General features: G+C 74.2%; 67 protein-coding genes and 1 tRNA gene (1 of these 68 running past the window's edge). 47 read left to right on the top strand and 21 right to left on the bottom strand.

What is annotated here, in order from left to right; all coding sequences use genetic code 11:
* Both ACFV57_RS15345 and ACFV57_RS15340 read left to right on the top strand, forming a co-directional pair.
* On the top strand, positions 1-287 hold the final stretch of the coding sequence (locus ACFV57_RS15345) for a hypothetical protein (protein ID WP_385231012.1). The gene continues 382 nt to the left of window position 1, outside the view; only the last 287 of its 669 coding nucleotides appear in the window; its start codon lies off the left edge, out of view; the stop codon is at positions 285-287.
* Positions 284-754: a hypothetical protein gene (locus ACFV57_RS15340; protein WP_385231009.1), complete on the top strand. Its 471-nt coding sequence runs from the start codon at positions 284-286 to the stop codon at positions 752-754. Before ACFV57_RS15345 ends, ACFV57_RS15340 begins: the two co-directional genes overlap by 4 nt.
* Before the next feature lie 36 nt (positions 755-790).
* Here ACFV57_RS15340 and ACFV57_RS15335 read toward each other — a convergent pair whose 3' ends face one another.
* Positions 791-1,816 (bottom strand): DUF1266 domain-containing protein, encoded by a 1,026-nt coding sequence (locus ACFV57_RS15335; RefSeq protein ID WP_385231215.1) that lies wholly within the window; start codon positions 1,814-1,816, stop codon positions 791-793.
* Positions 1,817-1,940: 124 nt separating this feature from the next.
* Between ACFV57_RS15335 and ACFV57_RS15330 the strand changes: the two genes are divergently transcribed.
* Entirely contained in the window at positions 1,941-2,885 is a 945-nt protein-coding gene (locus tag ACFV57_RS15330) for a class I SAM-dependent methyltransferase (RefSeq protein ID WP_385231007.1), read from the top strand.
* A 295-nt stretch (positions 2,886-3,180) separates the two neighbouring features.
* Here the strand turns inward: ACFV57_RS15330 and ACFV57_RS15325 are convergent, their stop codons facing one another.
* From ACFV57_RS15325 to ACFV57_RS15310, 4 genes are all read right to left on the bottom strand, one after another.
* Positions 3,181-3,498, bottom strand: a complete 318-nt coding sequence (locus ACFV57_RS15325) for an SH3 domain-containing protein (RefSeq protein ID WP_385231005.1) — start codon at positions 3,496-3,498, stop codon at positions 3,181-3,183.
* 249 nt (positions 3,499-3,747) lie between these two features.
* On the bottom strand, positions 3,748-4,578 hold the full coding sequence (locus tag ACFV57_RS15320) for an aldo/keto reductase (protein WP_385231002.1): 831 nt from the start codon (positions 4,576-4,578) through the stop codon (positions 3,748-3,750).
* Between the two features lie 78 nt (positions 4,579-4,656).
* Complete coding sequence (locus ACFV57_RS15315; RefSeq protein ID WP_385230999.1) at positions 4,657-5,688, bottom strand: hypothetical protein; 1,032 nt, start codon at positions 5,686-5,688, stop codon at positions 4,657-4,659.
* Between the two features lie 125 nt (positions 5,689-5,813).
* The gene (locus ACFV57_RS15310; protein ID WP_385230996.1) at positions 5,814-7,640 is read right to left on the bottom strand and encodes an AMP-dependent synthetase/ligase; all 1,827 of its coding nucleotides are present in this window, start codon (positions 7,638-7,640) and stop codon (positions 5,814-5,816) included.
* A 382-nt stretch (positions 7,641-8,022) separates the two neighbouring features.
* Here ACFV57_RS15310 and ACFV57_RS15305 point away from each other — a divergent pair, with 382 nt between their 5' ends.
* Positions 8,023-8,904, top strand: a complete 882-nt coding sequence (locus ACFV57_RS15305; protein WP_385230993.1) for a class I SAM-dependent methyltransferase — start codon at positions 8,023-8,025, stop codon at positions 8,902-8,904.
* A 34-nt stretch (positions 8,905-8,938) separates the two neighbouring features.
* Positions 8,939-9,763 (top strand): DUF3050 domain-containing protein, encoded by an 825-nt coding sequence (locus ACFV57_RS15300; protein ID WP_385230990.1) that lies wholly within the window; start codon positions 8,939-8,941, stop codon positions 9,761-9,763.
* A gap of 86 nt (positions 9,764-9,849) precedes the next feature.
* On the opposite strand, the gene ACFV57_RS15295 is transcribed toward ACFV57_RS15300, so the two are convergent.
* Positions 9,850-10,737 (bottom strand): LysR family transcriptional regulator, encoded by an 888-nt coding sequence (locus ACFV57_RS15295; protein WP_385230987.1) that lies wholly within the window; start codon positions 10,735-10,737, stop codon positions 9,850-9,852.
* Positions 10,738-10,877: 140 nt separating this feature from the next.
* Here ACFV57_RS15295 and ACFV57_RS15290 point away from each other — a divergent pair, with 140 nt between their 5' ends.
* From ACFV57_RS15290 to ACFV57_RS15275, 4 genes are all read left to right on the top strand, one after another.
* Positions 10,878-11,975: a bile acid:sodium symporter family protein gene (locus ACFV57_RS15290; protein ID WP_385230984.1), complete on the top strand. Its 1,098-nt coding sequence runs from the start codon at positions 10,878-10,880 to the stop codon at positions 11,973-11,975.
* Positions 11,976-12,104: 129 nt separating this feature from the next.
* Positions 12,105-12,416 (top strand): hypothetical protein, encoded by a 312-nt coding sequence (locus ACFV57_RS15285; protein ID WP_385230981.1) that lies wholly within the window; start codon positions 12,105-12,107, stop codon positions 12,414-12,416.
* Complete coding sequence (locus ACFV57_RS15280) at positions 12,416-13,372, top strand: WXG100 family type VII secretion target (RefSeq protein WP_385230978.1); 957 nt, start codon at positions 12,416-12,418, stop codon at positions 13,370-13,372. Before ACFV57_RS15285 ends, ACFV57_RS15280 begins: the two co-directional genes overlap by 1 nt.
* A complete protein-coding gene (locus ACFV57_RS15275; protein WP_385230975.1) occupies positions 13,369-14,049 on the top strand; it encodes a hypothetical protein in 681 nt (226 codons plus the stop codon). Before ACFV57_RS15280 ends, ACFV57_RS15275 begins: the two co-directional genes overlap by 4 nt.
* A 99-nt stretch (positions 14,050-14,148) precedes the next feature.
* On the opposite strand, the gene ACFV57_RS15270 is transcribed toward ACFV57_RS15275, so the two are convergent.
* On the bottom strand, positions 14,149-16,149 hold the full coding sequence (locus ACFV57_RS15270) for an exo-alpha-sialidase (RefSeq protein WP_385230972.1): 2,001 nt from the start codon (positions 16,147-16,149) through the stop codon (positions 14,149-14,151).
* Between the two features lie 258 nt (positions 16,150-16,407).
* Positions 16,408-17,349, bottom strand: coding sequence for a zinc-binding alcohol dehydrogenase family protein (locus tag ACFV57_RS15265; RefSeq protein WP_385230969.1), 942 nt, complete (start codon positions 17,347-17,349; stop codon positions 16,408-16,410).
* Positions 17,350-17,486: 137 nt separating this feature from the next.
* Here ACFV57_RS15265 and ACFV57_RS15260 point away from each other — a divergent pair, with 137 nt between their 5' ends.
* A complete protein-coding gene (locus ACFV57_RS15260; protein ID WP_385230966.1) occupies positions 17,487-17,975 on the top strand; it encodes a MarR family winged helix-turn-helix transcriptional regulator in 489 nt (162 codons plus the stop codon).
* 91 nt (positions 17,976-18,066) lie between these two features.
* On the opposite strand, the gene fdhD is transcribed toward ACFV57_RS15260, so the two are convergent.
* The 3 genes from fdhD to ACFV57_RS15245 all read right to left on the bottom strand — a co-directional run bounded on the left by fdhD (position 18,067) and on the right by ACFV57_RS15245 (position 21,815).
* Positions 18,067-18,921, bottom strand: a complete 855-nt coding sequence (gene fdhD, locus ACFV57_RS15255; protein ID WP_385230963.1) for a formate dehydrogenase accessory sulfurtransferase FdhD — start codon at positions 18,919-18,921, stop codon at positions 18,067-18,069.
* Positions 18,922-19,177: 256 nt separating this feature from the next.
* Positions 19,178-20,425, bottom strand: coding sequence for a monooxygenase (locus ACFV57_RS15250; protein WP_385230961.1), 1,248 nt, complete (start codon positions 20,423-20,425; stop codon positions 19,178-19,180).
* Between the two features lie 61 nt (positions 20,426-20,486).
* Positions 20,487-21,815: an MFS transporter gene (locus tag ACFV57_RS15245; RefSeq protein ID WP_385230958.1), complete on the bottom strand. Its 1,329-nt coding sequence runs from the start codon at positions 21,813-21,815 to the stop codon at positions 20,487-20,489.
* A gap of 108 nt (positions 21,816-21,923) precedes the next feature.
* Here ACFV57_RS15245 and ACFV57_RS15240 point away from each other — a divergent pair, with 108 nt between their 5' ends.
* Together ACFV57_RS15240 and ACFV57_RS15235 are read left to right on the top strand one after the other, a co-directional pair.
* A complete protein-coding gene (locus ACFV57_RS15240; protein WP_385230955.1) occupies positions 21,924-22,376 on the top strand; it encodes a winged helix-turn-helix transcriptional regulator in 453 nt (150 codons plus the stop codon).
* Between the two features lie 119 nt (positions 22,377-22,495).
* Complete coding sequence (locus ACFV57_RS15235; protein ID WP_385230952.1) at positions 22,496-23,173, top strand: GntR family transcriptional regulator; 678 nt, start codon at positions 22,496-22,498, stop codon at positions 23,171-23,173.
* Between the two features lie 76 nt (positions 23,174-23,249).
* Here the strand turns inward: ACFV57_RS15235 and ACFV57_RS15230 are convergent, their stop codons facing one another.
* The gene (locus ACFV57_RS15230; protein WP_385230949.1) at positions 23,250-24,260 is read right to left on the bottom strand and encodes a hypothetical protein; all 1,011 of its coding nucleotides are present in this window, start codon (positions 24,258-24,260) and stop codon (positions 23,250-23,252) included.
* 382 nt (positions 24,261-24,642) lie between these two features.
* Here ACFV57_RS15230 and ACFV57_RS15225 point away from each other — a divergent pair, with 382 nt between their 5' ends.
* A complete protein-coding gene (locus ACFV57_RS15225) occupies positions 24,643-25,551 on the top strand; it encodes a siderophore-interacting protein (RefSeq protein WP_385231212.1) in 909 nt (302 codons plus the stop codon).
* Here the strand turns inward: ACFV57_RS15225 and ACFV57_RS15220 are convergent.
* Positions 25,457-28,972 carry an ATP-binding protein gene (locus ACFV57_RS15220; RefSeq protein ID WP_385230946.1) on the bottom strand — a complete coding sequence of 1,172 codons (3,516 nt, stop codon included), beginning with the start codon at positions 28,970-28,972 and terminating at the stop codon, positions 25,457-25,459. The two genes, ACFV57_RS15225 and ACFV57_RS15220, sit on opposite strands and share 95 nt — an antisense overlap.
* Before the next feature lie 205 nt (positions 28,973-29,177).
* Here ACFV57_RS15220 and ACFV57_RS15215 point away from each other — a divergent pair, with 205 nt between their 5' ends.
* The 17 genes from ACFV57_RS15215 (at position 29,178) to ACFV57_RS15135 (ending at position 50,807) form a co-directional block, all read left to right on the top strand.
* Complete coding sequence (locus tag ACFV57_RS15215; protein WP_385230943.1) at positions 29,178-30,359, top strand: ROK family protein; 1,182 nt, start codon at positions 29,178-29,180, stop codon at positions 30,357-30,359.
* 312 nt (positions 30,360-30,671) lie between these two features.
* Complete coding sequence (locus ACFV57_RS15210) at positions 30,672-32,315, top strand: sugar ABC transporter ATP-binding protein (RefSeq protein WP_385231209.1); 1,644 nt, start codon at positions 30,672-30,674, stop codon at positions 32,313-32,315.
* 38 nt (positions 32,316-32,353) lie between these two features.
* Positions 32,354-33,430, top strand: a complete 1,077-nt coding sequence (locus ACFV57_RS15205) for an ABC transporter permease (RefSeq protein ID WP_385231206.1) — start codon at positions 32,354-32,356, stop codon at positions 33,428-33,430.
* On the top strand, positions 33,427-34,521 hold the full coding sequence (locus ACFV57_RS15200; protein ID WP_385230940.1) for a substrate-binding domain-containing protein: 1,095 nt from the start codon (positions 33,427-33,429) through the stop codon (positions 34,519-34,521). Before ACFV57_RS15205 ends, ACFV57_RS15200 begins: the two co-directional genes overlap by 4 nt.
* Positions 34,522-34,704: 183 nt before the next feature.
* Complete coding sequence (locus ACFV57_RS15195; protein WP_385231203.1) at positions 34,705-35,835, top strand: Gfo/Idh/MocA family protein; 1,131 nt, start codon at positions 34,705-34,707, stop codon at positions 35,833-35,835.
* A gap of 234 nt (positions 35,836-36,069) precedes the next feature.
* A complete protein-coding gene (locus ACFV57_RS15190) occupies positions 36,070-37,083 on the top strand; it encodes a sugar phosphate isomerase/epimerase family protein (RefSeq protein ID WP_385230938.1) in 1,014 nt (337 codons plus the stop codon).
* A 100-nt stretch (positions 37,084-37,183) separates the two neighbouring features.
* Complete coding sequence (locus tag ACFV57_RS15185; RefSeq protein WP_385230935.1) at positions 37,184-39,670, top strand: PQQ-dependent sugar dehydrogenase; 2,487 nt, start codon at positions 37,184-37,186, stop codon at positions 39,668-39,670.
* 155 nt (positions 39,671-39,825) lie between these two features.
* Positions 39,826-41,124, top strand: coding sequence for a ThuA domain-containing protein (locus ACFV57_RS15180; RefSeq protein ID WP_385231200.1), 1,299 nt, complete (start codon positions 39,826-39,828; stop codon positions 41,122-41,124).
* Entirely contained in the window at positions 41,121-42,344 is a 1,224-nt protein-coding gene (locus tag ACFV57_RS15175; RefSeq protein WP_385230932.1) for an inositol-3-phosphate synthase, read from the top strand. The genes ACFV57_RS15180 and ACFV57_RS15175 overlap by 4 nt, the downstream gene beginning before the upstream one ends.
* Positions 42,344-43,648: an SCO3242 family prenyltransferase gene (locus ACFV57_RS15170; RefSeq protein WP_385231197.1), complete on the top strand. Its 1,305-nt coding sequence runs from the start codon at positions 42,344-42,346 to the stop codon at positions 43,646-43,648. The genes ACFV57_RS15175 and ACFV57_RS15170 overlap by 1 nt, the downstream gene beginning before the upstream one ends.
* Complete coding sequence (locus ACFV57_RS15165) at positions 43,645-44,886, top strand: sugar phosphate isomerase/epimerase family protein (protein WP_385230929.1); 1,242 nt, start codon at positions 43,645-43,647, stop codon at positions 44,884-44,886. Before ACFV57_RS15170 ends, ACFV57_RS15165 begins: the two co-directional genes overlap by 4 nt.
* 14 nt (positions 44,887-44,900) lie before the next feature.
* Positions 44,901-45,809, top strand: coding sequence for an EboA domain-containing protein (locus tag ACFV57_RS15160; RefSeq protein ID WP_385231194.1), 909 nt, complete (start codon positions 44,901-44,903; stop codon positions 45,807-45,809).
* Positions 45,809-46,657 (top strand): TatD family hydrolase, encoded by an 849-nt coding sequence (locus ACFV57_RS15155; protein WP_385231191.1) that lies wholly within the window; start codon positions 45,809-45,811, stop codon positions 46,655-46,657. The genes ACFV57_RS15160 and ACFV57_RS15155 overlap by 1 nt, the downstream gene beginning before the upstream one ends.
* A 235-nt stretch (positions 46,658-46,892) precedes the next feature.
* Positions 46,893-48,287, top strand: a complete 1,395-nt coding sequence (locus ACFV57_RS15150) for an alkaline phosphatase family protein (protein ID WP_385230926.1) — start codon at positions 46,893-46,895, stop codon at positions 48,285-48,287.
* 82 nt (positions 48,288-48,369) lie between these two features.
* On the top strand, positions 48,370-49,473 hold the full coding sequence (locus tag ACFV57_RS15145) for a sugar phosphate isomerase/epimerase family protein (protein WP_385230923.1): 1,104 nt from the start codon (positions 48,370-48,372) through the stop codon (positions 49,471-49,473).
* Between the two features lie 85 nt (positions 49,474-49,558).
* Positions 49,559-49,990 (top strand): chorismate mutase, encoded by a 432-nt coding sequence (locus ACFV57_RS15140; protein WP_385230920.1) that lies wholly within the window; start codon positions 49,559-49,561, stop codon positions 49,988-49,990.
* Positions 49,991-50,156: 166 nt separating this feature from the next.
* Positions 50,157-50,807 (top strand): hypothetical protein, encoded by a 651-nt coding sequence (locus ACFV57_RS15135; RefSeq protein WP_385230917.1) that lies wholly within the window; start codon positions 50,157-50,159, stop codon positions 50,805-50,807.
* A gap of 193 nt (positions 50,808-51,000) precedes the next feature.
* Here the strand turns inward: ACFV57_RS15135 and ACFV57_RS15130 are convergent, their stop codons facing one another.
* The 6 genes from ACFV57_RS15130 to ACFV57_RS15105 all read right to left on the bottom strand — a co-directional run bounded on the left by ACFV57_RS15130 (position 51,001) and on the right by ACFV57_RS15105 (position 59,308).
* Positions 51,001-51,603, bottom strand: a complete 603-nt coding sequence (locus tag ACFV57_RS15130; protein WP_385230914.1) for a methyltransferase domain-containing protein — start codon at positions 51,601-51,603, stop codon at positions 51,001-51,003.
* 43 nt (positions 51,604-51,646) lie between these two features.
* The gene (locus tag ACFV57_RS15125) at positions 51,647-52,681 is read right to left on the bottom strand and encodes an NAD(P)/FAD-dependent oxidoreductase (RefSeq protein ID WP_385230911.1); all 1,035 of its coding nucleotides are present in this window, start codon (positions 52,679-52,681) and stop codon (positions 51,647-51,649) included.
* Positions 52,682-52,822: 141 nt separating this feature from the next.
* The gene (locus ACFV57_RS15120; protein ID WP_385230908.1) at positions 52,823-54,187 is read right to left on the bottom strand and encodes an OFA family MFS transporter; all 1,365 of its coding nucleotides are present in this window, start codon (positions 54,185-54,187) and stop codon (positions 52,823-52,825) included.
* 33 nt (positions 54,188-54,220) lie between these two features.
* Entirely contained in the window at positions 54,221-56,353 is a 2,133-nt protein-coding gene (locus ACFV57_RS15115; protein WP_385230905.1) for an acetate--CoA ligase family protein, read from the bottom strand.
* Positions 56,353-57,609 (bottom strand): formyl-CoA transferase, encoded by a 1,257-nt coding sequence (gene frc / locus ACFV57_RS15110; protein WP_385230902.1) that lies wholly within the window; start codon positions 57,607-57,609, stop codon positions 56,353-56,355. Before frc ends, ACFV57_RS15115 begins: the two co-directional genes overlap by 1 nt.
* Before the next feature lie 10 nt (positions 57,610-57,619).
* On the bottom strand, positions 57,620-59,308 hold the full coding sequence (locus ACFV57_RS15105) for a thiamine pyrophosphate-binding protein (protein WP_385230899.1): 1,689 nt from the start codon (positions 59,306-59,308) through the stop codon (positions 57,620-57,622).
* Positions 59,309-59,676: 368 nt separating this feature from the next.
* On the opposite strand from ACFV57_RS15105, the gene ACFV57_RS15100 reads away from it, so the two are divergent.
* From ACFV57_RS15100 to ACFV57_RS15025, 16 genes are all read left to right on the top strand, one after another.
* Positions 59,677-59,761 (top strand) — tRNA-Leu (locus tag ACFV57_RS15100).
* A 533-nt stretch (positions 59,762-60,294) separates the two neighbouring features.
* On the top strand, positions 60,295-63,231 hold the full coding sequence (locus tag ACFV57_RS15095) for an AAA family ATPase (RefSeq protein WP_385230896.1): 2,937 nt from the start codon (positions 60,295-60,297) through the stop codon (positions 63,229-63,231).
* Between the two features lie 365 nt (positions 63,232-63,596).
* Positions 63,597-64,652: a 3-deoxy-7-phosphoheptulonate synthase gene (gene aroF, locus ACFV57_RS15090; RefSeq protein WP_385230893.1), complete on the top strand. Its 1,056-nt coding sequence runs from the start codon at positions 63,597-63,599 to the stop codon at positions 64,650-64,652.
* A 252-nt stretch (positions 64,653-64,904) separates the two neighbouring features.
* On the top strand, positions 64,905-65,402 hold the full coding sequence (locus ACFV57_RS15085; protein WP_385230890.1) for a winged helix-turn-helix domain-containing protein: 498 nt from the start codon (positions 64,905-64,907) through the stop codon (positions 65,400-65,402).
* 394 nt (positions 65,403-65,796) lie between these two features.
* On the top strand, positions 65,797-66,792 hold the full coding sequence (locus ACFV57_RS15080) for a ParB N-terminal domain-containing protein (RefSeq protein ID WP_385230887.1): 996 nt from the start codon (positions 65,797-65,799) through the stop codon (positions 66,790-66,792).
* Between the two features lie 464 nt (positions 66,793-67,256).
* Entirely contained in the window at positions 67,257-69,323 is a 2,067-nt protein-coding gene (locus ACFV57_RS15075) for an ABC transporter ATP-binding protein (RefSeq protein ID WP_385230884.1), read from the top strand.
* A 114-nt stretch (positions 69,324-69,437) separates the two neighbouring features.
* Positions 69,438-78,809, top strand: a complete 9,372-nt coding sequence (locus ACFV57_RS15070) for an amino acid adenylation domain-containing protein (RefSeq protein ID WP_385230881.1) — start codon at positions 69,438-69,440, stop codon at positions 78,807-78,809.
* Positions 78,806-83,491 (top strand): amino acid adenylation domain-containing protein, encoded by a 4,686-nt coding sequence (locus ACFV57_RS15065; protein WP_385230878.1) that lies wholly within the window; start codon positions 78,806-78,808, stop codon positions 83,489-83,491. Before ACFV57_RS15070 ends, ACFV57_RS15065 begins: the two co-directional genes overlap by 4 nt.
* Before the next feature lie 107 nt (positions 83,492-83,598).
* On the top strand, positions 83,599-98,643 hold the full coding sequence (locus tag ACFV57_RS15060) for an amino acid adenylation domain-containing protein (protein WP_385230875.1): 15,045 nt from the start codon (positions 83,599-83,601) through the stop codon (positions 98,641-98,643).
* A gap of 36 nt (positions 98,644-98,679) precedes the next feature.
* Entirely contained in the window at positions 98,680-105,300 is a 6,621-nt protein-coding gene (locus ACFV57_RS15055; RefSeq protein WP_385230872.1) for an amino acid adenylation domain-containing protein, read from the top strand.
* Positions 105,297-105,518 (top strand): MbtH family protein, encoded by a 222-nt coding sequence (locus tag ACFV57_RS15050; RefSeq protein ID WP_385230869.1) that lies wholly within the window; start codon positions 105,297-105,299, stop codon positions 105,516-105,518. Before ACFV57_RS15055 ends, ACFV57_RS15050 begins: the two co-directional genes overlap by 4 nt.
* A gap of 67 nt (positions 105,519-105,585) precedes the next feature.
* Positions 105,586-106,872, top strand: a complete 1,287-nt coding sequence (locus tag ACFV57_RS15045; RefSeq protein ID WP_385230866.1) for a cation:proton antiporter — start codon at positions 105,586-105,588, stop codon at positions 106,870-106,872.
* Between the two features lie 65 nt (positions 106,873-106,937).
* Positions 106,938-108,455: a tryptophan 7-halogenase gene (locus tag ACFV57_RS15040; RefSeq protein ID WP_385230863.1), complete on the top strand. Its 1,518-nt coding sequence runs from the start codon at positions 106,938-106,940 to the stop codon at positions 108,453-108,455.
* A 25-nt stretch (positions 108,456-108,480) separates the two neighbouring features.
* Positions 108,481-109,671: a cytochrome P450 gene (locus tag ACFV57_RS15035; RefSeq protein WP_385230860.1), complete on the top strand. Its 1,191-nt coding sequence runs from the start codon at positions 108,481-108,483 to the stop codon at positions 109,669-109,671.
* 8 nt (positions 109,672-109,679) lie between these two features.
* Positions 109,680-110,894: a cytochrome P450 gene (locus ACFV57_RS15030; protein ID WP_385230857.1), complete on the top strand. Its 1,215-nt coding sequence runs from the start codon at positions 109,680-109,682 to the stop codon at positions 110,892-110,894.
* 58 nt (positions 110,895-110,952) lie between these two features.
* Complete coding sequence (locus ACFV57_RS15025; RefSeq protein ID WP_385230854.1) at positions 110,953-111,174, top strand: ferredoxin; 222 nt, start codon at positions 110,953-110,955, stop codon at positions 111,172-111,174.
* A 120-nt stretch (positions 111,175-111,294) separates the two neighbouring features.
* Here ACFV57_RS15025 and ACFV57_RS15020 read toward each other — a convergent pair whose 3' ends face one another.
* Positions 111,295-112,509, bottom strand: a complete 1,215-nt coding sequence (locus tag ACFV57_RS15020; RefSeq protein ID WP_385230851.1) for an alpha-hydroxy acid oxidase — start codon at positions 112,507-112,509, stop codon at positions 111,295-111,297.
* Positions 112,499-113,596, bottom strand: a complete 1,098-nt coding sequence (gene hppD, locus ACFV57_RS15015; RefSeq protein WP_385230848.1) for a 4-hydroxyphenylpyruvate dioxygenase — start codon at positions 113,594-113,596, stop codon at positions 112,499-112,501. The genes ACFV57_RS15020 and hppD overlap by 11 nt, the downstream gene beginning before the upstream one ends.
* A 375-nt stretch (positions 113,597-113,971) precedes the next feature.
* Here hppD and ACFV57_RS15010 point away from each other — a divergent pair.
* Positions 113,972-115,343: PLP-dependent aminotransferase family protein (locus ACFV57_RS15010; RefSeq protein ID WP_385230845.1), on the top strand; the 1,372-nt coding region annotated here is incomplete at its 3' end.

The following is a 115,343-nucleotide window of genomic DNA, read 5'->3' as shown; positions in this document are numbered from 1 at the left end:
AGTCCTTCCGCGCCGCCGCCGAGACCCTGCCGGGCGTGCAGGCGGGCAGCTGCCGGGTCACGCTGCTCGCGCCGCAGGGCCCCATGAAGGTGGCGCTGGAGCTGGCGGCCGGGTACGACTGGCCGCTGCCCGCCCTGGCGGACCGGGTACGGGAGCGGGTGCGCGCGGCGGCGCGGGACGGCGTCGGCCTGACCGTCGGGGAGGTGGATGTCACCGTCGTCGACCTCGTCGAGGGGGACGGCGGCGGCGACGCGGGCCCGGGTGCCGGGGAAGGGAGCACGCCATGAGTCACGTGACGGGCGGCGACGCGCGGCCGCACGCCGCGGTGCTGCGGGCCGCGGCCGAGGCCGCGAGGGCCACGCCCGGCGTCGCCTTCCTCCGGCCCGGACTGGGCGAACTGCTGCGGGGCACGGTGGCATGGCGACCGCTGCGTACGGGTGGGGCGGGGGAGTCTCCTGGGGCGGCAGAAGCGGCGGACGAGACCGTCCGGCCGGAGCAGGGCCGACCGGGGCCGAGGGGCGCGGAGCCGGGCGGCCGGCAGGGCCGCGTCGCGGGCGTACGGGCCGAACGCGGTCCCGAGCCCGGGGCTTGGTGCATCCGCGTCCACCTGGCGGTCCGGCGCGGCCACCGTGCCCTGGACGTGGCGCGCGCGGTCCGGCCACGCGTCGCGGCGGCGGTCCAGGAGGCGCTGGGGGCGGCGGGCGAAGCCGCGCCGGCGGTCGCCGTGACGGTGACCGTCACGGACATCACCTGACGGGCCCGCCGGGGGCAGGACCCGTCAGCCGCCCTCTCAGGCGAACGGCAGGTTCGCCCAGGGCGACGCCGGGTCCTGGCCGAGTACCCGGTGGGTGTGCACGGCCTCCTGGTACGCCGTGCCGAACCAGCCGTTGTCGAAGGCCAGTACCCGGCCCAGGGCGTACCCCGCCGAGAACTCCTGCCAGGAGCCGTAGGCCGCGCGCGCCAGTTCACCCGTGCGCAGCACCGCCTGCTCGGCCTCCGGCGGCGCGCAGTACCGGGCGCCCAGGCCCCAGCGGACGAGACCGACGGCGTGCGCGTAGTCCAGCGCGACCAGCGACTTCACCCGTCCGCCCGCGGGCAGCAGCCCGTCCGTACGGAAACGCTCCTCGTACTTCTCCACCAGCTCGGGCACCGCACCGGCCCCGTCTTCGCCCACGCCGTCGCGGGCGCGCAGCGCCTCCTCCGTCCCGGCCGGTACGAACCCGGCGTCCAGCAACTGGTCGAGACGCTGCCGCCAGGACGCCGGATCGTTGACCGACCACTGCTCGTGCAGCAGCTGGGCGTCGGCCGCGTAGTCGAGGAAGGCGGTGCCGAGTTCGTTCCACGGCACGCTGTGGTGCACGGCGATCGGCGCGCCGCAGGCGAGGCCCTGGGCGAGCGGACCGTGCAGCGGCCCGCCGAGGTGGGTGGTGAGCAGCCCGCCGGGCCGGACGCCGTACTGTGCGCGGATACGCGTCCAGGCGCCGCGGTGCGCGGCGGTGGCCGGCAGGTACGCGGCGCACGGCGTCCCCGGGTTGACCGCCAGCTTCCACTTGTCGTTCGGCCAGTCCTGCGCCAGTTCCTCGACCGAGACCCGGTCGAAGAGCTGCTGGGGATGCCACGGCGGCAGCATCCCGCGGGTCGTCACGGGGATGCACGTACCGCCGCCGGCCGGGTCCTCGTAGACCGGCAGCGGGTCCTGGCCCTGCTGGGGCACCACCAAATACAGATCCTCACCGGCCACCGCCGCGATCTGGCCTTCCCAGTCGCCACGCGCACCGGCCTCGCACAGCCGCCGTTCCGTCTCGGTCGGCGGTATCCATCCTGGAGTTCCCACGGAGCGCAACCTTACGGTGACCGGCCCGGCGGCCCGGGAGGCGGGGTGCTTTGCCGAACCGGCAATGATGTTTGCTTTACGGCGTCTCCTGTCGGACCCTCGGCCCATGACCGACCACAACCACGGCGCCACCGCACAGACACCCGGCCACGGTCACGACCACGGCGGCCATCATCACGACCACGACAGCACGCATATGGACTGGGACGCGCTCGCCGACCACCTGGAAGGCGAGGCGGAGTTGCAGACGCCGATCCTCGAACAGGCCACGGCCTGGCTGCGGGACCTGCTGACCACACCCGCCGGCCCCGGCCCCGACGAGGTACGCCGGGTGCTCGACGTCGGCAGCGGCCCCGGCGTCACCAGCTGTCTGCTCGCCCAGGCCTTCCCGCAGGCCGAGATCGTGGCGGTCGACCCGACCGAAGCGCTCCTGGAGCGCGCCCGGGACCGCGCCGCCCGCCTCGGCCTCGGCGACCGGTTCCGCACCCGCGTCGCCGAACTGCCGGACGGTATCGACGGGATCGGCGACGCCGACCTCATCTGGTCCAGCAAGGCCCTGCACCACGTCGGCGACCAGGCCGCGGCGGTGGCCGCCCTGGCCGGCCAGCTGCGGCCCGGCGGGCTGCTCGCCATCTCCGAAGGCGGCCTCGCGCCCCGGGTGCTGCCCCGCGACTTCGGCATCGGCCGCCCCGGCTTGCAGACCCGCCTCGACGCGGTGCACGACGACTGGTTCGTACAGATGCGCGCGGCACTGCCCGGCGCCCGGGACCTCGTCGAGGACTGGCCCGCCGTCCTGACCGCCGCCGGTCTGCGCTCCCCGCGCAGCCGCAGCTTCCTGCTGGACCTGCCGGCCCCGCTGAACCCCTCCCAGCGCGCCCACGTCAGCAGGCAGCTGTCCCGCTACGCCGAGGGGTTCGGCGACACCCTGGACGCGGAGGACCGCGCCACCCTCGACCGCCTCCTGGACCCCGACGACCCCTCGGGCCTCACCCGCCGCCCGGACCTCTTCTGGCTCTCCGCCCAGACCTTCCACACGGCACGGGCGGCCTGATCCGGCCGGCCCGGCGCGTGCCGGTCCGCCCGGCGGGGCCGCCCTGGGCGGGGGGGGCCGGCCGCCGGCACCGGCCGGCCGCCGTCCCCCGTGGATTCACGTCCGTGACCGCACCGCCACGCGCCCCCGTCGGCGTGCTCGCGTGCGGTGGATGTGGTCGTGGCCCCGTACGGCGGCCGGCCGGTGCGGGCGGGGTGGTGGCCCTCCCGGGCCGGGAAGAGCCCCCACCACCCCGCCGTGTGATCAGCCCGCCGGCCCGTGGCGCGGGCGTGCTGCCGGGCCGGCGGGCTGGGTCTCAGCAGGTCAGGTAGGCGACGTGGATCCACACCCCGGTACGGCCGCCCCAGAGGTCACCCATGACCCAGGAGCCCTCGCGGCCCTTCGCGTTCATCTTCTGGCCCTTGTTCACCTGGCCCAGGACCGGGTAGTTGGTGCCCGGACCGCCGCGGAAGTTGACGCCGTTGTCGTTGACGGTGCAGACGACGTCCTGGACCGCGGGGGCGGTCCGCTGGACGGTGGCCGGGCCGGTGGCGGCGGCCACCGTACTGCCGGCGAGGGTGAACAGGGCCGCGGTGGCCGCGAGGGCGGCCGCGGCGCGGGAAATGCGGATCATCTGGATCTCCTCCGTTGGTGGTGCTCGGTGCGCCGGGGCCGCTGACTGCTCGGACCCGGCACCCATGACCTTCGTCCCGCGCCGCACCGGGGCCAAGGGGTTTCCCGTCCCCCGCGCGGCGGAGGAAACCGGGAAACCGCGGCTGAGCTGGCAGGACAGGAGGAGGGGAGACGGGCGACGCCGCCGCCCCGGGCGGGGCGGCGGCGTCGCGGGAGGCGGGGCACCGGACCGGTGTCCGGTGGCGGTGCCTCAGCCGTTCATCGTGTCCGGGTCCGGGCCCAGGCGGGTGCCCGAGTCCAGGGCCGCGAGCGCGGACATGTCGGCGTCGTCCAGCTCGAAGCCGAAGACGTCGATGTTCTCCTTGATCCGGGACGGGGTCACGGACTTCGGGATGGCGACGTTGCCGAGCTGGAGGTGCCAGCGGAGCACGATCTGCGCGGGGGTGCGCTCGTGCTTGCCGGCCAGCTCGGTGATCGTCGGGTCCTGCAGCAGGTCCTTGCCCTGGCCCAGCGGCGACCACGCCTCGGTGGCGATGCCGTGCCGGGCGTGGAAGGCGCGGGCCTCGGACTGCTGGAGCCGCGGGTGCAGCTCGATCTGGTTGACCGTGGGGACCACCGAGGTCTCGCCGATCAGCCGCTCCAGGTGGTCGGGCTGGAAGTTGGAGACGCCGATGGCCTTGGCGCGGCCCTCTTCGTAGATCTTCTCGAACGCCCGGTACGTGTCCACGAACGTGCCCTTGGCGGGCATCGGCCAGTGGATCAGGTACAGATCCACGTACTCCAGGCCCAGCTTGTTCAGGGACGTGTCGAAGGCGCGCAGGGTCGAGTCGTACCCCTGCTTGTCGTTCCACAGCTTCGTCGTGACGAAGAGCTCGTCACGGGCGATGCCGGAGGCGGCGAGCGCCTTCCCCGTGCCCTCCTCGTTGCCGTAGATCGCGGCGGTGTCGATGCTGCGGTATCCGGCTTCCAGGGCGCTTCCGACGGCCGTGAAGGCCTCGTCGTCCGGGATCTGCCAGACGCCGTAGCCGAGCTGCGGCATGGTGACGCCGTTGTTGAGGGTGATGTGGGGGACCTTGCTCACGAGCGATTCGATCCTTAGGTCGACGTGCATGTTCTCCGACGTCAACGATCATCCGGCACGGAGCATTCCCGCGCACCTTCAGCGAATGTGAAGAGTCCGGGGGCGGGCGGCGGGGGACGGCTCGTGCGGGGCCGGGGACTCCCGGTCCGTCTCCGCCGCGAGGGTGAGCGCCCCCAGACACAGCACGACCAGGCCGGCGACCAGTTCGAGGGCACCCGCCAGGCCGGGCAGCCCACGGGACGGGACGTACGCGGCGCCCGACAGGGCGTCCGCCGCGGCCCACGCGAGCCACAGGGTCGCGCCCCACGCGAACACCGTCGCCGAGCCCAGCCAGGCCAGTGCGAGCGGCACCCGCGTACGCAGCCCGCGCCAGGGTCCCCCGTCGGGAAAGAGCAGGGCACCCAGCCCCGCCGCCCCGGCCAGCGCCAGCAGGCCCTGCACGATGTCGGACGCGACCGTGATGGCGCTCCGCGCGGGCAGGGCCGCCGCTCCGGCGCCCGGCGGCACACCGAGGCCCCACAGCACGTCCACGGTGCCGATGGCGGCGAGGAGCAGGGCCGAAGGAACACCGAGCAGCCGTCGTACCGCTCGCACGCCCGGCGCGGGAGCCGGTACGGACCTCAGCCGCCGCCGCAGCAGTGCGCCCCAGCGCCGGTGCGCGTACACCGTGAAGGCGCTCAGCAGGGTGATGCCCTCGACGATGAACGCGCCGTAGACGAGGAAGAAGACCCAGGGCCGCAGCAGCTCGCCGGACGCCATCGGGTTCGCCGCGCCGGTCACGGCGGCGACGGCGGACCCCGCCGGTACGGCGAGGACCAGGGGCGTGAGCAGCCCGGACGCCGTCCACAGCGGCAGGGCGAGCAGCCAGGCCGGGACGCGCGGGCCGGCCTGGCGGGTGAGCGCGTACGCGACGGCGGCGGCCACGGCGTCCATGAGGAACGTGACGGCGTTGGCCGCGATCCACGCGCCCCGCCCGATTCCCCCCAGGCTCACGACGCCGATGTCGAAACCCAGGACCCACAGCAGCTTGAGGAGGAGATACGGGGCGCAGGCCGCGACGGCGATCCGGCCCAGCAGGACCTGGCGGCCCGTGCGCTTGTCGGTGTTCATGCCACGAGCCTTCCGGCGGCCCGCGCACGGCACCTCGGGCCCGGGGATGAACCGCCTCCGCCGTCCGGGGGAGCCGGGCCCTTCACGCCGGGCCCTTCACGCCGGGCCCCTCGGCCACGGTCCCCTCACGCCCGGTAGAGCGCCTCCACCTCCGTCGCGTACGCCGCCTCGATGGCCTTGCGCTTCAGCTTCAGCGACGGCGTCAGCAGACCGTGCTCCTCGCTGAACTGGTGCGCCAGTATCCGGAACGTACGGATCGACTCGGCCTGCGACACCAGCGTGTTCGCGGCGACGACGGCCCGCCGGATCTCGGTCTCCAGGTCGGGGTCGTGCACCAGGTCCGTCGGCGGCAGGTGCGGCTTGCCGCGCATGGCGAGCCAGTGGGTGACGGCCTCCGGGTCCAGGGTCACCAGCGCCGCCACGTACGGGCGGTCGTTGCCGACGGCGATGCACTGGGCGACCAGGGGATGCGCCCGTACCCGCTCCTCCAGGACGACCGGCGAGAGCGTCTTGCCGCCGGAGGTGACCAGGACCTCCTTCTTCCGGCCGGTGATCGTCAGATAGCCGTCCTCGTCGAGGGCGCCGAGGTCGCCGGTGGCCAGCCAGCCGTCGTGCAGGACCGCGTCGGTGGCCCTGGCGTTGTTCAGATAGCCCTGGAAGACCTGGCCGCCGTGCAGCCAGATCTCACCGTCCTCGGCGATGTGCACGGTCGTGCCGGGCACGGGGGAGCCGACCGTGCCGAAGCGGGTGCGCTCGGGCGGGTTGGCGGTGGCGGCGGCGGTGGACTCCGTCAGGCCGTACCCCTCGTAGATGGTCACCCCGGCGCCGGCGAAGAACAGCCCGAGCCGGCGCTCCATCGCGGAGCCGCCCGACATGGCGTGCCGCACCCGGCCGCCCATCGCCTCGCGCACCTTGCTGTAGACCAGCTTGTCGAAGAGCTGGTGCTGCATCCGCAGCGGCGCGCCGGGCCCCGACGCGGTGCCGAACGCCTTGTGCTCCAGCGCCTCGGCGTAGCGGACCGCCACCTCGACGGCCTTCTCGAACGGGCCGAGCCGGCCCTCCGCCTCGGCCTTGCGCCGGGCCGCCGCGAAGACCTTCTCGAAGATGTACGGCACGGCGAGGACGAAGCTGGGCCGGAACGACTGGAGGTCCGGGATCAGGGCGGCGGCCGACAGGTCGGGCTGGTGGCCGAGCTTGACCCGCCCGCGTACGGCGGCGACCTGCACCATCCGCCCGAAGACATGGGCGAGCGGCAGGAACAGCAGGGTGGACGCCTCGTCGCCGGGCCGGGAGTGGAAGACCGTCTCGTAGCGCCGGACGACGTTGTCGGCCTCGGCCATGAAGTTGGCGTGGCTGATCACGCAGCCCTTGGGGCGGCCGGTGGTGCCGGAGGTGTAGATGACCGTCGCGGTCGCGTCCGGGGTGACCGCCATGCGGTGGCGGTGCACCACGTCGTCCTCCAGATGCGCGCCCGCCGCCGTCAGCTCGGCCACCGGATCGGCGTCCAGCTGCCACAGGCGGCGCAGCTGCGGCAGCCGGTCGATGACCGAGCCGATGGTCATCGCGTGGTCCTCGTGCTCGACCATGCAGGCCGTCACCCCCGCGTCGTGCAGCATCCAGTAGACCTGCTCGGCGGACGAGGTGGGATACAGCGGTACGGACTGGGCGCCCACGGACCACAGGGCGAAGTCGAACAGCGTCCACTCGTAGCGGGTACGGGACATGATGCCGACCCGGTCGCCGAAGCGGACGCCCTGCGCGAGCAGCCCCTTGGCCAGGGCCAGGACCTCGTCGCGGAACTGCGCCGAGGTCACCTCCCGCCACTGCCCGGCGTCGTCCTTGCGCGCCAGCGCCACCCGGCCGGGCGCGGAGTCGGCATGGTCGAAGACGGCGTCCGCCAACCCGCCGACGCGGGGCGCCGTCGCCAGCGGCGGGACGGAGAACTCGCGCAATGACCCAGCTCCTCCTGGTGCTTCTCACCGGGCCGCGACCGTACCCCAACCGTGCGGCCCGCGGGAGGGGCGCCCGGTCCGGCGGACCGGTGGCATAGACGCTGGTCATGCGCCGAAACCGGGCGACTTCGGAGAAGCCCGGACATCGGCGTGGGCGGTGGGCCCCGAACGATCACGACGTCGGGACCGGATCTGCACCAAATCTCTGCGAACGGACCCGGCCACGGCGCCGGCCGCGCACCGGGCCGGAAATCGCGGTGAACGGGTGGGCCCCCGGCTCCGTATCCCTGGCATCGAAGCGGCCGTCACCCGGCGCGTCACCCGGCGCGGTCGCGCAACGCCCTACGGGGAGAGCAGCACAGTTCGAGGGGGAGAAGGAGCCATGACGCTATCGGTGAATTCGGGTTTCACGCGGCCGGTCCCGTACGGGGCGGACGCCGCCGACCACGCCCGCTGGGCCGAGTGCAACCGGGCCCTTTGGGACACCTGGACCGAGGCCCATGTGCGCAGCGACCACTACGACGTGAAGGGGTTCCTGGCCGGGCACGAGAGCCTGCAGTCCTTCGAGCCGCGGGAGCTGGGGCCGGTGGCGGGCCGTTCGCTGCTCCACCTCCAGTGCCACTTCGGCCTCGACACGCTCAGCTGGGCGCGGCGCGGGGCCCAGGTGACCGGTGTCGACTTCTCGCCGTCCGCCATCGCCCAGGCCCACTCCATCGCGGCCGCCGCGGACCTGCCCGCCGAATTCGTCTGCGCGCAGCTCTACGACCTGCCGCCCGGCTTCGACCACCGCTTCGACATCGTGTACGTCTCGTTCGGCTCTCTCGTCTGGCTGCCGGACATCGACCGGTGGGCGCGCTCCGCGGCGCGCTACCTCGCGCCCGGCGGGGTGCTGTACGTCGCCGAGTACCACCCGATGGTGCACGTCCTGGACTTCGACGAGGACGCGGACGGGCCCCGGCTGCGCTACCCGTACTTCCACCGCGACGAACCCGTCACCCACGACCTGGAAGGCGCCTACGCCGAACCCGGCGCGGACACCGCGGTCGCCGGGTACACCTGGGCGCACTCGCTCGGCGAGATCGTGACCAGCGTGATCCGGGCGGGACTGCGGCCGGAGTTCCTGCACGAGTTCCCGTCCGCCTGGTTCCCGATGCTGCCCTATCTGGAGCGGCGTGCGGACGGCAGGTACTGGCTCCCCGCCCGCATCGAGGGCGAGTGCCCGCTGCTGTTCACCCTGCGGGCCACCGCGCCGTCCGCCGCCTGACCGCCGCCGCTCCGATGCGCCGATGGAGGCGACGATGACCAGTACCCGCCGCCGCGCGACCGGCGGCCCCGCCCAGCACACGACCGGCGTCCCGGCCCACCCCGGCCTGCGCGCCCTGCGCAGCCGCATCGCCCCGGCCCGCGACCACGTCCTCGGCCACCGCGTCCACGGCGAACTGACCAGCCCCTGTCGGGTCGCGGCCTTCCAGGAGCACCACGTCTTCGCCGTGTGGGTCTTCATGTCGCTGCTCAAGAGCCTGCAGCGGGACCTCACGTGCACCGCCCTGCCGTGGGTGCCGCAGGGCCCGCCGGTCGGCCGCCGGCTGATCAACGAGATCACCCTCGCCGAGGAGAGCGACGCCCTCGAAGACGGGTACACGAGCCGTTTCGAGCTCTATGTGGACGGTATGCGCCGGACCGGGGCCGACACCGAGCCCGTCGAGTCCTTCGTGGCCCTGCTGCTGGACGGCAGCACGGTCGCCAAGGCGCTGAAGGACGCGAACGTGCCTCCGGCGGCGGCCGACTTCACCGTCGCGACCTGGGACGTCGTCGCCCACGCGCCCCTGCACTGCCGCGCCGCCACGTTCGCCTTCGGGCGCGCCGACCTGATTCCGGGCATGGCGGGGCGGGTCGCCGGCATCGGGGGACCCCAGGAGCGGCTGGCGACGTTCAAGGACTTCCTCGTCCGGCATACCGAGGCGGACGGTGACGAGCAGACCGCGATGGCCATGCGGATGCTCGTCGAGGTCTGCGGCGACGACCGGGCGAAGTGGGCCCAGGGCGCGGAGACCGTGATCGAGGCGCTGCGGGCCCGCCAGGCCCTGTGGGACGCGGTGTCCGGCTCGCTGGCACGGTGGTGACGGGCGGACCGGGGGCGGGACGTCCGGCGGTGACCGTCGGGATACGGCGGTGACGGGCGGCGCGCGGCGGCCCTCCGGGAACGGCGCTACGGCAGCTGCAACCGGTCGCCGCCCGCCAGTATCGCGTCGGCCAGGGCGTCCGCCGGGCCCCTGGCCGCGCGGTCCCGCTCGTCCCCGTACAGCAGCACGAAGTCCACCCCGCCGAGGTCCGGCAGCCCGGCCCGGGACGGCACCCGGACCAGGCCGGGCGGAATCATGCCGAGGCTGTGCGCCATCACGCCCAGACCGGCCCGGGTGGCCGCGATCAGACCGTTCAGGCTGCCGCTCGTACAGGCGATGCGCCAGGCGCGGCCCTGCCGCTCCAGCGCCTCCAGCGCGCGGGCCCGGGTCACCGCGGGCGGCGGGAACACCACCAGCGGGACCGGCCGCCGCGCGTCCAGCCGCAGCCGCTCCGTGGCGACCCACACCAGCCGGTCCCGCCAGACGAGCCGGCCGGTGGGCGCCTCGGCCCGGCCGCGCGCCGGGCCGGGGCGCCGCTTGGCCAGGACCAGGTCGAGGCGGCCCGCCGCCAGCAGTTCGTGCAGCGTCCCGGACAGCTCGACGGTCAGCTCCAGGTCCACCTCGGGGTGGTCGCGCCGGAACTCCTCCAGCACCTCCGGCATCCGGGTCAGGACGAAGTCCTCCGAGGCCCCGAACCGCAGCCGCCCGCGCAGCCGGGTGCCCGTGAAGAAGCCCGCGGCCCGTTCGTTGGCCTCCAGGATCGTGCGCGCGAAGCCGAGCATCGCCTCGCCGTCCTCGGTGAGGTCCACGGCGTGGGTGTCCCGGGCGAACAGCCGGCGCCCGGCCGCCTCCTCCAGCTTGCGCACATGCTGGCTGACGGTGGACTGCCGCAGGCCCAGGCGGTGCGCGGCCTGCGTGAAGCTCAGCGTCTGGGCCACCGCGAGGAACGTACGCAACTGCACCGGATCGAACATCTTTCCAGTCTAGACGCCCATCACGAACCGTGATAGCAGTCACCACGGTAAGAGGGGTTCCCGATGGCAGGGGCGCCAGGCAGGCTGGAGAGGGCACCGTCCACCCGCTCCGACAGCCCAGCGCCGACCGAAGAGAGAACATGCGCCGCCCTCAGCTCAAGATCCCCTCCTGGCTCCCCGTGGACGGGTTCATCCTGGCCCTCGTCGCCACCGTCGGCCTCGCGGCGCTCCTCCCCGCCCGCGGCACGGCCGCCACCGTCGCCGACGACGCGTCGACCGGCGCCGTCGCGCTGCTCTTCTTCCTCTACGGCGCCCGGCTCTCCACCCGCGAGGCGCTCGCCGGGATGCGCAGCTGGCGGCTGCACCTGACGGTGCTGGCCTGTACGTTCGTGATCTTCCCGCTGCTGGGCCTGGCCGCCCGCGGCCTGGTCCCCTACGTCCTGACGCAGCCGCTCTACACCGGCCTGCTCTTCCTGTGCCTGGTGCCCTCCACCGTCCAGTCCTCGATAGCCTTCACCTCCATAGCACGCGGCAACGTGGCGGCGGCGATCTGCGCGGGCTCCTTCTCCAGCCTCGTCGGCATCGTCGTGACCCCGCTGCTGGCGGCGCTCCTGCTGGGCGGCGACGGGGGCGGGTTCTCGGCCCACTCCCTGGTCTCGATCGTCCTCCAGCTGCTCGTGCCGTTCCTCGCCGGACAGCTGCTACGCCGCTGGATCGGCGGCTTCATCACCCGCCACAAGAAGATCCTCGGCTTCGTCGACCGCGGCTCGATCCTCTTCGTCGTCTACAGCGCCTTCAGCACGGGCGTGGTCGAGGGCATCTGGCACCAGGTCTCCCCGTGGCGCCTGGTGAGCCTGCTGGGCGTGGAGGCCGTCCTGCTGGCCCTGATGCTGACGATCACGTCCTACGGCTCCAGGAAGGCCGGCTTTCCCCGCGGCGACCGTCTGGCCATCACCTTCGCCGGCTCGAAGAAGAGCCTGGCCGCCGGACTCCCCATGGCCAGCGTCCTGTTCGGCGCCCAGGCCGGGCTGGCGGTGCTGCCGCTGATGCTGTTCCACCAGATGCAGCTGATGGTCTGCGCGGTCCTCGCGAAGCGGTACGCGGCACAGGCACCCGACGAGCCGGAATCCGGGGCCGGGGCCGGAGGCGAGTCCGGGGCGCTGCCCGAGTCCGGCGGGCGCAAGACGAGCGTGCGGCCGCGGCGCGGCGAAAGCGTCGGCGCGGGCACCTCCCGCTAGCCGCCGGGGCCGCGCCACCCCCACATCGCCCGAAACGGTGCCAACTCCCCCCGGCGATCCGGGTGTGCGTTGACGTACGCCCGGGGTTCGTGTGTCATGAGTTGGTAAAAGAATGGCAACGGGGGTCTCATGAGTCAGGGCACGAACGTCGAGAGCGACGCGCTGCGCACCTACGCGCGCGCCGCCGAGAGCGCGGCCGACCGGATCGCGAAGATCCGCAGTCGTACGGCGGCGCTGGATCTGTCGGACGGCACCTTCGGGCAGTTGCCGGAGGCCAACAGCCTGCGCGCCGACTACATCGAGCAGAAGACCCAGTCGGGTACGGACCTGGAGGACAGCGCGGAGATGCTGCGCACCATCGCCGAGGCGGTGCGCGGGTCCGCGGACAACTACGACGCCAACGAGGACGAGACGGCGCGCGGCTTCGGGGGCGGTGCCTGATGGGCGTCGGCCAGGCGGCCGGCAGCGCCCTGGACCGCGTCAACTACGTCCTGGACTGGAGCAATCCCCTCGCGTCCACCCTCGACGAGGTCATCAAGGGCGTCCTCAAACAGTGCGGCGCCGACGAGTGGTTCGACTGGGTCACCGGCGACAGCGAGCTGCTGGAGAAGACGGCCCAGGAGTGGCGGAGCGCGGCCCGTGACCTGCGGGGCGTCGTGGAGGACCTGGTCGCCGAGCGCAAGTCCGTCGAGCGGGTGTGGGAGAGCGAGGCCGCCCAGGGCTTCGGTAAGACCATGACCGACTTCGAGCAGGCGCTGCTCGGCGAGGCCGACGACATGGACACCGTCGCCGAGCTGCTGGAGATGGCGGGCGCCGCCTGCGTCATCGCCGAGCAGGCCATGACGGACCTGCTCGTCGAGATCGTCGAGGCCCTGATGGTCACCGCCGCGACCACGGCCATCCTGGCGGTGCTGACGGCGGGCGCGGCGGCGGCGATCGGCCCGATGGCGGGCGCGGCGAACGTGGCGTACCGGGCGGCCAAGGCGACCCGGATCGCGGCGAAGCTGGCCGACAAGCTCGCCGACATCGCCCGCCAGACCCAGGCTCTGGCCAAACTCTCCCGGCTGCGCCGGTATCTGCGCGGTCTCGACCGCGCGAAGATCAAGGAGTGGAAGGGCGCGAAGTGGAAGATCGCCGGGAGTCTGCGGCGCGGTGAGATGCCCGCGGCGAGCGACATCGCCCAGTACGTGGCGTGGAAGCAGGGCAAGAACCTCGCCAAGGGGATGCTCGGCGTCGATCCGGGCGGCGCGGTGACGGGGTCCGTCACCGAGAACGGCCCGGGGCTCGCGGAGGAGGCGTACGAGTACGGAAAGCGCCCGCCGTCGCAGAGCTTCGACGAGCGCATGGGGCAGAATCCCGACCAGGCCAAGAAGTCCGTGCGAGAGGCGTTCGGGTGAAGATCGGCGAAGTGCTCACGTCCTGGTCCGGCGTCAAGGCATGGCTGTCGCCGCCCGACCGGCACGCGCTCGCGCGCGAGGCCAGGGGGCGGGCGGCGGCGCTGCTGCCGCCGGCCGAGACGCTGGTGGACGGGCACACCGTCGAGCCGGGCGAGCGGGTCCCGGAACCCCCGGCGGCGCACCGGGCGGACGCCTTCGGCCGTCGGCCGTCGGCCGGTGACCGCCTGCTCGCCGGGGCGTGGCGCGCCGAGCAGCTGCTGGACCGGCTCAATCCGGTGAACGCGGCGGTGGACGCCCGGGACCGGCGGGGCGAGGACCGCGGCGCGCAGTGGCACGGTGGCTGGCAGAGCGCGGCCGGGCGGCTCGCGGCGGCCCTGCGCCCGCGTACCGAGGAGAAGTACCTGTCGGTGCTGCTGCTCACCGGGGGCGGGATGCACGTGGTGCGGGTGCAGCTCTCCTCGGACGGCAAGAAGGTCGCCGGCGCGGTCGAGCACGCCTACGCCGCCGCCCGCCAGGACATCACCTGGCTGCGGGACCGCAAGGACGTGCGGCACGGCACGCACGAGATCGGCTTCGCCGACGGCTCGTGGGTGACGGTGTTCTTCCCGCTCGGCGGCTGGGGCACGCTCGTGGAGGCGTTCCCGAACCGGCTGCGGCACACCGACCCGATCGCCTGAGCGTCCGCTCCGGGCGTCCGGTGCGGCGCGGAGCGGGCCGGTGCGCCACGACCGGTCCGCTCCGCGGGCGCCGCCGGACGCCCGGGGTGTGACGGCCTGTCAGTCCTCCTCGTCCACACGGTCCAGCGGCAGGTCCAGGACGACGGGACCGGGGACGCGCGCGTTGTCCCGGCGTACGCGCGCCAGCTCGTCGTCGTCCAACGCCCGCCCGTAGACCCGCACTTCGTCCAGGTCGCCGGAGAGCTGGACGCGGCTGTCCACCTTCTGTCCCGCGTGGACACCGAAGACCGAGTTGCGGCTCACGGAGCCCGGCACGTCCGGGACCGTGCGGGTCTCGGTGCCGTCGACGGTGAGAGCCAGCCGGCCGCCGGTGCGCCGCAGGGCCAGGTGGTGCCATTGGCCGTCGTTGTACGCCGCGGTGGCGGCGACCTCGGCGGTGGCGGGCGGCCGGGCGCCGTCGAGCGCGGTGAGCAGGGCGGCGACCCGGTTGCGGGCGGGATCGCCGCGCAGCGCCACCTGCGGGCTGCGGGTGCCCACTCCGCCCATCCACAGGAAGGGCTGTTCGCCGGAGGCGGCGCGGTAGCGGAACCAGAGGCTGCACGTGAAATCGCCGTCGCCGAGGGGGAGCGAGCGGCGGAAGGGCAGCCGTACGGCGTCGTCCCGGCCGTCGAAGGAGAGTCCGTCGCCGAAGCGCCCCGGGACCGGCCGGGCACCGCCCAGGACGAGCGCGGGCCGGGCGTGCCGTGCGCGGTCGGGCGTCGTCGGGTCGGGGGCGCGGCGCGGGCCGAGCCAGTCGTCGGTGAAGCGCGCGAAGCGGATCTCGTCGCGGGCGTCGGCCGCGCCGCCCTCGTACAGCAGTCCGGTCACGCCGGGGGAGACGGGCACCAGGTCCGAGTAGCCGGACCAGTCGGTGGTGACCCGGGCACCGCGCTCCACTCCTTCCCAGGTGCGGCCCTCGTCGTACGAGGAGCGGACGGTCATCGTGCGGCGGCGGTCGGGGTCGGCGGGCGCGGCGAAGAGCGTACGGCCCGGCCCGCGGGCGTCCCGTGGGGGCAGCCGCAGCACGGAGCCCTGCACCATCGGCGCGTACAGGCCGGGCAGGGCGCCGAAGGGCCGGGCGAAGGACGCGCCGCCGTCGTGGCTGACGGCGGCCGTGCGGTGGCCGAGGTCCGTGCCGTCCTGCTCGCGCCCGTTGACGTACACCGAGCCGTCGGAGCGTTCCAGCAGGCTCATCTCGGACGGCTTCTGACGGAAGGTGCCGTCGGCGGCGGTCGGGTAGCTGTCCACGGCGCCGACCCGCCAGGTGTCGCCGCCGTCGTCGCTGAGCATCAGCGCCGCGTGGTTGGCCGTTATCCGGCCGCCGCCGTAGCTCTCGGCGTTGACGGTGAAGACGAGCCGTCCGGCGTGCCGTCCCCGGGCGAGCTGGATGCCGTGCACGGGCCCGGTCGCGTACCAGGAGTTCCAGCCGGCGGGCCGCAGTTCGGCGGTCAGGTCGCGTGGCGTGGACCAGGTGGCGCCGTCGTCGTCGCTGTACTGGAGGTGCGGGGTGCGGTCGCAGGGCACGTCGCAGTTCCCGGCGTCGGGGCGGCCCTTGTTGTAGGTCTCGGCGAGGAGGATGCGGCCGGTCTCGCGGTCGACGACGGGGGCGGGGTTGCCGTGCGTGTCGCCGCCGCCCTCGTTGACGACCTGGAGGGGGCCCCAGGTGCGGCCGCCGTCGGTGGAGCGTTTCAGTACGAGGTCTATGTCGCCGGCGTCGCCGCAGTTGTTCACCCGGCCTTCGGCGAAGGCGAGCAGGGTGCCGTCGGCGGACCGTACGACGGCCGGGATGCGGAAGCACGCGTAACCGTGTTCCTGCGACGCCTTGAACAGCACCTGCTGCTCGAAGCCGGTGGCGGGGGGAGAGGCGGCGGGGCGGGCCTGGGCGGTGGCCACCGGGACCAGGACGGCCGCCGCCGTGGCGAGCGCGGCCAGCGGGCGGACCCGCCGCCGGGAGCCCTGGTCGGGGCGGCCCCGGCCGGGGCCGGGGTCTCTTTCGGGGCCGCCGGTTCCGGTGGCGGGTCTGCTCCGGTGGTTGTCGTGTGCGCGGGGTGGTGACGTCATGATCCGACCTGCCCTTCGAGGCATCGGCGAGGCGTCGGAGGAGGAAGTGAGCGGGATGAGCCTGGGGGAAGCGGCACACGTCATGACATCCCACGTCCTACGTAGGATGTCCCATGTCCCGCCTCCGGTGCGCAGGAAGCTACTGGGCCCCCGGCACTGTCACAAGCCACGCGCGGCGCTTCTTCGCGCCCGGCCGGATTTCCCCCGTGCGGAGCACGCCGGGCACATCCGTACGGGCCGCCAGGCGGGGAAGGCGGTTCAGGCGAGCAGGACGACCTTGCCGAGGTTGCCGCGCGCCTCGATGATCTCGTGGGCGCGCGCGGCCTCGGCCAGCGGAATCCGCGCGTGCACGGCGGCCCGCAGGCGGCCGGCGAAGAAGTGCTCCCACAGCTCGGCGCCGTGCCGCTCGTACAGCTCCGGGCGGGTGGCGGCGAACCGCGCCATCGTGAGCCCGGTGACCGTCTTGGCGCCCGCGAGCAGGTCGTGGGCGGGGACCGTGCCGCCGCCCGAGTTGAAGAACACCAGCCGCCCGCCCGGCGCGAGGGCCGCCACCGCACGCGGCAGCAGGTCCCCGCCGACGCCGTCGAGGACGATGTCGGCGGGCTCGCCCCAGCACCCGTCCTCGTACGTCACGACCTCGTCCGCGCCGAGCCCGTACAGGAAGTCCGCCTTGCCGGCGGAGCCGACGGCCGCCACCACGCGCGGCACGCCCCGCAGTTTGGCCAGCTGTACCGCCAGGTGCCCGGTGGCGCTGGCCGCGCCCGTGATCAGGACCGACTCCGGGCCCACGGGGGCCGCGGTGGCCAGCGCGGCGAGCGCGACCTGCCCGCCGCGGACCAGTGCGACGGCGTCCACGCTGGTCGCGCCGTCCGGTATCCGGGAGGCCAGCGCGGCGGGCACGGTGGCCGCCTCGGCGTACGAGCCGGTGAAGGAGAGCCCGGTGACGCGGTCGCCGATCGCGAAGCCGGTGACGTCCGGCCCCAGGCCGGTGACCGCTCCGGCGACCTCGCCGCCGAGCACGGCGGGCAGCGGGGTGCCGCCGCCCTTGCCGTCGCCGCGCGTGCGGCGCACGGACGGCAGGCTCACGCCGATGGCCTCCGTACGGACCAGCAACTCGCCGGGGCCGGGCTCGGGGGCCTCGGCCTCCTCGACCCGCAGGACTTCCGGGCCGCCGTACGCGTGGAAGCGGACTCGCCGCATGGGCACCTCCGAGGGGGAGCGGGCGTGGCCGCACGCCACGCGCAGGGGCGGTTTCCGGACATCCGGAAACCGTTGGGTGGCCCAACGGTAGCAGTCTTCGTTGGTCGCCCCAATGGTTTTCCGGATAGGCTCCTCCCATGGCAGAGACTCCCTACGCGCCCGCCCGCATCCGCGCCCTCCCCAGCTGGCTCCTCGGCCGGGCGGCCGCCCGCGGCCACCGCCTGGTCGCGGAGGCGCTGGCCGAGGAGGGCATGCGGATGATGCACCACGCCGTGCTGTCGGCCGTCGGTGAACTGGGGCCCGTCTCCCAGGCGGAACTGGGCCGCAGCGTGGGCATCGACCCCAAGGACATGGTCGCGGTCGTCAACGACCTGCAGGCCGACGGGCTGGTGACCCGCACTCCCGACCCCAGGGACCGGCGCAAGAACGCCATCGAGATCTCCGCTTCCGGGGAGCGCCGGCTGCGCCGTACGGAGCGGCTGGGCGACCGGGCGAACGCGGAGCTGACCGCGGGCCTCACCCCCGCGGAACGCGAACAGCTGATGGCGCTGCTCGCGCGCGTCGTGGAACCGGGGGCAGGGTCGGGGCCCGGGGCGAGGCCTGGAGCCGGGGCGGCAACGGACTGACGGCCCGGCCGCCGTGCCGCGCCGCCGTCGGGCTCAGCCGCCCCTTCCGTGACCCGTCGCCGCCGGGCTCAGCCGCCCCCGTGACCCGCCGTCAGATCCGGCCCGCCTCCGCGCCCAGCGCGAGCCGCTCCTCGCCCGCGTACACGTTCATCGACGTACCCCGCAGGAATCCCACCAGCGTCAGCCCGCTCTCGACGGCCAGGTCGACGGCGAGGGAGGACGGCGCGGAGACGGCGGCGAGGGTGGGGATGCCCGCCATGACCGCCTTCTGGACGAGTTCGAACGACGCCCGGCCGGAGACCATCAGGACGGTGTCGCGCAGCGGCAGCCGCCCGTCCTGGAGGGCGCGGCCGACGACCTTGTCGACGGCGTTGTGGCGGCCCACGTCCTCGCGTACGTCGAGCAGCGCGCCGTCGGTGTCGAAGAGCGCGGCGGCGTGCAGCCCGCCGGTCCGGTCGAACACGCGCTGCGCGGCCCGCAGCCGGCCGGGGAGGGCGGACAGGGCCGCGGGAGTGAGGCGGGCCGCGGCGTCGGCGGGCGGGTCCAGGGGCCAGCGGGCAGACGTGCGGACCGCGTCCAGGCTGGCCTTGCCACACAGGCCGCAGGACGACGTCGTGTAGACGTTGCGCTCCAGGGTGATGTCCGGGACGGGGACGCCGGGCGCGAGCTGGACGTCCACCACGTTGTACGTGTTCGAGCCGTCCTCGGTGGCGCCCGCGCAGTACACGATGTTCGCCAGCTCCCCGGCGGCACCGAGCACGCCCTCGCTGACGAGGAAGCCCGCGGCCAGCGCGAAGTCGTCGCCAGGGGTGCGCATCGTGATGGCGAGCGGCCGGCCGCCGAGGCGGATCTCCAGCGGCTCCTCGCCGACGAGGGTGTCCGGGCGTGTGCTCACGGCTCCGTCGCGGATGCGGATGACGCGGCGTCGCTCGGTGACCCGTCCCATGTCTGATCAGTCCCGTCCGTCCATGGTGTGCCGGCCCGTGGTGGCGGGCCGGCCTCGGCGGTTCCATTGTCCGGTACGCGTTCGGGCGCTTGTACGGTGCCCGGATTCCGCCGTACGGGCATTCGGTGTGCGGCGCGGACGGCAACGGCGCCGGGGGACGGCCCGGACGCCGGCGGCGGCCCTCGGTACGGCTCTCACCCCGGCCGTACGCCGTGGAGCCGTGTCGGTTCCGTGGCGGAACCGGACCCGCGGGCCGCTACCGCTCCGCCACGCGGGCGGGACCGAGCTCGTCCGCCAGCGCGCGCCCGCCGAACGCGCTTGCGCTGGCGCCCGCCCACAGCGCGTCCAGCTGTGCCTGGCCCACCGTCCGCCAGTCCGGGCTGCGCAGGACCAGGCAATCGCCCAGACGGCGGCCGAGTTCCATCATCGTGGTGCCCGCCGGGCCGCGCGCGGCGTCGTACGCGGCGGCCGCTTCCGGCCAGGTGTCGGCACCGGCACAGGCCGCCTCCAGCGCGGTGGCGTCCTGGAGGGCCTTCACCGCGCCGCCACCGGTGTGCGGACGGGCCACGGTGGCCGCGTCACCGGTGAGCAGCAGACGGCTCGTGGCGTAGTGCGGCGCCGTGAAGTCGTACAGGGGCTGGATGAACAGCTCCTCGGGCCGCGTCAGCCGGAGCAGTTCGCCCCAGAAAGGCGGCAGGAGTTCGCCGGTGATCTGCGCGAAGCGGGCGTGCAGCGCCTCGCCCAGGGTGCCGGGCGGCAGGCTGGTGGGGGTGTCCAGCCGGAGGTCCGCCTCCGGGGGCGGCGCGGCGTACAGCACCCAGTTGGCGCGGTGGCCGCCGGTGCCGTCCGGGATGCGGTAGATCACGGCATGGCCGCCGGGGAACACGGCGAAGACACAGTCCTCGACCGGCCACGCCGTACCCGGGTCCGGGGCGAGCGCGTCCAGCCGCGCGGCGGGGAAGGCGCCGCGCCAGGCGAGGTACCCCGCGTACTCGGGCCGGGTGGCGGGGAAGGCGGCGGCGCGGACCACGGAGCGGTAGCCGTCCGCGCCGATGACCAGGTCGGCGGGGTGGACGGTGCCGTCTTCGAGGTGCACCGACGCGCCGTCGGCCGAGGCCTCGACCGTACGGACCGGGCTGTCCCCGCGGAACACCGCGCTCGCGGGCATCCGGGCGCGCAGCTCGCGCCAGAGCGGCCCCCAGCTGTACGTACGGAACGGGAAGGGCAGTTGGCCCACCGGCCGGCCGAGCCGTGCGGTGCCGTCGCGCGTGTACCAGCGGCGGCGGGACAGCTGAATCCAGGGCATGTCGGCGTCCATGTAGCCGGCCGACGCCAGTTCGGCGTAGCGGTCGTTGTGCACGGCCAGTCCGGCGCCGCGGTCCGCCAGCGCGCCCGCGGCCCGTTCGTACACCGTGATCTCAGCCGCGCCGCCCCGGTGTGCGGCGAGTGCGGCGGCGCATCCGGCGACGCTCCCGCCCACGACGGCGACCGTTCCTCCACGCATCGGCGACCCGCTTCTCTCTGCGGCTCCGCAGGGGGCCGCGGTGCTCGGGAATGGTGCAGGCTCACGTAGTCTCGCAGGAGTTGCCGCAGTCCGGGGCGGCGTGGCGGGGGTCGTGTCGGGTGAGCGCCCACAGTACGAGCCCGAGGCAGCTGAACGCGGCCCCCAGTGCGCATACGGCGCCCCAGCCGGCCACGGTGTAGAGGGAGGTCGCGGCGAGGGCACCGGTGGCGCTGCCGATCGAGTAGAAGACCATGTACCCGCCGATCAGCCGGCTGCCCGCGTCCGGGCGCAGCGCGTAGATCAGGGTCTGGTTGGTGACGTGGACCGCCTGTACGGCGAGGTCGAGCAGGACCACCCCGACGGCCAGGGCCCAGAGCGAGCTGCGGGTGAAGGCCAGGGGCAGCCACGAGGCGGCGAGCAGCGCCAGGGCGATGCCGGTGGTCCGCCGGGAGAGTCCGCGGTCGTTCAGGCGGCCCGCCGCGGTGGCGGCCAGCGCGCCGGCGACGCCGACCAGCCCCAGAGCCCCGATCGCGGTGTGGGACCAGTGGTACGGGGCCTCGCTGAGCGGCAGGGCGACGCTGCTCCACAGGGTGCTGAAGGCGGCGAAGACCAGCAGGCCGAACAGGGCCCGGAGCCGCAGCAGCGGTTCCCGTGCGAACAGGGTGACGGTGGAGCGCAGGAGCTGTCCGTAGCGCAGGGTTGTGGGCGCAGTGCCGCGGTGGCGCGGCAGCACCCGGTACAGGATCAGGGCGAGCAGCGCGGTGACCGACGCCGAGGCGAGGTAGACGGAGCGCCAGCCCGCGAGGTCGGCCAGGAGGCCGGATACGGTGCGGGCGAGCAGGATTCCGATGACCACGCCGCTGGTCACCGTGCCGACGACCCGTCCGCGTCCGGCGGGAGGAGCCAGCGAGGCCGCGAAGGCCACCAGCGTCTGTGTGACGACCGCCAGCAGCCCCGTGGCGGCCATGCCCGCGAGCAGCGTCGCGGCCGTACGGGCGGTGGCCACCACGGCCAGTGCCGCCACCAGCAGCAGCAACTGGGCCACGACGAGCCGTCGGCGGCCGGTCACGTCGCCCAGCGGCACCAGGAAGAAGAGCCCCAGCCCGTATCCGACGTGCGTGAGGGTGACCACGCTGCCGACCGGCGCCGGGCCCATGGCGACATCGTGACCCATGGTCACCAGGAGCGGCTGGGAGAAGTAGACGTTGGCCACCGAGGCCCCGCAGGCGATGGCGAACAGCAGGACGAGGCCGCGGGACGGGACGGACGCGGAACCGTTTCCGCTCGGGGTTTCGGTCCGGGAATCGCTCCGGGCTTCGGTTCGGGACCGGCTCCGGGCTTCGGTCCGGGATTCGCTCCGTCGTGTCACGGTCTCGCCGTCGCCGGGCATCGGCACCCCTCCGCATGTCTGGTTGCAACTTGCTACCAGTGGCGAAGGTAGCCGCCCTTGGTAGCATGTTGCAACCGTTCATGAGGGCGAGGAGGCCGGTGGGACGCCATGGTGACCAGGACACGATTCGACGACAGCGAATGTCCCGTCGCCCGGTCGGTGGACGCGATCGGCGACTGGTGGTCCCTGCTGATCGTGCGGGACGCCTTCGACGGAAGCCGGCGCTTCGGGGAGTTCCAGCGGAGCCTCGGCGTCGCGAAGAACATCCTCACCGCGCGTCTGCGCACCCTCGTCGCCGGCGGCGTCCTCGAAACCGTCCCGGCCTCGGACGGCAGCGCCTACCGCGAGTACGTGCCGACTCCGAAGGGAGAGGCGCTCTTCCCCGTCATCGTGGCGCTGCGGCAGTGGGGCGAGCAGAACTTCTTCGCCCCCGACGAGCCGCACTCGCAGCTGGTCGACCGCCGGCAGGGGCAGCGCCTGCGCGCACTGGAAGTGCGGTCCGCGGACGGGCGACGGCTGAACCCGGCCGACACCACGGTTCACAAGGTCTCCGAGCAGTGATCCGGGCCCGTGGCGGCGGGTTCGATCAGTAGACTGTAGACGATAGGCAATCGGTCGTCCGCGGGGCCGCGCGCACGCGCGCGAACGGGAGGCGTCCGCGTCCACGGAGGGGTAACTCGATGCTGTCCACAGGGCTGCCGCAGGGCGCCGTGCCGAAGCTGGAACGCCCCGGACCGCTGCGCGAGCGCGTCTACGAAGCGCTCCTCGAACTGATCACCACGCGCACGCTGCGCCCCGGCCAGCACCTGGTCGAGAGCGAGCTCGCGGGCCACCTCGGGGTCTCCCGGCAGCCGGTCCGCGAGGCGCTCCAGCGCCTCAACACGGAGGGCTGGGTCGATCTGCGCCCGGCGCAGGGCGCGTTCGTGCACGAACCCACCGAGGAGGAGGCCGACCAGCTGTTCACCGTGCGCACCCTTCTGGAGGCGGAGGCCGCCCGGCTCGCCGCCGCCAACGCCGGACCGGCCGGTGTCGCGGAGCTGGAAGCGCTGTGCGACAAGGGCGAACAGGCGGTACGGGACGACGCGGTGGAGACCGCGGTCGCCACGAACGCGGAGTTCCACGCCAAGGTGATGGCCCTGGCCGGCAACGCCGTACTGGCGGATCTGGCGGCGCAGGTCGGGCGACGGGTGCGCTGGTACTACACACCCGTCGCCCGGCAGCGCGGCAAGCAGTCCTGGACCGAGCACCGCGAGCTGATCGCCGCGATCGCGGACCGGGACGAGGCGCGGGCGACCGCGGTCATGCGGGCCCACACCGAGCACACCCGGCGCACGTACCACGAGCGCGACCGGGACTGAGGCCACGCGGGCCGCTCCGGCCGGGGCCGGCACGACCGGCACCGGCCGCGGCGCGGCGCGCGGGTCCTTCGTCCGGTCAGTCGGCCGCGATCGCGTTGATGGGGTCCACCGCCACGTCGTTCTCCCGCATGGGGTCCGCGTCGGTTGCCGGGCTCGGTGCGACAGCCGGTGTCTGGCCCTGCGCGGTGCCGGTGGCCGGGCGCTGCGGGGTGCCGGCCACCGGGCGCTCCGCGGTTCCGGTGGTCTGCTTGCGCGGGTTGTGGGCGGTCTGCTGCTTCTGCGGGGCGGCGCCGGGCGACTGCTTCTGGGGGGCGGCACCCGTCGTCTGCTTCTGCGGTGTGTCCGACGTCTGCTTCTGCGGGGCAGTACCGGTGGTCTGCTTCTGGGGGGCGGGGGACTGCTGCTGTGCGGCGCCGGTCCCCGGGGACGCGCTGCCGGTCTGCTGCGTGGCGAGCCGGGCCGTCCCCTCCCCGTCGAACACCCGCTGGCCCGCGGTGAGCGGCGAACGCCCGTGGAAGGCGCCGCGGAAGGCGCCGACGCCGCGCTCGGTGAGGGTGAGGGCGAGCTGGGCCCGTACCTGGCCTCCGGCCGTCTTGACCCGGTTCGGGTCCACCCGGAAGGCCAGGAAGTCGGTCCGGCGCGCCTTGGAGCCGCCCACGTTGCCGGTGACGCGCGAGGTGGCGAGTTCGCCCCGCAGCGCGTCGATCTTCAGGTGGCGCCGGTCCTTGCGTACGAAGTCGAAGCCGCCGGCGAAGGCGAGGTGCCCGGAGGTGAAGCGGGTGCCGACCGCGCCGCCGGAGACCGGCGCGGACACACACCGGCGCGCGGCCGGTCCGGTGAGCTTGGCCGGGGCGACCGCGGTGAGGCGGATGCCGGCCTTGGTGAGGGCGCGGGTGGCGCCGGGGGTGAGGCAGAAGTCGGCGGTGCCGCCGCTCACCCGCACCGTGGGCTCCCGGGGGGCCTGGGGCGCGGTGGCGTGTGCGGGGGAGACGGCGAGGGCGGCTCCGGCGCCCAGTGCGGCGGCGAGGGCCAGGGCGCTCGCGGAGGCGATGGGCAGCAGTCGGTGGCGGTCCGTGGGCTGGGGCATGGTGTGGTGATCCGTTCTCGTGCGGGACGGTCCGCGGCCGGCGGCACCGGACGCGGGCGGCGCGGGCTCTTTCTGTCAGCAGACGTATTGACGGCGGAGCGCCTGCTGTGACGGCCGTGCGGGCGAATCACCCGGATAGCTGGGGCCGCGGCGGGCCCGGCGTACGTCGGCGGCCGGGCCGGTCCGTTCCTGTACGGCGCGTGCAGGCGGGCTGTAGGCGGCGTGTAGGAAGCGGCTGCGACGGTCGTGCCACTGTCCCGCACAGCGCGTACGGGACCTCGCGCGCTGTGCCGCCCACACGCGCCCCGGCCCGTACGGCCGCGGCCCCGCCCACGGAGACGTGATGCAGCAGCAGACGACACAGACACAGCAGGCAGCACGGATGCGGCAGACATCGCAGCCGATGTCCCTGCCCGTCCGGTACATCCAGGTCACCGCGGTCCGGCGGCTCTCACCGCACATGGTCCGCGTCACCTTCGGCGGTGCCGGCCTCGCCGGTTTCCGTCTCGACGGGCCGGACCAGCAGGTGAAGCTGTACTTCCCCAAGCGCGGACGGAGCGCCCCGCGGCTCCCGGAGCCGTCCGCCGACGGTGACCTGACGCGGTGGTACCAGGCGTTCCAGGCGATCCCCGAGGACGAGCGGCCGTGGATGCGCAGCTACACCGTCCGCGCACACCACCCGGAGGACGACACGATCGACATCGACTTCGTGCTGCACGGCACGGACCCGGCGAGCGGTACGACAAGCAGTACGACGAGCGGCCCGGCGACCCGCTGGGCGCGCACCGCCGCGCCGGGCGACACGCTCGGCATGTTCGGCCCCTCGGCGTACTTCGCCCGCCCCGTCCCCCTCGGCACGGCCGACTGGACGCTCCTCGCCGGGGACGAGACCGCGCTGCCGGCCATCGGCACCCTGGCCGAGTGGCTGCCCGAAGGGGCCCGCGCGGTGGCGTACGTCGAGGTCGCGGACGCGGCGGAGGAGCAGGCCTTCGACACCCGCGCGGACCTGACCGTGCACTGGCTGCACCGCGCACCGGGCCCGGCCGCGCCCGGCGAACTGCTGGTCGAGGCGGTGCGCGGGGCCCGCTTCCCCGCCGGGTCGGTCTTCGCCTGGCTCGCCGGGGAAGCGGGCACCGTACGCGCGCTGCGCCGGCATCTGGTCCACGACCGGGGCCTGGACAAGCGGGCCGTCGACTTCACCGGCTACTGGCGCCGGGCCCTGTCCCAGGACGACGCGCCGACGGAGGAGGACCTGGCGGAGGCGCGGGAGCGGCTGGCCGACGCGGAGTAAGGCGGGTGCCCTCGTCCGGACCGCCGGGCCGGACGAGGGCGGCGGCCTCCTCCACGGAGAGGCCGCCGCCCTCGGCGTAGGCGCTCTCGTACGCCTCGGTCTCCAGCGCCGCCCGCAGCGCCTCCTCGGCCCGCAGCCGGACCCCGGCCTCCACCGCGGGCGGCAGCGGCTGGAAACCGAGGCCCTCGGAGGCGGGCGCGTGCCGGTCGTACGCGCCGAGCAGGCGCGCACCGTCCCCGGCCGCCCCCAGGTGCGCCATCGTCCAGGCCGCGACCAGGAACTGATGGGTGACCAGGTAGGGGGCGACCAGGTGCGCGAGGCCGTCGAGCTGCCCGACGGCCCGGCGGATGTGCTCGCGGGCGCCCGCGAAATCACCGTCGAGACAGTCCAGCCAGCCACGGAGGCCGGTCACCATGCCAGGGAAGAGGGCCGGTGTGCCAGTGGTGAACGCCTGCTCGGCCTCGTGCAGCTGCTCCCGGGCGGGGCCGGTGCGCCCGGTCCGGCCGTAGTGCCGGGCCAGCAGCAGCCGCGCCGTGCTCAGCGTCTCGCCGGAGGACGTACGGGACTCGGCCACGGCCTCCAGCAGCAGCCGCTCGGCCTCGCGCACCCGGAGCGAGAGGGGCGGCCCGGCCTCCGCGGCCCCGTCCCCGCCGGCCCCGCCGACTGCACCGTCCCCGGCATCCCCGCCGTACGTGCCTTCCAGCCGTACGGCGGCCAGCCGCGCCTTGAACTCCGGTACCTGCGCGTGCGCGCCGATCCGCGCGGAACAGCTCATGGCACGCTCGAAATCGGCGTCCGCCTGCGCGTACAGCCCGCGCCGCTCGTACGTCCCGCCGCGCGCGGACAGGGACTCGGCGATGCCCCACAGGTCCCCGGCGGCCTCGAAGAGCGTCAGGGCCTCCTCGGCGTCGCGCGCGGAGCGCTCCAGTTCGGCGGGCCGGTTGTCGAGCAGCTTGGTGCGCAGCAGCAGCGCCAGCCCCAGGTCCCAGCCGTCGCCCAGCTCCCGGCAGTGCCGCACCACGGCGTCCACGGTCTCGTCGAGCCCCGTGAAACCGCCGGTCATCAGCCGGGCGAAGAACCACATGACGCCCGGCTGCCGCCCCGTCTGCGGCAGCCCCGGACGGTAGGCGGCCACGACCGGCTCCAGGCGCACCGGCCCGGACGGCCCGGCCTGCTCGGTGCTGCTCGCCAGCAGCAGCAGCCGCACCCCGCGCCGGGCTTCCCACAGCCGTTCCCCGCTCCACGGCGGGGCGAGCGCCGTGCACCGCTCCGCCAGCGGCCCGGCAGGCCGTACGGGGTCCGCGAAGGGGTCGGGGCCGATGCCCGAGACCGCGGCGGACCAGTGCCGGGCGTCCGCCTGGTGGTTGCGCAGCTGCCAGAACCAGCTCATGGACAGCGCCAGGCACAGCGCTTCCTGCTCCTCCGCGCGCGCCACCGCTGTGCGCAGCGCGGCCCGCACGTTGTCGTGCTCGGTCTCGAAGCGCTCCAGCCAGTGCGCCTGCCCGGGCCCGCGCAGCTCCGGTTCGCCGGTGCGGGCCAGTTCCCGGTACGCCGTCAGGTGCCGCCGTTCGACGGCCGCCCGCTCACCGGACTCCGTCAGCCGCTCCCCGGCGTACTCGGCGACCGTTTCGAGCAGCCGGTAGCGCATCCCGCGCGGGCTCTCCGGTGCCGCGGTGACCAGTGACTTGTCGACGAGGGAGGTGAGGGCGTCCAGGACGTCGGCGGGCGCGCTCGGGCCGTCGGCCGGTGCCGGGGCGGCGCACACGCTCTCCGCCTGTGCCACCTCGCAGCCCCCGGAGAAGACGGACAGCCGGCGCAGCACCGCGCGCTCGTCCGCCGTGAGCAGGTCCCAGGACCAGTCCACCACCGCGCGCAGCGTCTGCTGCCGGGGCAGCGCGGTCCGGCTGCCGCCGTTCAGGAGCCGGAACCGGTCGTCCAGCCGTTCCGCGATCTGCCGTGGGGTCAGTGCCCGCAGCCGTGCCGCCGCCAGTTCGACGGCGAGCGGCAGTCCGTCGAGCCTGCGGCAGATCTCCGCGCACGCGGCCGGATCGTCCTCCGTACGGAACCCGGGGCGCGCGGCGGCGCCCCGCTCGGCCAGCAACCGGAGCGCGGCCCGCGGCGGCAGCGGCTCGACGGGGTGCAGGAACTCGCCCGGGACGGCGAGCGGTTCGCGGCTGGTGGCCAGCACCGTCACGCCCGGACAGCCGGCCAGCACGGTGTGCGCCAGCTCGGCCGCCGCGCCGATCACGTGCTCGCAGTTGTCGAGCACCAGCAGCATCCGCCGCCGGCCGCAGTGCTCGACCAGTTGGGCGAGGGGAGTCGCGGGGCCTCCGGGGGCGTGCAGGTCGTCGGCGCCGGGCCTGCGTACCTGGGTCGTCCGGCCGCCTAGTGCGGTCAGTACGGCCTCGGGCACGCTCGCCTCGTCCCGTACGGAGGCCAGTTCGGCGACGCGGACGCCGTCGGGCCAGTGCCCGGCCCGTGCGTCGGCGGTGTCCGCGGCCTCCAGGGCCAGGCGGGTCTTGCCGACGCCGCCCGTGCCCAGCAGCGTAACGAGTCGCTGTGCGGTCAACTCGGCGCGCAGGTCGCCGAGTTCGCCGGAGCGGCCCACGAAGGAGGTGAGGCGGGCGCGGAGGGTTCCGTGCGGTGGGGGAGAGGAGGGGGCCGGGGCGGCGGACGGTTCCGGGGCCCCGGCCAGCAGGCGGGCGTGCAGGGCGCGCAGTTCGGCGCCCGGGTCCGCGCCCAGCCGCTCCGCGAGCCCGGCCCGTACCTCCTCGTACGCCTGCAACGCCTCCGCCTGCCGCCCCGACGCCGACAGCGCCCGGATGCGCAGCGCCTGCAGCGGCTCGTCCAGCGGCTCCGCCGCGGCCAGTGCGGCCAGTTCGGCGAGCGTGCCGGACGCCCGGCCCACCGCCACCTCGGCCGCCAGCCGGGCGCGGCGCGCCTCGCCGAGCCGCCGCTCGGCCCGAACGGCGAGCGGCTCGCCGTCCCGGCCCGGCAGATCCGCCAGCGCGGGGCCGTGCCACAGTGCCAGCGCCTCGTCCAGCAGGTCCGCCGCGGCCGCGTGATCGCCCGCGCGCAGTGCGGCGGTCCCCTCCGCCGTCAGCCGCTCGAAGCGGAAGAGGTCGACGGCGTCCGGCCCGGCGGCCAGCCCGTATCCGCCGGGGGAGGAGGTGACCGCCGGCCCGCCGAGGGCCCGGCGCAGCCTGCCCACCAGGGCCTGGAGCGCCGCCGGGGCGTCCGCGGGCGGCTCCTCGTCCTCGCCCCACACCTGGGCGATCAGCTGCGCCGCCGGTACCGGACGCCCGCCGCCCGCCGCGAGCGCCACCAGCAGGGCGCGCAGCCGCGCCCCCTTCAGGGGCACCTCGGTGCCGTCGGGGCGGCGCGCCTGTGCGGCGCCGAGAACGCGGTAGCGGTAGGTCACCGGTCCATTCTCCCCGGGTCTCCCTGGGGCGGTGACCGGTGAGTGCCACCGGCTTTGTCCTCGGACAGGAGAAAGTCCCCCCCGATACCGTCCATACTTCTTCCCCGCCCGGACAAGCGCTGCTACGTTCCCCTCGAAAGCTCCGGCAGCGCTCGGTGCCGGACCGCGTACGGCCGAGAACGGCTGGAGGGGTGGCGTGAGGCGCATGACGGCGAGGCCGGCCAACGCGCACCAGGCGCGGCTCCTGCGCCTGCTGCGCGACCACGGCCCCAACTCCCGTGCCCAGCTCGGCGACCAGGTCGACCTGTCCCGCTCGAAACTGGCGGTGGAGGTGGACCGGCTGCTGGAGACCGGGCTGGTCGTCGCCGACGGCCTCGCCGCCTCCCGCGGCGGCCGCCGCTCGCACAACGTCCGGCTCGCGCCCTCGCTGCGTTTCCTGGGCATCGACATCGGCGCCACCTCGGTCGATGTCGCCGTCACCAACGCCGAGTTGGAGGTGCTGGGCCAGCTGACGCAGCCGGTCGACGTCCGCGAGGGGCCGGTCGCCGTCTTCGAGCAGGCCCTCGCGCTGGCGGGCAAGCTGAAGGCGAGCGGGGTGGCCGAGCGGTTCGACGGCGCGGGCATCGGCGTGCCGGGGCCGGTCCGCTTCCCCGAAGGCGTACCGGTGGCGCCGCCGATCATGCCGGGCTGGGACGGGTTTCCCGTACGGGAGGCACTCGGCCAGGAACTGGGCTGCCCCGTCATGGTCGACAACGACGTCAACCTGATGGCGGTGGGGGAGCAGCACGCGGGTGTCGCCCGCACCGTGCGGGACTTCCTCTTCGTCAAGATCGGTACGGGCATCGGCTGCGGCATCGTCGTCGGCGGCGAGGTCTACCGCGGTACGACGGGCAGCGCCGGCGACATCGGCCACATCCAGGTCGAACCGGACGGCCGCCCCTGCGCCTGCGGCAACCGCGGCTGCCTGGAGGCGTACTTCGGCGGCGCCGCCCTCGCGCGCGACGCACAGGCCGCCGCGCGCGAGGGGGCCTCGCCGGAGCTGGCGGCGCGGCTGACGGCGCACGGCTCGCTCGGCGCACCCGACGTGGCCGCCGCTGCCGCCTCCGGCGACCCCGTCGCGCTGGACCTGATCCGGTCCGGCGGCACCCGCACCGGCCAGGTCATCGCCGGACTCGTCAGCTTCTTCAATCCGGGGCTGGTGGTGATCGGGGGCGGTGTCACCGGCCTCGGCCACACCCTGCTCGCCGCGATCCGCACCCAGGTCTACCGCCAGTCGCTGCCGCTGGCGACGAACAACCTGCCCATCGTGCTCGGGGAGCTGGGGCAGGTGGCCGGCGTCACCGGCGCCGCCCGCCTCATCAGCGACCACCTCTTCTCGCCCGCCTGACGCGCCGTCCGCCACCCGGCTCACGCGCGCGTCGGCCGATGGTACGGGCGGCCCCGAGCACGCCGTACGCCGTACGTCCGTAGCGCCGTACCCGCGTCCCTGCACAGCCCGCACCGCATCGCGCCACACAGCACTCCACCGCACTGCGCCCCACCGGGCCGCATCGCACCGCGCCACCCACCGTCCGGCCGTTCACCGACGTCGTCGAGGAGGCTGCACGCCATGGCACCAGAGCACCATCCCGGACCACCGGCCCCGGCCGCCCCGGGACCCTCGTCCGGCCCGCCGGGCCCCGGTGACCCCCTGCTGGCCATGCACGGCATCACCAAGTCCTTCCCCGGCGTGCGGGCCCTGGACGGCGTCGACCTCGACGTGGCGGCCGGGGAGACGCACTGCCTCCTCGGCCAGAACGGCGCCGGGAAATCCACCCTGATCAAGGTGCTGGCCGGCGTCCACCGGCCCGACGCGGGAGAGATCCGCTGGCAGGGACGGCCGGTCGTCCTGAAGTCCCCGGCCGCCGCCATGCGGCTCGGCATCGCCACCATCTACCAGGAACTCGACCTGGTGGAACACCTGTCGGTGGCCGAGAACGTCTTCCTCGGCCACGAGCGGGCCACCGGCGGCTTCGTCCGCTCCCGCGCGGCGCGGGCCGCGACCGCCGGGCTCCTCGGCCGCCTCGGCCACCCCGAGATCGACCCGGGCGCGCCCGTCGGCTCGCTCTCCGCCGCCGGGCAGCAGATCGCCTCCATGGCGCGCGCCCTGTCCCACGACGTCCGGCTGATCGTCATGGACGAGCCGTCCGCCGCCCTCGACCCGGACGAGGTCGGCAACCTCTTCCGCACCGTCGCCGACCTGACCGGCGCGGGTGTCGCGGTCGTGTACATCTCGCACCGGCTGGAGGAGATCCGCGAGGTCGGCGACCGCGTCACCGTCCTCAAGGACGGCCGGACCGCGGCGCGCGGGCTGGACGCGCGGACGACGCCCACGCGGGACATCGTCACCCTGATGACCGGGCGCACCGTCGGACACACCTTTCCCGCACGGCGCGCCACCGCCACCGCCCCGGACCGCGCCGCCGCCCCGGACCGCGCCGCCGGCCGGGACCGAGACACTGCCGCCGTCCCGGCCCGCGGCGCCACCGCCCCGTACGCGGCCCCTGCCCGCACCCCCGTCCTCGGCGTCCGACGTCTCGCCCGGCGCGGCGAGTTCGCGCCGCTGGACTTCGATCTGTACCCGGGCGAGATCCTCGGGCTCGCCGGACTCGTCGGGTCCGGCCGTTCGGAGATCCTGGAGACGGTCTTCGGCGCCCGCCGTCCCACCGGTGGCCGGGTCCTCGTCGACCGGCGTCCGCTGCGTCCCGGCAGCGTGCCCGCCGCGGTACGCGCGGGGCTCGGCCTCGCCCCCGAGGAGCGCAAGTCGCAGGCCCTGCTGCTCCTGGAGACCGTCAGCCGCAACGTCTCGGTCTCCTCGCTGCCGCGCTTCTCCCGCGCCGGCTGGCTGGACCGCGCGGCGGAACGTTCCGCCACCCGTGCCGCCACCCAGGACCTGTCACTGCTGCCCGACGACCCGGACCGGCCGGTACGGACCTTGTCGGGCGGCAACCAGCAGAAGGCCGTGCTGGCCCGCTGGCTGCTGCGCGGCTGCCGGGTGCTGCTGCTGGACGAACCGACCCGCGGTGTGGACGTCGGTGCCCGCGCCGAGCTGTACGCGCTGGTCCGGCGGCTCGCCGACGACGGGATGGCGGTGCTGCTGGTGTCCAGCGAGATCCCCGAAGTGCTGGGCCTGGCCGACCGGGTGCTCGTCCTGCGCGAGGGCCGGGTCGTCCACGAGGACAGCGCGGCGGCGCTGGACGAGCACCGGGTGCTCGACCTCGTCATGGCGGGGAGCGCCCTCGGAGATGCCCGGAGTGCCGGGCGGGCCGAAAGCGCCGACACACCGCGAGGAGACCGACCGTGAGCACCTCCGAAGAGAACGTGGGCACCTCCGATGAGAACGTGAGCACCTCCGAAGACCAGGCGCCCCGCCGCCCCGGACCGCCGGGCACCGCCCGTACCCCGGCGCCGGACCAGCCCGCGGTACCGCCGTCGCCCGGCCCGTGGCCGTCCGGCGGGCCCGGTCCGGGTTCGCGTGGGGTGCTGCGCCGACGGGCCGACGTACGCAGCCTCTCGCTGCTCGGCGTGCTCGCCGCGCTGGTGGCCGTCGGCGCCCTCACCCGCCCCGAGCAGTTCCTGAGCGTGCAGAACCTGCAACTGGTGCTCACCCAGGCGTCGGTGATCGGCGTGGTGACCGTCGGCGTCACCTTCGTGATCATCGGGGGCGGGATCGACCTGTCCGTCGGCGCGATGGTCGCGCTCGCCACCGTCTGGGCGACGACGGTGGCCACGCAGGAGTACGGACTCGGCGGCATCCTGCTCTGCACCCTGCTCGTCGGCCTCGGCTGCGGGCTGGTCAACGGGCTGCTGGTCGCCTTCGGCGGCATGGTGCCGTTCATCGCCACGCTCGCCATGCTCGCCGCGGCCCGCGGCCTCGCCCTCCAGATCAGCGCGGGCGGCACCCAGATCGTGTCGGTCGCGTCCGTACTGGACCTGGGCCGCCGCGACGCCTATGTCCTCGGCGTCCCGCCGATCGTGCTGGTCTTCGCCGCCGTCACCGTCACCGGCCGGCTGCTGCTGAACCGTACGACCTTCGGGCGGCGCACCGTGGCCGTCGGCGGCAACCCGGAGGCGGCGCGGCTGGCGGGCATCGACGTACGGCGGCAGCGGCTGCTCCTCTATCTGCTGTCCGGACTGTGCTGCGGCATCGCGGCCTTCCTGCTGATCGTGCTGACCGGGTCCGGCCAGAACACCAACGGCAACCTCTACGAACTCGACGCCATCGCCGCCGCGATCATCGGCGGCACCCTGCTCAGCGGCGGCCGGGGCACCGTCACCGGCTCGGTGCTCGGCGTCCTCGTCTTCACCACGATCACCAACCTGTTCGCCCTGAACAACCTGGAGACCGCCGTCCAGCAGATCGCCAAGGGCGCGATCATCGTCGTCGCCGTACTGGTACAGAAGGGACACAAGCCATGACCGACAGAACGCCGGACCCGTACGGCACGACGGCGGACCCCACGTCCCACCGGGGCGGCAGCCGCCGGGGCCTGCTCTTCGGCGCGGCGGCCGTCTCGGCCGGCGCCCTCCTCACCGCCTGTACGAGCAACCGGCGCGGCGACGCGGCCGACGGCGGCGCGCAGCGGCAGGCGGGCGGCGTGGACGACAGGCCCGGCAAGAAGGTCACCATCGGCTTCGCCGGACCGCAGGCCGACCACGGCTGGCTCAACGCCATCAACCAGAACGCCAGGAGCCGCGCCAGGCGCTACAAGGACGTCACCCTCGACATCACCGAGGGCTCCAACGACACCGCCCAGCAGATCGGGCAGATCGAGACCCTCATCAACAAGAAGGTCGACGTGCTGGTGATCCTCCCGGCCGACGGCAAGGCCCTCACCCAGGCCGGGCTGAAGGCCATGCGGGCCGGCATCCCCGTCGTCAACCTCGACCGCGTCTTCGCCTCCCCGCAGGCGTACCGCTGCTGGATCGGCGGCGACAACTACGGAATGGGCCTGAACGCCGGGCGCTACATCGGCGAGCAGCTCAAGGACCGGCCCCGCGCGACGGTCGTCGAACTGGCCGGCACCGACACCCTCGAACTGACCCGGGACCGCACCAGGGGCTTCGACGACGCCCTGCGGAACTACCCCAACATCCGCAAGGTCGGGCGGCAGGCCGCCGAGTTCACCGTGGAGTCGGGACAGGCGAAGATGGCCGGGCTGCTCCAGGCGCACCCCTCCTTCGACGCGCTGTGGAACCACGACGACGACCAGGGCGTGGGCGCCGAACGCGCCATCGAGCAGGCCGGGCGCGACGGCTTCCTGATGGTCGGCGGCGCCGGCTCCCGCCGCGTCATGGAGACCATCAAGGCCGGCCGCTCGGTGCTGAAGGCCACGGTCCTCTACCCGCCGACCATGTCGGCCTCCGCCATCGACCTGGCCCGCGCCCTCGCCCAGGGCCGGGGCATCTCCGGCACCGCCGAACACGAGATCCCCGCCTCCGTGACCCTCTACTCCGCCGTCGTCACCAAGGACAACGTCGACGACCACCTCCCCACCGGCTTCAGCTGACCTCCCCCTCGCGCAGTTCCCCGGAAGACCGCCGACCACGGCCGACCGACGAGGTGACGCATGGATGACCACGCGCAGCAACCGACAGCACCACACGCCGAAGACGACGGGGCCCGCGACACCGCACCACGGGGCACGCGGCCGGCCCGACCGCACCGGCAGCGGACCGTACTGGGCGTCGGCATGGTCGGTTACGCCTTCATGGGCGCCGCCCACTCCCAGGGCTGGCGCACCGCGGGCCGCGTCTTCGACCTGCCGCTGCGCCCCGCGATGAACGCGGTCTGCGGCCGGGACCGGGACGCCGTCGCCGCCGCGGCGGCCCGGCACGGCTGGGCCGTCGCCGAGACCGACTGGCGGCGGCTGCTGGAGCGCGACGACGTACAGCTCGTCGACATCTGCACGCCGGGCGAGAGCCACGCCGAGATCGCCGTCGCGGCGCTCGCCGCGGGCAAACACGTCCTGTGCGAGAAACCCCTGGCCAACTCCGTGGCGGAGGCGGAGGCCATGGCAGCCGCCGCCGACACCGCCCGTGCCCGGGGAAATCTCGCCATGGTCGGCTTCAACTACCGCCGCACCCCGGCCGTCGCGCTCGCCCGCCGTATGGTGCGGGACGGCCGGATCGGCACCCTGCGGCACGTACGCGCCACCTATCTTCAGGACTGGCTGGTCGACCCCGAGGCACCCCTGAGCTGGCGGCTGCGCCGGGAACAGGCGGGCTCGGGCGCGCTCGGCGACCTCGGCGCGCACCTCGTCGACCTGGCCCAGCACCTGGCGGGGGAGCCGCTGGCGGGCGTCTCCGCGGTCACCGGCACTTTCGTACGGGAACGGCCGCTGCCCACGGGCGGCCGGGGCACCGTCACCGTCGACGACGCCGCCCTGTTCACCGGCCGTCTCGCCTCCGGCGCGCTCGCCTCCTTCGAGGCCAGCCGGGTCGCCGCGGGCCGCAAGAACGCGCTGCGCATCGAGCTGAACGGGGAGCGCGGCTCGCTCGCCTTCGACCTGGAACGGCTCAACGAACTCTCCTTCCACGACCACACCGAACCGGCCGTCGCGGCCGGGTTCCGCCGCATCCTGGTCACCGAACCCGGCCACCCGTACCTGGAGGCGTGGTGGCCGCCCGGCCACGGCCTCGGCTACGAGCACACCTTCGTCCACCAGGCCCGCGACCTCGTGCACGCCATCGCCGACGGCACCGAACCCGCACCGTCCTTCGCGGACGGGCTCCAGGTGCAGCGGGTGCTGGCGGCCGTGCAGGACAGCGCCGCCAGGAACTGCGCGTACACGCCCGTGCCCGTACCCGCGTCATGGGTCTGAACGTTTCACCGGACGGGGCGTATCGGTTGGAATGGTTGTGCCGGTCGGACCGGTCGGACCGGTCGGACCGGTTGCGCCGGCCGCCGGACCGGCCGGACTGGCCGAACCGGCCGGACTGGCCGGAGTGCCCCACCTGACTCCCCGCTCCCTCTTGTCAGTTGCGGCTCCGCCCCCGATGGTTTCCCTCTCCCCCTCCGCCGCACCGCCCGCCCCGCCAGCCCCGAGGAGGCCCGTATGGCCAGACCGTTCACGCTCTTCACCGGACAGTGGGCGGACCTGCCCCTGGAAGAGGTGTGCCGGCTCGCCCGCGACTTCGGATACGACGGTCTGGAACTCGCCTGCTGGGGAGACCACTTCGAAGTCGACCGGGCGGTCGGAGAGCCCGGCTATCTCGCCACCCGGGGCGAACTGCTCGACAAGTACGGCCTGAAGTGCTGGGCGGTCTCCAACCACCTGGTGGGGCAGGCCGTCTGCGACGCGATCATCGACGAGCGGCACCGCGCCATCCTGCCCGCCCGCGTCTGGGGCGACGGCGAGCCCGAGGGCGTACGGCGGCGGGCCGCGGCGGAGATGGCGGACACCGCGCGCGCCGCCGCGGCCTTCGGCGTACGGACCGTGGTCGGCTTCACCGGTTCCGCCATCTGGCATCTGGTGGCGATGTTCCCGCCCGTACCACCCGGGATGATCGAAGCGGGGTACGCGGACTTCGCGGAACGCTGGGGGCCGGTCCTGGACGTCTTCGACGCGGAGGGCGTGCGCTTCGCCCACGAGGTGCACCCCGGCGAGATCGCCTACGACTACTGGACCGCCCGCCGCGCCCTGGAAGCGGTCGGCAACCGCCCCGCCTTCGGCCTCAACTTCGACCCCAGCCACTTCGTCTGGCAGGACGTCGATCCGGCCGGTTTCCTGTACGACTTCCGGGACCGGATCTACCACGTGGACTGCAAGGAGGCGCGGCGCCGGCTGGACGGCCGCAACGGCCGCCTCGGCTCCCACCTGCCCTGGGGCGACCCGCGCCGCGGCTGGGACTTCGTCTCGGCCGGTCGCGGCGAGGTGCCCTGGGAGGACGTCTTCCGGATGCTGCGCTCGATCGGCTACGAGGGCCCGGTGTCGGTGGAGTGGGAGGACCCGGGCATGGACCGCCTCCAGGGCGCGCCCGAGGCGCTGGCCCACCTCAAGTCGTACGATCACGAGCCGCCCGCCGCCGCGTTCGACGCGGCCTTCGGTGCGGACCCGACCGGCGTGTGAGGGCGGTCCCGTTCGGCGTATGAGGCGGACCCGTCCGGCGCATGAGGGCGGGCAGGGCTGGTTTTGCAAGATCCCACACCCCTCCGCAAGGGAGGCAACCGTGCACCGAAGATCATGCCGAGGCGGCCCGCGCCCGGCACTCGCCCTGTTCGCGAGCGCGCTGCTGGCCGCCACGTCCCTGGCCCTGTCCGGTGGACCGGCCGCCGAGGCCGCTCCGGCCGGGCGCACGGCGGCGACGGCCGCCGCTCCGACGGCCGCGGCCGAGGACTTCCAGCAGGTCACCCTCGCCAAGGGCGAACCGGAGACGGGCGAGCCGATGACGCTCGCCGTCCTCCCCGACCGCTCCGTGCTGCACACCTCACGCGACGGAACGGTTCGCCTGACCGACGCGGGCGGCACCACGAAAGTCGCGGGCAGGCTGCCCGTCTACAGCCACGACGAGGAAGGCCTGCAAGGCGTCGGCATCGACCCCGGCTTCACCGCCAACCGCTTCGTCTACCTCTACTACGCGCCGCCGCTCGGCACCCCGCCGGGCGACGCCCCCGACGAGGGCACCGCCGCGGACTTCGCGAAGTTCGACGGCGTCAACCGCCTCTCCCGCTTCGTGCTGAAGACCGACGGCACCCTGGACACCGGCAGCGAGAAGAAGATCCTGGACGTGCCCGCCTCCCGCGGCATCTGCTGCCACGTGGGCGGCGACATCGACTTCGACGCGCAGGGCAACCTCTACCTGTCCACCGGCGACGACTCCAACCCCTTCGCCTCCGACGGGTTCACGCCCCTCGACGAGCGCGAGATCCGCAACCCCGCCTACGACGCCCAGCGCAGCGCGGGCAACACCGACGACCTGCGCGGCAAGATCCTGCGCATCAAGGTCGGCGCGGACGGCACGTACACCGTTCCCGACGGCAACCTCTTCCCGCCGGGCACGGTAAGGACCCGGCCCGAGATCTACGCGATGGGCTTCCGCAACCCCTTCCGGATGAGCGTCGACAAGCCGACCGGCACCGTCTACGTCGGCGACTACGGCCCCGACGCGGGCGCCGCCGATCCGCAGCGGGGCCCCGCCGGACAGGTCGAGTTCGCCCGCGTCACCGGGCCCGGCAACTACGGATGGCCGTACTGCACCGGCAACAACGACGCCTACGCCGACTACGACTTCGCCACCGAAACCCCGGGCGCCGCCTTCGACTGCGCCGCACCGAAGAACACCTCGCCGCGCAACACCGGCCTGACCGCCCTGCCGGCCGCCCGGCCCGCGTGGATACCGTACGACGGCGGGTCGGTGCCCGAATTCGGCACCGGCTCCGAGTCCCCGATGGCCGGGCCCGTCTACCGCTACGACGCCGCCTCCGCCTCCCAGGTGAAGTTCCCGCAGGCGTACGAAGGGAACTTCTTCGCCGGGGAGTTCGGGCGCCGCTGGATCAAACGCATCGAACAGGCCGGCGACGGCACGGTCCGGTCCATCAACGCCTTCCCCTGGAAGGGCACCCAGGTCATGGACATGGCCTTCGGCCCGGACGGCGCGCTGTACGTCCTGGACTACGGAACCGGCTACTTCAACGGCGACGAGAACTCCGCCCTCTACCGCATCGAGAACGCCACCGGCGGCCACTCACCGGTCGCCGAGGCCAGGGCCGACCGCACCTCCGGGCAAGCGCCGCTGAAAGTGCGGTTCGGCGCCTCGGCCACCGACGCGGACGGCGACACGCTCACGTACACCTGGAACTTCGGCGACGGCACGGCCGCGCACCAGCAGAACCCCACCCACACCTACCGCGGGAACGGCACCTACACCGCGACCGTGACCGCCCGGGACCCCGGCGGCCGGACCGGCACGGCGAGCGTGTACCTGACCGTCGGCAACACCGCGCCCAAGGTCACCCTGCGACTCCCCGGTGACGGACAGCTGTTCACCTTCGGCGACACGGTGCCGTTCGAGGTCGAGGTGAGCGACCCCGAGGACCGGGCCGTCGACTGCGCCCGGGTCAAGGTCACCCACATCCTCGGCCACGACAGCCACGGCCACCCCGTCACCACCGCGAACGGCTGCTCCGGCACCATCCGGACCAGGGCGGACGGCGAACACGACCCCAACGCCAACATCTTCGGGGTCTTCGACGCCGAGTACACCGACCGGGGCGCCAACGGCCAGCCGCCGCTGACCGCCCACGACCAGGCCGTCACCCAGCCCCGGCACCGGCAGGCCGAGCACTTCGGCACCTCACAGGGCGTACGCGTCGTCAGCCACGCACCGGCGCACGGCGGCCGCACGGTCGGCGACATCCACCACGGCGACTGGATCGCGTTCCAGCCCTACATCGTCAAGAACGCGAAGCAGTTCACCGCCCGCGTCTCCTCCGCCGGAGCCGGCGGCACGCTGGAAATCCGTACCGGCCGGGCGGACGGACGGCTGCTCGGCAGCGTCAAGGTACCGGTGACCGGCGGCTGGGAGACCTTCGTCGACGTCGGCACCGCCCTGAACGGCAGCCCGCCCGGCGGCACCACCACGCTGTACCTCGTCTTCAAGGGGAGCGGCACGGGCGCCCTCTTCGACGTGGACGACTTCACCTTCACCACCGGCTGACCCAGGTGGCCACCGGGGCGGGCGGACGGCGCCCGGGACGACCGGACGCGATGCCGCCGGCCGCCCGCCCCGTGGCCGGAGGAAGGAGAACCGACATGTACGCCTGTGCCCGGCCGGCCACCACCGCCATGGTCGCCGCCACCCTGCTGGCGACCATGACCCTGCCCGGCAGCACCCCCCGAGCCCCCGTCGAACGCACGGACAGCCGGGTCCTGGTCTTCTCCAAGACCGCCGGATTCCGGCACGACTCCATCCCCCACGGCATCGCCGCCGTCCAGGACCTCGGCCGGCAGCACGGCTTCACCGTGGACACCACCGAGGACGCCGCCGCCTTCACCGACACCCGCCTCGCGCGCTACGCCGCGGTCGTCTTCCTCTCCACCACCGGCGACGTGCTGCGCCCCGCCCAGCAGCAGGCCTTCGAACGCTACATCGCGCGCGGCGGCGGATACGCAGGCGTACACGCCGCCGCCGACACCGAATACGACTGGCCCTTCTACGGCGGCCTGGCCGGCGCGTACTTCCACTCCCACCCCGCCGTGCAGCCCGCCACCGTACGCGTCGAAGACCGCGCCCACCCGGCCACCGCCCGCCTTCCGGCCGCCTGGGGCCGCACCGACGAGTGGTACAACTACCGCAGCAGCCCGCGCACCCGCGCCCACGTCCTGGCCGCCCTGGACGAGTCCACGTACAGCGGCGGCACGATGCGCGACGACCACCCCATCGCCTGGTGCCAGGAATACCGCGGCGGCCGGGCCTTCTACACCGGAGGCGGACACACCGCGGAATCCTTCTCCGACCCCGCCTTCCGCACGCACCTGCTGGGCGGCCTCCGCTGGGCCACCGGCGCCGCACAGGCCGACTGCCGCCCGGAGAACGGCTACCGGGCACTCTTCGACGGCACCTCGACCCGCGGCTGGAAACAGGCCGGCCCCGGCTCCTTCACCCTGGAGGACGGCACCCTCACCTCCGACGGCGGCATGGGGATGCTCTGGTACGCGGCCCGGGAGTTCGCCTCGTACTCCCTCAAACTGGACTGGAAGATGTCCGGCGCCGACGGCGACGACAACTCCGGCGTCTTCCTCGGCTTCCCGCCCTCCGACGACCCCTGGTCGGCGGTGAACAACGGCTACGAGATCCAGATCGACGCCACCGACGCGCCGGACCGCACCACCGGGTCCGTCTACGCCTTCCGGGCCGCGGACCTCAAGGCGCGCGACGCCGCGCTGAACCCGCCGGGCGAGTGGAACACCTACGAACTGCGGGTCGAGGGCGAACGCCTGCGCGTCCACCTCAACGGCCGCGCGATCAACGACTTCACGAACACGGACCCGGCGCGCAGCCTGCGCCAGGGCCACATCGGCATCCAGAACCACGGTGACCAGGACCGGGTCTCCTTCCGCAACATCCGGGTGAAGGAGCTCGCGGCGGCGGCGAAGGGCGGCAGGGGATGACGGGCGCGGAACGGATGGCGGGGCGCGTGGGGCGTACGGAGGGACGGGAGTACGCGAGAGGGGACGACGGGGGCGGGGGCGGTCGTACGGGGGTGTGGCTGGTCGGGGCGCGCGGATCGGTCGCGACGACCGTGATCGCCGGCTGCGCCGCCGTCGCCGCCGGACTGCACCCGCCGACCGGCATGGTCACCGAGACCGCGCCGTTCGAAGGGGTCCCGCTGCCGCCGCTGTCCTCCCTCGTCTTCGGCGGCCACGACACCGCGTCGTACCCGCTGCCCAAGCGGGCCGAGGAACTGGCCGCGGGCGGCGTGCTCCCGTACGGCCTGCCGCACGCCGTACGCGCCGAACTCGCCGCGGCCGACGAAGCGGTACGGCCCGGCGGCCCGCTCCCCGGCGACGGCCGCGACGACCGGGAACTGGTCACCGCGTTCACTGCCGACCTGCGCGCTTTTGTGCGGACCCATGCCCTGGAGCGGGCGGTCGTCGTCAACGTGGCCTCCACGGAGCCGTCGGCGGGTGGTGAGAGGAGTGGTGGAAGGGCCGAGGGGTGGGGCGGTGCTGTGGACGATCGTCTTCCGGCCAGTTCCCTTTACGCGCACGCGGCGCTGCGCGCGGGCTGCCCGTACGTCAACTTCACGCCGTCCACCGGCCTCCACCACCCGCTGCTCCAGCAGATGGCCGTGTGCAGCGGACTGCCGTACGCGGGCCGGGACGGCAAGACCGGGCAGACCCTCCTGCGCTCCGTGCTCGCCCCGATGTTCGCCCAGCGGGCCCTTGCGGTCCGTGCCTGGTCGGGCACCAACCTGCTCGGCGGCGGCGACGGCGCCACCCTGACCGACCCGGCGGCCGCCGCCGCCAAGAACGCGGGCAAGGCGCGCGTCCTGGCGGACAGCCTCGGCGCGGCACCGCCCGGTGAGGTGCACATCGACAACGTCCCGGCCCTCGGCGACTGGAAGACCGCCTGGGACCATGTCGCCTTCGAAGGCTTCCTCGGCAGCCGCATGATCCTCCAGACCGTCTGGCAGGGCTGCGACTCGGCACTCGCCGCGCCGCTGGTCCTCGACCTCGTCCGCCTGGTGGCCGCCGCGCACGCGGCCGGCCTCTCCGGGCCCCTCACCCCCCTCGGCTTCTACTTCAAGGACCCGGACGGCGGGTCCGCCGCACTGGCCGATCAGTATGCGGCGCTGGTGGCGTTCGCCGACGGTCTTCGGGGGTGTTGATGATGTTTGTGTTGGGTGCGGGTGGTGGGGGCGTTGTTGAGCGCGATTCCTCTGGTTCTGCCGCTGCCGCTGCCGCTGCCGCTGCCGCTGCCGCTGCTTCTGCTTCTGCTTCTGGGCGTGTTTCCGCCTGGGCTGAACTCCTGCGCTTTTCGGCCCTGTTCAGTGTCCCGGGGGATCTGCTGGCGGGAGCCGCGGCGGCCGGATACCGGCCCGGCCGCCGCAGCCTCCTCGCCATCGGCTCGTCCCTCTGCCTGTACGAGGCGGGCATGGCGCTGAACGACTGGGCCGACCGCGCCACCGACGCCGTCGAACGTCCCGGGCGGCCCATTCCGTCCGGCCGCATCAACCCGGTCGCCGCCCTCGGCGCCGCCGCCGGGCTCACGGCGGCGGGCCTCGCCCTGGCGGGAGCGGCCGGCCGCCCGACCCTCGTCACCGCGACCGCGCTCACCGCCACCGTGTGGGCCTACGACCTCCGCCTCAAGAACACCCCGGCGGGCCCCTTCGCCATGGCCTGCGCCCGCGCGCTGGATGTGGTGCAGGGGGCGGTGTCGGCGGTTCCGCTGGGGGAGCGGGCTCGGACGTGGGGGAGCGGGCGGGAGCGGTTGGGGTACGGGTGGGGGCCGGCGGCCGGACGGGCGGCCGGACGGGCGCTGCCGTCGGCCGCGCTGCTGGGCGCCCACACCCTCGCCGTCACCACCGTCTCGCGCCACGAAGCCCAGGGCAGCTCGTCGGCCCTGCCGTTGGCCGCATTGGGGGCGGTGGCGGTGGTAGGCGGAGCGGCGGCCGGACGCCGTGCACCCCGAACGGAAGCACTCGTGGCGACAGCGACCGCGGGGACGCCAGGTGCGGAGGCTCCAAAGGCGGGGACACCAAGGGCGGGGACGCTAAGGGCGGGCGCGTGGCCGGAGGGAACACGGTCTGCGGGCTTTTGGTCTGCGGGCGTGCGGCCTGCAAGCGTGCGGTCTGCAAGCGTGCGGTCTGCGGGCGTGCGACCTGCGTGGACATGGCCTGCGGGGATATGGCCTGCGGGTTCACGGCCTGAGGACGCGCGCCGTCGGCTGTGCACCCTGGCCGGAGCCGCCACCGCGGCCCTCTATGTTGGGGCAGCCGCGCGGCCGCTCTTCCACGCGGCCCTCAACCCCTCCCCGTACCTGCTCCAACGCGCCGTCGGCAGCGGAATCCGCGCCATGATCCCGCTTCAGGCGGCGCTCAGCACCCGTGCCGGCGCACCCGGAACGGGCGCCGCCCTGCTGGCCCTCGCGCCCGCCGCCCGGCGGCTGTCCCGGAAGGTCAGCCCGACATGACGACCACGAACCCCAGGCCGACCACGAACCCCAGACCGACCACGAACCCCAGACCGACCACGAACTCCAGGCCGACCACGAACCCCAGACCGACCACGAACTCCAGGCCGACCACGAACCCCAGGCCGGCAACGAACCCGCTGCGCCTGGCCTACGGCACCAACGGCCTGACCGACCTCCGGCTGACCGACGCGCTCGCCCTCCTCGCCGACCTCGGCTACGACGGCGTCGCCCTCACCCTCGACCACATGCACCTGGACCCGCTGGCCCCGGACCTCCCCTCACGCACCGCTCGACTGGCACGCCGGCTCGACGCTCTGGGCCTGGCCGCTGCCGTCGAAACCGGCGCCAGGTACGTCCTCGACCCCCGCCGCAAGCACCACCCCTCGCTCCTCGATCCCGACCCGGACGCCCGCGCGGCCCGCGTCGGCCTGCTCCGCACCGCGGTCCGCGTCGGCGCGGACCTGGGCGCCACGGCCGTGCACTGTTTCAGTGGCGTCCGGCCCACCGGCACGCCGGAGTCCACCGCCTGGCAACGCCTCGCGGGCGCGCTCGCCCCCGTACTCGACGCGGCCGCCACCGCCCGCGTCCCCCTCACCGTCGAACCCGAACCGGGCCACCTCCTCTCCGACCTCACCGGCTTCCACCGCCTGCGCGCGGCACTCGCCGGCGCCCACGCCCGAACCACCCCGAACCGACCGGCCGTCCCGGACACCGCCGGTGCCCCCGACGCGTTCGGTGCCCCCGACGAGTCCGGTATCCCGGGGGAGCCTGATACTCCCGACGCGCTCGGTGCCCCGCCCGCCGATGTCCTCGGTCTGACCCTGGACATCGGCCACTGCCAGTGCTCGGAATCCGACCCGCCCGCGGCATGTGTCCGTGCGGCCGCGCCCTGGCTGCGACACGTCCAGATCGAGGACATGCGGCGCGGCGTGCACGAGCACCTCCCGTTCGGAGCGGGCGAGATCGACTTCCCGCCGGTCCTGGCAGCCCTCCGGGACACCGGCTACCAGGGCCTGGTCAGCGTCGAGTTGCCCCGCCACTCCCACGCGGGCCCGTACCTCGCCCGTACCTCCCTCTCCTTCCTGCGCGCCGCAGAATCGGTACACCTGTCCCACGAGCCGTCACGCCCCACCCACCCGTCACGCCCCACCGAAGCGGTACGACATTCCGAACCGGCATGCCCCGCCGCCCCGTTGGGCCCACCCACCCCGAGCGCCGGAGGACCGCGATGCTGACGCCGGAAGCCTGGATGGCCAAGCTGCACAAGGCCCTGCGCGACCGGCTCGGCGGCGCCGCGCGCGCCTGGCTCGACGAGGCGCTGGACGAAGCGCACGCCGAAGCCGCCCTCACCGCCCACCACACCTCCAGCTCTTCGCAGCCCCTGGAGCCCCTGGAGCCCCCGGCCCCTGCGACACCCACAGACCCCGCGACACCCACAACATCCCCGGCCCCAGCCCCCGCCACGAACCGCGGTGACCTCTCCTACACCGCGTACGCCCTGCCCGTGTGGGAGATGCGCTTCGCCTCGGCGGGACGGCACTGCACCCGCCGCGAGCCGCCGCACGCGCGGGACCCGGAGGCGGCCGAGGCCGCCCGTATCCTGCTGCTGCACACGGCCCGCGCCGACGCCCGCACCGTCACCCGGCTCTACGAGCACGGCACCGCCGCCGAACGCCGCGCCGTGCTCATGGCGCTGCCCCACCTCGACCTCGGTCCGAGCGCCCGGCCGCTCGTCGAGGACGCGCTGCGCACCGACGACACCCGGCTGGTCGCCGCAGCCGTGGGCCCGTACGCCGCCCGCTACCTCGATCCGCACGCCTGGCGGCACGCCGTGCTGAAGTGCCTGTTCACCGGTGTCCCGGTGGCTGCCGTGGCCGATCTGGCCGAACGCGCCCGCGGGGACACGGAGCTGGGCCACATGCTCGCCGCGTACGCCCGTGAGCGCACCGCCGCGTACCGCCCCGTACCCGCCGATCTCCGGCGCGTCCTGGACCTCACCGCCCAGCCCGCGTCCGCCGCCCCTGCCGCACCCTCCTCCCCGCCCGCTCCGGCACCCACGTCCGCATCCGCACCTGAACCCGCACCCACACCTGAACCCGCTTTCCCCTTCCCGTCCCCGCCCCGTATCGCGCCCCCGGCACGCGAGGAGCCCCGATGATGCGCATCTTCGACCCGCACATCCACATGACCTCCCGCACCACGGACGACTACGAAGCCATGTACGCCGCGGGTGTCCGCGCCGTCGTCGAGCCCTCCTTCTGGATGGGGCAGCCCCGCACCTCACCCGCCAGCTTCTTCGACTACTTCGACTCCCTTCTGGGCTGGGAACCCTTCCGCGCCGCCCAGTACGGCATCGCCCACCACTGCACGCTCGCCCTCAACCCCAAGGAGGCGAACGACCCCCGCTGTACCCCCGTCCTCGAAGCCCTGCCCCGCTACCTCGTAAAAGACCCGGTCGTCGCCGTCGGCGAGATCGGCTACGACTCGATGACCCCCGCCGAGGACACCGCCCTCGCCGCCCAGCTCCAGCTCGCCGCGGACCACGGCCTGCCGGCCCTCGTCCACACCCCCCACCGCGACAAGGCGGCGGGCCTCAGCCGCACCCTCGACGTCCTGCGCGAATCCGCACTGCCCCCCGATCACGTCGTCCTGGACCATCTCAATGAGACAACGGTAGGGCAGGCCACTGACAGTGGCTGCTGGCTGGGCTTTTCCATCTATCCGGACACCAAGATGGACCCGGGCCGCATGGTGCGCATCCTGCGTCTGCACGGCACCGACCGGGTGCTGGTCAACTCCGCCGCCGACTGGGGCCGCAGCGACCCGCTGAAGACGCGGCGTGTCGGTGAGGCGATGCTGGCCGCCGGTTTCACCGAGGACGACGTGGACCGGGTCCTGTGGCGCAACCCCGTCGAGTTCTACGGCCGCAGCGGGCGCCTGGACCTCAGCACCCCGGCGCCGGGCGCCCTGCACGAGGGCAACTCCATCCTCCGCGGCGGGGAATGAGGCAGACGACGGGACATGCGCCTGAGGCTGCACCCCGACGGCCGGCTGCACGCCATCGGCGACTGCGGGACTGCGGGACTGCGGGACTGCGGCGAACGCGACGCCCTCGGCGCCCCGGCGAGGCATCAGTTCGCCTCACCCCCGAACCCGCCCCCGCCGCCAAATCCGCCCTCTCCGCGGCCCCCGAACCCGCTAGCCGACCCCGGACCCACGGAACTCGACCCCAAGGGACCCCATGAGCGCAGCCCCGAACCGCCTGCTCGTCCTCGACGTCGTCGGTCTCACCCCCCGCCTCCTCGCGCACATGCCGCACCTCAAGGCGCTCGCGGACTCCGGTGCGTCCACGCCGCTGGACACCGTGCTGCCCGCCGTCACCTGCACGGTCCAGTCCACCTTTCTCACCGGCACGACTCCCGCCCGGCACGGCATCGTCGGCAACGGCTGGTACTTCCGGGACGTCGGCGAGGTCCACCTCTGGCGCCAGCACAACGCCCTCGTCACGGGCGACAAGATCTGGGACGCCGCCCGCCGCGAACACCCCGGCTACACGGTCGCCAACGTCTGCTGGTGGTACGCCATGGGCGCCGGCACCGACTGGACCGTCACCCCGCGCCCCGTCTACTACGCCGACGGCCGCAAGGAACCCGACTGCTACACCCGGCCGCCGTCCCTCCACGACGAACTCACCGGCCGCTTCGGCACCTTCCCCCTCTTCACCTACTGGGGCCCCACCGCATCGCTCCCCTCCTCGCAGTGGATCACCGACGCGACCCGCCACCTGCTGCGCACCCGCCGCCCCGACCTCACCCTCTGCTACCTGCCGCACCTCGACTACGACCTCCAGCGCTACGGCCCCGACGACCCGCGCGCCGCGGCAGCCGCCGCCGCGCTCGACACCGTCATCGGCCCCCTCCTGGCCGACGCCCGCGACGAGGACGTCACCGTCGTCGCCCTGTCCGAATACGGCATCCGCCCCGTCCGCCGGCCCGTGGACGTCAACCGCGCCCTGCGCCGCGCCGGCCTGCTGGAAGTGCACACACAGGACGGCATGGAATACCTGGACCCCACCGCTTCCCGGGCCTTCGCCGTCGCCGACCACCAGATCGCCCACGTCTACGTACGCGACCCGGAAGACCTCGCCGCCACCCGCGCGGCCCTGGCCGGACTGCCCGGCCTGGACCGGCTGCTCGACGACGAGGGCAAGAAAGCACACGCCCTCGACCACCCCCGCTCCGGCGAACTCGTCGCCCTCGCCGAGCCCGACGCCTGGTTCACGTACTACTACTGGCTCGACGACGCCCGCGCCCCCGACTTCGCGCGCCTCGTCGACATCCACCGCAAACCCGGCTACGACCCGGCCGAACTCTTCATGGACCCCCGCGACCCGTACGTACGCCTGCGCGCGGCGACCGCACTGGCCCGCAAGAAGGCCGGGATGCGCTACCGCATGGCGGTCGTCCCGCTCGACCCAGCGCCCGTACGCGGCAGCCACGGCCTGTTGCCCGCCGCCGGAGCCGACCCCGCCGACGGCCCCGTCCTCATCTGCTCCGCCCCCGACGCACCCCTGCACACCCCCTTCTCCGCCACCGACGTGAAGTCCCTGCTCCTTCATCTTGCCCGCACCCACTGACAACGCGGCTCGCACGAGCACGAGCACGACCACCACCCCACCCCACCACCACTTCACCCCCACTCCAAGGAGCCCGCCCGCCATGACCCCTCGCCCGCACCACCACGACCCCCGGCAAGCCGCCTTGAGACGGACCCTGCACCGCCGCGGCTTCCTCGGTGTGGCCGCCGGCGCCTCCGCCGCAGCCCTCCTCGGCACCGCGACCGGCCCCGCACACGCCGCCCGGACCGGCACGGAGCCCGCCACCCCGCCGACCCCCGCCCGGCACCCCCACCACCGCCCCGTACTCCCGCCCGGCCGCCTCGGCATCCAGCTCTACACACTCCGCGACCAGACCGCGTCCCTCGGCTTCGCCCGGGTCTTCGAGGAACTCGCCCGCCACGGCTACGACGAGGTCGAGCTCGCCGGCTACACCCAGGGCTCCGCCGGCGCGATCACCCTGCCCCGGCTCCGGCGGCTCCTCAGGGACAACGGCCTGCGCGGCATCGGCAGCCACGTCGGGTACGCCTCCGCCGACCCCACCGCGTACACGTTCGCCACCAGCCTGGCCCGGGTCCTCGACGACGCCGGGGCCCTCGGGCTGCCGTACATCGGCACGCCCTCCGTCCCCGACCGTTACGGCAACACCGTGGACGCCTGGAAACGGGCCGCCGCCGAATTCAACGCGTACGGCGCTGCCGCCCGTGCCCGCGGAATGCGTTTCTACCACCACAACCACGCCGAGGAATTCGCCTTCGCCACCGACGACCCACGCGTCCGCCTTTACGACGTGCTGCTCGCGGAGACCGACCCCGATCTCGTTTTCTTCGAGATGGACATCTTCTGGGCCTATGTCGCCCAGTACCGGTTCTCCCGGCGCCCGGACGGCACTCCCGCGCCCTTCGAACCGCTCGACTACGTCCTGAAGGCGCCCGCCCGCTACCCCCTCTTCCACGTGAAGGACGGCGAACACGACACCGCCACCCAGGACGGCTACCGCATGGTGGACGTCGGCGACGGCGACATCGACTACCGCAGCTTCCTCGCCGCGGTGGAGCGCCGCAGGGGCCGTCGCTCCGCCCACTGGATCGTCGAGCGCGACGACGCCGTGGACCCGGCCGCCAACCCGGCCGGCTCCCTGTCGACCGCCCGCCGCTCCGCCCGCCATCTGCGGAGCCTGCGCGCGCCGTGCGGTTCACACGGTTAAGCCGTATGCCCGCGGCCGGGTAGTGTGCACAGGATCAGCACTGCCCGACCGGGGTGGCCGGTACGACCAGATTGGCGAGACGTACATGAGCGAGGGGACCGCACCACAGGCGGGCGACGCGACCTCCGTCGCCGACGAGGAGGCGCGCGAGCGCCTGATCTACCTGCGCGGCAGCATCGACAATCTGGACGCCGCACTGGTCCACCTGCTCGCCGAGCGCTTCAAGTGCACCCAGCAGGTCGGTGAACTCAAGGCCCGCCACAACCTCCCGCCCGCCGACCCGGCCCGTGAGGCCACCCAGATCGCCCGGCTGCGGAAACTGGCCGAGGACGCCAAACTGGATCCGGCCTTCGCCGAGAAATTCCTGAATTTCATCATCGGAGAGGTGGTCCGCCACCACAAGGCCATCGCGAACCAGGGATACGCGGAGCCGGAAGAGACTCCCGCGAAGCCGGAAGATTCCGCCGGGGCGCCGGTGGAGACTCCCGAGGTGTCGGTCCCCGTCGTCGAGCACTGACCCGACGGCCGGCGAACAGGAATTCCCCCGGCGTTCCGTACAACCCTTGCCGGTGATCGGCGGTCATCGTCCCCGTCACGGCATGTCACGACGCCATGCCCGTAGCGGCGTGGTAGCCGTACTGCCGTCGTATCCGTACCGGAGCCGTTTCCGTACTGGGGGAACCATGCACCGCACCACCGTCACCGCCGCCGCCCTCGCGGCGCTCTGCCTCGGGCTCACCGGCTGCCAGTCCTCGGGGAGTGCCGACGGCAGCGGAGCTTCGGCCACGAAAGCCGGGGCGGGGCCGAGCGTTGCCGCGGAGACCACGCCGGGCCCCGCCCCGGCCCGCAGGGCCACGCTGCCCGACCTGGTGGGCAAGGGGCTGCAGAGCGCGCAGGACGCGGCGCAGGCGGCCGGGTTCCGGGTGCTGCGCAGCCACGACGCGCTCGGGCGCGGGCGTATGCAGGCGCTGGACCGGAACTGGAAGGTCTGTACGCAGACGCCCGGCCCCGGCGTGGCCGACACCCGTAAGACGGTGGACTTCGGCGCGGTGAAGCTGGCGGAGACCTGCCCCAGGTCCGACGCCGGGGCCGGACCGGACGTGTCCGCCGCGGCCGGAGCGCCCATGCCCGACTTCCGGGACAAGTCGGTGAAGGTGGCCCGGCGCGCTCTCGATGCGGGGACGAGCATCACGGTCAAGGACGCTTCGGCGAAGAAGCGGATGGTCCTCGTCGAATCCCACTGGAAGGTCTGCCGTCAGAGCCCGGCGGCGGGCACGAAGCTGGACGGGCAGCCCGTGACGCTGGAGGCGGTGAAGTTCGAGGAGGCGTGCTGAACGCCCCACCGCCGAACGCCCCGCGCCGCCGCCCCACCGCCGAACGCCCCGCGCCGCCACCCGACCGCCCAACGCCCCGCGCCGCCGCCCTACTTCCGACCCTCCCGCCGCTGAAGACCTCCTGCGTCACGGCCTCCGAGGGCTGTTACGGCCCCGAGGCGGGCTGTTACGGCCCCGGAGCCCCGGAGCCCGGTCAGCGCAGGCGCCGCGCCCGCAGGACCGTGTCGTGAGTGTGGTGCGTGCCGGCGGGGGCGGGCGCGGTGCGCGGGCGGGTTTCGTCGGTCAGGACCGTCCAGGTGTGGTCGAGGAGCGCGGCGACCTCGTCGGGCCGGTAGAAGTCCGCGGGGTCGAAGTCGAGCTCCGGGCGCGGGGGCAGGTCGGCGAGGTCGTGGCCGACGAAAAGCAGGGTGCCACCGGGTGCGACGGCGTCCAGCAGGTGGCGCAGCGCGGTGTGGTCCGGTTGGCGCGGAAGCGGGAAGTACTGGGCGGACACCAGGTCGAACGCCCCGCCCGGGGGCGGTGTGACGGTCAGGTCGGCCCGGGCCCAGGCGACGCGCCCGGCGGCGTCGGCGGCCGCGTCGGCGGCGCGCCGCAGGGCGACTTCGGAGATGTCGACCGCGGTGACCTGCCAGCCCTGCCGGGCGAGCCACCGGGCGTCGGCGCCTTCGCCGCACCCGACGTCGAGTGCCTGCCCCGGCGGGAAGCCGGTCATCTCGGTGACGAGTACACCGTTGGGTGCGCCGCTGAAGAGCTGGTCGCTGCTGCCGTACCGCTCGTCCCAGAACTGGGCGTCCATGAGTTTCTCCTGTCGGTGGTGCGGGGGCTGGTGTGGTGACCGGTCACAGGCCGTGGCGCCGGTCGCCGGCGACCAGTTCGCAGACGCGGGCTTCCGATGCGGCCGAGAAGGGGCCGCTGTGGGCGCGCACCGCGCGGCGGGTGTCCTCGGCGACGAGGTCGGCGTTGATCGCCGCTCCGGCGGCCGAACCGGCGGCGGCTGACGCGAGAACGTTCGCGGTGGGGTCGGCGACGTTGCCCGCCACCCACACGCCGGGGACCGAGGTGCGGCCCGCGGGGCCGGCGTCGATGTACGCGCCCAGGCCCATCGGGTGCGGGGTGGGCTCCAGCCCGAGGGAGGCCAGGGTCTCCGCGCGCGGTACGGCGCGCGGCGCCACGGTCAGCGCTTGCAGCGGGACCAGTTCGCCGTTGTCCAGGCGGACACCGGTGAGCTGGTCCTCGGCGGTTTCCAGGCCGGTCACCCGGCCGTCCACGACCGCGATCCCGCGTGCGGCCAATTGCTCGGCCTCCTCCGGGGTGGGGCGGGGACCGGTGTGCAGCAGGAGGGTGAGCCGGTTGGTCCACTGGCGGAACAGCAGCGCCTGGTGCACGCCCAGCGGGCCGGTGGACAGGACGCCGACCGGCAGGTCGCGGACCTCCCAGCCGTGGCAGTACGGACAGTGCAGCACGTCGCGCCCCCACCGCGGCGCCAGGCCGGGCACGTCGGGCAGTTCGTCGGTCATTCCGGCGGTCACCAGCAGCCGCCGGGCCCGTACGATACGGCCGGAGTCGACTGTGACCGCGAACCCGTCGCCGTCCCGTGCCGCCGTCCGCGCCCGGCCGGGGTGCACCTCGACCCCGTAGCCGGCCACTTCCCGCCGTCCCGCCTCCAGCAGCTGACCGGGCGGCAGGCCGTCCCGGGTCAGGAAGCCGTGCTGGTGCGCCGCCGGAGCGTTGCGGGGTTCACCGCTGTCGATCACCAGGACCGACCGCCGGGCGCGTCCCAGCATGAGCGCTCCGCTCAGGCCCGCCGGGCCGCCACCGACGATCACCACGTCGTACGTGCCACCGCTGTCGGGGCGGGGCAGTTGTTCGGTCATCTCGACCACCTCCGCCCCCAAGCTGCCCCGCCCTGTGGCAAAGGGGCAAAGTTCTTTGCGGAAACCGCAAAAAGCGTGGGCGCGCGCTTCCCCATCGAGGCCCTGCACCAGCCGGCCCACGGCCCTTCACCAGGAGCGTCCTCACCCCTGCCCGGCCACCACCCCCTTCCCCGCCGGCCGCCGCAGCAGCAGTGACAGGCCCGCCGCCAGCAGGCCCACGCACCCCGCCACCGCGTACGCGCCCTCGTACCCCCAGGCCGCCACCACCGACGCGCCGATGCCGCCGCCCAGAAGGCCGGAGACCAGTTTCGAGCTGTAGACGAGGCCGTAGTTCGACGCGTTGTTGTTCTCGCCGAAGTAGTCCGGGACGAGGGCCGCGAAGAGCGGGAAGAACGCGCCGCCGCCGAAGCCGGATATGAAGGCGAAGACGAGGAACAGGGGCTCGTCGGCGCTTTCCCCCGCCCACAGCACGCCGAACTGGGCGAGCCCCAGGACCAGGCACACGTACGTCAGCGTCACCCGCCGCCCCAGCCGGTCCGAGAGCCAGCCGACCACGCCCCGGCCCGTCCCGTTGACCACCGACATGATGCCCATCGAGGACGCCGCCACCAGCGGCCCGAACCCGGCGTTCTTGGCGAACGGCACCTGGAAGGAGATACCGAAGATCGAGACGCCTGCGGTGCACAGCAGGCACACCCACATCAGCGGCAGCATGCCCGTACGGAGGGCCTCGCGCGGGGTGAACTGCGCCGCGGCGGGCGGGTTTCTGCGCAGCGCGGCGGAGGTCCGGCTGCCGCGCGGCACGGCCAGGGGATCGACGTGCGCGGGCCACCAGTTCTTCGGCGGGTCCTTGAAGAACAGGCCCGTCACGGCGGTCAGCAGCAGGACGTACAGACCGACCGCGTCCAGGACGACCTGGAAGTCGCCGGGGTCGAAGCCGTAGGAGAACAGGAAGATGAAGGGCACCGCGCCGTACGCGAAGCCGCCGTTGACGAAGCCGGTCTTGCCGCCGCGCCGTTCCGGATACCACTTGCCGACCATGTTGATGCAGGTCGCGTAGACCAGTCCGGCGCCGGTGCCGCCCAGCACACCGAAACCGCCGATCGCCCACCAGATGTCCCGGGCGTGGCTCAGGGCAAGGAAACCGGTCAGGGACAGTACGGACCCGCAGAGCATCGCCGCCCGGCTGCTGAGCAGCCCCTTCTCCCGCAGCCTGCCCGCGGGGAAGGCCACCGCCGCCTGGAAGAAGACCCAGACGCTCAGCACCCAGAAGGTGTCGGTGTGTGTCCAGTGGTGCGCCGCGGAGAGGGTGGACTCCGCGGCCCCGAAGGCGTACTCGAAGATGCTGATGCCGAGCATCGCGATCCACGGCAGCAGCACCATGGTCCACCGCGGGTGGCCGAGCAGCTGCCGGTCCGTCTCGCCCAGGCGGTAGACCCGGCCCTGCGCGTCACGGACACAGGTGAACGCGGCGCGACCGCCGCGTTCGGCGTTCTGAGTTGTCACCGCACATCGCCTCCCATCACCAAGCGGCCCGCGTCACAGCCGGCCCGCGGCCCGTGCCCAGCGGTACTTCGCCCCCAGCACCGCCACCGGCTTCTCGGTCGTGTACGGGTACGCCACCACGCCCCGCCCGAAGAGGTACGCGCCCGCCTCCGCCACCTCGGTGTCCCCGGCCAGTGACGCCACCACCGGCTTCTCGACGCCCGCCGCCCGGAACTCCGCGACCACCCGCGCCGTCAGCTCCGCGAACACCATCGGCGGGGTGATGACGGTGTGCCAGTAGCCGAGGACCAGGGCGTGGACGCGGGGGTCCTCCATGGCGAGCCGGATGGTGGCCTCGTACGTGGCGGGCGGCTCGCCGCCCGTGATGTCCACGGGGTTGCCGGACGCCCCGAAGGGCGGGATGAACCGCCGGAAGGCCGCGTCCAGGTCGTCCGGAACGTCCATCAGGTGCAGCCCGTGGTCGACGGCCGCGTCGGAGAGCAGCACGCCGGAGCCGCCCGCACCCGTGATGATCAGGACGTTCTCGCCCTTCGGCGTGGGCAGGACCGGCAGCGCACGCGCGTACTCCAGCATCTCGTCGAGCCCCGGCGCCCGGATGACGCCCGCCTGCCGCAGGATGTCGTCGTAGACCGCGTCGTCACCGGCCAGCGCGCCCGTGTGCGACCCGGCGGCGCGGGCGCCCGCGCCGGTCCGCCCCGCCTTCAGCACCACGACGGGCTTCTCGCGCACGGTCTCCCGCGCCGCCGCCACGAACGCCCGGCCGTCCTTCAGGTCCTCCAGGTGCATCGCGATGCTGCGGGTGTGCGGGTCCTGCGCGAAGTACGTGAGGAGGTCGTCCTCGTCCACATCCGCCTTGTTGCCGAGCCCGACGATCGCCGAGACGCCCGTCCGGGTGGCGCGCGCGAAGCCCAGGACGGCCATGCCGATGCCGCCGGACTGCGAGGTCAGCGCGACCGGGCCACGGACGTCGTACGGGGTGCAGAACGTGGCGCACAGGCCCTGCCGGAGCGAGTAGTAGCCGTAGATGTTCGGCCCGAGCAGCCGCGTCCCGTACTTCTCGGCGATGGCCACGAGCCGTTCCTGCAGGGCGTGTTCACCGGTCTCGGCGAAGCCGGAGGGGATCAGTACGGCGTTCGGGATGCCCTTGCGCCCCACCTCCTCCAGGGCCGCGGGCACCAGCCGCGCCGGAATGGCGAAGACCGCCACGTCGGCCCCGTCCGGCACGTCCGCGACGGACCGGTACGCCGTCCGGCCGAGGAGGACGCCGCCCTTCGGGTTCACCGGGTGGACCGCGCCCTCGAAACCGCCGTCGAGCAGGTTGCGCAGCACCGAGTGGCCGATCTTCCCCGGCTCGCCGGAGGCGCCGATGACGACCACCGAACGCGGCCGCATCAGCCGCTCCATCGAGGCGAGGATCTCCTCCTTGGTGTACCGGCGGCGCCGCGGGGGCGGCCCGTCACCGAGCACGACGCGTACATCGGCGGCCAGCGCCCCGTCCGGGAAGGCGAACACCGGGTTCAGGTCGACCTCGGCGATCTCGGGGAAGTCGGCCGCCAGCCGGGACGCCCGGACGATCAGATCGGCGAGCGCCGCACGGTCCACGGCGGGCCCGCCCCGGACGCCGCGCAGCACCTCGGCCGCGCGGATGCCGTCCAGCATGGATTCCGCGTCCGCCGCCGAGGCCGGCGCGAGCCGGAAGGTGACGTCCTTGAGCACCTCCACCAGCACCCCGCCGAGCCCGAAGGCGACGACCTTCCCGAAGGTCGGGTCGGTGACCGTGCCGACCAGCACCTCCAGCCCGCCCGGAGGCACCATCTGCTGCACGAGTACGCCCTCGACGCGGGCCTGCGGGGCGTACGCGCGGGCGTTCGCCACGATCGCCGTGAACGCGTCGCGCACCTCGGCCGCCGAGGACAGGCCCACCCGTACGCCGCCCGCGTCCGTCTTGTGCGGGATGTCCGGCGAGACGATCTTCAGTGCGACCGGTCCGCCGATCCGGTCGGCGAGCGCCACCGCCTCGTCCGGCGTCCCGGCCACCCCCTCGGACGGGGTAGCGATGCCGTACGCGTCCGCGAGCAGCCTGCCCTCGGGCGCGGTCAGCGTCGTACGGCCGGCCGCCCGCGCGGACCTGAGAACCGCGGCCGCGCGCTCCTTGTGGTCTCCCATCAGATGACTCCGTTCGCCTTGAGCAGCCGCAGTTCCCCGGCGTCGAGCCCCAGCTCGCCGCCGTACACCTCGTCGTTGTGCTCGCCGAGCAGCGGGGAGCGGTCGATCTCGACGGGGGAGTCGGACAGCTTCAGCGGCGATCCGACGGTCGTGAACGAGCCGCGCCGCGGATGCCGGACCCGGACGATCATGCCGTCCGCGGCCAGCGCGGCGTCCTGGACGAGCTCCCTGGTGGACAGGACCGGGCCGCACGGGATGTCGTGCGCGGTCAGCCGCTCCAGCACCTCCCACTTGGGCAGCGTGACGCTCCACTCCTCGATGAGCTGGAACACCTTCGCCAGCTTCGGCAGCCGCGCGGCCGGCGTCGCCCACTCGGGGTCCGCCGCCAGCTCGGGACGCCCGATCAGCTCCGCGAGCGGCCGCCAGCCGGCCGGCTGCACGATGACGTACACATAGTCGTTGGGGCCGCCGGGCGCGCACCTGACCGCCCAGCCGGGCTGCCCGCCGCCGCTGGCGTTGCCGCTGCGCGGCACCTCGTCCCCGAAGTCCTCGTTCGGGTACTCCGGCAGCGGGCCGTGCTCCAGCCGCTGCTGGTCCCGGAGCTTGACCCGGCACAGGTTGAGCACGGCGTGCTGCATCGCGACCTGTACGCGCTGGCCGCGGCCGGTGTGTTCGCGCTGGTAGAGCGCCGCGAGGATGCCGGCGACGCAGTGCACGCCGGTCCCCGAATCGCCGATCTGCGCGCCGGTCGCCAGCGGCGGGCCGTCCGCGAAGCCGGTGGTCGACATCGACCCGCCCATGGCCTGCGCGACGACCTCGTACGCCTTGAACCTGGTGTACGGGCCGTCGCCGAAGCCCTTGATCGACGCGTACACGATCCGCGGGTTGATCTCCCGGACGCGCTCCCAGGGGAAGCCCATCCGGTCCACGGCGCCCGGCCCGAAGTTCTCCACCAGCACGTCCGAGCGGCGGATCAGCTCGGTCAGCAGCTCCTTGCCGCGGTCGGTCTTCGTGTTGAGGGTGATGCTGCGCTTGTTGCAGTTGAGCATCGTGAAGTAGAGGGAGTCCACGTCCGGGAGGTCGCGCAGCTGGCCGCGCGTGACATCGCCGGTGACCGCCTCCAGCTTGACGACGTCCGCGCCGAGCCAGGCGAGCAGCTGCGTGGCCGACGGCCCCGACTGTACGTGCGTCATGTCCAGGATCCGGACGCCGGCCAGCGCCTTCGCGCCGGCCTCCGGAGCTGTGGGGGTGCTCATCGACGGCTCCTCACTTGTACATGGTCTGGTTGACGGTCCCCGGGGCGTACGCGTCCGGATCGATCCACACGTTGATCAGCGACGGCTTGCCGGACTGCCGGGCGCGCTCCAGCGCCGGCCGGATCTGCGCGGGGTCGCGGACCTCCTCGCCGTGACCGCCGAGCATCCGCGCGAACGCGTCGTAGGGCACGTCGCCCAGCGTGTTGCCGAGCCGCTCCCGCGCCGCGCCGTACTTGGCGCGCTGGCCGTAACGGATCTGGTTCATCGACGAGTTGTTGCCGACGATCCCCACGAACGGCAGACCGAAGCGGACCAGGGTCTCGAAGTCCCACCCCGTCAGGGAGAACGCGCCGTCCCCGAAGAGCGCCACCACCTCCTTGTCCGGCCGCGCCTTCTTCGCCGCCATCACGAACGGCACACCGACGCCGAGCGTCCCCAGCGGCCCCGGGTCCATCCAGTGCCCCGGCGCCTTCGGCTGCACCACCTGGCCGGAGAAGGTGACGATGTCGCCGCCGTCCCCGATGAAGACCGAGTCCTCGGTCAGGAAGTCGTTGATCTCGGCGACCAGGCGGTACGGGTGGATCGGGGCGGCGTCCGAGCGCAGCAGCGGCAGCCGTTTCGCCACCGCCGCCTCCTCAACCGCCCGCAGCTCCTCGATCCACTCCTTGCGCCGGCCCGCGGCCGCGCCCCCGTCCGGGTGGCCGGAAGCGGCCTGGGCCGCGGCGGCCAGCACCAGCCCCGCGTCGCCCACGACGCCCAGGTCGATGTCCCGGTTGCGGCCCACCGTGCGGTAGTCCAGGTCGATCTGGACGACGGTCGCGGTGGGGGACAGGCGCTTGCCGTAGCCCATCCGGAAGTCGAAGGGGGTGCCGACGATGACGATCAGGTCGGCGTGCGCGAAGGCGTGGCGGCGGGAGAGCTGGAAGTGATGCGGGTCGCCGGGCGGCAGCGTGCCGCGGCCGGCGCCGTTCATGTACGCGGGCACGTTCAGGGCCCGTACGAGGCCGGCGGCCGCGTCCGCACCGCGCGTCGTCCACACCTGGCTGCCGAGCAGGATCGCCGGCCTCTCGGACCGTACGAGCAGGTCGGCCAGCCGCTCGACGGCGTCCGGGTCGCCCGCGGACCGCGTCGAGGCGCGGTAGTGGCCGGCCCGGGGTATCCGCGCGGTGTCGCGCGGCACCTTCGCGTCCAGCACGTCCCGGGGGATCTCCAGGAAGGAGGGGCCGGGGGCGCCGTGGTAGCACTCGCGGAAGGCCATCGAGACCATGTCGGCGGCGCGCGCGGTGTCCGGCACGGTGGCGGCGAACTTCGTGACCGGCGTCATCATCTCGACGTGCGGCAGGTCCTGGAGCGAGCCCATCTTGTGCTGCCCGAGGGCGCCCTGCCCGCCGATCAGCAGCATCGGTGACTCGGCGCGCAAGGCGTTGGCGACCCCGGTCACGGCATCCGTCGTGCCGGGCCCGGCGGTGACCACGGCGCAGCCCGGCCGGCCGGTGATCCGGGCGTGGGCGTCCGCGGCGTGCGCGGCGACCTGCTCGTGCCGGACATCCACCACGTCGATGCCCTCGTCGGCACAGCCGTCGTAGATGTCGATGATGTGGCCGCCGCAGAGGGTGTAGACGACGTCCACACCCTCCGCCTTGAGCGCCCTGGCGACCAGATGTCCGCCGGAGACGAGGTCCTGGGGGGCGTCGGGCATGGGGCATCGCTTCCCTTCGTGGGGGTGCGGTCGGCAGGTTCCCGATCGATTGCATACAGTCGACGAATACTGTATGGACTGGTTATCCCGCATCGGGTGACGGATGTCCAGGGCGAAGGGCAACGTTCAAGCCAGTGGCCGGACGGTGGCGCCGCCGCCCTGGGGCGGGTCGGGTGCTGTCGTCGCCGGTCGCCGCCGCCGGGGGCTGTCGAGGGCCGCCGGCAGCGCCGGGGGGCGGCTCCCGCCCAGCTCCCCGCGGTCATAACCCGCCCTTATGGCCTCACCGGATACGCAGGTGAAACCCACTCCGAAACCTTGGTATTGTTGTCCATGTCGCCGCGGGGAACACCCCGCGAAGACCACACCTGGTCCGGGTGGCGGAATGGCAGACGCGCTAGCTTGAGGTGCTAGTGCCCTTTATCGGGCGTGGGGGTTCAAGTCCCCCCTCGGACACACATCACAGAACCCCATGGTCCCCGCGGACCATGGGGTTCTGTCGTTGCCCGTGCCCGGTCGGCGCGCGTCGGCGGCCGGAGGGGGTTCGGCTGGGGGCGGGTCGAGGGTGGCTGAAGTGTGTTGTCGGGGGTGTGGGGGGATCGGGGTGGGTGGGGGTATGGGGTGAGGGGGGTCTGTTGAATTCTTTTGTTGCGGTTACCGGGTTGTTTTCCAGCGATTTCCGTTACGCCCGGTGAGGGTTTTGGGTGAGGTCGCGTGTGGGTGCGGGGAGGGGAATGGTGGACTCCTGAAATACTTTCCGGTGCGGCCTGGTCGAAGGGCCCGGCCGGGGTAATGTTGATGGAATAAGGAACATGTTAGGGGCGGGCGGTCGGCGCCGGAGTGCGGACCCGGGCGGTGACCGTGCCGAAGGTCGGGGTAAACAGGCCCGCGTAGATTTCCTGTGACCGTTGACGCCGGAAGGGTCGGTCGCGACTGGGTATCTGTCCAACTGCACAACGGGAGTCCGGATACGGGGGTGAAGCCGGCTCATGAAGTGGGTCGAACGGGACACGGAGCTCTCCGTCCTGGAGGGGCTGCTGGACGCCAGCGCGGCCGGACGCGGCAAAGTGGTGCTGGTCAGCGGTGCGGTGGCCGGCGGGAAGACGACGCTGTTGCGCGCCTTCCGGGAGCGGGCCGCGCCCACGGGCGCGCTGTGGCTGCAGGCCACGGCCACCGCCGCGGAGAAGGACGTACCGCTGCGGGTGGCCGGACAGCTGCTGCGGGGGGCGACGCTGACCGGCGCGGACGCCGAACCCGCGGTGTGGCTGCCGCCGCCGGCGGGGAGCGGCGGCGACCGGCCGCGGGCCGCCGACGACGAAATTCCCGCGGAAGTCGCCGTGAACGTCTTTCCCCGGGTGTGCGGCATTCTCTTCGCCCAGGCCAGGAAGCGGCCGGTCGTGGTGTGTATCGACGATGTTCATCACGCCGACGCCTATTCGCTGGAATGCGTGCTGTATGTGGTGCGGCGACTGGATGTCAGCAGGATTCTGGTGGTCCTCGGGGAAAGCAGTGGTTCGGAGTGGGAGGACAGTCCGGCGCGGCGGGAATTGCTGGGGCGCCCGGCGTGCCGATTCCTGCACGTCGGTCCGCTGCCGCGGAGCGGCGTCGTCGCCATGATGGCCGCCGGGCACAAAGGGCGCCGGTCGGCGCCGCCCGTTTCGGAATTCCATCGGCTGAGCGGTGGCAGTCCGCTGCTGATGCGGGCGCTGCTGGACGACTACGCGGACGCGGACCGGGCCGGTGGCGCCGAGCTGGTGCCGGGAGAGACGTACGAGCGGGCCGTGGCGCTGTGCCTGAGCCGCAGCGACGTCCTGACGCGCCGCACCGCGTGGGTGCTGGCCGTCCTCGGGGAACGCGCCGCGCGGGCCGGGCTCGCCGAGCTGCTCGGTGTCTCCCGCGCGGCGGTCGACCGCAGCCTGCGGGCGCTGCACGACATGGGGCTGCTCGCCTCGGGCCGGTTCCGTCACGAGGCCGGCCGGACGGCGGTGCTGCGCCGGGCGGAACCGCCGCGCAGCGCGAGCCTCCAGGCCCGGGTCGCCCGCGTGCTGTACGAGCACGGTGCGCCGGCGGCCGAACTGGCCCGCCACCTGGTCGCCGCGGGGGTCGTGGACGCCCCGTGGGCGCTGCCCGTGCTGCTGGAGGCGGCCGAAACCGCGCTGGCGCGCAACGAGGTGGGGCCCGCGCTGGACTGCCTGCGGGTGGCCAGGGACAGCTGTGCGGACGAGCGGCAGGTGCTCAAGGTCAGGATCGCGCTGGTGCGGGCGGGCTGGCGGGTGGACCCGTCCGCCGCAGTACGGCACCTGCCCGCGCTCACCGACGCGGCCCTGGCCGGGCGGCTCACGGCCCGCGACATGAAGGCGCTGGTCGGGCATCTGCTGTGGTTCGGCAGGGTGGACGAGGCGCTGGAGGTCCTGCGGGCCGCGGAGGCGGAGGGCGATGCGGCGGGGGACGGGGGAGGTGTACGGGAGGCGGCCGGGCATGCGGGGTGGCGTCCGGAGGCCGTGCCCGGTGCGGGCCGGGCGCGGATGCTGGAGCTGGCGCGGCTCTGGTTCGCGTACGGGTATCCGGGGCTGGCGGCGGAATACCGCGCGGAGTCGGCGGCGGGCCCGTACCGGAGCGTGGCGGCGGCCGGCCGGGCCCCTGGGCTGACGCCGGAGCAGGACACCCAGCAGCGCGCGCTCTCCCTGATGGCCTCCGTACTGGATCAAGGGGCCACCGGAGACGTGATCGGCCGCGCGGAGCGGATTCTGCAGGAGACCCGGCCGGAGGACCGTACCCCTGCGGCGGGCCTGGCGGCCCTGGTCGCGCTCATCGTCGCCGACGGGCTGCGGGAGGCCGCCCGTTGGTGCGACATCCTGCTCGCGGAGGCGCGGGAGCGCCGGACGCCGATGTGGCAGTCACTGTTCGCCACGGCCAAGGCGTTCATCGAGATCAGACTCGGCGAGCTGGCCGCGGCGGAGGAGTCGGCGCACACCGCGCTCACCGTCGTCCCGCCCGAAGGGTGGGGGGCGGCCGTCGCCGCCCCGGTCGCCGCGCTGCTGTACACGAAGGCCGCCATGGGGCGGCTGGACGAGGCGGCGGCCCACCTCAAGGTCCCCGTGCCCGACGCGGCGTTCCGGACGCCCGGCGGGCTGCTGTATCTCTGGGCGCGCGGCCACTACCACCTCGCCGCCGGTCGGCCGTACGCCGCGCTGGAGGACTTCCACCGCTGCGGCGACCTGATGGCGCGGTGGCGCCTGGACCTGCCCGCGCTGGTGCCCTGGCGGACCGACGCCGCGCAGGTCCACGTCTCGCTGGGCGACGACCGCCGCGCCCGTGACCTGCTGGAGGAGGAGCTGTCCCGTACCGGGCCGCGTCCGCTGTGGACGCGGGGTGTCGCGCTGCGGGTGCTGGCGGCGCTGGCCGGGCGTGCCGAGCGTCCGCGGCTGCTCGGCGAGGCCCTGGACCTTCTGCAGCGCAGCGGTCACCGGCTGGAGCTGGCGTACGCGATGGCGGAACTGTCGTACAGCTACTGGGACATGAACGAGGACAGCCGGGCGCGGGTCGCGGCGCGCAAGGCGCAGCAGCTGATGCGGGAGTGCGGCATCAAGGCGCCCGTCCTGAAGGCCTCGCCGGTCGGCGCGGCGAGCGCCTGCCCGCCCGAGCGGTCCGGCGGGGACGGCGCGGTCCGTCCGCCCGCCGAGCTGAGCGGCGCGGAACTGCGCGTCGCGACGCTCGCCGCCCGCGGCTACACCAACCGGCAGATCGCCGGGGCGCTGTTCATCACGATCAGCACCGTGGAGCAGCACCTGACGAGGGCGTACCGCAAGTTGGGCGTGCAGCGCCGGACCGATCTGGCGACGCGGCTGACACCGGACGCCGCGGCGGGGCCCGGCCTGGAGGGATGTGGCGACGGCTCCGCGCGGGACTGTCTGCGTGTCGGGTAGGCGGGGCGCGGGGGCGGGCGGCCGCGACGTGCGGTGCTGCGGTGGATGTTGCGCGGTTGGACACTCCGGCGTGAGCGTGTGGAATCATTTACGACGCAACCACAACCCGTGAACTCCGTTGCGGACAACGGTAGTTGCCGTCGAAGGGCGGATCTGCGGCCGGGGTCGACGGGTGTGCGCGCCAGGGCCGGGTCCGGCGGTGTCCGGGCCCGCGGGGGTCGCGCGAACGGTTTCGCGGCGCGCGGCCGGACGGTCTGCACGAGCCCGTCGGTCGATCCGGCGCACGGCGGTGCGGGCGTGCGCCGGATTCACGTCAACCACATCCGGCCGGCCGGTGCCGGCCAAGGCAACGGGAGGAACCCCTCATGGTGGTGGTGATGGCCCCAGGGGCCACGCAGGAGGATGTCGACGCCGTCGTCGGCCTGGTGCGCTCGGCGGGCGGTGATGCCTTCGTCAGCCGGGGGGTGACGCGGACGATCGTCGGACTCGTCGGGGACGTGGACGTGTTCGAGGCGGAGCTCAACCTGCGCAGCCGCAGGGGGGTGCTCGACGTCGTACGGATCTCCGTGCCGCACAAGCTGGTCAGCCGTGAGCACCACCCCGCCCGCTCGGTCGTGCGGGTCGGCGGCGTGCCGATCGGGCCCGACACCCTGTCCGTCATCGCGGGCCCGTGCGCCGTCGAGTCCGCCGAGCAGACGCTCGGCGCGGCGCGGATGGCCCAGACCGCCGGGGCGTCGCTGCTGCGCGGCGGCGCGTTCAAGCCGCGCACCTCGCCGTACGCCTACCAGGGGCTGGGCGAGGCCGGGCTGCGCATCCTCGCCGACGTGCGGGCCGAGACCGGGCTGCCGGTGGTCACCGAGGTCATCGACGCTGGCAGCGTCGAACTGGTCGCCGCGTACGCGGACATGCTCCAGATCGGCACCCGCAACATGCAGAACTTCGCACTGCTCCAGGCGGTGGGCTCGGCCGGCAAACCGGTGCTGCTCAAGCGCGGTTTCGGCGCCACCATCGACGAGTGGCTGATGGCGGCGGAGTACATCGCGCAGCGCGGCAACCTGGACATCGTGCTGTGCGAGCGCGGCATCCGTACGTTCGAGACCGCGACCCGCAACACGCTGGACATCAGCGCGGTGCCGGTGGTCCAGCGGCTGTCGCACCTGCCGGTGATCGTGGACCCGTCCCACTCGGGCGGCCGCCGGGAGCTGGTCCTGCCGCTGATGCGGGCGGCGCTGGCGGTCGGCGCGGACGGCGTCATGATCGATGTGCATCCGGCGCCGGAGACGGCGCTGTGCGACGGCGACCAGGCGCTGCTCGAAGCCGACATGCGGGAGATCGCCAGTACGGCGACGATCCTCTCGCCGCTGATGGGCCGCAGCCTCACACAGCCGATGCCGCGCGCCGCGGCCGGGGCCGCGTCCTGAAGCGCCGGTCTCCCGGGGCAAAGTGCGCGCCGCCGGTAGGGGTACCCCGACGGGCGGCCCGCCGAAAGCGCACACGACCCACCGTCCGGCCGCTTGGTACAGGCCATTTTCGGCGCGTGCGGCCGGACGGGTGGGGTGCCGGGTGACCGGTGTTCCGCGGTGCACCGCGCCCACCGCGATAGGGGTACCGGTGCTGAACCCGTGATGTCGCCGGACGCTGACGCACCGGGCATCCTGGGGTATGTCGGAGAGATGCGATACGCACAGGGCGGCGGACTGACCGCCGAGCGGCGGGAGTTTCGCGAACGGCTGCGGCGCAGGGCGGTCGAGCGGTTCGCGCGGGGCGAGACCAATCCGGTGATCGCCAGGGATCTGCGGGTGAGCGTGCGGTCGGTGCAGCGGTGGCGCAGGTCCTGGGAGCGCGACGGGGAGCGGGCGCTGGACTCCAAGGGCCCGGCGTCCCGGCCGCGGCTGAGCCCGGCCCAGTTCCGTCAGCTGGAGGCGGAACTCGCCCGCGGTCCGGCGGCCCACGGCTGGTCCGGGCGGCGCTGGACGCTGGAGCGCATCCAGACGGTGATCGCGCGGCGCTTCCAGGTCACGTACACGGTCCAGGGGGTCCGCAAGCTGATGCGCCGTCACGGGTGGACGTATGTGGCGCCGACGGGCAAGGGGGAGGGGCGGGGGGCCGGCGGCTGGGTGCGGACGGAGAGCGGCCGCGCCGGGCGCGCGCGGCCGCCGCGCACCGAATGATCGCCGATTTCCGAAAGCCGCCATTGTGCTGCCGGTCCGTGCCCCGCGCGCGGTCCGCTTCGGGTATCCCGCGGAATGCGACATTGCAGGTTCAGGTGCGTCAGGTAGGGGTGCCCCGTAGATAAAGGCACTGTTAGAGTATGTATCTGAATGGGGGAAGATGGTTTGTTTGAATATGTGTTCCGCTCCGCGTGGGGCGATTTCTGCGGTTCGGGAACCTTCCTCCCCCGCCGGGAGTTGTAGCGGGTCGAGAAGCGGGGGTGGGTTCTACGCCTGAACGGCCCGGCGATGTCTCTCTCCGGCGGACATCGCCGATGCACGGGCCTGCCGTACGTCGTTAGGGTGCGTCGGCGCGAGCTTGCGCACGGGGGAATCACAACGCGAGGAGCCTGGAGTGGAACCTGGGCAGGCGCACCTGGATATGCAGACGGTCGTCGAAGTGGAGATCAATTCACTGTCGGTGGCCGGTTCTCCGCGCATATCCGGGGAAGATTTGGAACATGTGGAGATGCTGACGGTGGCGCAGGCGCCGCTGCCGCCCATCATCGCGCACCGCGCGACGATGCGGGTCATCGACGGTGTCCACCGACTGCGAGCCGCCGAACGGCGCGGCGACGACAAGATTGCGGTGAGATTCTTCGACGGGGACGAGGCCGACGCCTTCGTCCTCGCCGTCGAGTCCAACATCACGCACGGCCTTCCGCTGTCCATGGCGGACCGTAAGAACGCGGCCGAACGCATCATCCGTTCGCACCCGTTGTGGTCGGACCGGATGATCGCCTCGGTCACCGGTATCGCGCCCGGCACCGTCGCGGAGATCCGCCGGCGGGTGTCGGGCGCGGCGGCCGCCGGGCGCGGCCGGATCGGCCAGGACGGCCGCTTCCGGCCGCTCAACGGCGCCGAGGGCCGCCGGCTCGCCGGCAACCTCATCGCCGAGAACCCGGGGCTGTCGCTGCGGCAGATCGCGCGGGCGTCCGGGATCTCGCCCGAGACGGCGCGCGACGTGCGCAACCGGCTGCGCCGGGGCGAGGAGCCCCTCCTGAAGGCCCGGAGCCGGCAGGCCCGGACCCAGCAGGAGCCGGTGCCCGCGGGGCCGGCCGGAGCGGGGGACGGCGGCGAGGCCGCGGGACCCGCCCGGACGCCCGTCCAGGACCGGACGGTGGTCGTACGCCGCCTCAAGGTCGACCCGGCCCTGCGGTTCAGCGAGACGGGGCGCACGCTGCTGCGGCTGCTGAGTATCCACACGATCAGCGCGGAGGAGTGGGACGACATCATGGCAAACATTCCTCCGCACTGCAGCGGCATCATCGCCCAGCTGGCCCGGGAATGCGCGGACATCTGGGCGGACTTCGCCCAGCGGGCCGAGCGGAACGTGGCCGAGGCCGTCTGACACGCGGCCGGACCGTGTCCAAGTGAGGAAAGCGACCGGTTGGACGGACTCCGGACCGTCCAACCGCGTCCGGTGGAAACGCGCGATACGGTCGGTACCGGCGGGTGCTCGCGAAAGCGCCGCCCGCCGGTCCGGCCGGTAATACGGCGCCGATGAATTCACCGGTGTACCGGTGTGCTGCGGACCGGCGATTCACCTTCACCTTTTCCGGGTACGGGCGCGAATTCCCTCGTACCGCCCCAGGGGTATCGGCCTGGCTGGCGGGAGTTGATATGGGTATCGTCGCAACGGCGCACCGCATCAGGGCAGGCGCCGGTCACCGCGGCGTAACCGGCCGGTATTCACGAAGGTTCAAGCGGGCGTGATGGAACGTGCGCCCGCGGGCCGCCGCCGTTTCCGCGCGGCCGCCCGCACGATCCAGGAAATCCGACCCAGGAATCCCGACCCAGGAGGTTTCCGCTGATATGTTTGCCGGACAAGGCTCGGGCATCATGCTGGCGACGTACGACGACCCGGGCAATTCCACGGCTTCGCAGCGGCTCCGGCCGGGAACGCTCCGCCGGATTCTCTCGTATGCGAAACCCCATTCCCGCGAGACGGTCCTGCTGTTGCTGCTGACCGTGGTGGACTCACTGATCATCGTGTCCACGCCGCTGCTCCTCAAGGAGATCATCGACGTCGGCATCCTCCAGCGGGACACCTCGGTGCTCACGGTCGTCTCGCTCGTCGTCGCGGGCCTCGCCGTCCTCGACGCGCTGTTCCAGCTCGCGCAGAGCTACTACTCGGGCCGCATCAGCCAGGGCGTCAGCTACGACCTGCGGGTCCAGGCGTTCACCCACGTACAGCGGCAGCCGCTGGCCTTCTTCACCCGCACCCAGACCGGGTCCCTGGTCAGCCGGCTCAACACGGACGTGGTCGGCGCCCAGCACGCGCTGGGCACCCTCCTGGGCTCGCTGTCCAGCGTCTTCACGCTGGTCCTGGTGCTCGGCAGCATGTTCTACCTGTCGTGGCTGGTCAGCCTGATCGCGCTGCTGATCCTGCCGTTGTTCATGATTCCCGGCGCGCTGGTCGGGCGGCGCCTGACGCGCTACTCCCGGGAACAGATGCAGATGAACGCCGAGATGGGCGCGACCATCGGCGAGCGCTTCAACGTGGCGGGCGCGATGCTCTCCAAGCTCTTCGGCCGTCCGCGGGAGGAAGGGCAGCTGTTCGCGAAGCGCGCGGGCAAGGTGCGCGAGGTCGGCATCACCTGGACGGTCCTGAGCCGGCTGACGGTCATCATCATGACGCTGCTCGCCGCCGTCATCACCGCTCTTGTCTACGGCCTCGGCGGCGCCCTGGTGGTCAACGGCACCTTCCAGGTCGGCACGCTGGTGGCGCTGGCCGCCCTGCTGGCCCGGCTCTACGGGCCGATCACCCAGCTGTCCAGCGTCCAGGGCGAGGCGCACACCGCGATGGTCAGCTTCGACCGGATCTTCGAACTCCTCGACCTGAAACCGCTGATCACCGAGCGGGAGAACGCCACCGACCTGCCCGCGCCGGAGGACGGCTCGGCCCCCGAGATCGCCTTCGACGGGGTGTCCTTCCGCTACCCGCGCGCGAGCGAGGTCTCCCTCGCGTCCCTGGAGTCCAACGCGCTGCCGGCCGACGAGCGGTCCCAGGAGCCGCCCGAGGTGCTGCGCGACGTGAGCTTCACCGTGCCCTCGGGCAGGCTCACCGCGCTGGTCGGCCCGTCCGGCGTGGGCAAGACCACCGCCACGCACCTGGTGTCGCGGCTGTACGACCCGTCGGCGGGCAGCGTCCGCATCGCCGGGCAGGACCTGCGCGACGTGACCCTCGACTCGCTGCGCCGGACCGTCGGGGTGGTGTCCCAGGACGCCCACCTCTTCCACGACACCATCCGCAACAACCTGACCTACGCCCGCCCCGGCGCCACCGAGGAGGAGCTGATCGAGGCGTGCAGGGCCGCGCAGATCTGGGACACCATCAGCGCGCTGCCCAGCGGGCTGGACACCGTGGCGGGCGACCGCGGCTACCGGCTCTCGGGCGGTGAGAAGCAGCGCCTGGCGCTGGCCCGGCTGCTGCTGAAGGCACCGTCGATCGTCGTCCTCGACGAGGCGACCGCGCACCTGGACTCGGAGTCCGAGGCGGCCATCCAACGGGCCCTCAGGACGGCACTGCGCGGCCGTACGTCCGTCGTCATCGCGCACCGGCTGTCCACCATCCGCGAGGCCGACCAGATCCTGGTGTTCGACGAGGGCAGCATCCGCGAGCGGGGCACGCACGACGAACTGCTCGCGGCCGGCGGCCTCTACGCCGAGCTGTACCACACGCAGTTCGCCCGGCAGGCCGCCAATGGGAGCGGCCCGGCACCGGCCGCGCCGGGCGCCGGGGAGGAGCGCCGGCCGCAGGAGGCGGCGCCGCAGATGATGCCCGGCGGCATGGTCTTCTACGACGGGTCCGGGCCCGACGGCGGGGGCGCCCCGGGCGGCGTCTGGCACACCGACGGTCCGGGGCCCGGGGGCCGCTGACCACCGGCCGCCCGGCGGCCGCGTAACGGGGAGGACGCGCCACCGCGGCGGGCGACCGCAGCGGTGGCGCGGCAGGCAGAAGCGAGCAACGGGTTGTCCGTCAAAGGGGGAGACATGGAAGGCCAGGCACAGTTCACTGCGCCCCTGACCGATTGCCAGGAGGGGACGTGGCTGGCCCAGCGCGCGGAGAACCCGCCCAGGCAGTACGACATACGGCAGTACACCGATGTCCCGGGCCCGCTCGACACGGGCGTCTTCCGACGGGCGCTGCGGCAGGCCGTCGCCGAGACGGAGGCGCTGCGCCTGCGGTTCACACGGGACGGTGACGTCCCGGCGCAGGTGATCGGAGCTGCCGCGGAAGAGCCGACCCTCCGGTGCGTCGACCTGACCGCCGAGAACGAACCGTGGGAAGCGGCCCAGGCGTTGATGCGCGCGGACGGCCGCCATCCGGCCGAGCCCACCGAAGGGGACCTCTGCGCGCACATCCTGTTCCGGCTGGCCCCCGACCGCTACGTCTGGTACCAGCGCCACCACCAGCTGCTGGTCGACCACTTCGGGAGCACGCTGCTGGCCCGCCGCGTCGCCCACCTCTACAGCGTCATCCTGGGCGGTGAGCCGTACCGCCTCCCGGGCCACGCCCCGCTGCGCGAGCTGTGGGAACAGGAGGCCGCTTACCGGGAGTCGCCCCACCACGAAGCCGACCGCCGCTACTGGCACCAGCACTTCGCGGACCGCCCGGAACCGGCCACCGTGCCCGGCTACCGGTCGGCCGACCCGGACGCCCACCCCTGCGCGGCCGGACGCCTGTCGGACGCGGGCCGGCAGGCGCTGCGGACGGCCGTGGACCGCACGGGCGTCAGCCGTGGCGCACTCGTCGTCGCCGCGGTCGCCACGTTCGTGTGCCGGACGACCGGCGCGGACGAGGCGCTGCTGAGCTTCCCCGTCGACGGACGCACGGGCACCGCGGCCCGGCGGACGCCCTGCGCGACGGCCAACGTGCTGCCGCTGCGGCTGCCCGCGTCGCCCGGCGACACGCTGGCCGGGCTGGCCCGCGCGGCGCAGCGCGAGATCGACGGACTGCTGGAGCACCGGCGGTACCGGGGTGAACGCCTGCACGGCGAGCTCGGGCGGCCGGGCGGCCGACGGAACTTCGGGCCGTCGGTCGCCGTCCCGGCGAGCGGCACGGACCTGCGCTTCGGAGAGTTCCGGGGCACCCTGCACGACCTTCCGGGCGCCCCCGTGGAGGCGTTCTCCGTGGTGGTGCGGGAGCTGCCGTACGACGCCGGGACGAGCGTCGTCCTCGAAGCCGATCCCGCGCTGTACGACCAGGAGTGGGCCGGTGCGGGCCACCGGGCCTTCGTACGGCTCCTGGAGCAGGCGGCGGCCGAACCCGAGGCGCCCGTCGGGCGGTTCGGCGTGCTGGGCGCGCCGGAACACGGGCTGGTCGTGGAGGGGTGGAACGCCACCGGCGCCGAGACACCGGGCACCTCCGTGCCGGAACTCGTCGCCCGGCAGGCCGCCCGGCGCCCCAGGGCCGTCGCCGTGTCCGACGGCGAACGCTCGCTCACGTACGGGGAGCTGGACGTGCGGGCCCGCCGCCTGGCCGGGTACCTGACCAGCCTGGGCGTGACCCGCGGCTGCCGTGTCGCCGTGCTGATGGAGCGGTCGGCCGACCTGCTGGTGGCGCTGCTCGGCGTCTGGAAGGCGGGCGCGGCGTACGTACCGGTGGACGTGGCGTATCCGGCGGAGCGGGTGGCGGTCATGCTGGCCGACTCCGCGCCGACGGCCGTGCTGTGCACCGGCAGCACCCGGGCCGCGGTGCCGCGCGGCGCGCCGGGCCGCCTCGTGGTGCTGGACGACCCGCGGGTGCGGGCGGCGGTGGCCGCGGGCCCGGCGCAGCTCCCGGCCGTCCCGGTGGGGCCCGAGGACCTGGCGTACGTGATGTACACCTCCGGCTCGACCGGCGTGCCGAAGGGCGTGTCGATGCCGCACGTCGGCGTCGCCGGGCTCGTCGGGCAGCGGGGCTGGGCCGTCGGCGCGGACGACGCGGTGCTGATGCACGCGCCGCACGCCTTCGACGCGTCGCTGTTCGAGGTGTGGGTGCCGCTGGTCTCCGGCGCGCGCGTGGTGGTGGACGGACTGGGCGTGGTGGACGGCCCGCGTATCCGCGCGGCCGTGGCGGCGGGGGTCACGGCGGTGCATCTGACCGCGGGGGCCTTCCGGGTGGTGGCGGAGGAGTCGCCGGAGTGCTTCGCGGGGCTGCGCGAGGTGCTGACCGGCGGTGACGTGGTGCCGCCCGCCGCCGTGGCACGGGTGCGGGAAGCCTGCCCCGAGGTGGCCGTACGGCATATGTACGGGCCCACCGAGGCGGCCCTCTGCGCCACCTGGCACCGGCTGCGGCCGGGCGACCCGGTGCCGTCCGTGCTGCCGGTCGGCCGCCCGCTGGACAACCGCCAGGTGTACGTGCTGGACGCCTTCCTCCAGCCCGTACCCCCGGGAGTCACGGGCGAGCTGTGCATCGCGGGGACGGGCCTGGCGCGCGGCTACCTCGCCCGCCCCGGGCTGACCGCGGAGCGGTTCACCGCCAGCCCGTTCGTGCCCGGCGAGCGGATGTACCGCACCGGCGACATGGTGCGCTGGACCGACGACGGTGAACTGGTCTTCGTCGGCCGGGCGGACGCCCAGGTCAAGGTGCGCGGCTTCCGCATCGAGCCCGGTGAGATCGAAGCGGCGCTGGCCGCCCACCCGGCGGTCGGCGAGGCGGTCGTGGTGGCCCGCGAGGACCGGCCCGGCGAACGCCGCCTGGTGGCGTACGTCGTCGCGCAGGCACCGGAGCGGTCCCGTGACGAGCTGCCGCCCGAGGGCGCCGCGCGGGACGCTCAGCCGGCGCGCGACGAGCAGCCGTTCCGCGACGAACCGGGCGGCGAGCGCGCCGCCGCGGGCGTGAGCAGCGCCCCGGAGGCCCTGCTCACCGGGGCGTCCGGCGGCAGCGCTGTGGCGGGCCGGGACACCGGCGCACTGCTCGCCGCGCTGCGCGAGTTCGTGGGCGGGCGGCTGCCGGAGTACATGGTGCCGTCGGCGTTCGTGCCCCTGGACGGGCTCCCGCTGACCGTGAACGGCAAGGTGGACCACAAGGCGCTGCCCGCGCCCGACTTCGCCGCGCGCGCCTCCGTACGGGAACCGCGCGGCGCCGCCGAGGAGACCCTGTGCGCGCTGTTCGCGCAGGTGCTCGGCCTGGAGCGGGTGGGGCCCGAGGACAGTTTCTTCGAGCTGGGCGGCGACTCGGTCGTGGCGGTGCAGCTCGCCTCGCGGGCGCGCCGCGCCGGACTGGTGCTGACCACCCGTCAGGTCTTCGGCGAGCGGACCCCGGAACGGCTGGCGCGGGCCGCCGGCTCCGCGGCGGACGCACGGCCCGGGACGGACACGGAGACCGGCGAGGTGCCCTGGACGCCGCTAGCGTCGGAGCAGGGCGGCCACTTCGCGCGCTGGACGGTGCTCCCGGCCCCGGACAGCCTGCGGGCGGACGCGCTGACGGCCGCCGTCGCCGCCGTGCTGGACACCCACGCCGTGCTGCGCGCACGGATCGCGGCCGGGGACACCGGACCGCGCCTGACCGTGCCCGGCCGCGGCACGGTGGACGCGGCCACGCTGGTCACCCGGGAGACCGTGGCCGCGGCGGACCTCGACCGGGCCGCCGAACGGGCGGCGCGCGAAGCGGTGGGCAGGCTCGACCCGTCGGCCGGGGCGAACCTCCGGGTGGTGTGGCTGGACGCGGGCGCCGCGCGGCCCGGCCGCCTGGTGCTCGCCGTCCACCACGCGGTGGCGGACGCGGAATCCTGGCGCATCCTCATACCGGACTTCCTGGCCGCGTGCGAGGCCGCGGCGGCCGGCCGGACGCCGGAGCCCGGCCCGGTGGGCGCCTCCTTCAGGCACTGGGCCGCGCTGCTGGCCGCCCAGGCGACGCGGGAGCACCGGCTCGCCGAACTGGACGGCTGGCGCGCGATTCTGGACGGCGGAGCCGGCCCCGACGACGGCCTTGCGGACTTCGAACCGGCGGGCCCGAAGGCCCGCCCGGACGCGGCCCCCGCCGGAACGTCGGGCCACATGGCCTGGACGATCCCGCCGCAGCAAGCGGCGGCGCTGGTGCACCGGGCACCGGCCGCGTTCCACTGCGGCCCCGACGACGTGTTGCTGGCCGCGCTGGCCGCCGCGATCGCGCACGGCCGCGAAGACGGCCGGACCGACGTCCTGCTGGACATCGAGACGGACGGCCGGCGGGAGGGACCGGACGGGCTCGACCTGTCCCGTACGGTGGGCCGGTTCACCGGCGTGCACCCGGTGCGGCTGGACGTGTCCGGCGCCGCACCGGGCGAGGTGGGCGCGGGCGGCCCGGCGGCCGGGACCTTGCTGAAGTCGGTGAAGGAGCAGCTGCGGGCGGTCCCCGGGGACGGCCTCGGCTACGGCCTGCTGCGTCACCTCAACCCGGATACCGGCCTCGCCGCCCTCCCGGCACCTCGGATCGCGTTCCGCTGCTCGGGCCGCCCGGAACGCGCCGACTCGCAGCTGCCGACCGGAGTGGCCGCGACCGGCCGCGGCGGGCCCTCCCCGTACGTCCTGGAGGCCGGTGCGGCAATCGGCGAGACCGCCGGAGGACCCGCGCTGACCCTCACGCTCACCTACCGCCACGGAGACGACGACCGGCGGTCCGGCGCCGCGGCGCAGCGGCTCGGCCGCCGCTGGGTCGAGATGCTGGGCGGCCTGGCCCTGCACGCCGCCGCGCCCGGGGCGGGCGGCCACACCCCCTCCGACTTCCCGCTGCTCACCCTCACCCAGGACGGTGTCGCGGAGCTGGAGGCCGCCGTGCCGCGGCCGGCCGACATCTGGCCGCTGTCCTCCCTCCAGGAAGGGCTGCTGTTCCAGTCCTCCTTCGAGGAGGAGGGCCCGGACGTCTACGAGACCCAGTGGATGCTGGAGCTGACCGGCCCGCTGCACGCCGCCAGGCTGCGCGCCTCGTGGGAGACGCTGCTGGACCGGCACGCCGCGCTGCGGGCGAGCTTCCACCGGCGCGCGTCGGGCGAGCCCGTGCAGATCGTGTCCCGTGAAGTGCGCCTGCCCTGGCGGGAGATCGACCTGTCGGGCCTGACGGAGGCCGACGCGCTCTCCGGCATCGAGGAACTGGCCACCCGGGAACAGGAGCGCCGGTTCGACACGGCGGCGGCGCCGCTGCTGCGGCTGCTGCTGATCCGTCTCGGCGCGGGCCGGCACCGGCTCGTTGTCATCAGCCACCACATCCTGATGGACGGCTGGTCCATGCCCGTCCTGCTGTCCGAACTGGCCGAGGTGTACGCGGCGGGCGGCGACGGCTCCGCCCTCGCCCCGGCCGCGTCCTACCGCGACTACCTCGCCTGGCGCGCCCGCCAGGACAAGGACGCCGCGCGCGCCGCGTGGAGCGCCGAGTTCGCCGGCACCGAGGAGCCGACGCTCGTGGCCCCGGGCGCCGTGGACCGGGGCCCGGTGGACGCCGGCCACGTCGTCACCGACATCCCCGAGGAGACCACCCGCGGTCTCGCCGAGCTGGCGCGCCGCCACGGCCTGACGGTGAACACGGTCATGCAGGGTGCCTGGGCGCTGGTGCTGGCCAGGCTGGCGGGCCGTACGGACGTGGTGTTCGGCGCCACCGTCGCGGGCCGCCCGCCGGAGCTGCCCGGCATGGAGACGATGGTCGGCCTGCTCATCAACACGGTGCCGGTACGGGTGCGCCTCGACGCCGGGCAGCCGGTGCTCGGGCTGCTGCGCGAGCTCCAGGAGCGCCAGTCCGCGCTGGTCGCCCACCACCACCTGGGCCTGCCGGAGATCCAGCGCCTGGCCGGTCCCGGCGCCGTCTTCGACACGCTCGTCGTCCACGAGAACTACCCCCGGGCGGTCGCCGCGCCGGGCTCCCCGGACGCCCTCGCCTTCGCCGTACTGGGCACGCGCGAGGCCACCCACTACCCGCTGACCCTCGGAGTCATCCCGGGCGAACGGCTCCGGGTGCACGTGGCCCACCGCCGCGACCAGGTCCCGGCGGACATCGCGGAGCGGCTGGTCGCGCGGCTGGTGCGGGTCTTCGAACAGCTCATGGCCGACTGCTCGGTGCCGGTGGGCCGGGTCGGCGTCCTGGACGCGGACGAACACGCCCTGGTGACGGGCGGCTTCAACCGTACGGACCTGCCGATGGCCGCCGCGACGATGCCCGCGCTGTTCCGCGCCCAGGCCGGGCGCACGCCGGGCGCCGTCGCCGTACTGGACGGGCGACGGGCGCTCACCTACGCGGGGCTGGAGCACGAGGCGGGGCAGCTGGCCCGGTACCTGGTCGCGCACGGGGTGGGGCCGGAGTGCCGGGTGGCGGTCGTCGTCGAGCGGTCGGTGGCGATGATCGTGGCGGTGCTGGCCGTCGCGATGGCCGGGGGAGTGTACGTACCGGTGGACCCCGAATACCCGGCCGAGCGGATCGCGTTCGTGCTGCGGGACGCGCAGCCGGCGGTCGTGGTGTGCACGGCCCGCACCCGGTCCGCAGTGCCGTCCGGAGCGGGCGCCGACACGGTCGTCCTGGACGACCCGGCGGTGGCCGGGGCCGTGGCGCGCCGCGCGGGCGGCTCGCTGACCGACGCCGAACGGCCCGCGCCGCTGCACGTGGACCACGCGGCATACGCGATCTACACGTCCGGCTCGACCGGCGTGCCCAAGGGCGTCCTGGTCCCGCACCGCGGCCTGTCCAACCTCGTCGCCGACCGCGTCGCGCGCTACCGCGTCGGCGCGGACAGCCGCGTGGTCCAGCGCGTCTCGCCCAGCTTCGACGTGTCGATGGGCGACATCTGGCCGGTGCTGTGCGCGGGCGGGCGGCTCGTGCTGGCACCCGCCGGGCAGCAGAGCTTCGGCGCGGACCTGGCCGATCTGCTGCGCGAACAGCAAGCCACCCACGTGGTGCTGCCCGCGGCGTTCCTGCCCCAGCTGCCGTCCGACGGCCTGCCCCGGCTGCGGGTCCTGGTCACCGGCGGCGAGCCGATGACCGACGAGGCGCGCCGCCGCTGGTCCGCCGGGCGGGAGCTGTTCAACGAGTACGGCGTCACCGAGGCGACGGTCACCTCCACGGTGACCGGGCCGCTGAGCGGCGACGGCGCCCCCGCGATCGGCCGCCCGATCACCAACTCCCGGGCGTACGTCCTGGACGCCTTCCTCCAGCCGGTGCCGCCGGGCGTCCTCGGCGAGCTGTACGTGGCCGGCGTGAACCTGGCACGCGGCTATCTGGGGCGCGCGGGGCTGAGCGCGGCCCGGTTCGTGGCGAGCCCCTTCGCGCCGGGGGAGCGGATGTACCGCACCGGGGACCTGGTCCGGTGGACCGGCGACGGCGAACTGGTCTTCGCCGGGCGGGCGGACGCCCAGGTCAAGGTGCGCGGCTTCCGCGTCGAACCCGGCGAGATCGAGGCCGCGCTGACCGCCCACCCGGCCGTGTCGGACGCGGCGGTGGTGGTCCGCGAGGACCGGCCCGGCGAACGCCGCCTGGTCGGCTACGCCGTGCCCGCCGGGCCCGGCCTGGACGAACGGTCCCTCCGCGCCCACGTCGCCGGGACGCTGCCCGACTACATGGTCCCCGCCGCCGTGGTGGCCCTGGCCGAGCTGCCGAGGACACCGAACGGGAAGCTGGACCGCGCGGCGCTGCCCGCGCCCGACTTCGCCGGGCAGGCCTCCGGACGGGCGCCGCGCACCCCCGCCGAGACGGTGCTGTGCGCGCTCTTCGCCGAACTGCTGGGCCTGGAACGGGCCGGTGCCGAGGACAGCTTCTTCGAGCTGGGCGGCGACTCGATCATGTCGCTCCAGCTCGTGTCGCGGGCCCGCCGGGCCGGACTGCTGCTGACCGCCCGCCAGGTCTTCGACGAACAGACCCCGGAGCGCCTGGCCGGGGTGGCCGAGCCGACGGCTGCCGCGCCCCGCGCGGACACCGCGGGCGCCGGGGTCGGCGAGGTGCCGTGGACGCCCGTGATGCGGCTGCTCGGTGAGCGCGTCACCGGCGGGCGGTTCGCGCAGTGGATGACCGTGGGCGCCCCGGCCGGGCTGGGCCGGGACGTGCTGGCCGCCGGACTGGCCGCCGTCCTGGACACCCACGCCATGCTGCGGGCCCGGGTGGTGACACGGCCGGGCGGACCGGTCCTGGCCGTCGGCGGCCGGGGCTCGGTGGACGCCGACGCCCTGGTCACCAGGGTGGACGCGGCCCGGACACCGGACACCGGCCTCGACGGCCGCGCGGAAAGCGCCGCGCAGGAGGCCGTCGGACGGCTCGACCCGGCCGCGGGCGTGCTGGTCCGCGCGGTCTGGCTGGACGCGGGGCCGCACCGGACCGGACGGCTGGTCCTGGCCGTGCACCACCTCGCGGTCGACGGCGTGTCCTGGCGCATCCTGCTCCCGGACCTGCGGGCCGCCTGCGAAGCGGCGGCGGCCGGACGGGAACCGGACCTCGACCCCGCCGGGACGCCCTTCCGGCAGTGGGCCGGGCTGCTGGCCGACCAGGCCACGCAGGCGTGGCGCGTCGCCGAACTCCCGCACTGGACCGCGGTACTCGACGGCCCCGACCCCGTACTCGGCACCCGCGCCCTCGACCCGGGCACCGACACCCAGGCGACCGTCCGCCACACCTCGTGGCAGGTCCCCCGGGAACAGGCGGCGGTCCTGACCGGCCGGACCCCCGCGGTCTTCCACTGCGGTGTGCACGAAGTGCTGCTGGCGGCGCTGGCCGGCGCGGTCGCGCGCTCGCGGCCGGAGACGGACGCGGCGGCCGGGGTCCTCGTGGACATCGAGGGACACGGGCGGGAGCCGGCCGCCGGGGCGGACCTGTCCCGTACGGTCGGCTGGTTCACCAGCGTGCATCCCGTACGGCTCGACCTGTCCGCCGTGGACCTGCACCAGGTCAGGGCGGGCGGGCACGCGGCCGGAGCGCTGCTCAAAGCGGTCAAGGAACAGACGCGCGCGGTGCCCGGCGACGGCCTCGGCCACGGGCTCCTGCGCCACCTCAACCCGGACACCGGCCCCGTACTGGCCGCCCTCCCGGCACCGCAGATCGCCTTCAACTACCTCGGCCGGTTCCCCGCGGGCGCGCCCACGGGCACCGCCGGACCGTGGGAAGCGGCGGGCGGCACCGCGCTGGGCGGCTCCGACGACCCGGACATGCCCGCACCGCACACCCTGGAGGCCGGCGCGGTCATCCGCGACACGCCGGACGGCCCCGAACTGACGCTCACGGTCGGCGGACCGGCCGGTGTCCTCGACGACGCGGCCGTGGCCCGCCTCGGGCACCTCTGGCAGGAACTGCTCGGCGGCCTGGCCGCCCACACGGCCGCGCCCGAGGCGGGCGGCCACACACCCTCCGACTTCCCGCTCCTGGACCTCGGCCAGGACGAGGTCGAGGAGTTCGAAGCGATCGCGGCACGGCTCGAAGGGGGACTGTCGCTGTGAAGACCTCAACGCCCGCCATGGGCCCGGCATCCGGCAAGGGCTCGGCACTCGCCGAGGTGTGGCCGCTGTCCCCGTTGCAGGAGGGGATGCTCTTCCACGCCGCCTTCGGCGACGAGGGGCCCGACGTCTACGTCATCCAGCGCACCCTGACCATCGACGGCCCGCTGGACGCCGCCCGCTGGCGCGCGTCCTGGCAGGCGCTGCTCGCCCGGCACCCGGCGCTGCGCGCCAGCTTCCACCGCCGCAGGTCGGGCGAGGCGGTCCAGCTCGTCACCCGCGAGGCCGCGCTGCCCTGGCGGGAGGCAGACCTGTCGGACCTGCCGGAGGCCGACGCGCTCGCCGAGGTCGGACGGCTGGCCGCCCGCGAGTGCGCGGAACGCTTCGACCTCGGGGTGGCGCCGCTGCTGCGGCTGCTGCTCGTCCGTCTCGGCCCCGACCGGCACTGCATGGTTCTGACGGCCCATCACATCCTGCTCGACGGCTGGTCGATGCCCATCCTCTTCGACGAGGCGACCACGGCCTACGCGGCGGGCGGCGACACCACGGCACTGCGCCGCACCGCCTCCTACCGCGACTACCTGGTATGGCTGGGGCGGCAGGACAAGGACGCCGCCCGCGCCGCGTGGCGCGCCGAACTGGCCGGGGACGGCGAGCCGACGCTCGTCGCGCCCGCGGACCCGGCCCGCGCCCCGATGCTGCCCGAGCAGACCGCGGCGGATCTGCCCGCGGCCCTCACCCGCGCTCTCACCGGCCTGGCCCGCCGCCACGGCCTGACCGTCAACACCGTGGTGCAGGGCGCGTGGGCACTGCTCCTGGCCCGGCTGTCCGGCCGCGACGACGTGGTCTACGGCACCACCGTGGCCGGCCGCCCGCCGGAACTCCCCGGCGTCGAGTCGATGGTCGGCCTCTTCATCAACACCGTCCCGGTACGGGTGCGCCTCGACCCGGGGCAGCCCGTGGCGGAGCTGCTCAAGGACGTGCAGGCCCGCCAGTCCGCGCTGCTGCCGCACCAGCACCTGGGCCTGGCCGAGATCCAGAAGCACGCCGGGCCCGGAGCGGCCTTCGACACGCTGGTGGTCTACGAGAACTACCCGCGCCCGGCCGCCGAATCGGCCGGGCCCGGCACGTTCTCCTTCACCACGCTGGGTCTGCGCCAGGCCACCCACTACCCGCTGACCCTCGGCATCCTCCCCGGCGACCGCCTGGAGGTCGGGGTGTCCTACCGGCCCGATCTGGTCACCGCCGAACTGGCCCGCGCGCTCACCGGCCGGCTGGTGCGGGTGCTGGAGCAGATGGTGGCCGACCCGTCGGTGCCGGTGGGCCGGATCGGGGTGCTGGGCGCCGATGAGCGGCGGCAGGTCGTGGCGGCGTGGAACGCGACGGCGGCGCAGGTGGCGGGCGTTTCGGTGCCGGAGCTGTTCGCGCGGCGGGTGGTGTCGGCGCCGGATGCGGTGGCGGTCGTGGACGGGTGGCGAACTGTTCAATATGGGGAGTTGGACAGGGAGTCGGATCGTCTTGCTGTGTATCTGGGCGGTCTGGGTGTGGGGCGTGGTGAGCGGGTCGCGGTGGTGTTGGAGCGGTCGGCGGAGCTGGTTGTGGCGCTGCTGGGTGTGTGGAAGGCGGGGGCCGCGTATGTGCCTGTGGATGCCGGGTATCCGGCGGAGCGGGTGGCGTTCATGCTGGGCGACTGCGGGCCGGCGGTTGTGCTGTGCACCGAGGCAACGCGGTCGGCGGTTCCGGCGGATGCGGCCGGGCGGGTGGTCGTGCTGGACGACCCCCAGGTGCGGACGGCCGTGGCGGCGTGCCCGGCCGGGGCGCCGCGGCAGGCGGTGTCCGCCGAGGACCTGGCGTACGTGATGTACACCTCCGGCTCGACCGGTGTGCCGAAGGGCGTGGCCGTGCCGCACGGCGGTGTGGCGGCGCTCGCCGGGGACCCCGGCTGGTCGCTGGGCCCGGACGACGCGGTGCTGATGCACGCCCCGTACGCCTTCGACGCCTCCCTGTACGAGATCTGGGCGCCGCTGGCCCGCGGCGCCCGGACGGTCGTGGCCGGGACCGGCGTGGTGGACGCGCAGCGGGTACGGGAGGCGGTCGCGGCGGGCGTCACGGCCGTACACCTGACCGCGGGTTCCTTCCGGGTGACCGCGCAGGAGGACCCGGAGTGCTTCGCGGGCCTGCGCGAGGTGCTGACCGGCGGCGACGTGGTCCCGGCCGCGTCCGTCGCGCGCGTACGCGAGGCGTGCCCCGAAGTGTCCGTACGGCATCTGTACGGGCCCACCGAGACGACGCTCAGCGCCACCTGGCACCGGCTGCGGCCCGGCGAGCCCGGCACCGACGACGTGCTGCCGATCGGGCGCCCACTGCCCAACCGGCAGGCGTACGTGCTCGACACGTTCCTCCAGCCCGTACCGCCGGACGTGACCGGCGAGCTGTACCTCGCCGGGGCGGGCCTGGCCCGCGGCTACCTCGACCGCCCCGGCGCCACGGCCGAACGGTTCGTCGCCTGCCCGTTCCCGCCCGGCATGGGGGTCCCCCCGGCCGAAGGCCGGGGGAGGATGTACCGCACGGGCGACCGCGCCCGCTGGACCCACGGCGGTGAACTGGTCTTCGCCGGGCGCGCCGACACGCAGGTGAAAGTCCGCGGCTACCGGATCGAACCCGGCGAGATCGAGGCCGTGCTCGCCGCCGCGCCCGGCGTGGCCCAGGCCGCCGTCGTCGCCCGCGAGGACCGGCCGGGCGAACGCCGCCTGGTCGGCTACGTCGTACCGGCCGAAGCGGGCGCGGACGTCCCGGCACCGGACGGCCAGGCCCTGCGCGAGCACGCCGCCCGCACACTGCCGGACTACATGGTCCCCGCCGCCGTCCTCGTCCTGGACGCCCTGCCGGTCACGGCGAACGGCAAGGTGGACCGCAAGGCCCTGCCCGCCCCCGGCTTCACCGGCAGGACCGCCGGACGCGCGCCGCGCACGGCGGCGGAGGACATCCTGTGCGGGCTCTTCGCCGAACTGCTGGGCCTGGAACGGGTCGGCGCCGAGGACAGCTTCTTCCGGCTGGGCGGCGACTCGATCATGTCGATGCAGCTCGCGTCCCGGGCCCGCCGCGAAGGGGTGCTGTTCAGCGCCCAGGACGTGTTCGAGCAGGAGACGCCGGGCGCGCTGGCCGCCACCGCCCGCCTCGCCGACGAGGTGCGCACCGCCCCCGACGCGGGAGTGGGCGAAGTGGCCTGGACACCGGGCATGTCGGCGCTCGGAAAATACGCGCTGAGCGGCGGCTTCGCGCAGTGGATGATCGTCACCACGCCCGCGGGCCTGCGGCCGGACGCGCTCACCGGCGGGCTGGCCGCCGTACTGGACACGCACGACATGCTGCGGGCCTGCGTGGTGCACGACGAGGACGGGCCGCGCCTGGTGGTGCCCGGACGCGGCACGGTGGACGCCGCCGCGCTGCTCACCCGTACCGATGCCGCCGGCGCACCGGCCGACACCCTCGACGGCCTCGCCGAGCGCGCGGCCCGGGAGGCGGTGGAGCGGCTGGACACCGCGGCGGGCGTGCTGGTGCAGGCCGTATGGCTGGACGCCGGGCCCGCGCGGCCCGGACGGCTGGCGCTGGTCGTGCACCACCTGGTGGTCGACGGCGTGTCCTGGCGCATCCTGCTCCCGGACCTGCGGGCCGCCTGCGAAGCGGTGGCGGACGGGCGCGTACCGGAACTCGACCCCGTCGGCACCTCCTTCCGGCAGTGGGCGGGCGCCCTCGCGGCCCAGGCCACCGAGGACCGCAGGGCCGCCGAACTGCCGGACTGGACCGCCCTGTTCGAGGACATCGCGCCCCCGCTCGGCGGACGGGCCCTCGACCCGGTCCAGGACACGCTGGCCGGCATGTCCCGGCGCACCTGGACCCTGCCGGGAACGACGGCGGCCACGCTCGTGGGCACGGCGCCCGGCGTGTTCCACTGCGGCGTCCACGAGGTGCTGCTCGCGACGCTGGCGGGCGCGGTGGCGCACGCAGGGCCGGACGGCGCGCTCGTCGTGGACATCGAGGGACACGGGCGCGAACCGGTCGACGGGGCGGACCTGTCCCGGACGGTGGGCTGGTTCACCAGCGTCCACCCGGTACGCCTGGACGTCGCCGGCGTCGACCTGGACGACGCGTCGGCGGGCGGCCCGGGAGCCGGTGAGCTGCTGAAACGCGTCAAGGAACAGTCCCGCGCGGTGCCCGGCGACGGCCTCGGCCACGCCCTGCTGCGCCACCTGAACCCGCACACCGGGCCGGAGTTGGACACCCTGCCCGACGCCCACATCGGGTTCAATTACCTGGGCAGGTTCGCCGGTGCGGGCCGCGCCGGAGCGCCGGGGGACGCCTGGCAGCCGGCCGGCACCTCGGTGGTCGGCAGTTCCGCCGACCCCCGCACACCCGCCCCGCACGCCCTGGAGGCAGGGGCGTACGTCCAGGACACCCCGGACGGACCGGAACTGGCCCTCGTGCTCGGCGGACCCGCCGCCCTCTGGCAGGACACCGCCGTCGAGCGGCTGGGCCGGCGCTGGCTGGACCTGCTGGACGGCCTGGCGGCCCACACCGCCGACCCCGCCGCCGGCGGGCACACCGCGTCCGACTTCCCTCTGCTGGACCTCGGCCAGGACGAGGTCGAGGAGTTCGAAGCAGGTTTCGCCGACGACACCCCGTAAGCCGCGAGCGGTCCGCAGGCAAGTCCGTATGCGGCCCGCACCGAAGCCCGAGCCGTAGTGCGCACCTCGTGATCCGCTGGAACGCACGTCGTTTGGAGGAGTAAGCGATGACCCGATCTCTTGTCGAGGACGTGTGGCCGCTCTCGCCGTTGCAGGAAGGGCTGCTGTTCCACGCCGCCTTCGACGAGGAGGGCCCGGACGTCTACCAGGGGCAGCGGACACTGGCCCTGGACGGCCCGCTGGACGCGGACCGGCTGCGCGCCTCCTGGGAGGCGCTGGTCGCCCGGCATCCGGTGCTGCGGGCGGGCTTCCGACGGCGCAGGTCGGGCGACGCGGTGCAGGTCGTCGCGCGCGAGGTGGAACTGCCGTGGCGGGAGGCCGACGTGTCGGGCCTGGGCGGGGCCGAGGCGGACGCCGAGGCCGAACGGCTGGCCGCACGGGAGCGGGCCGAGCGCTTCGACCCGGCGGTACCGCCCCTGCTGCGTCTGCTGCTGATCCGCCTCGGCACCGAGCGGCACCGGCTGGTCATCACCTCCCACCACGTCCTGATGGACGGCTGGTCGATGCCGGTCCTGCTCAACGAGCTGACCACGGTGTACGCGGCGGACGGCGACGCCGGCGGGCTGCCCCGGGCGGCCCGCTACCGCGACTACCTGGCCTGGCTGAACCGGCAGGACAAGGACGCCGCCCGGCAGGCGTGGCGGGCGGAGCTGGCCGGCAACGACGAGCCGACCCTCGTGGCCCCGGCCGACCCGGCCCGGCTGCCCGTCGTCCCGGAGAGCCTGATCAGCGAGCTTCCCGAGGACCTGACGCGCGGCCTGGTGGAGCTGGCCCGCGCCCACAAGCTGACGGTGAACACCGTGATCCAGGGCGCCTGGGCGCTGCTCCTGGCGCGGCTGGCCGGGCGCGACGACGTGGTGTTCGGCGCCACGGTGGCGGGCCGCCCCGACGCGCTGCCCGGTGTCGAGTCGATGGTGGGCCTGTTCATCAACACGCTGCCGGTCCGCGTCCCGCTCGACGGCGGGCAGCCGCTGCACCGGCTCCTCGCCGGCATCCAGGAGCGGCAGACCGCGCTCATGTCCCACCAGCACCTGGGCCTGGCGGAGATCCAGAAGCTGGCCGGGCCCGGAGCGGTCTTCGACACGCTGGTGGTCTTCGAGAACTACCCCGCCGCGCCCGCCGGCGCCACCGGGCCCGGTGCCTTCGCCCTCCGCTTCCTCGAAGGGCGGGAGACCTCCCACTACCCCTTCACGCTGGTCGTCGTGCCGGGCGGGCGGATGCTCTGCAAGCTGGACTTCCGGCCGGACCTGTTCGACCGCCGCACCGCCGAGGCCGTGTTCGCCAGGCTGGTGCGGGTGCTGGAACAGGCGGTGGCGGACCCGTCGGCGCCGGTGGGCCGGATCGGGGTGCTGGGGGCGGACGAACGGCACCTGGTCGTGGACGGGTGGAACGCGACGGCGGCGGAGACGGCGGGGCCGTCGGTGCCGGAGCTGTTCGCGGCGCGGGTGACGGAGGCACCGGACGCCGTGGCCGTCGCGGACGGGCGGCGGACGCTGACGTACCGCGAACTGGACGCGGAATCGGGCCGGCTGGCCGCGTACCTGAACGGCCTGGGCGTGGGGCGCGGCGACCGCGTCGCCGTCGTGCTGGAGCGGTCGGCCGACCTGGTGGTGGCGCTGCTGGCGGTGTGGCGGGCCGGTGCGGCGTACGTGCCGGTGGACGCGGGGTATCCGGCGGAGCGGATCGCGTTCATGCTGGCCGACTCCGGACCGGCGGCCGTGGTGTGCGCGGAGGCGACGCGCTCGGCGGTTCCGGTGGACACGGACGGGCGGCTGGTCGTGCTGGACGCGCCGGAGGCCGCCGCGTACCGGGCCCCGGCTCCCCGGGCGCTGCCGACGGCCCACGACCTGGCGTACGTCATGTACACCTCCGGTTCCACCGGTGTGCCGAAGGGCGTGGCCGTGCCGCACGGCAGCGTGGCGGCGCTGACGGGCGGGCGCGGCTGGTCCGCCGGTCCGGACGACACGGTGCTGATGCACGCCCCGCACGCCTTCGACGTGTCGCTGTTCGAGATCTGGGTGCCGCTGGTCTCCGGCGGCCGGGTCGAGGTGGCACGGCCGGGCGCGGTGGACGCGCAGCGCATCCGTGAGGCCGTGGCGGGCGGGGTGTCGGCGGCGCACGTCACGGCCGGTCTGTTCCGGGTGGTCGCGGAAGAGGACCCGGGGTGCTTCGCGGGCCTGCGCGAGGTGCTGACCGGCGGTGACGTGGTCCCGGCCGCGTCCGTCGCGCGCGTGCGCGAGGCGTGCCCGGAGGTGTCCGTACGGCATCTGTACGGGCCCACCGAGGTCACCCTGTGCGCCACCTGGCACCACCTGCGGCCCGGCGACGCGGCGGGCCCCGAACTGCCGGTGGGCCGCCCGCTGGACAACCGGCAGGTGTACGTCCTGGACGCGTTCCTGCACCCCGTACCCCCGGACGTCGTCGGCGAACTGTACGTCGCCGGTACCGGGCTGGCACAGGGCTATTGGCGGCGCGCGGGGCTCAGCGCCGAGCGCTTCGTGGCGTGCCCGTTCGCCGCGGGCGGGAGGATGTACCGGACCGGCGACCTGGCGCGCTGGTCGCCCGAGGGTGAACTGGTCTTCGTCGGGCGGGCGGACGCGCAGGTCAAGGTGCGCGGGTTCCGGGTCGAGCTGGGCGAGGTGGAGGCGGCGCTGACCGCGCACCCGGCGGTCGGCCAGGCCGTGGTCGTGGCCCGCGCGGACGGCCCCGGCGAACGCCGCCTGGTGGGCTACGTGGTGCCCGACGGGCAGGAGGCGGCAGCGGACCAGATCCGCGAACACGTCGCCAAGGTGCTGCCGGACTACATGGTCCCCGCGGCCGTACTGGTGCTGCCGTCCCTGCCCGTGACGGCCAACGGCAAGGTGGACCGTGTGGCGCTGCCCGCCCCCGACTTCGCGGGACGGGTGTCCGGGCGGGCGCCGCGCACCGGCGCCGAGGAGATCCTGTGCGGCCTGTTCGCCGAGGTGCTCGGCCTGGAACGGGTGGGGACCGACGACAACTTCTTCGCCCTGGGCGGCGACTCGATCGGCTCGATGCAGCTGGTGTCGCGGGCCCGCCGCGCCGGACTGATTCTGACGCCTCGTCAGGTCTTCGACCTCGGGACCCCCGGGCGGCTGGCGGCGGTGGCGGCCCGTACCGGCACCGCGGACCGCGCGGCGCCCGACCCGGGCGACGGCGACATACCCTGGACGCCCGTGATGCGGGCGCTGGGAGAGCGCGCCGCCCGCCCCGGCTTCGCCCAGTGGATGATCATGGGGGCGCCGGCCGGACTGGGACAGGACACACTGGCCGCCGGGCTGGCCGCCGTCCTGGACACCCACGCCGTACTGCGGGCACAAGCGCGGCCCGGCGATGAGCCCACGCTGCACGTGCCCGGCGTCGGAACGGTCGACGCCGCCGCGCTCGTCACCCGTATCGACGCCACGGACGCACCGGCCGCCGCCCTGGACGGCATCGCGGAGGACGCGGCCCACGAGGCCGCCGCCCGGCTCGACCCGGCCGCGGGCACCATGGTCCGGGCGGTATGGGTGGACGCCGGGCCGCGGCGCACCGGGCGGCTGGCCCTGGTCGCGCACCACCTGGTCGTGGACGGCGTGTCCTGGCGCATCCTCGCGCCCGACCTCCGGGCCGCCTGCGAAGCCGTGGCGGCAGGACAGGCGCCCGAACTCGACCCCGTCGGCACGTCCTTCCGCCGCTGGTCCGAACTCCTCACCGTTCAGGCGGCCGACGAGACCCGTACGGCCGAACTCGCGGACTGGGCCGCCCTGCTCGACACCGCGAACCCCCTGCTCAGCACCCGCGCCCCCGACCCGGACACGGACACCGCGGACACTTTGCGCCGCCGCTCGTGGACGCTGACCGGCGAAACGGCCGCCGCCGTACTGAACCGCGCGCCCGGAGCGTTCCACTGCGGAGCGCACGACGTGCTGCTGGCCTCGCTCGCGGGCGCGGTCGCGCACCGGTGGCCGCACACCGGCACGGAATCCGGCACCGGCGACGGACTCCTGGTGGATGTCGAAGGGCACGGTCGCGAACCGCTCGACGGCACGGACCTGTCCCGCACGGTGGGCTGGTTCACCAGCGTCCACCCCGTCCGCCTGGACCTCTCCGGCATCGACCTGCCGCAGGCGCTCACCGGCGGACCCGCCGCCGGCGTGCTGCTCAAGACCGTCAAGGAACAGGCACGCGCGATACCCGGCGACGGCCTCGGCCACGCCCTGCTGCGCCACCTCAACCCGGTCACGGGCCCCGCGCTGGCCGCCTTCCCGGCCCCGCAGCTCGGCTTCAACTACCTCGGCCGCTTCGCCGCGGGCGCCGACGACGGCTCCGTCGCCCCGTGGCAGACGGCCGGCGCCACCGCGATCGGCGGCACGGCAGCCCCGGACCTGCCCGTCCAGCACGCCCTGGAGGCGAGCGCCGTCGTCCGCGACACCCCGGACGGACCGGAACTGGACCTCGCGCTGAGCTGGCCCGCCGCGCTCCTCGACGAGACCGCGGTGGCGGGCCTCGGCCAGGCCTGGCTGGACGTCCTCGGCGGCCTGGCCGCGCACGCCGACAGTCCCGGCGCGGGCGGACACACCCCCGGCGACTTCCCGCTGCTGGACATCACCCAGGAGAGCGTGGAGGCCCTGGAGGCCGCCGTGCCGTCCCTGGCGGACATCTGGCCGCTGTCGCCCCTCCAGGAAGGGCTGCTCTTCCACGCCGCCTTCGACGAGGAGGGCCCGGACGTCTACGAGACCCAGCGGCTGCTGGAACTGGACGGGCCGCTCGACGCCGCCCGGCTGCGCGCGTCGTGGCAGACACTGCTGGCCCGGCACGACGCACTGCGGGCGAGCTTCCACCAGCGGGAGTCCGGCGACACCGTGCAGGTGGTCGCCCGCGAAGTGGACCTGCCCTGGGGCGAGGCGGACGTGTCGGCACTGCCGGAGCCCGAGCGGCAGACCGCGCTGGAGCGGCTGGCCGGCAACGAGCGGGCCCGGCGCTTCGACCTCGCGGCGGCACCGCTGCTGCGGCTGCTGCTCGTACGCCTGGCACCGGACCGCCACTTCCTGGTGGTGACCAGCCACCACATCCTGCTGGACGGCTGGTCGATGCCGGTCGTCCTCGACGAGCTCGGCGCGGCCTATGCGGCCGGCGGCGACGGCGCGGCCCTGGAACGGAGCGTCTCCTACGGCGCGTACCTGGCGTGGCTGGGCGAGCAGGACAGGGACGCCGCACGGGCCGCCTGGCAGGCGGAACTCGCCGGTGCCGAGGAATCCACCCTGGTGGCCCGCTCCGACCAGGGCCGGGCACCCGCGGAGCCCGAGACCGGCGCCGCCGAACTGTCCGAGGAGGGCACCCGGGCCCTGACCGCGCTGGCCCGGCGCCACGGCCTGACCGTCAACACCGTGGTGCAGGGCGCCTGGGCGATGGTGCTGGCGCGCCTGGCCGGGCGTACCGACGTGGTGTTCGGCGGCACCGTGTCCGGCCGGCCGCCGGAGCTGCCCGGTGTCGAGTCGATGGTGGGCCTGTTCATCAACACCCAGCCGGTACGGGTACGGCTCGACGGCGGGCAGCCGGTCCTGCGGATGCTCACCGGCCTCCAGGAGCGCCAGTCCGCGCTGCTGGCCCACCAGCACCTCGGGCTGCCGGAGGTGCAGGGCCTGGCCGGGCCCGGGGCGGTCTTCGACACCATGCTGATGTTCGAGAACTACCCGCGGACCACCGCCTCCCTGTCCGGCTCCATGCGAGCGGGCGGCGAGGTGACGATCCGTCAGGCGAATCTGGTGGCAGGCACCCACTACCCGCTGGCCGTGGGGGTCGTCCCCGGCGACCGGCTCCGGATCTACGTGACGTACCGCCCGGACCTGTTCGACCGGCGCGAGGCCCGGCAGCTCGGGGAGCGCGTCGTGCGCGTACTGGAACAGGTCGTCGCGGACCCGCGGGCCCCCGTCGGCCGGATCGACGTGCTGAACGCGCCCGAACACGAACGGGCCGTGGAGCGGTGGAACCCCGTGACGGCCGGGGAGCCGTCCGCCGCCTCGGTGCCGGAGCAGTTCGCGCGGCGGGTGGTGTCGGCGCCGGATGCGGTGGCGGTCGTGGACGGGTGGCGAACTGTTCAATATGGGGAGTTGGACAGGGAGTCGGATCGTCTTGCTGTGTATCTGGGCGGTCTGGGTGTGGGGCGTGGTGAGCGGGTCGCGGTGGTGTTGGAGCGGTCGGCGGAGCTGGTTGTGGCGCTGCTGGGTGTGTGGAAGGCGGGGGCTGCGTACGTGCCTGTGGATGCCGGGTATCCGGCGGAGCGGGTGGCGTTCATGCTGGGCGACTGCGGGCCGGCGGTTGTGCTGTGCACCGAGGCAACGCGGTCGGCGGTTCCGGCGGATGCGGCCGGGCGGGTGGTCGTGCTGGACGACCCCCAGGTGCGGACGGCCGTGGCGGCGTGCCCGGCCGGGGCGCCGCGGCAGGCGGTGTCCGCCGAGGACCTGGCGTACGTGATGTACACCTCCGGCTCGACCGGTGTGCCGAAGGGCGTGGCCGTGCCGCACGGCGGCGTGGCGGCCCTGGCAGGGGAGCCGGGCTGGTCGCTCGGCCCGGACGACGCGGTGCTCATGCACGCCCCGCACGTCTTCGACGCCTCCCTGTACGAGATCTGGGCGCCGCTGGCCACGGGCGCCCGCGTGGTGGCCGCCGCCCCCGGCACCGTCGACGCCCGGCGCGTCCGCGAGGCGGTGGCGGCGGGCGTGACGGCCGTGCACCTCACGGCGGGCCTGTTCCGCGTCGTCGCGGAGGAGGCGCCGGACTGCTTCGCGGGCCTGCGCGAGGTGCTGACCGGCGGCGACGTGGTCCCGGCGGCATCCGTCGCGCGGGTGCGCGCGGCCTGCCCGGACACCGCCGTACGCCACCTGTACGGGCCCACCGAGACCACCTTGTGCGCCACCTGGCACCGGCTGCGGCCCGGCGAGCCCGTCACGGACGACGTGCTGCCGATCGGGCGCCCACTGCCCGACCGGCGGGCGTACGTGCTCGACGCGTTCCTCCGGCCCGTACCGCCGGGTGTGGACGGCGAGCTGTACCTCGCCGGGGCGGGCCTGGCCCGCGGCTACCTCGACCGCCCCGGTGCGACGGCCGAACGGTTCGTCGCCTGCCCGTTCCCGCCCGGCATGGGGGTCCCCCCGGCCGAAGGCCGGGGGAGGATGTACCGCACGGGCGACCGCGCCCGCTGGACGTACGACGGCGAACTGGTCTTCGCCGGGCGGACGGACACGCAGGTCAAGGTGCGCGGCTACCGGGTGGAGCCGGGCGAGGTGGAAGCGGCGCTGGCCGGACACCCGGCGGTCGCCCAGGCCGTCGTGGCCGCCCGCGAGGACCGGCCCGGCGAACGGCGCCTGATCGGGTACGTCGTGCCGGACGGGACACCCGTGGACGCGGAAGCCGTCCGCGGGCACGTGGCCACGCTGCTGCCCGAATACCTGGTCCCGGCCGCCGTGGTGGTGCTCGACCGGCTCCCGGTGACCGCGAACGGCAAGGTCGACCGGGCCGCGCTGCCCGCGCCCGACTTCGCCGCGCGCGCCTCCGGGCGGGCGCCGCGCACCGGGACCGAGGAGATCCTGTGCGCGCTGTTCGCCGAGGTGCTGGGCCTGGACCAGGTCGGCGTCGGGGACAGCTTCTTCGAGCTGGGCGGCGACTCGATCATGTCGCTGCAACTGGTCTCCCGCGCCCGGCGCGCCAAAGTGGTGGTCACGCCCTGGCAGGTCTTCGAGGAGAAGACCCCCGAACGGCTGGCCGAGGTGGCGGAGACCGCCGAGGACGGCGACGGCTCCGGCTCCGCGCCGGACACGGCCGACGACGGGGCGGGCGAGGTCGCCTGGGCCCCGGTCGTACGGGCCCTCGGCGTACCGGCCGCGACGCGCGGCGAGTTCGCGCAGTGGGCGGTTCTCGGCGCCCCGGCCGGGCTGGGCCAGGACGTGCTGGCCGCCGGGCTGGCCGCCGTACTGGACACGCACGACATGCTGCGGGCCCGCGTGACGGACGGCCCGGAACCGGCGCTGCGCGTGTCCGCGCGCGGCACGGTGGACGCGACGCCGCTGGTCGGCCGCGTCGACGCCGCACACATACCGGACGACGGCCTGGACGGGCTCGCGGACGGCGCCGCACGCGAGGCGGTGCGGCGCCTGTCGCCCGCCGACGGCGTCCTGGTCCGGGCCGTCTGGCTGGACGCCGGTCCCACGCGGACCGGCCGGCTGGTGCTCGCCGTCCACCACCTGGCCGTCGACGGCGTCTCCTGGCGCATCCTCGTCCCGGACCTGCAAGCCGCCTGCGAAGCCGTGGCGGCGGGCCGCGAACCGGAACCCGACCCGGTCGCGACCTCCTTCAAACAGTGGTCGGACCTGCTGGCCGCACAGGCCGCCGACCCCGCCCGCACCGCGGAACTGGACCACTGGACCGCGCTGCTCGACGGCCCCGACCCGCTGGTGGGCGAGCGGGCCCTCGACCCGGCGCGGGACACCGCGGCGACCGTAAGCCGCCTCACCTGGACCGCGCCCCGGCCCACGGCCGCCGTACTCGCGGCCCGGACACCGGCCGCCTTCCACTGCGGCGTCCACGACGTGCTGCTGGCCGCGCTGGCCGCCGCCGTGACCCGGCGGCAGGAGGAACGCGGCCAGGACACCGGCGCCGGGGTCCTCGTGGACATCGAAGGGCACGGGCGCGAACCGGTCGCGGGCGCCGACCTCTCCCGTACGGTCGGCTGGTTCACCAGCACGCACCCGCTGCGGCTGCGCCTGGCCGGACTCGACCTGGCCCAGGCCATGGCGGGCGGGCCCGCGGCCGGAGCGCTGCTCAAGACCGTCAAGGAACAGGCACGCGCGATACCCGGCGACGGCCTCGGGCACGAGCTGCTGCGCCACCTCAACCCGGAGACGGGCCCTGAGCTGGCCGCGCTCCCGGCCCCGCAGATCGCGTTCAACTACCTCGGCCGGTTCACCGCCGGAGCCGCACCGGAGACGGTGGCGCCCTGGGAGATGGCCGGGGAGTCGGCGCTCGGCGGCTCCGTGGACGAGGACATGCCCGCCCGGCACGCCCTCGAAGCGGGCGCGGTGGTCCAGGACGGCCCCGACGGGCCCGCACTCACCCTCACCCTCAGCGGGCCCGGCGGCCTCCTGGACGAGGCCGCGGTGCAGCGGATCGGGCAGGACTGGCTGGCGGCGCTCGCCGGCCTGGCCGCGCACACCGACCGTCCCGGCGCGGGGGGGCACACGCCCTCCGACTTCCCCCTCCTGGAGCTGACCCAGGAGGCCGTGGAGGAACTGGAGGCCGCCGTGCCGTCCCTGGCGGACATCTGGCCGCTGTCGCCCCTCCAGGAAGGGCTGCTGTTCCACGCGGCTTTCGACGAGGACGGCCCGGACATCTACGAGGGCCAGCGGATGATGGAACTGGCCGGTCCGCTCGACGTCGCCCGCCTGCGGGCCACATGGGAGACGCTGCTGGTACGGCATCCCTCCCTGCGGGCCGGCTTCCACCCGCGCGCGACGGGCGAAACCGTACAGGTCATCGCCAGGGACGTACCCCTGCCGTGGCGCGAGGCGGACCTGTCAGGACTGGCCGACGACGACGTACCGGCCGCACTCCAGGCACTGGCCGACGGCGACCGCGAACACCGTCTGGACCTGACGGTGCCGCCGCTGCTGCGGCTGCTGCTGGTCCGGCTCGGCGAACGGCGGCACATGCTGGTCCTGACCAGCCACCACATCGTCAAGGACGGCTGGTCCCTGCCGGTGCTGATCGACGAGATGGCGTCGGTGTACGCGGCGGGCGGCCACGACCGCACGCTGCCGCCCGCCACCTCCTACCGCGAATACCTGTCCTGGCTCGACCGCCAGGACAAGGAGGCCGCGCGCGCCGCGTGGCGGGCGGAACTCGCCGGGGTGGACGAGCCGACCAGCGTGGTGCCCGCCGAACTGGTCCGGGCGCCCGCGGTGCCGGAGCGCATCCGCTTCGAGCTGAGCGACGAACTCACGCGCGGCCTGACGGAACTGACCCGCGGGCTCGGCCTGACGACGAACACCGTGCTGCAAGGCATGTGGGCCCTGCTGCTGGCCCGGCTGACCGGCCGCGACGACGTGGTCTTCGGCACCACCGTCGCCGGCCGGCCGCCGGAGCTGCCGGGCGTCGAGTCGATGATCGGCCTGTTCATCAACACCCTGCCGGTACGGGTCCACCTGGACGGCGCGCAGCCGGTCGTGGACCTGCTCACCGACCTTCAGCAGCGCCGCAGCGCGCTGATGGCCCACCAGCACGTCGGGCTGCCGGAGATCCAGCACCTCGCAGGCCCCGGCGCGACCTTCGACACGCTGGTGGTCTACGAGAACTACCCCCAGCCGCCCGGGACACCGGCCGACCCGGACGCCCTCGCCGTACGCCCGGCCGGCATCCCCGAGGACCGCGGCCACTACCCGCTCACCTGGATCGTGGCCCCCGGCGAACGCGCCCAGGGCGACTTCATCTACCGGCCGGACGTCTTCTCGCGCGCCCGCGCCGAGCGGATGCAGGCCGCGCTGGTCCGGGCCCTGGAACAGGTCGTCGCGGAACCGCGTACGCCGGTGGGCCGAATCCGCCTGCTGGGCGAGGACGAACGCGAACTGGTCGAGACGCGGTGGAACCGGACGGCTGCACCTGCCCCCGCCGCCACGCTGCCCGAGCTGTTCGCCCGCCAGGCCCGGCAGTCCCCGGACGCGACGGCCCTGGTGACCGACGACCGCACCCTGACCTACCGCGAACTGGAACAGGAGGCCGGGCGGCTGGCCCGCCACCTGACCGGGCTCGGCGTCGGGCCGGAACAGCGCGTCGCGGTGGCCGTACAGCGGTCGGCGGCGATGGTCACCGCCGTGCTCGCCGTGTCGATGGCGGGCGGCGCGTTCGTACCGATCGACCCCGCCCATCCGGCGGAGCGCGTCGCGTACGTCCTCGCGGACGCCGGACCGCCGGTGCTGCTGTGCACCACGCAGACCCGGCACGTCGTACCGGACGGATTCGGCGGACGCGTGGTGGTCCTGGACGACGAGGCCGTGGCGGCAGCCGTCGCCGCCCGGCCGGGAGAGCCGGTGACCGACGACGAGCGCACCGCGCCGCTGCGCCCGGCCCACCCCGCCTACGTCACCTACACCTCCGGCTCCACCGGACGTCCCAAAGGCGTCGTCGTCCCGCACGCCGGCCTGGGCAACCTGGCGCGCGCACAGATCGAGCGGTTCGCGGTGACACCCGACTCCCGGGTCCTGCAGATGGCGTCGCTGAGCTTCGACGCCGCGGTCTCCGAACTGTGCATGGCCCTGCTCTCCGGCGCCGCCTCGGTCGTCCCCGGCCCGGACGCCCTGCCGCCCCGCGCGCCGCTGGGCGCCGCGCTGCGCCGGTGGGACATCACCCACGCCACGGTCCCGCCGAGCGTGCTCGCGGTCGCCGAGGAACTGCCCGCGTCCCTGGAGACGCTGACCGTGGCGGGCGAGGCGTGCCCGCCGGGCCTGCCCGCCCGCTGGGCCGGGACCCGCCGGATGGTCAACGCGTACGGGCCGACCGAGACGACGGTGTGCGCCACGATGAGCGCGCCGCTGACCCCGGACGCCGGGGCCGTACCGATCGGACGCCCCATCGCCAACTCCCGCGCGTATGTGCTCGACGCCTTCCTCCAGCCGGTCCCGCCGGACGTCGCCGGGGAGCTGTACGTCACCGGCGCGAACCTCGCCCGCGGCTACCTTGGCCGGCCGAGCCTGACCGGCGAACGCTTCGTGGCCTGCCCGTTCGCGCCCGGCGAGAGGATGTACCGCACCGGCGACCTGGCGCGCTGGACCCCGGACGGCGAGCTGGTCTTCGTCGGCCGCGCCGACGCCCAGGTCAAGGTGCGCGGATACCGCGTCGAGCCGGGCGAGATCGAGGCCGCGCTCGCCACCCACCCGGCCGTCGGACAGGCCGTCGTGGTGGCCCGCGAGGACCGGCCCGGCGAACGCCGCCTGGTCGGCTACGTCGTCGCGGACACGGCCGCCGGGACCCGGGACGAGCAGCTCGAACACGAGCAGGTCGAGGAGTGGCAGGACCTGTACGACACCCTGCACGCCAACCCGGAGTCCGACGTCCTCGGCGAGAACTTCGCCGGATGGAACAGCAGTTACGACGGGCAGCCGATCCCGCTGGAGCAGATGCGCGAATGGCGGGCGCGGACCGTCGAACGCATCCGCGCCCTGCGGCCGCGCCGGGTGCTGGAACTCGGCGTGGGCACCGGCCTGCTGCTGTCCCGGCTCGCCCCGGACTGCGAGACGTACTGGGGCACCGACTTCTCCGCCTCGGCGATCGGGGAACTGCGGCGGCACGTGGACCGCGACCCTGCGCTGGCCGGACGGGTCGAACTGCGCACCCAGGCGGCCCACGAGGCCGACGGCCTGCCCGCCGGGTACTTCGACACGATCGTGCTCAACTCCGTCGCGCAGTACTTCCCCAACGCCGGATACCTCCAGGAGGTCGTGGAACAGGCCCTGCGGCTGCTGGCGCCCGGCGGCGCGCTGTTCGTCGGCGACGTACGCAACGTACGGCTGCTGCGGGCCCTGGCCACCGCCGTGCACGCGGGCCGCGCGACGGACGACGGCGACGTGGCCGCGCTGCGGCGGGCCGTCGAGCGCAGCGTCGTACTGGAGAAGGAACTCCTGGTCGACCCCGAGTTCTTCACGGCACTGCTCGACCGGCTGCCGGACGCCGCCGGGGTGGACATCCGGCTCAAGCGGGGACACCACCACAACGAACTGACCCGGTACCGCTACGACGTGACGCTGCACAAGCGGGGAGCCGCCGTGCTCTCCCTCGACGGCGCGCCCGAACGGGCCTGGACGGGCCGCGACGGCGGCCTCGCCGCGCTCCGGCGCCACCTGGACGGCGAGCGGCCGGACCGGCTGCGCGTCACCGGCGTGCCCAACACCCGGGTGACGTACGAAGCGGCGCTCGCCCGCGTCGTCCAGGACGGCGGGGACCCGGCCGCGCTGCCGGCCGGCGGCGGTACCGCCCGCACCCGCGTGCCCGGCGCCGACACCCCGGACGTCGAGGCGTTCCACGAGCTGGGGGAGAGCCTGGGCTACTGGGTGGCCGCCACCTGGTCCGCCGGTACACCGGAGGCACTGGACCTGGCGTTCGTCCGCTCCGAACTGGCCGACGGCAGCGCGCCGGTGGACACGTACGTGCCGACGGGCGGGCCGGCGGACCCGGCGGCGCCGCTGACGGCGTGGACCAACGCGCCGGCCGCGGGCCGCGACACGGGGGCGCTGCTGGCCGCCCTGCGCACGCACGTCGCGGAACGCCTGCCGGAGTACATGGTCCCCGCGGCCCTGGTGCCGCTGGACCGGCTGCCGCTCACCCCGAACGGGAAGATCGACCGCCGGGCCCTGCCCGCCCCGGACTTCGCCGGGCAGGTGTCCGGACGCGCGCCGCGCACCCCGGTGGAGGAGACCCTGTGCACCCTGTTCGCCGAGGTCCTGGGCCTCGAACGGGTGGGCATCGACGACAACTTCTTCCACGTCGGCGGCGACTCCGTCATGTCGATGCAGCTGGCCTCCCGGGCCCGCCGCGCCGGACTGACCCTGACACCGCGCCAGGTCTTCGAGCAGCCGACCCCCGAACGCCTCGCGGAGGCCGTGGAATCGGCCGGGGCGGCGGACCGCGCCCGAGCGGCCGGGAACGTCGGTACGGGCCCGGTCGCCCCCACCCCCGCGATGCGGGCGCCGGGCGGAAGCGCCTTCGGCCGGGGCCTCGCGGAGCGGATCGTCGTGACCGCGCCGGCCGGGCTGGAGGCGCACACGCTGACGGGCGGACTCGCCGCCGTACTCGACACGCACGACATGCTGCGGGCCCGGGTGGAGCCGGGCGAGGACGGGCAGCCGGTGCTGGTGGCCGGCGAACGCGGCACGGTGGACGCCGCCTCGGTGGTCACCCGTATCGACGGCACCCGCATCCCCGACGGCGACCTGGACGCCGTCGCGGACCGGGCCGCCCGCGAGGCGGCGGAGCGGCTGGACCCCGCGACGGGGCCCGCGCTCCGGGCGGTGTGGCTGGACACCGGAGCCGGACGCACCGGACGCCTGGCCCTCGTGGCCCACCACCTCGTCGTGGACGAGCCGTCCTGGCACATCGTCGTCACCGACCTCGCGGCGGCCTGCGCGGCCGTGGCAGCGGGTGCCGTACCGGAACTCGCGCCGGTCGGCACGTCCTTCCGGCGGTGGGCCGCCGAACTGGGCACCCCGGCGGACGAGGAGAGCCCGGCCGCCGCCCGGCCGCATACGGAACCCGACACCTCCGCTCCCGGACACCACCGGTCGTGGACCGTACCGCGCGACACGGCCGCCACCCTGCTGCACCGGACCCTGCACCTCTACCACTGCGAGGCCCACGAGGTGCTGCTCGCCGCCCTGGCGGGCGCGATCACGCGCCTGGACCCCGGGGCGGGCGTCCTGGTGGACGTCGAGACGGACGGCAGGCAGACGCATCCTTACAGCGGACAGCTGCTGGCGGCTACGGAGAGCTCCGAACTGGCCCGTACCGTGGGCCGGTTCACGCTCACCCGCACCGTGCGACTGGACCTGTCCGGCGCCGATTTGGACGGCGCTTGGGCAGGCGGGCCGGCGGCCGGTACGTTGTTGAAGGCCGTCAAGGAACAACTGCGTGCCGACCCCGGGGCCGGTGCGGACCCGGCCGGCCTGCCGGAACCGCGCCTCTCCTTCACCCACCGGGACCGGTCCCGCACCGGACCGGCGGACGCGCCCTGGCAGCCGGCCGGCCCCACGGCAGCCGACGGCGCGTCCCGGCCGGCGCGGCCCGCCACCCGCGCCCTGGAGGCGGGCGCGGTCGTCCGGGGCACCCCGGACGAGCCGGAACTGACCCTCACGCTCGGCGGGCCCGCCCACGCCGCGGACGCGGCGGCGGCCGAACGCACCGGCCGGGCGTGGCTGGACCTGCTGGCCGGCCTGGCCGCGCACACCACCGATCCCGCCGCGGGCGGTCACACCCCCTCCGACTTCGGCCTCCTCGATCTCGCCCAGGGGCAGATCGACGAACTGGAAGCCGGATTCACCGACGACAAGCGATAGCGACCGAGCACGACGAGGCGTTGTGAGGAGAAAGCGATGACCCGATCCATGGTCGAGGACGTGTGGCCGCTGTCACCACTGCAGGAGGGGCTGCTCTTCCACGCCACCTTTGACGAGGAGGGGCCGGACGTCTACACGGTGCAGTCCGCACACGCCGTCGAAGGTCCCTTGGACGCGGGCCGGCTGCGCGCGGCATGGCAGACCCTCATCGCCCGGCACGCCGCCCTGCGGGCCTGCTTCCGCCGGGTCAGCGGGGCCCGCATGGTGCAGGTCATCGCCCGCGAGGTGGAACTGCCCTGGCAGGAGAGCGACCTCTCCCACCTCGCGCCGGACGACGCCGAGGCCGGTGCGGAACGGCTGGCCGCGGACGAGCGCGCCCGACGCTTCGACCTGGCGAGCGCCCCGCTGGTGCGCGTCCTGCTGATCCGCCTCGGCGCCGGCCGGCACCGGATGGTCGTCACCAGCCACCACATCCTCATGGACGGCTGGTCGATGCCGATCGTCCTCGCCGAGCTGTCCGCGGCGTACGCGGCGGGCGGCGACGGCGCCGCGCTCCCGCCGACCGCCTCCTACCGCTCCTACCTGGCCTGGCTGAACCGGCAGGACAAGGACGCCGCCCGCGAGGCCTGGCGCGCCGAACTGGCCGGCGCCGAGGAACCGACGCTGGTCGTCCCGGCGGACCGGACCCGGGCCGGCCTGGTGCCCGAGGACGTCCTGATCGACATACCGGAAGGCCCCTCCCGGGACCTCGTCGAGCTCGCCCGACGCCACGGGCTGACCCTCAACACCCTCTTCCAGGGCGCCTGGGCCCTGGTGCTCGCCCGGCTGGCCGGCCGTACCGACGTGGTCTTCGGCGCCACCGTCGCGGGCCGCCCGCACGACCTGCCGCACGTCGAGTCGATGGTCGGCCTGTTCATCAACACCCTGCCGGTACGCGTCCGCCTCGACGGCGGACAGCCGGCCATTGAGATGCTCACCGCGCTCCAGGAACGCCAGTCGGCGCTCCTCCCGCACCAGCACCTCGGCCTCTCCGAGGTGCAGCAGCTCGCCGGCCCCGGCGCGTCCTTCGACACCCTCGTCGTCTACGAGAGCTTCCCGCGCCCGCCCGCGGGCCCGGACGACCCGCAGGCCCTCACCCTGGAACCCGCCGGTCTCTCCCGCAACGCGGCGCACTACCCGATCACCCTCGGCGTGTTCCCCGGCGACCGCATCAGCCTGCGGCTGTCCTCCCGCCCCGACCTGTTCGACGCGGAGGCGACCCGGCTGATCGGGCAGCGGGTCGTGCGGGTGCTGGCACAGCTGGCCGCCGACCCCTCGGTGCCGGTGGGCCGCGTCGGCGTCCTGGAGGAGCAGGAACGCGACCTGGTGCTGGCGGGCTGGAACGCCACCGCCGCCAAGACCCCCGGCACCTCGGTGCCGGAGCTGATCGCCGGGCAGGCGGCGCAGGTGCCGGGCGCGGTCGCGGTCAGCGACCCGCGGCGCTCGCTGTCCTACGCCGAACTGGCCCGCGAGTCGGACCGGCTCGCGGCCTACCTCGCCGGCCGGGGCGTGGCACGTGGCGACCGGGTCGCGGTGCTGATGGAACGCTCCGCCGACCTGCTCGTGACGCTGCTGGCGGTGTGGAAGACCGGCGCCGCGTACGTCCCGGTGGACCCCGGGTACCCGGCGGAGCGGGTCGCGTACCTGCTGGCCGACTCCGGCCCCTCGGCGGTCGTGTGCACACAGGCCACCCGCGACGCGGTGCCGGCCGACGCCGCCACGGAACTCGTCGTGCTGGACGACAACCGGACCCGGGCCGCCGTCGCGGTGTGCCCGGCCGACGCCCTGGCTCCCGTACGCGTGGCAGCGGAGGACCTCGCGTACGTGATGTACACCTCGGGCTCGACCGGTGTCCCCAAGGGGGTCGCGGTGCCGCACGGGAGCGTGGCGGGCCTGGTCGGCGACCTGGGCTGGTCCGTCGGCCCGCGCGACGCGGTGCTGATGCACGCGCCGCACGCCTTCGACGCCTCCCTGTTCGAGATCTGGGTGCCGCTCGCGTCGGGCGGTCGCGTGGTGGTCGCCGCGCCGGGTGCGGTGGACGCGCAGGACATCCGCGCCGCGGTGACCGCCGGGGTGAGCGCGGTGCACCTGACGGCCGGCACCTTCCGCGTCGTGGCGGAGGAGTCGCCGGAGTGCCTGCACGGCCTGCGCGAGGTGCTGACCGGTGGCGACGTGGTGCCCGCCGCGGCCGTCGCCCGGGTCCGCGCGGCGTGCCCGGACACCGCCGTACGGCACCTGTACGGGCCGACCGAGACCACCCTGTGCGCGACCTGGCACCTGACCCGCCCGGACGACGAACCGGCCGCGGCGCTGCCGATCGGCCGCCCGCTGGGCAACCGGCAGGTCTACGTCCTGGACGCGTTCCTCCAGCCCGTGCCCGCGGGCACCACGGGCGAACTGTACGTGGCGGGCACCGGCCTGGCCCGCGGCTACCTGGGCCGCGCCGGGCTGACCGCGGAACGCTTCGTCGCGTGCCCGTTCGCCCCCGGCACGGGGGTCCCCCCGGCCGAAGGCGGGGGGAGGATGTACCGCACCGGGGACCTGGTGCGCTGGACGGAGGCGGGCGAGCTGCTGTTCGTCGGCCGCGCCGACGACCAGGTCAAGATCCGCGGGTTCCGGGTGGAGCTCGGCGAGGTCGAGGCGGCCCTGGCCGCGCACCCGGCGGTCGGCCAGGCCGTCGTCGCGGCCCGCGAGGACCGGCCCGGCGAACGGCTGCTGGTCGGCTATGTCGTCCCCGACGGCCAGGAGGTCGACAGCGACGAGGTCCGCGCGCACGCCGCGAAGATCCTGCCCGGCCACATGGTCCCGGCGGCGGTGATCGTGACGGGCTCGCTGCCCGTCACCGCCAACGGCAAGGTCGACCACAAGGCCCTGCCCGCCCCCGACTTCGCCGAACGCGTCGCGCGGCGGGCACCACAGAACGAGACCGAGGAGATCCTCTGCGGCCTCTTCGCCGACGTGCTCAAACTCGAACAGGTCGGCGCCGACGACGACTTCTTCGACCTGGGCGGCGAATCCGGCCTGGCGATGCGCCTGATCGGGCGCATCCGCGAGGAGTTCGACGCGGCGCTGAACCTGCGGCAGTTCTTCAGCGCGCCGACCGCGGCCGGTGTGGCCCGTACGCTGGCGACGAAGGCCCGCCCGGTGCTGACCGCGGGCGGCCACGACGGCGAGGCGCCCGCGACCGTCGCCCAGCTCCGCACCTGGCTGATGACCCGGCTGCACGACAGCGGCCCGGCCCACCAGTTCTCCGCCGCGCTGCGCCTGACGGGGGCGCTGGACCGGACGGCTCTGAAGGCGGCACTGGGCGACGTCGCCGCCCGGCACGAGATCCTGCGGACGACCTTCTCCGGCGCCCGCAACGAGCTGCGCCAGCACATCATGCCCGCCACCGACCCGGCCGCCCGCCCCGACCTGACGGTGACCGGGACGACCGAGGACGAACTGCCCGGCCTGCTGACGGCGCGCGCCGCCCGCACCTTCGACCTGACCCGGGAAGCGCCCTGGGCGCCGCACCTGTTCGCGCTGTCGGACACCGACCACGTCCTGCTGGTCACCGTGCACCGGATCGCCGCGGACGAGCAGTCCCTCGACCCGCTCTTCCGTGACCTGTCGGCCGCGTACGGCGCGCGCTGCGAAGGACGCGCCCCCGAACGCGCACCGCTGCCGCTTCAGTTCGCCGACTACGCCCGGTGGGAGCAAGAGCTGCTTCGCGGCGCCGACGAGCCCGAAAGCCTGGTCAGCGACCAGCTCACGTACTGGCAGGACGCCCTGGCCGACGTGGCCGACGAACTGGAACTCCCCGCCGACCGGCCGCGCCCCTCGCTGCCCTCCCGGCGCGTCGAACGCGTTCCGCTGCGCCTGGACGCCGCGGCGCACGCCCGGCTGATGGAGGCGGCCGAACCCCGCGAGGCCACCGGCTTCATGGTCGTACAGGCCGCACTGGCCCTGCTGCTCACCCGGCTCGGCGCGGGCACCGACATCACCCTCGGCACCCTCCGCGCGCGCCGGGACGAGGACGGACTCGAAGGGCTGGTCGGTCCCTTCGACGGCCCGCTGGCGCTGCGCACGGACACCTCCGGCGACCCCGGCTTCCTCGAACTGCTGCGCCGGGTCCAGCAGACGCACCGCGAGGCCGTCAACAACCAGGACGTGCCCTTCGAGCGCGTGGTGGACGCCCTGCCGCTGCCGCCCTCCGTGGACCGGCACCCCGTCTTCCAGGTCGGCCTGGAGGTCGAGGAGGGCAAGACCGAGGTGTGGGACCCGTGGGAGCTGCCCGGCCTGCGCACCGGCCGCCTCGGCGTGGGCGGCGCGACCGGCGAGCGGGACCTGTCGGTCGGCCTGACCGAGCGGCAGCGCGCCGACGGCACCCCGGACGGCATGGACGGCCACCTCACGTACGCCACCGACCTGTTCGACCAGGACACCGCGCAGGCGTTCGCCGACCGGCTGGTGCGCGTACTGGAGCAGCTCGCGGCCGACCCCGAGCTGTCCCTGAGCCAGGTGGACGTGCTGCTGGACGAGGACGAGTTCCGCCGGCTGGTGGCGGACTTCGACGACACGGCGGCCGAGGTCCCGGACGGCACCGTGGTCGAGCGACTGGCCGCGCAGGCGGCCCGTACACCCGACGCGGTGGCCGCCATGGACCCCAACGGCGCGCTCACCTACAGCGACCTGGAAACCGCGAGCGGCCTGCTGGCCCGCAGGCTCGCCGAACTGGGCGTCGGCCCCGAAGACGTCGTGGCCGTGGCCGAACCGGCCACCAGCGCGTTCGTGGTCGCCCTGACCGGCGTCCTGAAGTCCGGCGCCGCCTGCCGCCCCGTGGACTCCAACCGGCCGGTCGGCGACATCGAAACCGTGCTGCGCGAGAGCCGCCCCGCCGCCCTGGTCTGCACCACCGAAACGGCCGCACGGCTGCCCGCCGACGGCCCGGTGCCGACCGTGCCGCTGGACGACCCGGTGACCGCCGCACCCAACGGAGCCGTCGCAGCCGCGGGATCGGAGCACCGGCCGCCGCTGCCCGCCCAGGCCGCCCTGGTGCTCGACGGCACGGCACCGGACGGCACCGCCGCGGTCGTCGACCACCGGACACTGGCCGCCCAGACGGCGCACCGCGCCCACGCCACCCCCGCGGTCCGCGACACGGCACAGCTCGACACCCGCGCCCCCGTGGAAGCACTCGTCATCCCGCTGCTCGCGGCCCTGTGCACCGGCGGCAGCGTGCGCCTCGGCGCCCCGGAGGACGTACGCACACCCACCGGGCCCGACACCGCCCGGCTGCTGGTGACCACCCGGTCCCTGCTGCCGACACCCACCGAACCGCCGGCCGGACAGCGGCCCACCGAGGTCCTCGCGGTGTCGGCCGGGACGCCGACGGCCGACGAAGACCTGCTGAAGTGGCGTGTGCTGCACCCGGACGTCACCGTGGTCACCGGGCACGGCGCCGCCGGGACGGCCGGCCCCTGGCTCGAACACCGCGCCGCCCCCGGGGAACCCGTACTGTCGGCGCTGCCCGCGGGCCGCCCGGTGGCGAACACCCGCGCCTACGTCCTCGACGACCTGCTGCGGCCGGTCCCGCCCGGTGTCGCGGGCGACCTGTACGTGGCGGGCGCGGCGGCGGCACGCGGTGACGCGGGCGGCCCCGGCCGGACGGGCGCACGGTTCGTCGCCAGCCCCTTCGGCCCGCCCGGCGAGCGGATGCTGCACACCGGCGACCGGGCCCGGCGCACCACGGCCGGACTGATCACCATGGCGGACGCGAGCCGTGTACGCGCGCGCGGCACCGGCGCGGCCCGCGGCACCAGCCGCGGCGACCTCGGCGTCCTGCTGCCGCTGCGGTCCCAGGGCAGCCTCCCGCCGCTCTTCTGCGTCCACCCCAGCCTGGGGCTGAGCTGGGGCTACCGGGGCCTGCTGCCGCACCTGCCCGCCGACCGGCCGGTCTACGGCCTCCAGGCGCGCGGCCTGTCCGGGCCCGAGCCGCTCCCGCTGACCATGGAGGAGATGGCGGCCGACTACGCCGACCAGATCCGCACCGTCCAGCCCACCGGCCCGTACCACCTCCTCGGCTGGTCCTTCGGCGGCACGGTCGCCTACGCGGTCGCCACCGCCCTGGAGGCACAGGGGGAGAAGGTGGCGCTGCTGGCGCTGCTCGACACCTACCACGGCGGCGACACCGGCGAGTTCTTCGACCAGACGCCCGCCGCCCGCGAGGGCGAGGACGTGACGATGCGCCGCGAACTGGGCGAGCAGGGACCGCGGGCCGGTGCGGGAGACGGCGGCGGTGACGGCGGCGCCGCCGGACTGGGCCTGGACGAACAGATCCTGGCCAACATCAGGGAAGTGACTGTCAACTCGGGCCGGCTCTCCTACGGTTACAGCCCGCGGCGGTTCGGCGGAGACCTCGTCGTCTTCGTCGCGACCGTCGACCGGCCCGCCAAGTCCCAGGCCTGGGACGCCACCGGAAGCTGGCGGCCCTTCGTCGCCGGACGGATCGAGACCCACGACATCGCCGTCGACCACAACAACATGCTCCAGCCCGCGCCCTTGGCACAGATCGGGCGCATCGTCGCAGAAAAGCTCCGGGCCGTGCGGCCGACAGGGGAAAGGAACCCGTCATGACCAATCCTTTCGACAACGAGAACGGCACCTTCCTGGTGCTCGTCAACGACGAGGGGCAGCATTCGCTCTGGCCCGCGTTCGCGGAAATTCCCGAGGGCTGGACCTCCGTACACGGAGAGGCCGGCCGGCAGGAATGCCTCGACTACATCGACGAGAACTGGACCGATATGCGCCCCAAGAGCCTCATCGCCGAAATGAGCGCGAACGGCAACGCGTAGACACCTCGACGGCACAGCCATGAAGGGGCGGCCGGGACGCCGGCCGCCCCCGTGGGGGAGGCGCGAAGTGAACACCGAAACCGTGGTGACCGTGGTCATCGGCGACGTCGCGCTGATCGTCGTCGCCTCCTGGCTGCTGGGGGCGGCCGCCCGCAAGATCGGGCAGCCGGCCGTCATCGGCCAGATCATGGCGGGTATCGCCCTGGGACCGACCCTGCTGGGCCGGCTCCCCGGGAACCCGACGGCGCACCTGTTCCCCCGGGAGGTCCTGCCGTTCCTCTCGGTGCTGTCCCAGGTCGCCATCGTGCTCTTCATGTTCGTGGCGGGATACGAGATCGACCCGCGGCAACTGCGCCGCGGCGGCCGGGCGGCGGCCACGGTGGCCCTGTTCGGGCTGCTGGTGCCCGCCGGGCTGAGCGCCGGGACGGTGCAGCTGCTGCCCGGCCTCTTCGACGCGGTCGACCCGCACCACGCGGGCGGCCGGTCCTTCCTGCTCTTCATGGCGGTGGCCGCCTCCATCACCGCGCTGCCGGTGCTGGTCGCCATCGTCCGCGAGCGCGGGCTGGCGGGCACCCCCGCCGGTACGGTGGCGACCACCGCGGCCGGGTTCATGGACGTGGTGGCGTGGCTGGTGCTGGCCGCCGCCCTCGTGGGCACCGGTCACGCGCCGGGGCAGCACTGGGCCGTGACGCTGCTGCTGCTCGCCGTGTTCGTCGCCGGCATGTTCCTGGTGGTGCGTCCGGTGCTGGGGTGGTGGCTGCGCCGCTCCCGGGCGCTGATGGCCAACCAGGTCACCATCGCGCTGGCGCTCGCCCTGGGCAGCGCCTGGGTCACCGCTTCACTGGGTCTGCACCCCGTCTTCGGCGGGCTGCTCGCCGGGCTGGCCATGCCCCGGCGCGACGGCGTACCGGACGCCGACGTGCTGCGGCCGATGGAACAGAGCGCCGGCCTGCTGCTGCCGCTGTTCTTCGTCACCACCGGCCTGTCCTTCAACATCGGTTCGCTCGACCGCGACGCCGGGCTGCTCCTGCTGCTGATCGTGGCCGTGGCCACCGTCGGCAAACTCCTGCCGGCCTACGCGGCGGCGCGGCTGAGCCGCCTCGGTCCCCACCAGTCGGCGCTGGTGGCCGCCCTGGTCAACACCCGGGGCCTGACCGAACTGATCGTGCTGAACGTCGGACTGGAATCCGGCGTCATCGGCCCCGACCTGTTCACCGTGCTCGTTCTCATGGCGCTGATCACCACCTTCATGACCGGACCGCTGCTCTCCCTGATCTCACGGCGCAGTACACCTGGCCCCGGTGTCAAATCGCTTTCCTTGACGGATTCTCAGAGAAAATTAACAATCGAATAGCAGGCGGCCAGGAATCTGTGCGCAAACGCACAGATGGATTCCGCCGGAGAATGGGGGAGAGGGCCATGGCGAATTCAGCGAACGCAGGGAACTCCACCAAGCAGGAGACGTTCGACGTGGTGATCGTCGGCGGCGGGCCCGCGGGCTCGACGCTGGCCGCGCTGGTGGCACAACAGGGGCGCCGGGTACTGGTGCTGGAGAAGGAGACCTTCCCCCGCTACCAGATAGGCGAGTCGCTGCTGCCGTCGACGGTGCACGGCGTGTGCCGGCTGACAGGAGTGGCGGACGAGCTGGCGGCGGCCGGCTTCACGCGCAAGCGCGGCGGCACGTTCCGCTGGGGCGCGACACCGGAGCCGTGGACGTTCTCCTTCTCGGTCTCGGACCGGATGGCCGGCCCCACGTCGTTCGCGTACCAGGTGGAGCGCTCGAAGTTCGACGAGATCCTGCTGCGCCACGCGGGCCGCTCGGGCGCGGAGGTGCGCGAGGGCTGCGCGGTCGCTGACGTGATCGCGGACACCGAGCGGGTACGGGGCGTGCGCTACACGGACGCCGAAGGCGTGGAGCGCGCGGCGTACGGGACGTTCGTGGTGGACGCCTCGGGCAACAAGAGCCGTCTGTTCCAGCGGGTGGGCGGCGAGCGGAAGTACTCGGAGTTCTTCCGCAGCCTGGCCCTGTTCGGCTACTTCGAGGGCGGCAAACGGCTGCCCGAGCCGAACGCGGGCAACATCCTGTCGGTCGCGTTCGACAGCGGCTGGTTCTGGTACATCCCGCTGAGCCCCACCCTGACCAGCGTGGGAGCGGTGGTCAGGCGCGAGATGGCGGACAAGGTGCAGGGCGACCGCGAGCAGGCCCTGATGGCGCTGATCGCCGAGTGCCCGCTGATCTCGGAGTACCTCTCCGGTGCCACGCGGGTCACCAGCGGCCAGTACGGCCAACTGCGGGTGCGCAAGGACTACTCGTACCACCAGACGACGTTCTCCCGGCCCGGCATGCTGCTGATCGGCGACGCGGCGTGCTTCGTCGACCCGGTGTTCTCCTCCGGCGTGCACCTGGCGACCTACAGCGGCCTGCTGGCCGCGCGCAGCATCAACAGCGCGCTGGCGGGGCTGGTGGACGAGACCGTGGCGATGCGCGAGTTCGAGGCGCGCTACCGGCGTGAGTACAGCGTCTTCTACGAATTCCTGCTCTCGTTCTACGAGATGCACCACAGCGAGCAGTCCTACTTCTGGCAGGCGAAGAAGGTCACCCACCACGACCGGTCCGAGATGGAGGCGTTCGTCGACCTGGTGGGCGGCGTCTCCTCGGGGGAGTCGGCGCTCTCCGACGCCGAGGCGATGGTGGAGCGGCTGCGCGCGGACTCGGCGGAGTTCGCGGGCGCGGTCGACCAGCTGGCACACAGCGACGACGGCAGCATGCTGCCGCTGTTCAAGTCCGCGGTGGTCAGCCAGGTGACACGGGAGGGCTCGCAGGTGCAGATGCGGGCGCTGCTGGGCGCGGACGCGGAACCGGAGACCCCGCTCGTCCCCGGCGGCCTCGTCTCGTCCCCCGACGGCATGTACTGGCTCCCCGCCAGCGGCGGCTGACCACGAGGAAGGAAAGGATCCGCGGATGCCCGAGACACCCGAGATACCCGCCCACTACCGGCGGGACCGCTTCGACCCGGTGCCCGAACTCGTCCGGATGGCCAGGGAGACCCCCCTGGTCGAGACCGACGTGACCATCGGCCCCTCCCGCCAGCTGGGCTGGGTGGCCACCGGCCACGCCGAGGTACGGGCGGTGCTCTCCGACGCCGAACGGTTCAGCACCCGGCCGCCCGCCGACAGCGAGGAGGACGCGCAGAACCTGGTGCAGGCGGGCAATCTCCTCCAGTACGACCCGCCCGACCACACCCGGCTGCGCAAACTGCTCACGGCCGAGTACACGGTGCGGCGGATGCGCCGGCTGGAGCCACGCGTCGAGGAGGTCGTCACCGACTGCCTGGACACGATGGAGCGCATCGGGCGTCCGGCGGACCTCGTACGGTACTTCGCCTGGCCGATCCCGGGCCTGGTCAGCTGCGAGCTGCTCGGCGTGCCCCGGGACGACCAGACGGAACTGGCCCGCTACCTCGACATCACCCGCGACGTCGGCCGCACCCAGGAACAGCAGCTGGCCGCCGGCAAGGCGTACTGGTCGTACATGGGCCAGCTCGCGGAACGCCGGCGCCGCAACCCGGGCGAGGACATGCTCGGCAACCTGGTACGCGAACAGGGCACGGCCGTCACCGACGCGGAGCTGGCGGGCATCGGCGCGACCGTGATGGCCGCCGGCTTCGAACAGGTCGCCAGCATCATCGGCCTGGGCACCCTCCTCCTGCTGGAACACCCGGACCAGCTCGCCCTCTGGCGCGACAACCCCGAGCTGACCGACCGTGCCGTGGAGGAGATGCTCCGCTACCTCACCGTCATCCACACCGCGTCGCCGCGCACCGCGCTGGAGGACGTCACCATCGGCGGACAGCACATCAAGGCCGGGGAGAGCGTGGCCTGTTCCCTGCTCGCCGCCAACCGCGTCACGGCCGCCGACGAGCCCGCCGACCGCTTCGACATCACCCGGGAGCCGACCCCGCACATGGCCTTCGGCCACGGCATCCACCACTGCCTCGGTGCCCCGCTGGCCCGGATGGAACTGCGCATCGCCTTCCCGGCACTGCTGCGCCGCTTCCCGGGCCTGCGGCTGGCCGTACCACCCGGACAGGTCCGTTTCCGGCCCGCCCGGTCACGTCAGTACGCCCTGGAATCCTTGCCCGTCGAATGGTAGGAGGCGCAATGCCGGAGGAGACCCAGCACCAGTTCGACCACGCCCGGCGGGCGGGCTTCGGCCCGTCGGACGACATCCGTCAGCAGCGCGCCGAAGGCGCCGTCATCAAGGAAGAGGTGGCCCCGGCGCCCGGGGCCGCGACCGAGCCCATCTGGATGGCCCTGGGCTACGACGCGGTCCGCCAGGTGATGGGCGACCACGTCCGCTTCAGCAACCAGCGCCGGTTCCGCGCCCAGGTCACCCGCGGCGGGAGCAAGCACCGCCCGCAGGAGATGTCGGGCCACCTCATGGACTACGACCAGCCCGAGCACACCCGGCTGCGCAAGATGCTCACACCGGAGTTCACCGTCCGCCGCATCCAGCGGCTGAAGCCGGTGACCGAGGCCATCGCGGAACGCTGCCTGGACGCCATGGAGCGGGCCGGACAGCCCGCCGACCTCGTCGGCCTGTACGCGAGCCCGATCTCCGGCGCGGTGCTGTGCGAACTGCTCGGCGTGCCCCGCGACGACCGGCGCGAGTTCCTGGTCAAGCACCAGTGGCAGCTGGAGCAGGACCGCAGCCGCAAGGACCGGGCCGCCGCCCAGGCGTACACCTCCGGCTATCTGCGCGCGCTGGTCAAACGGCAGCGCAGGGACCCCGACGAGGGGTTCATCGGCCAGCTCATCCGCGACCACGGCGACAACTTCGACGACGAGGAACTGCTCGGCATCTGCGGCCTGATGGTGCTCGCCGGACTCGACAACGTCACGGGCATGATCAGCCTCGGGGTGCTGGCCCTCCTGGAACACCCCGACCAGCTCGCCGTACTGCAGGCGGACCCCGAGAAGAACGTGGACCGCGTCGTGGACGAACTGCTGCGCTTCCTGTCCGTGGCCCACGCGCCGACCCCGCGCACCGCCGTCGAGGACGTCGTCGTGGCCGGACAGCTGATCAAGGCGGGGGAGGAGGTCGTCTGCTCGATCCCGATGGCCAACCGCGACCCGGCGCTCGGCCCCGACGTCGACCGGTTCGACGTCGGCCGCGACCCGCTGCCGCACATCGCCTTCGGGCACGGCATCCACCACTGCATCGGCGCCGCACTCGGCAGGATGGAACTGCGCACCGCCTACCTGGCGCTGTGGCGGCGCTTCCCCGACCTGCGGCTGGCCGTACCCGCAGCGGACGTACCGCACAAGACGAACTCCATCGCCTACGGGCTGGAGCGCCTGCCGGTCGCCTGGTGACGGCCGGGACCGACCAGGGCGCGCGGCGCCCGGACACCCCGGAAATGAGGAGAGGACGATGGTCGAGGTACGGGTGGACCCGGAGATCTGCGCCGCTTCCGGCATGTGCAAGCTGCTGGTGCCCGCGGTCTTCGACCAGTCGGAGGAGGACGGCACGGTGCTGCTCACCGACGCGGCGCCGCCCGCGGAACTGTCCGCGAAGGTGCGTACGGCGGCCCTGCGGTGCCCGGCCGGCGCGATCGCGGTCCACGAGATGGAGACGGACGCCCACGGCACCTAGCGCCCCGGCCCCGGCAGGGCGAAAACGGGCGGTGGAACGAACGCCACAAGAAAGCTCCTGGCGGACCGGGTTCTCACAACCCCGGACCACCAGGAGCTTTCGTTTGTGCCGCGCCGATGCCTACGGGCCGCCGGTCCCCGCCGCGACCCCTTCACCGGCCGCCCGCGCGGCCCCGCCCGGACGACCGGTGGCACCCGGACCGCCCGGCCCGGCCGCCGCGCCGCTCCACACCGTACGCAGCCGCCGCGCGTCCGCGACCGTGGCGCAGCCCGACAGGCCCAGCGCGTCGGCCAGTTCGTCGGCCAGCAGGCCGAGCACCCGGCGTACGCCCGCCTCACCGGCCGCGGCCAGCCCCCACACCGGAGGGCGCCCGACCAGCACACCGGACGCGCCCAGCGCCAGGGCCTTGAGCACGTCCGTACCGGAGCGGACACCGCTGTCCAGCAGCACCTGGCAGCTCCCGCCGACCGCCTCGGCGATCTCGGGCAGCGCCTCGATGCTCGGCAGCGCGCTGTCCAACTGACGACCTCCATGGTTGGACACCACGACGGCGTCGACGCCGAACTCCGCCGCGCGCACCGCGTCCTCGGCGGCCAGTACGCCCTTGAGCAGCAGCGGCAGCCGGGTGTGCGCCCGCAGCTCTGCCACCTGCGACCAGGACAGGGCCGAGGAGAACTCCTGGCCGGTGTGCACGGCCACCGCCGAGGCACCGGCCGCGCGCCGGTGGGCGGCCGAGGCGCCGCCACCGTCGAGGTGGGCCGCCCGCACCCGCTCGGGCAGCGCGAACTCGTTGCGCACGTCGCGCAGTCGCCGGCCCATCCACGGCACGTCCACGGTCAGCATCAGCGCCTCGCACCCGGCGTCCTCCGCACGCCGCGCCAGCTCCAGGGCCCGGCCGGGCTCCCGCAGCCAGTACAGCTGGAACCAGACGCTGCCGCCGAGCGCCGCGATCTCCTCCACCGGCACCGTGCTGAGCGTGCTCACCGTGAACGGCACGCCCGCGGCCTTCGCCGCCCGGGCCGCCGCCAGTTCACCGTCGGGGTGGACCAGGGCCTGGTAGGCGACCGGGGCGACCGCCACCGGCATCGCCACCGGCCGGCCCAGCAGCTCGGCGCCGGTGGCGCACCGCGACACGTCCCGCAGCACCCGCGGCCGTACGAAGACCCGGTCGAACGCCGCCCGGTTGGCGGCCAGGGTGCGTTCGCGCCCGCTGCCGCCCGCCACGAAGTCCCGCACCCCGGCGGGCAGCACCGCGGCGGCGGCACGCTCGACATCCTCAAGGGTCAGGAGCGTGTCCGCCGCCGCGCCGCCGGGCGCCGGGTCCTCACAGGACACGCTGGCCCTTCTTCTCCAGCTCCACGGCCTCGTACAGCGCCTTGATGTTGGAGCTGCCGAAGGTCTCCGCGCCCTGCCGCTCGATGATCTCGTAGAAGATCGTGCGGCGCGGGTGGGTGGAGGCGGTGAAGATCTGGAACAGCTGGCCGCCGTGGTCCTGGTCCGCCAGCAGCCCGGTCGACCGCAGATCCTCCAGGCTGTGGTCGCTGAGCGCGATCCGCTCGCCCAGCAGGTCGTAGTAGGCGGCGGGGGAGCTGAGGAACTCCACGCCCCGGCCGCCGAGGGTGCGTACCGCGTGCACGGCGTCGTCGCAGGAGAACGCGAGGTGCTGGACCCCCGCGCCGTGGTGGCTCTTCAGGAAGTCGTCGATCTGCCCCGGGTCGGCCGTGGTGTCCGGCTCGATGAGCGTCAGGGTGACCCGGCCGGTGGGGCTCTGGACGACCTTGGAGTCCATCGCCTGCGCGCCCACGACGATGTGCTCCTCGAAGATCTCCCGGAACCCGAGGGCCCGCTCGTAGTACGCGACGGTCCCGTCGAGGTCGCCGTTGTTCAGGCACACCGCGATGTGGTCCAGTTCGAGCAGCCCCACCTCGCTGGGCACCGGCTGCCGGGACTGGAGGGTCGGTACGAAGCCGACCGGCAGCCCCGGGCCCTCCTCCGGGGCGCGCTGCACCAGCGTGTGCACCACGTCGCCGAAGCCGCTGACGGTGGCCGTGACGGCGCCGCCGGGCCCGTGCCGGGCGGGCTCGCGCAGCGCCTCGGCGCCGCCCGCCACCGCGTGGGCGAAGGCGCCCGCGACGTCGGCGGTGCGCAGCGCGATGTCCGCGACGCCCTCGCCGTGCGTGAGGACGTACACCGACGCCGGGTGCCGGTCGGAGGTCGCCATGGTGAGCACCAGGGTGATCGTGCCGTGCCGCAGGGCGATGCTGCGGTGGTCGGCGGAGCCGCCGGTGCCGACGACGGTGAAGGCGTACCTGTCGACCCAGGCGAACGCCGCCGCGTCCAGGTCGTCCACGTACAGCTCGACGTAGTCGATCGCGAGGTCGCTGACAGCAGCCGTGGCCGCCGTGGTTCCTGAAACTGTCATGAGAGTCCCCGTTTGAAGGAATGATCTGGGCGCGGCTCGTCGAGCCGGCTCGCCTACCGGAGCGGACGGATTTCCTGCCGCACGACCGGCACCGGTGATGCGTGACCGGTCAAATCCGCGGACCTCTGGGCGAGTTCGCCACTGCCGCCGGACAGCGGAAGGCGAACAATTACGGTGCTGCCTGACATTACACCGGCACTACCCCTGTCGCACCTGTCAAGAATTAGCCGCGACCGCCCGGCCGACGCGGTTTCACCTTGACCCGGCGCGTGCCCGGGAGAACCATTGCTGTTGATCCGGCCCTGGGGGATGCTGAGGGCGCGACGCGGGCCACGGACGCGCGCCGTACCCCTTCCTGACTGACAGAAGGCAGCCATGGAAATCATGCAACCGGAAATCGCCGCCGAGCTGAATACCGCGACTCTGCACGCATCGCTGGCCGATGCCGCGATGGAGTCCATGAATCTTCTGAATCAGATCGCCGACAAGTATCCGGAAGCGATCTCTTTCGCGGCGGGACGGCCGTATGAAGGATTTTATGACACATCCCAGGTGCACAAATACCTTCAGGTCTTCTGCGATCACCTGGGCGCCGAGCGCCGGATGACGGAAGCGGAAATCGCCCGGACCCTGTTCCAGTACGGCGAGACCAAGGGGATCATCGCCGGGCTGATCGCGCGGGGCCTGGCGGTGGACGAGGGCATCGAGGCCGTGGACGGGTCCGTGGTCGTCACGGTCGGCTGCCAGGAGGCGATGTTCCTCGTCCTGCGCGCCCTGCGCGCCGACAGCCGCGACGCCGTGCTCGCGCCCCGGCCCACCTACGTCGGCCTGACCGGCGCCGCGCTCCTCGCCGACATGCCCGTACTGCCGGTGCACACCGGGGAGCACGGCATCGACCTGGACGACCTGGTCACCCAACTGCGGCGCGCGCGGGCCGCGGGCCGGCGGGTACGCGCCTGCTACGTGACGCCAGACTTCGCCAACCCGGTGGGCGCCAGCATGGAACTGCCCGAACGGCACCGCCTGCTGGAGATCGCCGAGACCGAGAACCTCCTTCTCCTGGAGGACAACGCCTACGGCGTCTTCCACACCTCCGCCGAGCGCCCGCCGACGCTGAAGTCCCTGGACCGCACCCGGCGCGTCGTCTACCTGGGGTCGTTCGCCAAGACCGGGGTCCCCGGGGCGCGCGTGGGGTACGTGGTCGCCGACCAGCGGGTGACCGGCGAGGGCGGCGGCGGGCTCCTCGCCGACGAACTGTCGAAGATCAAAAGCATGCTCACCGTCAACACCTCGCCGATCGCGCAGGCGGTCATCGGCGGCAAACTGCTCAGCCACGGATGCAGCATGGTCGAGGCCAACCGCCGCGAGACGGCCGTCTACCGGCGCAACCTCAACCAGGTCCTGGCGGGCCTGACCCGGCGCTTCGCCGACTGCCCCGGCGTCACGTGGAACGAGCCGACCGGCGGCTTCTTCGTCGTCCTGAGCGTCCCGTTCACCGTCACCGACGACTTCCTGGAGCACGCGGCCCGCCGCCACGGCGTGCTGTTCACCCCCATGCACCACTTCTACGGCGCGTCCGCACAGTGCAGCCAGCTCCGGCTGTCCATCAGCACCCTGACCCCCGAACGGATCGAGAAGGGCCTCGACCGGCTCGCCGCGCTCATCACCGAACGGCTGCACGCCAACGGCGGTGGGCCGGCCCACGAGGCCGGTGCGGCGGACGGGGCCGCCACCCCGCCCGCCGCAC

Source organism: Streptomyces sp. NPDC059788, assembly GCF_042732265.1.
Taxonomy (GTDB): domain Bacteria; phylum Actinomycetota; class Actinomycetes; order Streptomycetales; family Streptomycetaceae; genus Streptomyces.
This window is presented reverse-complemented; position numbering and strand designations above follow the sequence as displayed.

Coding starts and splice junctions, on each gene's coding strand:
- ACFV57_RS15340 (WP_385231009.1), top strand. CDS start 284: ATGAGTCACGTGACGGGCGGCGACGCGCGGCCGCACGCCGCGGTGCTG.
- ACFV57_RS15330 (WP_385231007.1), top strand. CDS start 1,941: ATGACCGACCACAACCACGGCGCCACCGCACAGACACCCGGCCACGGT.
- ACFV57_RS15325 (WP_385231005.1), bottom strand. CDS start 3,498: ATGATCCGCATTTCCCGCGCCGCGGCCGCCCTCGCGGCCACCGCGGCC.
- ACFV57_RS15315 (WP_385230999.1), bottom strand. CDS start 5,688: ATGAACACCGACAAGCGCACGGGCCGCCAGGTCCTGCTGGGCCGGATC.
- ACFV57_RS15305 (WP_385230993.1), top strand. CDS start 8,023: ATGACGCTATCGGTGAATTCGGGTTTCACGCGGCCGGTCCCGTACGGG.
- ACFV57_RS15300 (WP_385230990.1), top strand. CDS start 8,939: ATGACCAGTACCCGCCGCCGCGCGACCGGCGGCCCCGCCCAGCACACG.
- ACFV57_RS15295 (WP_385230987.1), bottom strand. CDS start 10,737: ATGTTCGATCCGGTGCAGTTGCGTACGTTCCTCGCGGTGGCCCAGACG.
- ACFV57_RS15290 (WP_385230984.1), top strand. CDS start 10,878: ATGCGCCGCCCTCAGCTCAAGATCCCCTCCTGGCTCCCCGTGGACGGG.
- ACFV57_RS15285 (WP_385230981.1), top strand. CDS start 12,105: ATGAGTCAGGGCACGAACGTCGAGAGCGACGCGCTGCGCACCTACGCG.
- ACFV57_RS15280 (WP_385230978.1), top strand. CDS start 12,416: ATGGGCGTCGGCCAGGCGGCCGGCAGCGCCCTGGACCGCGTCAACTAC.
- ACFV57_RS15270 (WP_385230972.1), bottom strand. CDS start 16,149: ATGACGTCACCACCCCGCGCACACGACAACCACCGGAGCAGACCCGCC.
- ACFV57_RS15265 (WP_385230969.1), bottom strand. CDS start 17,349: ATGCGGCGAGTCCGCTTCCACGCGTACGGCGGCCCGGAAGTCCTGCGG.
- ACFV57_RS15260 (WP_385230966.1), top strand. CDS start 17,487: ATGGCAGAGACTCCCTACGCGCCCGCCCGCATCCGCGCCCTCCCCAGC.
- fdhD (WP_385230963.1), bottom strand. CDS start 18,921: ATGGGACGGGTCACCGAGCGACGCCGCGTCATCCGCATCCGCGACGGA.
- ACFV57_RS15250 (WP_385230961.1), bottom strand. CDS start 20,425: ATGCGTGGAGGAACGGTCGCCGTCGTGGGCGGGAGCGTCGCCGGATGC.
- ACFV57_RS15245 (WP_385230958.1), bottom strand. CDS start 21,815: ATGCCCGGCGACGGCGAGACCGTGACACGACGGAGCGAATCCCGGACC.
- ACFV57_RS15240 (WP_385230955.1), top strand. CDS start 21,924: ATGGTGACCAGGACACGATTCGACGACAGCGAATGTCCCGTCGCCCGG.
- ACFV57_RS15235 (WP_385230952.1), top strand. CDS start 22,496: ATGCTGTCCACAGGGCTGCCGCAGGGCGCCGTGCCGAAGCTGGAACGC.
- ACFV57_RS15230 (WP_385230949.1), bottom strand. CDS start 24,260: ATGCCCCAGCCCACGGACCGCCACCGACTGCTGCCCATCGCCTCCGCG.
- ACFV57_RS15225 (WP_385231212.1), top strand. CDS start 24,643: ATGCGGCAGACATCGCAGCCGATGTCCCTGCCCGTCCGGTACATCCAG.
- ACFV57_RS15215 (WP_385230943.1), top strand. CDS start 29,178: ATGACGGCGAGGCCGGCCAACGCGCACCAGGCGCGGCTCCTGCGCCTG.
- ACFV57_RS15210 (WP_385231209.1), top strand. CDS start 30,672: ATGCACGGCATCACCAAGTCCTTCCCCGGCGTGCGGGCCCTGGACGGC.
- ACFV57_RS15200 (WP_385230940.1), top strand. CDS start 33,427: ATGACCGACAGAACGCCGGACCCGTACGGCACGACGGCGGACCCCACG.
- ACFV57_RS15195 (WP_385231203.1), top strand. CDS start 34,705: ATGGTCGGTTACGCCTTCATGGGCGCCGCCCACTCCCAGGGCTGGCGC.
- ACFV57_RS15190 (WP_385230938.1), top strand. CDS start 36,070: ATGGCCAGACCGTTCACGCTCTTCACCGGACAGTGGGCGGACCTGCCC.
- ACFV57_RS15180 (WP_385231200.1), top strand. CDS start 39,826: ATGACCCTGCCCGGCAGCACCCCCCGAGCCCCCGTCGAACGCACGGAC.
- ACFV57_RS15175 (WP_385230932.1), top strand. CDS start 41,121: ATGACGGGCGCGGAACGGATGGCGGGGCGCGTGGGGCGTACGGAGGGA.
- ACFV57_RS15170 (WP_385231197.1), top strand. CDS start 42,344: ATGATGTTTGTGTTGGGTGCGGGTGGTGGGGGCGTTGTTGAGCGCGAT.
- ACFV57_RS15165 (WP_385230929.1), top strand. CDS start 43,645: ATGACGACCACGAACCCCAGGCCGACCACGAACCCCAGACCGACCACG.
- ACFV57_RS15160 (WP_385231194.1), top strand. CDS start 44,901: ATGGCCAAGCTGCACAAGGCCCTGCGCGACCGGCTCGGCGGCGCCGCG.
- ACFV57_RS15155 (WP_385231191.1), top strand. CDS start 45,809: ATGCGCATCTTCGACCCGCACATCCACATGACCTCCCGCACCACGGAC.
- ACFV57_RS15150 (WP_385230926.1), top strand. CDS start 46,893: ATGAGCGCAGCCCCGAACCGCCTGCTCGTCCTCGACGTCGTCGGTCTC.
- ACFV57_RS15145 (WP_385230923.1), top strand. CDS start 48,370: ATGACCCCTCGCCCGCACCACCACGACCCCCGGCAAGCCGCCTTGAGA.
- ACFV57_RS15140 (WP_385230920.1), top strand. CDS start 49,559: ATGAGCGAGGGGACCGCACCACAGGCGGGCGACGCGACCTCCGTCGCC.
- ACFV57_RS15135 (WP_385230917.1), top strand. CDS start 50,157: ATGCACCGCACCACCGTCACCGCCGCCGCCCTCGCGGCGCTCTGCCTC.
- ACFV57_RS15130 (WP_385230914.1), bottom strand. CDS start 51,603: ATGGACGCCCAGTTCTGGGACGAGCGGTACGGCAGCAGCGACCAGCTC.
- ACFV57_RS15125 (WP_385230911.1), bottom strand. CDS start 52,681: ATGACCGAACAACTGCCCCGCCCCGACAGCGGTGGCACGTACGACGTG.
- ACFV57_RS15115 (WP_385230905.1), bottom strand. CDS start 56,353: ATGGGAGACCACAAGGAGCGCGCGGCCGCGGTTCTCAGGTCCGCGCGG.
- frc (WP_385230902.1), bottom strand. CDS start 57,609: ATGAGCACCCCCACAGCTCCGGAGGCCGGCGCGAAGGCGCTGGCCGGC.
- ACFV57_RS15105 (WP_385230899.1), bottom strand. CDS start 59,308: ATGCCCGACGCCCCCCAGGACCTCGTCTCCGGCGGACATCTGGTCGCC.
- ACFV57_RS15095 (WP_385230896.1), top strand. CDS start 60,295: ATGAAGTGGGTCGAACGGGACACGGAGCTCTCCGTCCTGGAGGGGCTG.
- aroF (WP_385230893.1), top strand. CDS start 63,597: ATGGTGGTGGTGATGGCCCCAGGGGCCACGCAGGAGGATGTCGACGCC.
- ACFV57_RS15085 (WP_385230890.1), top strand. CDS start 64,905: ATGCGATACGCACAGGGCGGCGGACTGACCGCCGAGCGGCGGGAGTTT.
- ACFV57_RS15075 (WP_385230884.1), top strand. CDS start 67,257: ATGTTTGCCGGACAAGGCTCGGGCATCATGCTGGCGACGTACGACGAC.
- ACFV57_RS15070 (WP_385230881.1), top strand. CDS start 69,438: ATGGAAGGCCAGGCACAGTTCACTGCGCCCCTGACCGATTGCCAGGAG.
- ACFV57_RS15060 (WP_385230875.1), top strand. CDS start 83,599: ATGACCCGATCTCTTGTCGAGGACGTGTGGCCGCTCTCGCCGTTGCAG.
- ACFV57_RS15055 (WP_385230872.1), top strand. CDS start 98,680: ATGACCCGATCCATGGTCGAGGACGTGTGGCCGCTGTCACCACTGCAG.
- ACFV57_RS15050 (WP_385230869.1), top strand. CDS start 105,297: ATGACCAATCCTTTCGACAACGAGAACGGCACCTTCCTGGTGCTCGTC.
- ACFV57_RS15040 (WP_385230863.1), top strand. CDS start 106,938: ATGGCGAATTCAGCGAACGCAGGGAACTCCACCAAGCAGGAGACGTTC.
- ACFV57_RS15035 (WP_385230860.1), top strand. CDS start 108,481: ATGCCCGAGACACCCGAGATACCCGCCCACTACCGGCGGGACCGCTTC.
- ACFV57_RS15030 (WP_385230857.1), top strand. CDS start 109,680: ATGCCGGAGGAGACCCAGCACCAGTTCGACCACGCCCGGCGGGCGGGC.
- ACFV57_RS15025 (WP_385230854.1), top strand. CDS start 110,953: ATGGTCGAGGTACGGGTGGACCCGGAGATCTGCGCCGCTTCCGGCATG.
- hppD (WP_385230848.1), bottom strand. CDS start 113,596: ATGACAGTTTCAGGAACCACGGCGGCCACGGCTGCTGTCAGCGACCTC.